The 108,363-nt window shown below is 64.1% G+C and carries 108 protein-coding genes and 2 pseudogenes (1 of these 110 running past the window's edge); 54 read left to right on the top strand and 56 right to left on the bottom strand.

The window, feature by feature from the left end; translation table 11 throughout:
• The 12 genes from addA to RFM40_RS05795 all read right to left on the bottom strand — a co-directional run.
• A protein-coding gene (gene addA / locus RFM40_RS05740; RefSeq protein ID WP_320227811.1) for a double-strand break repair helicase AddA crosses the window boundary here: on the bottom strand, positions 1 to 2,268 show its 5' portion. 1,245 nt of this gene lie to the left of the window's left edge; 2,268 of the gene's 3,513 nt are visible here — the first part of the coding sequence; it begins with the start codon at positions 2,266 to 2,268; its stop codon lies off the left edge, out of view.
• Complete coding sequence (addB, locus tag RFM40_RS05745; protein ID WP_320227812.1) at positions 2,265 to 5,399, bottom strand: double-strand break repair protein AddB; 3,135 nt, start codon at positions 5,397 to 5,399, stop codon at positions 2,265 to 2,267. Before addB ends, addA begins: the two co-directional genes overlap by 4 nt.
• A complete protein-coding gene (locus tag RFM40_RS05750) occupies positions 5,396 to 6,118 on the bottom strand; it encodes a nucleotidyltransferase family protein (protein WP_320227813.1) in 723 nt (240 codons plus the stop codon). The genes addB and RFM40_RS05750 overlap by 4 nt, the downstream gene beginning before the upstream one ends.
• Complete coding sequence (gene tsaE, locus RFM40_RS05755) at positions 6,115 to 7,626, bottom strand: tRNA (adenosine(37)-N6)-threonylcarbamoyltransferase complex ATPase subunit type 1 TsaE (protein ID WP_320227814.1); 1,512 nt, start codon at positions 7,624 to 7,626, stop codon at positions 6,115 to 6,117. The genes RFM40_RS05750 and tsaE overlap by 4 nt, the downstream gene beginning before the upstream one ends.
• A gap of 6 nt (positions 7,627 to 7,632) precedes the next feature.
• Positions 7,633 to 10,200 (bottom strand): sensor histidine kinase, encoded by a 2,568-nt coding sequence (locus tag RFM40_RS05760; RefSeq protein WP_320227815.1) that lies wholly within the window; start codon positions 10,198 to 10,200, stop codon positions 7,633 to 7,635.
• Positions 10,201 to 10,388: 188 nt separating this feature from the next.
• Complete coding sequence (ahcY, locus tag RFM40_RS05765; RefSeq protein ID WP_320227816.1) at positions 10,389 to 11,789, bottom strand: adenosylhomocysteinase; 1,401 nt, start codon at positions 11,787 to 11,789, stop codon at positions 10,389 to 10,391.
• Positions 11,790 to 12,158: 369 nt separating this feature from the next.
• Positions 12,159 to 12,533 carry a hypothetical protein gene (locus tag RFM40_RS05770; RefSeq protein ID WP_320227817.1) on the bottom strand — a complete coding sequence of 125 codons (375 nt, stop codon included), beginning with the start codon at positions 12,531 to 12,533 and terminating at the stop codon, positions 12,159 to 12,161.
• A gap of 397 nt (positions 12,534 to 12,930) precedes the next feature.
• Positions 12,931 to 13,227, bottom strand: a complete 297-nt coding sequence (locus RFM40_RS05775; protein ID WP_320227818.1) for an HPr family phosphocarrier protein — start codon at positions 13,225 to 13,227, stop codon at positions 12,931 to 12,933.
• Positions 13,224 to 13,625 (bottom strand): PTS sugar transporter subunit IIA, encoded by a 402-nt coding sequence (locus RFM40_RS05780; RefSeq protein ID WP_192252777.1) that lies wholly within the window; start codon positions 13,623 to 13,625, stop codon positions 13,224 to 13,226. Before RFM40_RS05780 ends, RFM40_RS05775 begins: the two co-directional genes overlap by 4 nt.
• A 164-nt stretch (positions 13,626 to 13,789) precedes the next feature.
• The gene (locus RFM40_RS05785; RefSeq protein WP_320277304.1) at positions 13,790 to 14,251 is read right to left on the bottom strand and encodes an HPr kinase/phosphorylase; all 462 of its coding nucleotides are present in this window, start codon (positions 14,249 to 14,251) and stop codon (positions 13,790 to 13,792) included.
• 29 nt (positions 14,252 to 14,280) lie between these two features.
• The gene (locus RFM40_RS05790; RefSeq protein ID WP_320275693.1) at positions 14,281 to 16,065 is read right to left on the bottom strand and encodes a sensor histidine kinase; all 1,785 of its coding nucleotides are present in this window, start codon (positions 16,063 to 16,065) and stop codon (positions 14,281 to 14,283) included.
• A 118-nt stretch (positions 16,066 to 16,183) separates the two neighbouring features.
• Entirely contained in the window at positions 16,184 to 16,885 is a 702-nt protein-coding gene (locus RFM40_RS05795) for a response regulator transcription factor (protein WP_006201274.1), read from the bottom strand.
• Between the two features lie 341 nt (positions 16,886 to 17,226).
• On the opposite strand from RFM40_RS05795, the gene RFM40_RS05800 reads away from it, so the two are divergent.
• The 5 genes from RFM40_RS05800 (at position 17,227) to RFM40_RS05820 (ending at position 22,273) form a co-directional block, all read left to right on the top strand.
• Positions 17,227 to 18,837: a phosphoenolpyruvate carboxykinase gene (locus RFM40_RS05800; protein WP_320277305.1), complete on the top strand. Its 1,611-nt coding sequence runs from the start codon at positions 17,227 to 17,229 to the stop codon at positions 18,835 to 18,837.
• 176 nt (positions 18,838 to 19,013) lie between these two features.
• Positions 19,014 to 19,451 carry an alternative ribosome rescue aminoacyl-tRNA hydrolase ArfB gene (gene arfB / locus RFM40_RS05805; protein WP_320218132.1) on the top strand — a complete coding sequence of 146 codons (438 nt, stop codon included), beginning with the start codon at positions 19,014 to 19,016 and terminating at the stop codon, positions 19,449 to 19,451.
• 191 nt (positions 19,452 to 19,642) lie between these two features.
• On the top strand, positions 19,643 to 20,113 hold the full coding sequence (gene lysM / locus RFM40_RS05810) for a peptidoglycan-binding protein LysM (RefSeq protein WP_320227822.1): 471 nt from the start codon (positions 19,643 to 19,645) through the stop codon (positions 20,111 to 20,113).
• 102 nt (positions 20,114 to 20,215) lie between these two features.
• Positions 20,216 to 20,833 (top strand): alpha-ketoglutarate-dependent dioxygenase AlkB family protein, encoded by a 618-nt coding sequence (locus RFM40_RS05815; protein ID WP_320227823.1) that lies wholly within the window; start codon positions 20,216 to 20,218, stop codon positions 20,831 to 20,833.
• A gap of 324 nt (positions 20,834 to 21,157) precedes the next feature.
• Entirely contained in the window at positions 21,158 to 22,273 is a 1,116-nt protein-coding gene (locus RFM40_RS05820) for a phosphatase PAP2 family protein (RefSeq protein WP_320227824.1), read from the top strand.
• 66 nt (positions 22,274 to 22,339) lie between these two features.
• On the opposite strand, the gene coaA is transcribed toward RFM40_RS05820, so the two are convergent.
• The 9 genes from coaA to hisB form a co-directional block, all read right to left on the bottom strand.
• On the bottom strand, positions 22,340 to 23,299 hold the full coding sequence (coaA, locus tag RFM40_RS05825) for a type I pantothenate kinase (RefSeq protein WP_320227825.1): 960 nt from the start codon (positions 23,297 to 23,299) through the stop codon (positions 22,340 to 22,342).
• 75 nt (positions 23,300 to 23,374) lie between these two features.
• Entirely contained in the window at positions 23,375 to 23,698 is a 324-nt protein-coding gene (locus tag RFM40_RS05830; RefSeq protein WP_320227826.1) for a phosphoribosyl-ATP diphosphatase, read from the bottom strand.
• A gap of 9 nt (positions 23,699 to 23,707) precedes the next feature.
• Positions 23,708 to 24,502, bottom strand: a complete 795-nt coding sequence (hisF, locus tag RFM40_RS05835) for an imidazole glycerol phosphate synthase subunit HisF (RefSeq protein WP_320227902.1) — start codon at positions 24,500 to 24,502, stop codon at positions 23,708 to 23,710.
• Positions 24,499 to 25,338 carry an arginase family protein gene (locus tag RFM40_RS05840; protein WP_320227827.1) on the bottom strand — a complete coding sequence of 280 codons (840 nt, stop codon included), beginning with the start codon at positions 25,336 to 25,338 and terminating at the stop codon, positions 24,499 to 24,501. Before RFM40_RS05840 ends, hisF begins: the two co-directional genes overlap by 4 nt.
• Positions 25,335 to 26,081: a 1-(5-phosphoribosyl)-5-[(5-phosphoribosylamino)methylideneamino]imidazole-4-carboxamide isomerase gene (gene hisA, locus RFM40_RS05845; protein ID WP_320227828.1), complete on the bottom strand. Its 747-nt coding sequence runs from the start codon at positions 26,079 to 26,081 to the stop codon at positions 25,335 to 25,337. Before hisA ends, RFM40_RS05840 begins: the two co-directional genes overlap by 4 nt.
• A 2-nt stretch (positions 26,082 to 26,083) precedes the next feature.
• Positions 26,084 to 26,374, bottom strand: a complete 291-nt coding sequence (locus RFM40_RS05850; protein ID WP_320227829.1) for a DUF1330 domain-containing protein — start codon at positions 26,372 to 26,374, stop codon at positions 26,084 to 26,086.
• A 1-nt stretch (position 26,375) separates the two neighbouring features.
• The gene (hisH, locus tag RFM40_RS05855; protein ID WP_320227830.1) at positions 26,376 to 27,026 is read right to left on the bottom strand and encodes an imidazole glycerol phosphate synthase subunit HisH; all 651 of its coding nucleotides are present in this window, start codon (positions 27,024 to 27,026) and stop codon (positions 26,376 to 26,378) included.
• A gap of 2 nt (positions 27,027 to 27,028) precedes the next feature.
• Positions 27,029 to 27,505: a DUF2628 domain-containing protein gene (locus RFM40_RS05860; RefSeq protein ID WP_320227831.1), complete on the bottom strand. Its 477-nt coding sequence runs from the start codon at positions 27,503 to 27,505 to the stop codon at positions 27,029 to 27,031.
• A 4-nt stretch (positions 27,506 to 27,509) separates the two neighbouring features.
• Complete coding sequence (gene hisB / locus RFM40_RS05865; RefSeq protein WP_320227832.1) at positions 27,510 to 28,109, bottom strand: imidazoleglycerol-phosphate dehydratase HisB; 600 nt, start codon at positions 28,107 to 28,109, stop codon at positions 27,510 to 27,512.
• Between the two features lie 210 nt (positions 28,110 to 28,319).
• Here hisB and hslV point away from each other — a divergent pair, with 210 nt between their 5' ends.
• The 5 genes from hslV to RFM40_RS05890 all read left to right on the top strand — a co-directional run bounded on the left by hslV (position 28,320) and on the right by RFM40_RS05890 (position 32,547).
• Positions 28,320 to 28,871, top strand: coding sequence for an ATP-dependent protease subunit HslV (gene hslV, locus RFM40_RS05870; RefSeq protein ID WP_320227833.1), 552 nt, complete (start codon positions 28,320 to 28,322; stop codon positions 28,869 to 28,871).
• A gap of 50 nt (positions 28,872 to 28,921) precedes the next feature.
• Positions 28,922 to 29,446 carry a GNAT family N-acetyltransferase gene (locus RFM40_RS05875; protein ID WP_320227834.1) on the top strand — a complete coding sequence of 175 codons (525 nt, stop codon included), beginning with the start codon at positions 28,922 to 28,924 and terminating at the stop codon, positions 29,444 to 29,446.
• Between the two features lie 5 nt (positions 29,447 to 29,451).
• Positions 29,452 to 30,051, top strand: coding sequence for a DUF2585 domain-containing protein (locus tag RFM40_RS05880; RefSeq protein ID WP_320227835.1), 600 nt, complete (start codon positions 29,452 to 29,454; stop codon positions 30,049 to 30,051).
• 2 nt (positions 30,052 to 30,053) lie between these two features.
• Positions 30,054 to 31,367 carry an ATP-dependent protease ATPase subunit HslU gene (gene hslU, locus RFM40_RS05885; protein ID WP_320227836.1) on the top strand — a complete coding sequence of 438 codons (1,314 nt, stop codon included), beginning with the start codon at positions 30,054 to 30,056 and terminating at the stop codon, positions 31,365 to 31,367.
• Positions 31,368 to 31,587: 220 nt separating this feature from the next.
• The gene (locus tag RFM40_RS05890; protein ID WP_320227837.1) at positions 31,588 to 32,547 is read left to right on the top strand and encodes a DUF1402 family protein; all 960 of its coding nucleotides are present in this window, start codon (positions 31,588 to 31,590) and stop codon (positions 32,545 to 32,547) included.
• 9 nt (positions 32,548 to 32,556) lie between these two features.
• On the opposite strand, the gene RFM40_RS05895 is transcribed toward RFM40_RS05890, so the two are convergent.
• From RFM40_RS05895 to RFM40_RS05905, 3 genes are read right to left on the bottom strand one after another with little or no spacing between them, the layout of a single operon-like run.
• Positions 32,557 to 33,786: an NAD(P)/FAD-dependent oxidoreductase gene (locus RFM40_RS05895; RefSeq protein WP_320227838.1), complete on the bottom strand. Its 1,230-nt coding sequence runs from the start codon at positions 33,784 to 33,786 to the stop codon at positions 32,557 to 32,559.
• A gap of 5 nt (positions 33,787 to 33,791) precedes the next feature.
• The gene (locus tag RFM40_RS05900; protein WP_292341474.1) at positions 33,792 to 34,106 is read right to left on the bottom strand and encodes a MocE family 2Fe-2S type ferredoxin; all 315 of its coding nucleotides are present in this window, start codon (positions 34,104 to 34,106) and stop codon (positions 33,792 to 33,794) included.
• Between the two features lie 44 nt (positions 34,107 to 34,150).
• Complete coding sequence (locus RFM40_RS05905; protein WP_320227839.1) at positions 34,151 to 35,257, bottom strand: fatty acid desaturase family protein; 1,107 nt, start codon at positions 35,255 to 35,257, stop codon at positions 34,151 to 34,153.
• 176 nt (positions 35,258 to 35,433) lie between these two features.
• Between RFM40_RS05905 and RFM40_RS05910 the strand changes: the two genes are divergently transcribed.
• From RFM40_RS05910 to RFM40_RS05955, 10 genes are all read left to right on the top strand, one after another.
• Complete coding sequence (locus tag RFM40_RS05910) at positions 35,434 to 36,465, top strand: LacI family DNA-binding transcriptional regulator (protein WP_320227840.1); 1,032 nt, start codon at positions 35,434 to 35,436, stop codon at positions 36,463 to 36,465.
• Positions 36,466 to 36,835: 370 nt separating this feature from the next.
• Positions 36,836 to 37,777 (top strand): sugar ABC transporter substrate-binding protein, encoded by a 942-nt coding sequence (locus RFM40_RS05915; protein ID WP_126096884.1) that lies wholly within the window; start codon positions 36,836 to 36,838, stop codon positions 37,775 to 37,777.
• A 195-nt stretch (positions 37,778 to 37,972) separates the two neighbouring features.
• Positions 37,973 to 39,049: an ABC transporter permease gene (locus RFM40_RS05920; RefSeq protein WP_320218114.1), complete on the top strand. Its 1,077-nt coding sequence runs from the start codon at positions 37,973 to 37,975 to the stop codon at positions 39,047 to 39,049.
• A 2-nt stretch (positions 39,050 to 39,051) separates the two neighbouring features.
• Positions 39,052 to 39,822 carry an ATP-binding cassette domain-containing protein gene (locus RFM40_RS05925; protein WP_126096886.1) on the top strand — a complete coding sequence of 257 codons (771 nt, stop codon included), beginning with the start codon at positions 39,052 to 39,054 and terminating at the stop codon, positions 39,820 to 39,822.
• 77 nt (positions 39,823 to 39,899) lie between these two features.
• Positions 39,900 to 40,892 (top strand): inositol 2-dehydrogenase, encoded by a 993-nt coding sequence (iolG, locus tag RFM40_RS05930; RefSeq protein WP_320277306.1) that lies wholly within the window; start codon positions 39,900 to 39,902, stop codon positions 40,890 to 40,892.
• 30 nt (positions 40,893 to 40,922) lie between these two features.
• Positions 40,923 to 41,717, top strand: a complete 795-nt coding sequence (locus RFM40_RS05935) for an SDR family oxidoreductase (protein WP_320227842.1) — start codon at positions 40,923 to 40,925, stop codon at positions 41,715 to 41,717.
• Between the two features lie 85 nt (positions 41,718 to 41,802).
• Complete coding sequence (locus RFM40_RS05940; RefSeq protein ID WP_320227843.1) at positions 41,803 to 42,066, top strand: type II toxin-antitoxin system Phd/YefM family antitoxin; 264 nt, start codon at positions 41,803 to 41,805, stop codon at positions 42,064 to 42,066.
• A complete protein-coding gene (locus RFM40_RS05945; RefSeq protein ID WP_320277307.1) occupies positions 42,063 to 42,485 on the top strand; it encodes a type II toxin-antitoxin system VapC family toxin in 423 nt (140 codons plus the stop codon). The genes RFM40_RS05940 and RFM40_RS05945 overlap by 4 nt, the downstream gene beginning before the upstream one ends.
• 65 nt (positions 42,486 to 42,550) lie before the next feature.
• Complete coding sequence (locus tag RFM40_RS05950) at positions 42,551 to 42,682, top strand: hypothetical protein (RefSeq protein WP_320227845.1); 132 nt, start codon at positions 42,551 to 42,553, stop codon at positions 42,680 to 42,682.
• An 88-nt stretch (positions 42,683 to 42,770) separates the two neighbouring features.
• Positions 42,771 to 43,862 carry a 3-deoxy-7-phosphoheptulonate synthase gene (locus RFM40_RS05955; protein ID WP_320227846.1) on the top strand — a complete coding sequence of 364 codons (1,092 nt, stop codon included), beginning with the start codon at positions 42,771 to 42,773 and terminating at the stop codon, positions 43,860 to 43,862.
• Positions 43,863 to 43,886: 24 nt separating this feature from the next.
• On the opposite strand, the gene RFM40_RS05960 is transcribed toward RFM40_RS05955, so the two are convergent.
• The 5 genes from RFM40_RS05960 to def all read right to left on the bottom strand — a co-directional run bounded on the left by RFM40_RS05960 (position 43,887) and on the right by def (position 47,461).
• Complete coding sequence (locus tag RFM40_RS05960) at positions 43,887 to 44,522, bottom strand: LysE family translocator (RefSeq protein ID WP_320227847.1); 636 nt, start codon at positions 44,520 to 44,522, stop codon at positions 43,887 to 43,889.
• 146 nt (positions 44,523 to 44,668) lie between these two features.
• Positions 44,669 to 45,469, bottom strand: a complete 801-nt coding sequence (gene truA, locus RFM40_RS05965; RefSeq protein WP_320277308.1) for a tRNA pseudouridine(38-40) synthase TruA — start codon at positions 45,467 to 45,469, stop codon at positions 44,669 to 44,671.
• 17 nt (positions 45,470 to 45,486) lie between these two features.
• A complete protein-coding gene (locus tag RFM40_RS05970) occupies positions 45,487 to 45,993 on the bottom strand; it encodes a GNAT family N-acetyltransferase (RefSeq protein WP_320218105.1) in 507 nt (168 codons plus the stop codon).
• Positions 45,990 to 46,925: a methionyl-tRNA formyltransferase gene (gene fmt, locus RFM40_RS05975; RefSeq protein WP_320227849.1), complete on the bottom strand. Its 936-nt coding sequence runs from the start codon at positions 46,923 to 46,925 to the stop codon at positions 45,990 to 45,992. The genes RFM40_RS05970 and fmt overlap by 4 nt, the downstream gene beginning before the upstream one ends.
• Before the next feature lie 5 nt (positions 46,926 to 46,930).
• Complete coding sequence (def, locus tag RFM40_RS05980) at positions 46,931 to 47,461, bottom strand: peptide deformylase (RefSeq protein ID WP_320218103.1); 531 nt, start codon at positions 47,459 to 47,461, stop codon at positions 46,931 to 46,933.
• 103 nt (positions 47,462 to 47,564) lie between these two features.
• Here def and RFM40_RS05985 point away from each other — a divergent pair, with 103 nt between their 5' ends.
• Positions 47,565 to 48,815 carry a DNA recombination protein RmuC gene (locus RFM40_RS05985; protein ID WP_320277309.1) on the top strand — a complete coding sequence of 417 codons (1,251 nt, stop codon included), beginning with the start codon at positions 47,565 to 47,567 and terminating at the stop codon, positions 48,813 to 48,815.
• A 256-nt stretch (positions 48,816 to 49,071) separates the two neighbouring features.
• On the opposite strand, the gene RFM40_RS05990 is transcribed toward RFM40_RS05985, so the two are convergent.
• Entirely contained in the window at positions 49,072 to 49,476 is a 405-nt protein-coding gene (locus tag RFM40_RS05990; RefSeq protein WP_320227851.1) for a GFA family protein, read from the bottom strand.
• A 34-nt stretch (positions 49,477 to 49,510) separates the two neighbouring features.
• Complete coding sequence (locus tag RFM40_RS05995) at positions 49,511 to 50,470, bottom strand: cation diffusion facilitator family transporter (protein ID WP_320227852.1); 960 nt, start codon at positions 50,468 to 50,470, stop codon at positions 49,511 to 49,513.
• Between the two features lie 361 nt (positions 50,471 to 50,831).
• On the opposite strand from RFM40_RS05995, the gene RFM40_RS06000 reads away from it, so the two are divergent.
• Entirely contained in the window at positions 50,832 to 50,957 is a 126-nt protein-coding gene (locus RFM40_RS06000) for a hypothetical protein (RefSeq protein WP_082953831.1), read from the top strand.
• A gap of 198 nt (positions 50,958 to 51,155) precedes the next feature.
• The gene (sugE, locus tag RFM40_RS06005) at positions 51,156 to 51,470 is read left to right on the top strand and encodes a quaternary ammonium compound efflux SMR transporter SugE (protein WP_320227853.1); all 315 of its coding nucleotides are present in this window, start codon (positions 51,156 to 51,158) and stop codon (positions 51,468 to 51,470) included.
• A 143-nt stretch (positions 51,471 to 51,613) separates the two neighbouring features.
• Here sugE and RFM40_RS06010 read toward each other — a convergent pair whose 3' ends face one another.
• Positions 51,614 to 52,042: a DUF6481 family protein gene (locus RFM40_RS06010; protein ID WP_320218098.1), complete on the bottom strand. Its 429-nt coding sequence runs from the start codon at positions 52,040 to 52,042 to the stop codon at positions 51,614 to 51,616.
• Between the two features lie 226 nt (positions 52,043 to 52,268).
• Here RFM40_RS06010 and RFM40_RS06015 point away from each other — a divergent pair, with 226 nt between their 5' ends.
• From RFM40_RS06015 to RFM40_RS06035, 5 genes are all read left to right on the top strand, one after another.
• Positions 52,269 to 53,327, top strand: coding sequence for an LLM class flavin-dependent oxidoreductase (locus RFM40_RS06015; RefSeq protein ID WP_320227854.1), 1,059 nt, complete (start codon positions 52,269 to 52,271; stop codon positions 53,325 to 53,327).
• Positions 53,328 to 53,492: 165 nt separating this feature from the next.
• A complete protein-coding gene (locus RFM40_RS06020; RefSeq protein ID WP_320227855.1) occupies positions 53,493 to 54,659 on the top strand; it encodes an AI-2E family transporter in 1,167 nt (388 codons plus the stop codon).
• Between the two features lie 89 nt (positions 54,660 to 54,748).
• Entirely contained in the window at positions 54,749 to 55,606 is an 858-nt protein-coding gene (locus tag RFM40_RS06025) for an arylamine N-acetyltransferase family protein (RefSeq protein WP_320227856.1), read from the top strand.
• Positions 55,607 to 55,610: 4 nt separating this feature from the next.
• On the top strand, positions 55,611 to 56,609 hold the full coding sequence (locus RFM40_RS06030) for an LLM class flavin-dependent oxidoreductase (RefSeq protein WP_320227857.1): 999 nt from the start codon (positions 55,611 to 55,613) through the stop codon (positions 56,607 to 56,609).
• A 175-nt stretch (positions 56,610 to 56,784) separates the two neighbouring features.
• Entirely contained in the window at positions 56,785 to 57,579 is a 795-nt protein-coding gene (locus RFM40_RS06035) for an inositol monophosphatase family protein (protein ID WP_320227858.1), read from the top strand.
• Positions 57,580 to 57,648: 69 nt separating this feature from the next.
• Here RFM40_RS06035 and RFM40_RS06040 read toward each other — a convergent pair whose 3' ends face one another.
• Entirely contained in the window at positions 57,649 to 58,269 is a 621-nt protein-coding gene (locus RFM40_RS06040) for a L,D-transpeptidase (protein ID WP_320227859.1), read from the bottom strand.
• A gap of 486 nt (positions 58,270 to 58,755) precedes the next feature.
• Between RFM40_RS06040 and dnaK the strand changes: the two genes are divergently transcribed.
• From dnaK to RFM40_RS06070, 6 genes are all read left to right on the top strand, one after another.
• Complete coding sequence (gene dnaK, locus RFM40_RS06045) at positions 58,756 to 60,672, top strand: molecular chaperone DnaK (RefSeq protein ID WP_320277310.1); 1,917 nt, start codon at positions 58,756 to 58,758, stop codon at positions 60,670 to 60,672.
• A gap of 198 nt (positions 60,673 to 60,870) precedes the next feature.
• Complete coding sequence (dnaJ, locus tag RFM40_RS06050) at positions 60,871 to 62,001, top strand: molecular chaperone DnaJ (protein ID WP_320218090.1); 1,131 nt, start codon at positions 60,871 to 60,873, stop codon at positions 61,999 to 62,001.
• Between the two features lie 112 nt (positions 62,002 to 62,113).
• Positions 62,114 to 62,716: a phospholipid N-methyltransferase PmtA gene (gene pmtA, locus RFM40_RS06055; protein ID WP_320277311.1), complete on the top strand. Its 603-nt coding sequence runs from the start codon at positions 62,114 to 62,116 to the stop codon at positions 62,714 to 62,716.
• Between the two features lie 108 nt (positions 62,717 to 62,824).
• A complete protein-coding gene (locus tag RFM40_RS06060; RefSeq protein WP_320227861.1) occupies positions 62,825 to 63,421 on the top strand; it encodes an NADPH-dependent FMN reductase in 597 nt (198 codons plus the stop codon).
• Between the two features lie 32 nt (positions 63,422 to 63,453).
• Positions 63,454 to 64,152: an orotidine-5'-phosphate decarboxylase gene (gene pyrF, locus RFM40_RS06065; RefSeq protein ID WP_430691646.1), complete on the top strand. Its 699-nt coding sequence runs from the start codon at positions 63,454 to 63,456 to the stop codon at positions 64,150 to 64,152.
• 33 nt (positions 64,153 to 64,185) lie between these two features.
• On the top strand, positions 64,186 to 64,473 hold the full coding sequence (locus RFM40_RS06070; RefSeq protein ID WP_292342251.1) for a DUF1330 domain-containing protein: 288 nt from the start codon (positions 64,186 to 64,188) through the stop codon (positions 64,471 to 64,473).
• Positions 64,474 to 64,860: 387 nt separating this feature from the next.
• On the opposite strand, the gene RFM40_RS06075 is transcribed toward RFM40_RS06070, so the two are convergent.
• From RFM40_RS06075 to RFM40_RS06100, 6 genes are all read right to left on the bottom strand, one after another.
• Entirely contained in the window at positions 64,861 to 65,919 is a 1,059-nt protein-coding gene (locus tag RFM40_RS06075; protein WP_320227863.1) for a D-alanine--D-alanine ligase family protein, read from the bottom strand.
• Positions 65,920 to 66,013: 94 nt separating this feature from the next.
• On the bottom strand, positions 66,014 to 66,886 hold the full coding sequence (locus tag RFM40_RS06080; protein ID WP_430691645.1) for an SMP-30/gluconolactonase/LRE family protein: 873 nt from the start codon (positions 66,884 to 66,886) through the stop codon (positions 66,014 to 66,016).
• Positions 66,886 to 67,524, bottom strand: a complete 639-nt coding sequence (locus tag RFM40_RS06085) for a 2-dehydro-3-deoxy-6-phosphogalactonate aldolase (protein ID WP_320227865.1) — start codon at positions 67,522 to 67,524, stop codon at positions 66,886 to 66,888. Before RFM40_RS06085 ends, RFM40_RS06080 begins: the two co-directional genes overlap by 1 nt.
• The gene (locus RFM40_RS06090; protein ID WP_320227866.1) at positions 67,521 to 68,456 is read right to left on the bottom strand and encodes a 2-dehydro-3-deoxygalactonokinase; all 936 of its coding nucleotides are present in this window, start codon (positions 68,454 to 68,456) and stop codon (positions 67,521 to 67,523) included. Before RFM40_RS06090 ends, RFM40_RS06085 begins: the two co-directional genes overlap by 4 nt.
• Positions 68,453 to 69,220: an SDR family NAD(P)-dependent oxidoreductase gene (locus RFM40_RS06095; protein ID WP_320227867.1), complete on the bottom strand. Its 768-nt coding sequence runs from the start codon at positions 69,218 to 69,220 to the stop codon at positions 68,453 to 68,455. Before RFM40_RS06095 ends, RFM40_RS06090 begins: the two co-directional genes overlap by 4 nt.
• Before the next feature lie 153 nt (positions 69,221 to 69,373).
• The gene (locus tag RFM40_RS06100) at positions 69,374 to 70,723 is read right to left on the bottom strand and encodes a putative bifunctional diguanylate cyclase/phosphodiesterase (RefSeq protein WP_320227868.1); all 1,350 of its coding nucleotides are present in this window, start codon (positions 70,721 to 70,723) and stop codon (positions 69,374 to 69,376) included.
• A gap of 239 nt (positions 70,724 to 70,962) precedes the next feature.
• Here RFM40_RS06100 and RFM40_RS06105 point away from each other — a divergent pair, with 239 nt between their 5' ends.
• From RFM40_RS06105 to RFM40_RS06150, 10 genes are all read left to right on the top strand, one after another.
• Positions 70,963 to 71,973, top strand: a complete 1,011-nt coding sequence (locus RFM40_RS06105) for a glycosyltransferase family 2 protein (RefSeq protein WP_320227869.1) — start codon at positions 70,963 to 70,965, stop codon at positions 71,971 to 71,973.
• Entirely contained in the window at positions 71,973 to 72,347 is a 375-nt protein-coding gene (locus RFM40_RS06110) for a GtrA family protein (RefSeq protein ID WP_320277312.1), read from the top strand. The genes RFM40_RS06105 and RFM40_RS06110 overlap by 1 nt, the downstream gene beginning before the upstream one ends.
• A 132-nt stretch (positions 72,348 to 72,479) precedes the next feature.
• The gene (gene gshB / locus RFM40_RS06115) at positions 72,480 to 73,421 is read left to right on the top strand and encodes a glutathione synthase (protein WP_320227871.1); all 942 of its coding nucleotides are present in this window, start codon (positions 72,480 to 72,482) and stop codon (positions 73,419 to 73,421) included.
• Positions 73,422 to 73,654: 233 nt separating this feature from the next.
• A complete protein-coding gene (locus RFM40_RS06120; RefSeq protein WP_320227872.1) occupies positions 73,655 to 74,722 on the top strand; it encodes a cyclic nucleotide-gated potassium channel in 1,068 nt (355 codons plus the stop codon).
• A gap of 424 nt (positions 74,723 to 75,146) precedes the next feature.
• Positions 75,147 to 75,335: a DUF1059 domain-containing protein gene (locus tag RFM40_RS06125; protein ID WP_320227873.1), complete on the top strand. Its 189-nt coding sequence runs from the start codon at positions 75,147 to 75,149 to the stop codon at positions 75,333 to 75,335.
• Between the two features lie 91 nt (positions 75,336 to 75,426).
• Entirely contained in the window at positions 75,427 to 75,588 is a 162-nt protein-coding gene (locus tag RFM40_RS06130) for a hypothetical protein (protein WP_320227874.1), read from the top strand.
• A 461-nt stretch (positions 75,589 to 76,049) separates the two neighbouring features.
• On the top strand, positions 76,050 to 77,327 hold the full coding sequence (locus tag RFM40_RS06135) for an adenylate/guanylate cyclase domain-containing protein (protein ID WP_320277313.1): 1,278 nt from the start codon (positions 76,050 to 76,052) through the stop codon (positions 77,325 to 77,327).
• Positions 77,328 to 77,516: 189 nt separating this feature from the next.
• Positions 77,517 to 77,810, top strand: a complete 294-nt coding sequence (locus RFM40_RS06140; RefSeq protein ID WP_320227876.1) for a tetratricopeptide repeat protein — start codon at positions 77,517 to 77,519, stop codon at positions 77,808 to 77,810.
• A 563-nt stretch (positions 77,811 to 78,373) separates the two neighbouring features.
• Positions 78,374 to 78,895 (top strand): GNAT family N-acetyltransferase, encoded by a 522-nt coding sequence (locus tag RFM40_RS06145; RefSeq protein WP_320227877.1) that lies wholly within the window; start codon positions 78,374 to 78,376, stop codon positions 78,893 to 78,895.
• Positions 78,870 to 79,322, top strand: a complete 453-nt coding sequence (locus tag RFM40_RS06150; protein WP_320227878.1) for a hypothetical protein — start codon at positions 78,870 to 78,872, stop codon at positions 79,320 to 79,322. The genes RFM40_RS06145 and RFM40_RS06150 overlap by 26 nt, the downstream gene beginning before the upstream one ends.
• On the opposite strand, the pseudogene RFM40_RS06155 reads toward RFM40_RS06150, so the two are convergent.
• The 3 genes and pseudogenes from RFM40_RS06155 to RFM40_RS06165 all read right to left on the bottom strand — a co-directional run.
• Positions 79,252 to 79,706 (bottom strand): annotated as a pseudogene (locus RFM40_RS06155) (transposase); the annotation flags it as partial. The gene RFM40_RS06150 and the pseudogene RFM40_RS06155 overlap by 71 nt on opposite strands.
• A gap of 205 nt (positions 79,707 to 79,911) precedes the next feature.
• Complete coding sequence (locus RFM40_RS06160) at positions 79,912 to 80,556, bottom strand: peroxiredoxin-like family protein (protein ID WP_320227879.1); 645 nt, start codon at positions 80,554 to 80,556, stop codon at positions 79,912 to 79,914.
• A gap of 815 nt (positions 80,557 to 81,371) precedes the next feature.
• Positions 81,372 to 81,989 (bottom strand): class I SAM-dependent methyltransferase, encoded by a 618-nt coding sequence (locus RFM40_RS06165; RefSeq protein ID WP_320227880.1) that lies wholly within the window; start codon positions 81,987 to 81,989, stop codon positions 81,372 to 81,374.
• 182 nt (positions 81,990 to 82,171) lie between these two features.
• On the opposite strand from RFM40_RS06165, the pseudogene RFM40_RS06170 reads away from it, so the two are divergent.
• A pseudogene (locus RFM40_RS06170) lies at positions 82,172 to 82,372 on the top strand (cyclic nucleotide-binding domain-containing protein); the annotation flags it as partial.
• A gap of 173 nt (positions 82,373 to 82,545) precedes the next feature.
• On the top strand, positions 82,546 to 83,862 hold the full coding sequence (locus RFM40_RS06175) for a YifB family Mg chelatase-like AAA ATPase (RefSeq protein ID WP_320227881.1): 1,317 nt from the start codon (positions 82,546 to 82,548) through the stop codon (positions 83,860 to 83,862).
• Between the two features lie 60 nt (positions 83,863 to 83,922).
• Here the strand turns inward: RFM40_RS06175 and RFM40_RS06180 are convergent, their stop codons facing one another.
• The 10 genes from RFM40_RS06180 to lepA all read right to left on the bottom strand — a co-directional run bounded on the left by RFM40_RS06180 (position 83,923) and on the right by lepA (position 96,893).
• A complete protein-coding gene (locus RFM40_RS06180; protein WP_320227882.1) occupies positions 83,923 to 84,510 on the bottom strand; it encodes a TetR/AcrR family transcriptional regulator in 588 nt (195 codons plus the stop codon).
• Between the two features lie 136 nt (positions 84,511 to 84,646).
• A complete protein-coding gene (locus RFM40_RS06185) occupies positions 84,647 to 85,237 on the bottom strand; it encodes a DUF308 domain-containing protein (protein ID WP_320277314.1) in 591 nt (196 codons plus the stop codon).
• A 437-nt stretch (positions 85,238 to 85,674) separates the two neighbouring features.
• Positions 85,675 to 87,846 (bottom strand): malate synthase G, encoded by a 2,172-nt coding sequence (locus tag RFM40_RS06190; protein ID WP_320227884.1) that lies wholly within the window; start codon positions 87,844 to 87,846, stop codon positions 85,675 to 85,677.
• Between the two features lie 257 nt (positions 87,847 to 88,103).
• Positions 88,104 to 90,125, bottom strand: coding sequence for a hydantoinase/oxoprolinase family protein (locus tag RFM40_RS06195; protein WP_320277315.1), 2,022 nt, complete (start codon positions 90,123 to 90,125; stop codon positions 88,104 to 88,106).
• Positions 90,126 to 90,380: 255 nt separating this feature from the next.
• The gene (locus RFM40_RS06200) at positions 90,381 to 91,007 is read right to left on the bottom strand and encodes a CDGSH iron-sulfur domain-containing protein (protein ID WP_320277316.1); all 627 of its coding nucleotides are present in this window, start codon (positions 91,005 to 91,007) and stop codon (positions 90,381 to 90,383) included.
• Positions 91,008 to 91,250: 243 nt separating this feature from the next.
• Positions 91,251 to 91,598 (bottom strand): hypothetical protein, encoded by a 348-nt coding sequence (locus RFM40_RS06205; protein WP_320227887.1) that lies wholly within the window; start codon positions 91,596 to 91,598, stop codon positions 91,251 to 91,253.
• Positions 91,599 to 91,838: 240 nt separating this feature from the next.
• Complete coding sequence (locus tag RFM40_RS06210) at positions 91,839 to 92,345, bottom strand: hypothetical protein (RefSeq protein ID WP_320227888.1); 507 nt, start codon at positions 92,343 to 92,345, stop codon at positions 91,839 to 91,841.
• Between the two features lie 4 nt (positions 92,346 to 92,349).
• The gene (locus RFM40_RS06215; protein WP_320227889.1) at positions 92,350 to 92,862 is read right to left on the bottom strand and encodes a hypothetical protein; all 513 of its coding nucleotides are present in this window, start codon (positions 92,860 to 92,862) and stop codon (positions 92,350 to 92,352) included.
• 124 nt (positions 92,863 to 92,986) lie between these two features.
• Entirely contained in the window at positions 92,987 to 94,777 is a 1,791-nt protein-coding gene (locus RFM40_RS06220; protein ID WP_320227890.1) for an RNA-directed DNA polymerase, read from the bottom strand.
• Between the two features lie 310 nt (positions 94,778 to 95,087).
• The gene (gene lepA / locus RFM40_RS06225; RefSeq protein ID WP_320227891.1) at positions 95,088 to 96,893 is read right to left on the bottom strand and encodes a translation elongation factor 4; all 1,806 of its coding nucleotides are present in this window, start codon (positions 96,891 to 96,893) and stop codon (positions 95,088 to 95,090) included.
• A gap of 437 nt (positions 96,894 to 97,330) precedes the next feature.
• Here lepA and RFM40_RS06230 point away from each other — a divergent pair, with 437 nt between their 5' ends.
• From RFM40_RS06230 to msrA, 4 genes are all read left to right on the top strand, one after another.
• Positions 97,331 to 98,350, top strand: a complete 1,020-nt coding sequence (locus tag RFM40_RS06230) for a TadE/TadG family type IV pilus assembly protein (protein WP_320227892.1) — start codon at positions 97,331 to 97,333, stop codon at positions 98,348 to 98,350.
• A 256-nt stretch (positions 98,351 to 98,606) separates the two neighbouring features.
• Positions 98,607 to 99,317 carry a DUF1223 domain-containing protein gene (locus RFM40_RS06235; RefSeq protein WP_320277317.1) on the top strand — a complete coding sequence of 237 codons (711 nt, stop codon included), beginning with the start codon at positions 98,607 to 98,609 and terminating at the stop codon, positions 99,315 to 99,317.
• Positions 99,318 to 99,407: 90 nt separating this feature from the next.
• Positions 99,408 to 99,731, top strand: a complete 324-nt coding sequence (locus RFM40_RS06240; protein ID WP_320227894.1) for a hypothetical protein — start codon at positions 99,408 to 99,410, stop codon at positions 99,729 to 99,731.
• A 304-nt stretch (positions 99,732 to 100,035) separates the two neighbouring features.
• Complete coding sequence (gene msrA / locus RFM40_RS06245) at positions 100,036 to 100,779, top strand: peptide-methionine (S)-S-oxide reductase MsrA (RefSeq protein ID WP_320227895.1); 744 nt, start codon at positions 100,036 to 100,038, stop codon at positions 100,777 to 100,779.
• A 188-nt stretch (positions 100,780 to 100,967) separates the two neighbouring features.
• Here msrA and RFM40_RS06250 read toward each other — a convergent pair whose 3' ends face one another.
• From RFM40_RS06250 to RFM40_RS06260, 3 genes are all read right to left on the bottom strand, one after another.
• Positions 100,968 to 101,972 carry a cytochrome d ubiquinol oxidase subunit II gene (locus tag RFM40_RS06250; RefSeq protein ID WP_320227896.1) on the bottom strand — a complete coding sequence of 335 codons (1,005 nt, stop codon included), beginning with the start codon at positions 101,970 to 101,972 and terminating at the stop codon, positions 100,968 to 100,970.
• Between the two features lie 15 nt (positions 101,973 to 101,987).
• On the bottom strand, positions 101,988 to 103,349 hold the full coding sequence (locus RFM40_RS06255; protein ID WP_320227897.1) for a cytochrome ubiquinol oxidase subunit I: 1,362 nt from the start codon (positions 103,347 to 103,349) through the stop codon (positions 101,988 to 101,990).
• 171 nt (positions 103,350 to 103,520) lie between these two features.
• On the bottom strand, positions 103,521 to 103,700 hold the full coding sequence (locus RFM40_RS06260) for a hypothetical protein (RefSeq protein WP_320227898.1): 180 nt from the start codon (positions 103,698 to 103,700) through the stop codon (positions 103,521 to 103,523).
• Here RFM40_RS06260 and RFM40_RS06265 point away from each other — a divergent pair.
• Positions 103,694 to 104,620 carry an ABC transporter ATP-binding protein gene (locus RFM40_RS06265; RefSeq protein WP_320227899.1) on the top strand — a complete coding sequence of 309 codons (927 nt, stop codon included), beginning with the start codon at positions 103,694 to 103,696 and terminating at the stop codon, positions 104,618 to 104,620. The two genes, RFM40_RS06260 and RFM40_RS06265, sit on opposite strands and share 7 nt — an antisense overlap.
• Positions 104,621 to 104,634: 14 nt before the next feature.
• A complete protein-coding gene (locus RFM40_RS06270; protein ID WP_320227904.1) occupies positions 104,635 to 105,396 on the top strand; it encodes an ABC transporter permease in 762 nt (253 codons plus the stop codon).
• A gap of 229 nt (positions 105,397 to 105,625) precedes the next feature.
• Here RFM40_RS06270 and RFM40_RS06275 read toward each other — a convergent pair whose 3' ends face one another.
• Complete coding sequence (locus RFM40_RS06275) at positions 105,626 to 106,663, bottom strand: phosphatidylglycerol lysyltransferase domain-containing protein (RefSeq protein ID WP_320218056.1); 1,038 nt, start codon at positions 106,661 to 106,663, stop codon at positions 105,626 to 105,628.
• A 246-nt stretch (positions 106,664 to 106,909) separates the two neighbouring features.
• Here RFM40_RS06275 and RFM40_RS06280 point away from each other — a divergent pair, with 246 nt between their 5' ends.
• Together RFM40_RS06280 and RFM40_RS06285 are read left to right on the top strand one after the other, a co-directional pair.
• Positions 106,910 to 107,401: a MarR family winged helix-turn-helix transcriptional regulator gene (locus tag RFM40_RS06280; protein WP_320227900.1), complete on the top strand. Its 492-nt coding sequence runs from the start codon at positions 106,910 to 106,912 to the stop codon at positions 107,399 to 107,401.
• Positions 107,398 to 108,078 (top strand): GNAT family N-acetyltransferase, encoded by a 681-nt coding sequence (locus RFM40_RS06285; RefSeq protein ID WP_320227901.1) that lies wholly within the window; start codon positions 107,398 to 107,400, stop codon positions 108,076 to 108,078. The genes RFM40_RS06280 and RFM40_RS06285 overlap by 4 nt, the downstream gene beginning before the upstream one ends.
• The last annotated feature ends 285 nt before the right edge of the window (positions 108,079 to 108,363 follow it).

The following is a 108,363-nucleotide window of genomic DNA, read 5'->3' on the forward strand; positions in this document are numbered from 1 at the left end:
GCCGATGCGCTCCTCAGCCAGGCAGAAGCTCAGGAATTCGTCCAGGATGTCGCCGGCTTCCGGCCCGAGCCGCGCCGTCATCGTGCGGCGCAGGCCATCGCGCGCCAGCGCGGCGGCGTAGAATTCGAACACCGGCTTGAAGGCGACCTCGTTGGCCCAGCTGTCGAGCCGGCTAACGACGGCGGCCAGTGCCTCGTCCCCAGCCGCACGCTGCCGAAGCGAGGCGATCAGCGATTGCCCCTTGGGTCTCTCGCCGGCGACCATCAGCAAGGTCTCCTCGGACACCTCGAAGATCGGGCTGCGCAGCACTGCGGCCAGGGACAGATCGTCCTCCGGCTGGATCAAGAAATGGCCGAGCGCGATCAGGTCCTGCACGGCGATATGGCCGGGCAGGCTCAGCCTGTCGGCGCCGGCGACCGGGATCTGCCGGTTCTTGAGGCTGCGCGAGAGCGCATGCACGAAGCGGTCGCGCTTGCGCACCAGGACAAGGATGTCGCCGGCCGTCAGCTTCCGGCCCTTGCCTTCGATGATCTCGCCATTGCGCAGCCAGTTCTGGATGGTCGTGGCCACGTGCTCCGCCACCCGCACGGCCGGCGCGCTGGCGTGGTTGACCGGCAAGGTCCAGTCGTCCGGCTCCTCGACCATTTCGGCGCCGATCGAAGGCCACACCTCGACATAGCCAGGCGCGTCGGTGCGGATCGCCTTGTGGCTTAGCGGATCGGGATCGTGACTGATGCCGCGCCGCACGCCCGGTTCGGCAAAGACGCGGTCGACGGCGGCAAGCACGTCGTCGCTCGAACGGAACGACCAGGTGAGCTTGAGGTCGGCGAAAGAGGCTTCGGCGTCGCGCACGCGCCCGGCAAACAAAAGCCGGCTCTCGGCAAAGGAATCGGGTGCAGCGCCCTGGAAGGAATAGATCGACTGTTTTTCGTCGCCGACGGCGAAGACCGTGCGCTTGACCGCCTCACGCTGGCCGAGGCCGGCGAAGAACTCTTCCGTCAGCTTCTTCACCACCTCCCACTGGTCCGGGCTGGTGTCCTGCGCCTCGTCGAGCAGGATGTGATCGATGCCCTGGTCTAGCTTGAATTGCACCCATGGCCCGGCATCCGGCCGCGACAACAGGCTGACGGTGCGGGTGATGAGATCGTTGAAGTCGAGGAAGCCCCGCCCGCGCTTCAGTTGCTCGTAGCGGGCGATCAGCCAGCCGGCGACGGTGAGCGCCGCGGCCGTGCCTTCGAGCATGCGGAACAGCGCCAGCCGGTCCGACACATCGAGGATCGCCTTGGCTGCCGCCAGATAGCGCTCCGGCAGGTCAGGCAGCCGGTCGACCAACGCCCTCTTGAAGATTTTGGGCGGGTCGTAAGGGTCGCCGTCGGAGCGCAGGAACGCCTTGGCAAGCAGCCGCAGCCGCCGGATCGGATCGGCCTCGGCAAAGGCGCCCCGCGCGTAAGGCAGCAAATTGTTCAGGACTTGCCGTGCGTCAGCCGCTTCGGCGGCGCGGGCGAATTCGCCGAACTGGCCGGGTGCGAAGCCAGGCAGCGGCCAGACGGACGCGGCGATGTCCTCGGCCGTCTGCCCGGGCCTGAAGCCGAATTCGGCGAAGAGCGGCCCGAAATCCCGGTCCTTGCCGAGCTTTTGGATGAAGCCGCGCAAGTCGTCGCGCTTGCCGACGATCTCGGAGAGCAGCATGTCGAGCCCGAATTCGCCGCCGCGCTCCAGCACCGTCGCAAAGGCCTCCGCCAGGCCTTCGACGCCGGCGCCCGCACCCGAGATCATGTCGCGGCGGGCGTCGGCGAACAGCGAGGCCTCCATCGGCGGATCGAGCATCTCGAAATGCGCCGGGATGTTGGCCTCGAGCGGGAACTGATGCAGCACCGATTCGCAGAAGGCGTGAATGGTTTGGATTTTTAGGCCGCCCGGCGTCTCGAGCGCCTCGGCGAACAATCGGCGCGCACGCCGCATGGTGTCGCGGTCGGCGCCGCGCCCGTCGAGCGCGGCGATCCTGACCGCGAGTTCGGCGTCGGGAAGCGCCGTCCATTCCGACAGGGTCGAGAACACGCGGTTCGACATGTTGGCGGCGGCGGCGCGCGTATAGGTGAGGCAGAGGATCTTCGACGGATCGGTGCCGTTGAGCAAAAGCCGGATGACGCGCTGCGCCAGCACATGCGTCTTGCCGGACCCGGCATTGGCCGAGACCCAGGCGGAATTCTGCGGATCGGAGGCGCGGGCCTGGCTGGCGGCGGTATCGGAGGGGATCGGATATCTCATCCTTCCGCCTCGTCCTCGCTGGCGCCGCCGGCCGACCATTCTAGCACCCGTGCCAGATGATCGTAGTCGCCATCGGCTTCGCCTTCGCGGAACGGCAGCGCACGCGACAGATAGCCGGTGGTCGGGTCGGCATAGTGGAAGAGCAGCCGCTCCAGCCGCGCCCAGGCTTCCTCGGCAAGCTCGTTGGCGGTCTTCGGCTTGCGGTTATATTCGAGGATCGATTCCTCGAAAACCTCGCCATTCGGCTTCAGCCGCACGAAGGCAAGCTGCGAGGGCTCGCAAATGCCGAGCTCCTTGAAGGCGCCGCGTCTGAGCAGCGCGCCTTCGAGCGCCAGTTGCGGCGACAGAAGCGTGTGCGCCTGCGCTTTCGAGGGCGAGGAACCGGTCTTGTAGTCGAGGATATCGGCCATGCCGCCGGCGAGCAAGTCGACGCGGTCGGCATAGCCGGAGAGCGTGACGCCGGTACGGCCGACGACGGTCTTTTCGGCGCGCTCCTCGGCAAAGCGCCGGGCGACGGCCTCGGCGCGGGTATGTTCCCATTCGATGATGTTTTCGGCGAGCTTTTCGAAGCGCGGCCACCATACCGCTTCGATATCGGGCGGAAGTGCTGCGTCGGCAAAGGAGATGCGGCCGGCCTCGATCAGGCTTGCCAGCGCGCCCGGCGCCCTTGGGTCCTCCACCCGCCGCGAGAACAGATGCAGGATTTCGTGGAACAGCGTGCCGCGCTCGGCAGCGCCCGGATCGCGGATCAGCGGGTCGAGCGGCATCAGGCCGAGGATACGCCGGGCATAGATCGCATAGGGGTCGCGACGCAGCGTTTCGATCTCGGTGACCGAGAAATGCTGCGGCCTGAGCCGTAGCGGCGGTTTTGGTTGCGGGCGCGCCGCGAAGTCTTTCCTGTCACCGGCGTCCAACGCGCGCGCCCAGCCAAGCAGCGCGTCGCCGCGCCGGCTAAGCGCCGTCGCCTGGTCCTTGCCGATGAAGGTCAGGATGCGCTGCAGCCAGCGCGACGGCACCGCCGGCGCGTCGCCGGATCGCGCCGAACGCGTCAGCACCACCGTTTCAGTACCCATTGCCATCTGGAAGTCATGCGCGGCCAGGCCGATGCGCCGCTCCGGCGGCTCGAGATCGATGCCGGTCTTCATCAGCCGCGACATGAAGCGGTCGCTCTCCGGCTTGCGCGGCCATACGCCTTCATTCAGCCCGCCGATGACGAGCGTGTCGACGCTCTGCAGCCGGGCTTCCAGCGCGCCCCAGATGGCGATGTTGCGGTCGGTGCCTTGCGCCGGCTTGACCGTTTCCGGTGCGATCAGCGCCTCCATTACGTCGGGCCATTCGCTCGCCGCGAAGGTGAAGGGCGAGGATGCGGCGACCAGACCGCGCAGCAGCTCGGCAAGCTTCTCGCCGGCATCGCCGGCATAGAGTTCGGTCAGGCTGCCGTCGGCCGCGCGGCCAAGACTTTCCAGCGCCACGACGTTCGCCCGGGTCAATGTCGCGATATCGGCGCCCTGCTCGCCGCGCGTTGCCGTAAGGTGCGAGATCGCATTAGCAAGACGGCCAAGCACATTCCGCGCCTGCTCGATGCCGCGCACGCTAAGGCGCGAAAACCAGAAGGGCTGGCGGGTGTCTCCGCTCAGGTCCGCGAGCCGCGTCTCGAAAAGCTCGCCGAGCGATGCGACATCGGGACGACCCGTGCCGCCGCGCAGCGCAACCAGCTCGATCAATTCGGCCGCCTTGCGCACGATCTGGCGTTCGAGGCCGAGGCCAAGCAACGGATGCTTGAGCAGCGATAATAGACCCACCGGATCGCCGGGCCGGAACGCGGCGTTCAGTGCGAGCCTGAGCAGGCTGGCGGCCGGCGTGTTGGACAACGGCGCGCCGCCGGAATCGTCGGCGACGACGCCGAAGCGCAGGAGCTCCGCCGAGACGCGCCGCGCCAGCGCCCGGTCGCCGGTGACGAGCGCCGCACGCTTGCCGGGCAATTCCACGGCGCGCTTTAGCGCGATCGCGATCGCCACCGCTTCGTCGCGCTCGTTGGCGGCCTCTACCAGCGTCACGCCGGCCAGCGCCTGTTCGACATCATTTGCCGCGAAACGTGGTCGTGTCTCCGTCCAGCGCTCGGTGGTCTCGGCCGGCCGCAGCGCCTCGCCGACAAGGGCCGAGCGCAGTGCAAGCGGCTTCGCCGCCGCGCCGACTTCCTCGACATCGCGGCGCGGGATGCCGATGCCGCCGATCAGCTTGGCGAGACCATATTGCGGGTGGCCGAGCGTCGCGGGTCGCGCGCCGGGCGCCGAAATCGCCGCGAAAGACGCGTCGTCGAGCTCGCGGTCGAGTCCGGGCAGCACGACGGCGCCGTTGGGCAGGCCGGCGATCACGCCAAGCAGTTCGGCGGTCGCGGGAATGGAGCCGGTCGAGCCGGCGGCGATCACCGGCCCGACCGGCGGATTGCGCTTCAGCCGCGCCGCCTCCAGCCGGATCAGCGCGCTGCGGTGCGCGGCCGGATTGGAGCGATGGCGCTCCTTCAGCAACTCCGGCCAGTTGTCGTTGACGATGCCGAGGAAATCGAGTGTCACCTGCCACCAGCCGGCAAGGTTGCCGGTGACCAGCGTTGCGAGCTTGGCCCAGTCCGTGCCCTCGGTTTCGATCTCGTCCATCAGGCGGGCAAGATCGCGCGCCAGCCAGATGGCGTCAGCGGCCGAGGTCGGCACGACGAATTCCTCGTTGAACCGCTCCCTGACATGCGCCGGCAGGCTTTCCTTCCAGGCACGCACCAGCGGCGCCAGCAACAGCAGCCGCTCCTGCGCCGCTATCGGCGGGGCGAGATCGATGGCGGGTGCGGTTTCTGCATCGAAGGCGGCTTCATCCTCGTCGAACTCGCCGAGCGGCCGCACCGTCGGCAGGATCGCCGAGCGCCTGCCCCCTCCCGATTCAGCAAGCGTGTCGACGAAGGCGCCGCGCAGGGCGCGTGCCGCGCGGCGGGTCGGCACATAGATGGTGGCGTCGGCGAGCGCCAGCGGATCGCCGTCGAAGCGGAAGCCCGGGATCAGGCGGCCGTCGAGCAATGCCTCCGCCAGCGTCGGCAGAAACGGCGCTCCGGGCGGAATGGAAAAGACGCGGCGCGAGCCGCTCATACCGCTTTCGCTAGCGCGCCGGCGACCGCTGCTTCGGCCGCCGGAATGGCGTCAGGCGTGCCGACGGTGATCCAGCGGCCTCTCATCGCGATGCCAAACAGGCGGCCGGCGGCGATCGCCTTGTCGAAATAAACATTGAGCGAATGCGAGCCCTCCGGAGCGTCCTTGAATACGCGCGGATGGATGATCGCGGCGCCGGCATAGATCAGGCCGGCCGGATCGCCCTTCGAACGCCGCAAGGCGCCGTCCGGCGCTACCAGGAAGTCGGTGCCGACACAGTGCCCGGTTGCTGAGTCGAGATCGGTGAGCATCAGCAGAATATCCATTCTGGCAGCGTCCCATGCAAGGGCAAGGCGCTCGAGGCTGGGTTCACCGCTGTCGATCCAGAACGTGTCGGCGTTGACGATGTAGAAGGGCGCGCTGCCCAAGAGCGGCAGCGCCCTGACGATGCCGCCCGCCGATTCCAGCAGGGCTTCGCGCTCGTCGGAAATGACGATCCTCGGCGCCCGGCGGCCGGCGACATGGGCGATGATCTGCTCCGGCAGATAATGCACGTTGACGACGGCCCTGGTGACGCCGGCCGCTTCCAAGCTGTCCAGTCCCCAGTCGAGCAAGGTCTTGCCGGCGATCTTCACCAGCGGCTTCGGCATCGTATCGGTGATCGGCCGCATGCGCTTGCCGAGGCCTGCCGCAAGCACCATGGCGGTCTTCGGCTTCATGGCGAGCGTTCCTCCAGCAGGCCGTGGGCCATATAGAATCCCTTCAGACTGGCAAGCGCCGGATGCGCCAGCGCCCGCCTCAGATAATCGCGGATGCGCGGCAGGTGTTTTAGATAGTAAGGCTTGCCGTCGCGCTTTTCGAGCCGCACAAAGATGCCGAAGATCTTCGAATTGCGCTGAGCCGCCATGATCGCATAGGCCTCGGCGAAGGCCGCTTCGTCGAAGGCGCCGGCCGCGCGCCGCGCGGCGACATAGGCCTCGACCGTCCGCCGCTCGACCTCTGGCGAGACGGTCACGCGCGCATCCATGGCTAAAGAGGCGACGTCATAGGCGGCCGGCCCGATCAGCGCGTCCTGGACGTCGACGATGCCGAGCCGGTCGAGGCCGGAGCGCTCGCCGCGCCAGATGATGTTGGGCGAATGGAAGTCGCGCAGCATCAGTGTGTATTCTTGGCCCGCAAGCCGGTCGAGCAAGGCGTTCCATTCCTTGTGGTAGCCGGCTCGCAATTCATCGCTTGCCGGCTTGCCCGTGATCCACGGCACATACCAGTCGACCAAAAGATCGGCCTCGATCAGCATCGCCTCGCGGTCGAAGGGCGGCACCTCGTGGAACACGCCCGGCGCTGCTTCCATGCGATCCGGCCAGGCCTTGCCATGCATCATGGCGAGCAGTTCCGCCGCCGCTTCATAGCGTTCGGCGATGGGGTGGCCGTCGCTGCCCAAAAATCCTTCCGAGCCGAGATGTTCGAGCAGCAGAAAGCCCTGGTCGAGATCCTGGGCATGGATCGCCGGCACGCTGACGCCGGCGGCAAGCAGCGCCCGGTCGATGGCGACGAAGGCGGTGACGGATTGGGCCGTATGGGCGATCACCGCATAGGGCTTGCCGTCGCGCACCGGCGGCCCGAGCACGAGGCGGGGCGAGTTCATCAGCACGCGCGGCGCCTGGCCGGGACGCGAGACGATTTCGTAGGAGCGGGCGGACGCATCGCCGACGAAATGACGGCGGCTCGCTTCGCCCCATCCGGCGGTGGCCAGAAAATCGCGCATCGCGAGCGAGCGCGTCATCCGCTCGAACGAGGATCCTTGTCCCGAGATGGTTGCCGACCGACCCGCGCCCTGCTCGGCAAGCTCGACCTCGAGCGCATTTGCCGGCAGCCGGTCTCCGGCCCGCTCCGGCCATTCGATGAGCGCGGCGCCCTGCGCCAGCGCGTCGTCGAGGCCGAGCTCGTCCAGCTCGTCCGGCGAGGAGAGGCGGTAGAGGTCGAAATGATGGACGGGTATCCGCGTCTCGTAGCTCTGCACCAGCGTGAAGGTCGGGCTCGGCACTTCGAGACCGGCATCGTCGGCGAGCGCCCGGATGAGCGCCCGGGCCAGCGTCGACTTGCCTACGCCGAGATCGCCTTTGAGCGCGATCGCGTCGCCTGTCCGCAGCGCCATGGCGAGGTCTTCGCCAAGCCTTGCGGTCGCCGCCTCATCGGCGAGAAAACGTTCCAGAACGGTCTTTGCCAAAGCGCGCTACTCGGCCGCTTCGCGGATGCCGCCCGACGGCGTGTCGGGGAAGGTGCAGATGACCGTGGTGCCTTTGTTCATGCCGGTCTCGATGCGCACGGTGCCGCCATGCAATTCGACGAAGCTCTTGACGATCGACAGCCCGAGCCCGGCGCCGCGCCGGCGGCCGCCATTGGCGCGCGGCTCGAAGCGGCGGAAGACCGATTCCAGCACGTCCGGCGGCATGCCGGGTCCGTCGTCGTGGACGGAGAACTCGACCCCTCCCGTCAACTGACGGCAGGTGAGCGTGATCGTGCTCGCCTCCGGCGCATAGTTCGCGGCGTTGCTCAACAGATTGTAGAGGATCTGGCGGACACGGATCTCGTCGCCATGGAAGCTCTTTGGCGCCGTCGCCGCGTCGACCCTGAGCTTGATCTGGTGCTCCTCCAGCCGGTCGGCGACCAGCTCGGCGGCCGCCGCGATGGTCCTGTCGATGCTCATCTCGGAAATGTCGAGCTGCATGATGCCGGCATCGACCGTCGCCAGGTCCAGTATGTCGTTGACGATGGTGAGCAGCACCGAGGACGACGAGCCGACATGCTCGACATATTCGCGCTGCCTCGGTGTCAGCGGTCCCGTCGTCGGTAGCGACAAGAGCTCGGTGAAGCCGATGATGTTGGTCAGCGGCGAGCGCAACTCGTAGGAGACATGCTGCACGAACTCGTTCTTCAACTGGTCGGACTTCTCCAGCGCCTCGTTCCTGTCCTTCAGCGCCCGCTCGACATTGACGGTGTCGGTGACGTCGACGAAGGTCATCATCACCTGGCCGTTGGGCAGGTGGATCACGGCATAGCTCAGCACCGTGCCGTTGACCAGTTCGGTCTGGCCGCGGCGGTCGCGGCGCTCGTCGTCGAAGCCGGTGATGGCGGCGACGAAGCCGCTCCAGGGACTGTCGGGTGCGCGCTGGTCGCAAAGATCGCGGATCGCCGAGACATGGACGTTGGGCTTGATCGCCTCCGCCTGCAGCCCCCACAGGGTGACGAAGGCCGGGTTGGACAGGCGAAGCCGTCCGTCCGGCCCGAACACCGCCACGCCTTCCGCCAGATTGTCCAGCGTCTCGCCTTGCACGCGCACGGCGGTCTGATAGCGGCTTTCGAGATCGATCTTCTCGGTCAGGTTCTCGAATACCCAGGTGACGCCGCCCTTGGGCTGCGGATTGGCCACCACGCGGATCGTCTTTCCGTCCGGCAGGTGCCACCAATGTTCCTGTGATTCGACGGCTCGATAGGCACCGAGCAGGTTCTCCTTCCAGCGCCGCCATTCGGGCTGCTCGGCGATCTTGCCTTCGCTGCGCAGCCGGTCGAGCAGCAAGGCGTTGTCGGGCGCGCTGTGCAGGAAACCGCTGTCGAGGCCCCACAGCTTCTGGAATGCCTGGTTGAAGAAGCGCAGCTTCTCGTCCGTATCGAAGATCGCCACGGCCGTGTTGAGCTGGTCGAGCGTGTCGGCATGGCTGCGCACGGTCCGCTCATATTCGGCGCGGATCGTCTCGATAGCGCTGATGTCGCAGGCCAATCCCGCCGAGCTATCGGCGTTGGCGAAGTCGGTGACCGAAAACATGCGGCGATCGCCCTCGATCACCGTCGACAGCGTTTGCTCGAAGACGGGACGCGACTTGTGCTGCTCGGCGATTTGCTCACGCGCCTGTCCGCCGAGGAACTCCTTCGCTTCGCGCACCGCGGCGCCTGCGCTTTCCGCTTCCACCGCCTCGGCATAGGCGCGGTTGACCCAACTCAGCCGCCCGTCGGCCGAGCGCAGCCATGCCGGCATCTTCAGCGCGTCGAGCAGGCCGAGCATGGTGTCGTAGTCGGCGCTGAGCCGCTGGTTTTCGATCTTCAGCCGGGCCTGGCTGCGCAGCGTTTCCGACAGCGAGATGAAGCGGACCAGCACATGCGCGGCGCTCTTGCGGCCATGCACCTCCAACGGCATGCCTGCCTGCGTCTCGACGACGAGGTCGAAGGCCTTCGACCTGTCGCGGAGCGCAGCTATGGCGTTCTCGAGCGCCGCGGCCGAGCGCGGCATCAGCCAGCGGCCGAAGGCGAGGAAGGCGGACCTCTCGTCCGGCGCCCCGCTTTCCAGCGGCAGGCTGCCGATCAGCTCCGGCTTCTTGTTCTCGGAAGACCAGACGACGACGCGCTGGTCACGCAAATTGAGCAGGGCCTCAGAACGCTGCAGGGCCGCGTTCACATCGGCGATGCGGGCTCTAAGCTCGGTATTTTGCGCCGAAGTGCGCGCCCGCTCGCGGATCAGGAAGATGGCCGAGACAAGGGCCGCGCCCATGACGCCGACGAACATGGCAAGCTGCATGACTTCGACGGTGCTGACCGCCGGGGCCGCCCTCTGCGCGATGCCGGTGTCGGCATGCGCCGCAAGGCCAAGCAACGAGCCCGAAAGTGCGGAGGCGGCAAGAAGCCTGCCGAGGCGAACGCCGGCGCGCCACGGAAAACCGCCGCCTGACGCGGCGCAGCCGGTACCGATCGAATCCTCGTGGCCGCCGGAAACGGCCTTTCCCGCGCGTGGCGGGTTATCCCCCGGCATGTCTTGGTCCTCTTCGCCGCTTGAATGCAAGACCGCCCTGAATGCGTTCCCGGCCCAACTGTCCCCGGACCGCGAATCACAACAATAACGCCTGCCGGAATCGGCGTGAAGAATCATGGGCGCAAAAAATGAAGCCGGGTGGAAAGTCAACACCCGGCTTCAATATATTGTAGATATTTTCGCTTTGGTTAATAGCGGTAGTGTTCCGGCTTGTACGGACCCTGCGGCGTCACGCCGATATAGGCGGCCTGTTCACCCGACAGCTCGGTGAGCTTGGCGCCAAGCTTGTCGAGATGCAGCCGCGCCACCTTCTCGTCGAGGTGCTTGGGCAGCACATAGACCTGGTTCTGGTACTGGCCATGCTTGGTGAAGAGCTCGATCTGCGCCAGCACCTGGTTGGTGAACGAGGCCGACATGACGAAGCTCGGATGGCCGGTGGCGTTGCCGAGGTTGAGCAGCCGGCCTTCGGACAGAAGGATCATCCGCTTGCCGTCCGGGAAGGTGATCATGTCGACCTGCGGCTTGACGTTGGTCCATTTCAGGTTGCGCAGCGAGGCCACCTGGATCTCGTTGTCGAAGTGGCCGATGTTGCCGACGATCACCATGTCCTTCATCGCCCGCATATGGTCGAGCGTGACGACGTCCTTGTTGCCGGTGGTGGTGATGACGATGTCGGCGGTGGGCGCCGCGTCTTCCAGCGTGACCACCTCGAAGCCGTCCATCGCCGCCTGCAGGGCACAGATCGGGTCGACCTCGGTCACCTTGACGCGGGCGCCGGCGCCGCGCAGCGAGGCCGACGAGCCCTTGCCGACGTCGCCATAGCCGCAGACCACGGCGACCTTGCCGGCCATCATCGTATCGGTGCCGCGACGGATGCCGTCGACCAGCGATTCCTTGCAGCCGTATTTGTTGTCGAACTTCGACTTGGTGACGGAATCGTTGACGTTGATCGCCGGGAAGGGCAGCAGGCCCTTCTTCTGCAGCTGGTAGAGACGGTTGACGCCGGTGGTCGTCTCCTCGGTGACGCCGCGGATCGCTTCCCTCTGCTTGGCGAAGAAGCCCGGCGAAGCCTTCATGCGCTTCTTGATCTGGGCGAACAGGATCTCTTCCTCCTCGCTGCCCGGATTGGACAGCACGTCCTCGCCGGCCTCGGCGCGCGCGCCGAGCAGGATATACATGGTGGCGTCGCCGCCATCGTCGAGGATCATGTTTGAGGTGCCGCCGTCGGCCCACTGGAAGATCCTATCGGTGTAGTTCCAGTAGTCCTCGAGCGTCTCGCCCTTGATGGCGAACACTGGAATGCCCGCCTCGGCGATCGCCGCGGCGGCGTGGTCCTGGGTCGAGAAGATGTTGCAGGAAGCCCAGCGGATGTCGGCGCCCAGCGCCTTCAGCGTCTCGATCAGCACCGCTGTCTGGATCGTCATGTGCAGCGAGCCGGTGATGCGCGCGCCCTTGAGCGGCTTCTTGTCGCCGAACTCCTCGCGGCAGGCCATCAGGCCCGGCATTTCGGTTTCGGCGATCTCGATCTCCTTGCGGCCCCAGCCGGCAAGCGAAATGTCGGCGACCACATAGTCCTTGCTACCCGTCATGGCAGTGCTCCGGTGTGATTGTCTCAAAAAGCGCGCCGGCGCCGGGACGGCGCATGGAGGGGCGCGGATTGCCGGCCTGACTAGCAGATCGGCCGCCAAACGACAATGGGATATAAAGAAATCTTTATTCGTGCATGTCTTTACATCAATGCATGTCGCCCAAAAGTGTCCGGCGGTTTTGGGATAACGACATGCATTTGAACCGGGTCCTGCTCATGAGCGATGAACAGACACGCGCGTCAGATGCCATTCAGCCTCGCGACCGACCCGCGATCCTGGATTATGTGAACATCACGGTCGCGGCAAGGATGCGGGCTGCTTCGCCAAGCTCAAGCTGGGGCACTGCGCGCAGAGGCCAACCCGTGTTGCCTACCTGGTGACTTCAAACAAGGCCCACATGCCGGCGGCGAAGTGTTTCGGCTGATTGCAGATCAACAGATACTTGCCCGGTTCCAGGGTCACCGTCAGTTTGCCCGATTTGCCCGGCTTGAGCTCGGGAACCTCCCCCCTGGCGTCAGCCTTGCTTTCGTCCGCCTTGGCGTCGCTCCCGACATAGGGAAGCGGTTGCGCCGGATCCTTTAGATGTATGACGACCATCTCATGGACGGTATCCTTCGAGGTGTTGGTGACCTCGAACGATACGGCGCCGGCCGGGGCGCTGGATCGCGACGCTCTCACTCCCATCGTCGCCTTTGACAAATCGAGGCCCGGAGCCTGGTAAGCCATGCCGGTCCCCATCGCCATTCCCGCGCCTTGGTCCCAAAGCCGAACATCTACCGCTGTTGCCGCCGACGCTGCGGTCGACGACAAGCCAATCGCCATCGCCGCCGCAAACGCGACGTTTCCAAGGTGTGCCATTGGATTTCTCCGATTTAAAGAGCGCCTTGCCCTGAATGTTGCCGCTCCTTCAAGCGGCCCTGCGGCGAGGCTTGCTCTATTGTGGGCGTTTCCTACCCTGCTGTAAGGTCAACGCGTGTTCCGGCCCGGTTAGTCCCGAGCTGCTCTCTCACATTTGACGCCCACGTCCTGCCGGACATGACGGCCTGGCCTTGCTGCCGTGCTGGATCGTAGCGGCGCGAGAACTCGGCCAACGAGATCGCCCATAGGTGCCTCGCCCCGCATAAAGCCAAAAACTTGCTCGTCAGATTTCCTCGCCGAAACGCGAGGCGACCAGCTGCTCCAACGCGTCCATGGCCGGCGCGGCTTGCGGGCCGGTGGCGGTGACGCGGATCGAATAGCCGGGGCTTGCCGCCAGCATCATCAGACCCATGATCGAGGTGCCGCCGACCTTCACGCCGTCCTTCTCGACATGGATGGTGGCATCGAATCCGCTGGCGACCTGGACGAATTTGGCCGAGGCGCGGGCATGCAGGCCGCGCTGGTTGACGATCGGCAGCTCCCGCACCACCTCGTCCTTCTCCGACGCATGGGCGTTCATTTGCTGCTCAGAAGCTGGCTGGCGACGTTGATGTATTTGCGGCCCGCGGCCTGCGCCTCGTCGAGCGCGGCGGCCATGTTGTCGCCCTTGCGGACCGAGGAGAGCTTGATCAGCATCGGCAGGTTCATGCCGGCGATCACCTCGGTGCGGCCGGAATCCATGACAGAGATGGCGAGGTTGGAAGGCGTGCCACCGAACATGTCGGTGAGCACGATGACGCCGGCCCCGGTATCGACGCGCGCGACCGCGTCGACGATGTCGGCCCGGCGCTTCTCCATGTCGTCGTCGGCGCCGATCGCGACCGTTTCGAAATTGTCCTGTGGCCCCACCACATGTTCTACGGCATGCCGGAACTCGGTGGCGAGTTGACCGTGCGTCACGAGCACGAGTCCGATCATTCTTTGGTGGCTCCCGTCATCGCCGCTTTACAGGCGTATCTTATGTTCGCCGGCCATTCCAGGCGGCGGGAGCGCTATCTTGTCGACGCACGGCCGGTTGACAAGCCCAAAATTGCGACGGCCCGGGCCATTTTGACGCATTGCAGCAAAAAACCCGGACCGGATCATGAAAAAGGCGGTATTGACAGCCGCGCCATCACGGCCGGCAACGCCGTGGCGGCGTTGCGCTCGGCAAGATCGATGCGCGGCACCGCGCAGCCCGCGACCGGCTCGCTGATCTCTTCCTGGAAACGAGCCATTTCTTCCTTCGGCACCAGCCGGATATGGAGGTCGATCACGCCGCCCGGCTCGAACGGCAGCCGGCACGGCATGAAGCCCGGCACTTCGGCAAGGCCGGCGATGGCGGCCGGCGCCCGGCAGACCAGCCGCCCGCCATGCGCGGCGGCAAGCAGTCTGTCGTCGCTGATCAGCCGCGAAAACAGCCCGCGGACCCGGCAATGGTCGATGAGCGTCAGCGCCAGTGTCGTCTTGCCGGCGCCGGACGGCCCGGTGATGAGGACGCCGCGCTCGCCGATGAGAACCGCGGTTCCATGGATGTTTTCAGGCTTCACGGCAGGGTCGGGCATGATCCGTGTCTTGCTATCGTGTCTGGAGATCAGCCTTCGGCCGGCAGCGTCACCACGAAGCGCGCGCCCTTGATCTCGCCGGGCTTGGTGCCGGGGATGTTTTCCGCCGTCAGCGTGCCGCCATGTGCCTCGACGATCTGGCGGCTGATCGACAGGCCTAGGCCGGAGTTCTGGCCAAAAGCCTCGCCGGCCGGCCGGTCGGTATAGAAGCGCTCGAAAATGCGGTCGATCTTTTCGGCCCTGATGCCCGGGCCGTTGTCGTCGACGGTGACGATGTTGAACTTGCCGGCGCGCGCCAGCGAGATGGTGATATGGCCGTGTTCCTCCGGAACGAAGGAGCGGGCATTCTCGATCAGGTTGGTGATGACCTGGCCGATCCTGAGGTCGTGGCCGACGACGACATAGCCTTTGACGCCCTGCGGCAGCTTGGCGACCTTGAGCTCGATCTCCACCGCCTTCTTGTTGCGCGTCGTCTCGCGCGAGACCGCGATGAGGTCGGTGACGAATTTCTTCAGATCGACCGTCGAGGCATCCTCGCGCGCCAACTCGGCGTCGAGACGGGACGCATCGGAAATGTCGGTGATCAGCCGGTCGAGCCGCCTCACGTCGTGCTGGATGATCTCCATCAGCCGCCCGCGTGAATTCTCGTTCTTGGCCAGCGGCAGCGTTTCGACCGCGCTGCGCAGCGAGGTCAGCGGGTTCTTGAGCTCGTGCGACACGTCGGCGGCGAAGCTTTCGATGGCCTCGATGCGCGCATAGAGCGCGTTGGTCATGTCGCGTACCGCGATCGACAGATTGCCGATCTCGTCCTGGCGGTCGGAGAAGTCCGGGATCTCCTCACGGTTCTTGACGCCGCGCCGCACCCGGACGGCGGCGGCGGAAAGCCGTCGCAACGGATTGGCGATGGTCGAGGCCAGAAGCATCGAGAGGATGGCGGTGACGAGGGCAGCGATGCCGAACACGCGCAGGATCGCCTTGCGCTCGGCCGCCACGATCTTGTCGATGTCGCCGCCTTCGGTGGACAGCATCAGCACGCCGAGCACGGCGCGGAAGCGCTGGATCGGCACCGCGACCGAGACGATCTGTTCGCCCTGCTCGCTCACCCGCACAATGGTCGACGGGCCGCCGGTCAGCGCCTTGACCACTTCGGGGAAGGCCGCGCCGTTGCCGCCTGGCTGCTCGTGATAGACGGGCAGGTCCTTGTTGCGGAAGAAGTCGAAGACGAATTTCTCGACGCGCTCCAAAAGGTCCGGCTGCTCGTCATCGACGGGCGGCAGGTCGTAGCGCAGGATCTGGCCGCGCGAATAAAGATGGCGAGAGTCGAGCAAAAGGTTCGCGTCGCGGTCATAGATGCGGGCGCGTGTGCGGGTCGGCGAGATCAGCCGTCTGAGCACCGGCGCCACGCGCTCGGGATTGATCGGGAAGTCGAGATTGTCGAGCTGGTCGGAACCCGGCCCCAGGCTTTCGCCGGCCTGCAGCTCGAGCAGCTTTTCCGGATCGATGCTGATCGAGTCGGTTTCGACCGTCGCCGAGGCCGCGATGGCGCCAGCGATGATCTCGCCTTGCGTCATCAGGCTTTCGACGCGGGCGTCGATCAGCCCGTCGCGGAAGGTGTTGAGGTAAAGGATGCCGGTGACCAGCACGGCGAGGCCGGCCAGGTTGAGGAACAGGATGCGCCGCGTCAGGCTGGAGAAGATGTGGTGGCCGAGGAACCGGCGCATCGGCACGGTGATCTTCGACACGAATGCGGGCACGATCCGCGGCGGGCGCCTTGTCGCGCCCGCCCGCCTGCCTCGCTCTATCTCAACTGCCATCGAATAGCAGTCCCTGTTTGGTGAATGGTGAATGGTGAATGGAAAAATGGGCGCTCAAGATAGAGCCAGGTCGTAGAGTGAGCCGCCATTCACCATTCACCATTGGCTATTCACTACATCAAGCTTCGCGGAACCGGTATCCGACTCCGTACAGGGTTTCGATCATCTCGAAGTCGTCATCGACGGCCTTGAACTTCTTGCGCAGCCGCTTGATGTGGCTGTCGATGGTGCGGTCGTCGACATAGACCTGCTCATCATAGGCCGAATCCATCAGCGCATCACGGCTTTTTACCACGCCGGGGCGCTGCGCCAGCGAATGCAGGATCAGGAATTCGGTCACCGTCAGCGTCACCGGCTCGCCCTTCCAGGTGCAGGTGTGCCGTTCCTGATCCATCACCAGCTGGCCGCGTTCGAGCGAGCGCGCCTGCTGGCTGGGCGCCTTGGCGGCCGCCTCGCGGGCGCTGGTGCGGCGCAGCACCGCGCGTACCCGCTCGACCAGCAGGCGCTGCGAGAACGGCTTGCGGATGAAGTCGTCGGCGCCCATCTTGAGGCCGAACAATTCGTCGATCTCGTCGTCCTTCGAGGTCAGGAAGATCACCGGCAGGTCGGACTTCTGCCGCATCCGGCGCAGGAGCTCCATGCCGTCCATGCGCGGCATCTTGATGTCGAGGATGGCGAGGTTCGGCGGACGCGCCGCCAAACCTTCCAGCGCCGACGCACCATCCGTGTAGGTTTCGACGCGGTAGCCTTCGGATTCGAGCGCGATCGACACCGAAGTCAGGATGTTGCGGTCGTCATCGACAAGCGCGATTGTTGCCATTTCAAGCGGCTCCCTCATGAGCGGTCCCTTCTGTCGTCGAGAAAGGGCTTTTGCAGGACAAATTGGGTACAAAATGTGGCACGGGCCCAGTCCGAAGTCACGGGTGGCCTGCCGCTACACACGATCGCACCCGTTACGGGATTGGACGAACGAAGCCTGCCAATCCTTTGGGCAACCTCTGTGACTTTTTGCACATATAAACGATTTAAACAACTTTCAAATTTTTTAAATCGATTAATGATTTGATATCATTTGGCTTTTCTGGTTCTGAACCGTATCGGTCCTATTGCGGGCTCCGGAACCCACCGGTCGAATGCGGCCAAATCCAGAGAGGAAATTTGATGTCGGAAGCCGGCAAACGCAACCCCGACTGCGCCATTGATGCGATCGGTCTGAAGACCACGGGCGCGGTGCGTTACAATTTCGGCGCCGCCGAACTCTATGAGGACGCGATCCGCCGCGGCGAGGCGAAACTGACGGCGCAGGGCGCGCTGGTTGCCGAGACCGGCCAGCACACCGGCCGCTCGCCGAAGGACAAGTTCATCGTGCGCGACGACAACACCGGCCCGCATGTCTGGTGGGACAACAACAAGGCGATCTCGCCGGCCGAGTTCGATGCGCTCTATGCCGATTTCCGCGCCCATGCGACGGCCAAGGACCTCTATGTGCAGGACCTCGTCGGCGGCGCCGATGCCGAGCTCCGGTTGCCGGTTCGGGTCGTCACCGAATTCGCCTGGCATTCGCTGTTCATCCGCAATCTCCTGATCCGTCCGCAGGCGGCCGAACTCGAACGCTTCGTGCCGGAGATGACGATCATCGATCTGCCGTCCTTCCGCGCCGACCCGGCCCGCCACGGCACCCGCACCGAAACGGTGATCGCGGTCGACCTCACCCGCAAGATCGTGCTGATCGGCGGCACGTCCTATGCCGGCGAGATGAAGAAGTCGGTGTTCACCATGCTGAACTACCTGTTGCCGGAAAAGGGCGTGATGCCGATGCATTGCTCGGCCAATGAAGGGCCCGCCGGCGACGCGGCCGTCTTCTTCGGCCTGTCCGGCACCGGCAAGACGACGCTTTCCGCCGACCCGTCGCGCACGCTGATCGGCGACGACGAGCACGGCTGGGGTCCGCAAGGCGTCTTCAACTTCGAAGGCGGCTGCTACGCCAAGACCATCAGGCTCTCGGCCGAGGCGGAGCCGGAGATCTTCGCCACCACGCAGCGCTTCGGCACGGTGCTGGAGAATGTCGTGCTCAACGCCGGCCGCGTGCCGGATTTCGACGACGGCAGCCTCACCGAAAACACGCGCTGCGCCTATCCGCTGGATTATATCCCCAATGCCTCGAGGACCGGCCGCGCCGGCCATCCGAAGAACATCATCATGCTGACCGCCGATGCCTTCGGCGTCATGCCGCCGATCGCCAGGCTGACACCGGCGCAGGCGATGTATCATTTCCTCTCCGGCTACACCGCCAAAGTCGCCGGGACGGAGAAGGGCGTCACCGAGCCCGAGGCGACGTTCTCGACCTGCTTCGGCGCGCCCTTCATGCCGCGGCATCCGTCCGAATACGGCAAGCTGCTGCGCGAGCTGATCGCCGGCCACGGCGTCGATTGCTGGCTGGTCAATACCGGCTGGACCGGCGGCGCCTACGGCACCGGCCGCCGCATGCCAATCAAGGTGACGCGCGCCCTGCTGGGTGCCGCGCTCGACGGCTCGCTCAATGCCGCCGAATTCCGCACCGACGCCAATTTCGGCTTCGAGGTGCCGGTGGCGGTTCCGGGCGTCGACGGCGCCATCCTCGATCCGCGCTCGACCTGGGCCGACAAGGCCGCCTACGACCGGCAGGCTGCGAAGCTGGTTGGCATGTTCGCGGTCAATTTCGAGAAATTCGAAAAGCATGTCGACGCAGCCATCTTGGGCGCTGCGCCGCATCTGCAGGAGGCGGCCGAATAGTGTATGTCGCCCAAAAGTGCGCAGCGGTTTTGGGCGAACGACATGCATCAGGACAAAGACTTTAGAGCGCGGCGCCCGAACCCATTTCGTCGCGACGTGTGTTAGTCGCCGTTCCTCCAGGGCCCGGCTTCCGCCGGGCCTTTTCTTTTTGCCGCCGCCGCGTCATGACTGCGCGCATGAGCGCCGACGACAGGATCATCATCGCCAATGACGCGGTCATCCATCCAGGTGACCTGCATGAGGATTTCATCCGCTCCTCCGGTCCGGGCGGCCAGAACGTCAACAAGGTGGCGACGGCCGTGCAGCTGCGCTTCGACGCGGCGAATGCTTCCGGATTGTCCGACCGCGTGCGCGAGCGCGCCATCAGGCTTGCCGGCCAACGCGCCACCAAGGATGGCGTCATCGTCATCGAAGCCGGGCGATTCCGCACCCAGGAACAGAACCGCGCCGACGCGCGGGCGAGGCTGACGGCGCTGGTCGCCAAGGCGGCCGAACCGCCGCCGCCGCCGCGCAAGAAGACGAAGCCTTCGAAAGGAGCCGTCGAGCGGCGCCTCAAGACCAAGGCCGGGCGCTCGACGGTGAAGAAGCTGCGCGGCCGGGTAGAGAACGATTAATGCATGTCGCCCAAAAGCGTGCAGCGGCTTTGGGAGAACGACATGCATCAAACAAAGACTTAAAACGCGTCGCCTGAAGCCGTTCTGCGTGACGCGCTTTAAGCACCGCGGCGATTGCGGGAACGAAGCCGCTTCCAATTCTGGGTTGCAGATGGCAAGCTCGGGCTCCCGCCACACGAGGAGACCAAAAGATGGGCATGTTCGATTTCGTCAAAGGCGTCGGCAAGAAGCTTGGCTTCGGCGGCGAGGAAGCGCCACCCAGCGCCGACACGCTCAAGCAGGAGCTCGATTCCCACAAGCTCGGCACCGACGGCGTGCAAGTGGAGGTCAAGGGCGACACGGCTGTGCTCAAGGGCACGGTCAAGGATCAGTCGATCTTCGAAAAAGCCGTCGTCGCCGTCGGCAACACACTTGGCGTTTCCAAGGTGCAGGCCGACGAATTGCAGGTCGCGCCCGAAGCCGGCAAGGCGGCAAGCCCGGCCAAGGAGCCGACCTTCTACACCGTCCAGAAAGGCGACAACCTCTGGAAGATCGCCGAAAAGAGCTACGGCAAGGGCCAGGGCGCCAAGAACACCATCATTTTCGAGGCGAACCGGCCGATGCTGACCCATCCCGACAAGATCTATCCAGGCCAGGTGCTGCGCATCCCCGATCTCGCCTGACCGGCAATCGACATGGAAGAACGGAGAACGGCGGCTTTCGGGTCGCCGTTTTCCTTTGTCGATGGCATGCTGTGCCGGCGTCAATCGAAGAGACGGTGGTCCATGCTCGTTCTGCCCAACGGCGTTCGCCATATGCCGGGCTATCTGCCGCGCCCGGCGCAGGAAGCGCTGGTCGAGGAGATCAGGCGCGTCGTGCAGGCGGCGCCGCTCTATGTGCCGGCCATGCCGCGCACCGGCAAGGAGATGAGCGTGCGCATGACCAATTGCGGCGCGCTCGGCTGGGTGACGGACCGCGAGCGCGGCTATCGCTACCAGCCAACGCACCCGGTGACGGGGCAGCCGTGGCCGCCGATCCCCGAAGCCTTGCTAAAAGTGTGGCGCGAGGTCTCGGCCTATGCGCATCCGCCTGAGGCCTGCCTCGTCAATTTCTATTCGGCGGACGCCAAGATGGGCCTGCACCAGGACCGCGACGAGCAGGATTTCGCCGCGCCCGTCGTCTCGGTGTCGCTGGGCGACGACTGCCTGTTCCGGGTCGGCCAGACCACGCGCGAAGGCGGCACGAAGTCGTTCAGGCTGAGGAGCGGCGATGTCGTCGTGCTCGGCGGCGAGGGGCGCCTCTCATTCCACGGCGTCGACCGCATCTACCCCGCGACATCGGCGCTGTTGAAGAATGGCGGCCGAATCAATCTGACGCTGCGGCGGGTGACGGTGCCCGGCTGACGACAATGGCCGGAGCGTTAAAGCGCGTCGCGCTGAAACGGATTCAGGCGACGCGCTTTAAGCCTTTGTTTTGATGCATGTCGTTGTCCCAGAACCGCTGCACACTTCTGGGCGACATGCATTAAATCGATCCGACCGCGCCGGCTTCGCCGCAGCTAACCGAATCTACAGATTTCTCCCATAGACCAGAGCAATGTCGGGGAACCGCGCGGCGGCGGCTCGCCTGCAACCGCAGGGAAAGCAAGGACTCGGGGGCCGAAAAAGCGATTCCAGCCAGAGCGAAATCGCTTGATGCACTCCGGTATCAGGGCTTGGGCAATGGTTATGACGCGATCAGTTTTCAATCGCGCCGGGCCGATCGTCGGTGCGGCGGCGCAGCTTGTCCGCAGGGATTCGGGCCTTTACCTCACAATTGCCGCCTACACGTTGGCCGGGCTGGTTTTTCTTCATGCCGTCGGCGCGGATGACCGCAGCGCGTACTCGATATATTTTGCGGACTGGATAAAGCTTAACTGTCTGGTATTCCCCATATTCGTCGTCATTTTTGACGCGATCCTCATCTTGTACCGTTTCAACTCCCGGCGGCCTCTTGTCGTGAAAGCCACGTTTTCCAACAGCCGGTTGGCATATTTCCTGTCCGGACTATGCCTTCTCGTGGCGCTGATGATCTTCCAGGGCACGTTCACGTCGGTAAAAAACGCCATGCCTGTCTGGCAGGGCGGTTTTCGGTTCGATGTCGTGCAGGCCAACATCGACAACTTCCTGCATTTTGGAGTTGATCCGTGGCGCTGGCTCTACGCGGTGGCCAAAAATGACTCGGTGCGCGTCCTGGTAGAGTGGAACTACAACGCCTTGTGGTTCCTGCTCAATTTCACCACCCTGTTCTTTGTCGCGACATCGCCCAAGGCGGCATCAATTCGGACACGCTATCTGGCCTGCTTCATGGCGGTCTGGATTGTTGTCGGAAACGTGCTGGCCGCACTGTTCCTGTCGGCTGGCCCGGCATTTTACGGCCTCGTGACGGAAGACACCGCGCGGTTTGGCGAGCAGCTGGCCTTCCTGGCCAAAGGGCTTGGAGCGCCCAACTCCGCTGTTTCCAATCAGAACTATCTGTGGTCGCTGAACGAAGCCGGGCGGACGGGTTTTGCTTCGGGCATTTCGGCGTTTCCCAGCGTCCATGTCGCTTTGGTAACGCTTAACGCGCTGTTCCTGCGCGAGTACAACCGCTATCTCGGCGCGCTGGCGTTCCTCTATGTGGCCTTTGTCGCGGCCAGTTCGGTCTATCTGGCCTGGCACTATGCGATCGACGGCTATGTTGCCGCTTCCGTGACGCTGCTGATCTATGTCGTGGCTCGCAAGCTGGTCCCGGCGGATCGCCGGTTGCCGGCGCCGCGCACGCAACCCGCTGCTCGTCCCGAGGCGGTCTTCGCGATTTCGTGAGCATCGGGACGGGAGCCACGCAATTTTCCGGAATTGCCTCGGTCGACCGACGCCACGGCGGGATGGTCAAAGCTTCCGCAGCGCCACTTCCTCGACCAGGTGATTGGCGCCCTTGCGCAGGATAAGGTCGGCGCGCGCCCTGGTCGGCAGGATATTCTCGCGCAGATTCTTCAGGTTGATATTGCTCCACAGGCCCTCGGCGATGGCGCGCGCGGCGTCCTCCGAAAGCTGCGAATAGCGGTGGAAGAAGGAGTTCGGGTTACGGAAGGCGGTCTCGCGCAGGCGCATGAAGCGCTGGATGTACCACTGGTGGATCAGCTTCTCGTCGGCATCGATATAGATGGCGAAGTCGAAGAAGTCGGACAGGAACGGCACGATCTTGCCGTCCTTCGGCAGCTTGCCGGGCTGCAGCACGTTGATGCCCTCGAAGATCAATATGTCAGGCCGGTCGATGGTCTGGAACTCGCCGGGAATGACGTCGTAGGTCAAGTGCGAATAGACTGGCGCGCGGACATCGCGCTGCGCCGACTTGATGCCCGACAGGAACCGAAGCAGCGCGCCGACGTCGTAGCTGTCGGGAAAGCCTTTGCGCTCCATCAGATTGTCTCGGCGCAGGATCTCGTTCGGCAAAAGGAAGCCGTCGGTGGTGACGAGGTCGACCTTCGGGCTCGACGGCCAGCGCGCCAGCAATTCCTTCAGCACGCGCGCCGTGGTCGATTTGCCGACCGCGACCGAACCGGCAATGCCGATGATGAAGGGGGTCTTGACCACGTCGACAGCGTTGAAGAAGGCCTGGCGCTGCCTGAACAGCAGCTGGCTCGCCTCGACATGCGCCGAAAGCAGGCGGGACAGCGACAGGTAGATGCGCTTGACCTCTTCGAGGTCGACCGGGTCGTTGAGCGAACGCAGCCGGTCGATCTCGTCCTCGGTGAGCGTGAGCGGCGTGTCGGCGCGGAATTGCGACCATTGCTCGGCCGAGAAGAAGCGATAGGGGGAATACTTCTCGGTCGGAGCAAGCTGGTCCATCGAGTCTCCTGCCCTCCTAGAGCATGATGCCGAAAAGTGCGAAGCGGTTTTCGGGCGACATCATGCTCCCTTCGATCAGCCCCGGGGCCGGGACGCCTTCTCGGCGATGCCCGAGCGGCCGGTGCGGCCCTCGAGCTCCTTCAGCACGTCGTCCAAAGGAATGCCGGCGATGCCGAGGACGACCAGCCAATGATATAGAAGATCGGCGCTTTCCGAAACGAGGGCCTGCCTATCGCCGCGAATGGCGGCGATCACGGTTTCGACCGCTTCCTCGCCGAGCTTCTGCGCCGCCTTGTCCATGCCCTTGGCGAACAGTTTCGCCGTCCACGAGTCCGGGTCGCCGGAATGGGCGCGCTCATGGATGATCGTTTCCAGTTCGGCGAGCGAAAATTGAGCCATGGCAGGGGTTTAAGTCCGATGGACGGCCGAGTCCAGCCGCATCGGCAGGCCGGCTCTGGCCATATGCGCCTTGGCCTCGGCGATGGTGTAGGTGCCGAAATGGAAGATCGAGGCGGCAAGCACCGCACCGGCATGGCCATCGCGAATGCCCTCGACCATGTGATCGAGCGTGCCGACGCCGCCGGAAGCTATCACTGGCACGCGCACGGCGTCGGCGATGGCGCGGGTGAGCGCGATGTCGTAGCCGGCCTTGGTGCCGTCGCGGTCCATCGAGGTCAGCAGGATCTCGCCGGCGCCGCGATCGACCATCCGCCTGGCGAACTCGACCGCGTCGATGCCGGTCTTCTCGCGCCCGCCATGGGTGAAGATCTCCCAGCGGTCGGCTTCGCCGGCGGCCGACACCTTCTTGGCGTCGATGGCGACGACAATGCACTGGTTGCCGAACTTGTCGGCGGCCTCAGTGACGAAATCCGGATTCTTCACCGCCGCCGTGTTGATCGACACCTTGTCGGCGCCGGCCAGAAGCAGCTTGCGGATGTCGGCCACCTGGCGCACACCGCCGCCGACGGTGAGCGGCATGAAGCATTGTTCGGCGGTGCGGGCGACGACGTCGAAGATCGTCTCGCGGTTGTCGGACGAGGCGGTGATGTCGAGGAAACAGAGCTCGTCGGCGCCCGCCGCGTCATAGGCCTTGGCGGCCTCGACCGGATCGCCGGCATCGACCAGGTCGACGAAATTGACGCCCTTGACGACACGGCCGTTCTTGACGTCGAGGCAGGGAATGACGCGGGCCTTCAGCATCAGCGCCGCTCCATGGTCGACAGCAGGTCGACCACCAGCTCGCCGACCAGCGGCGGCACGTCGCCCTTCGGGTCGAAGGCCGGATCGTAGGCGGAAATGGTGAGCCCGGCAACGGTCAGCGGCCCTGCAAGGCCGCACATTGCCGCCCGCACCTCGTCGGGCGCTGGACCGCCGGGCGTGGTGTAGCGATTGGCCTGCAGTTCCTCGGGGTCATGAATGTCGAGATCGATATGCATATGGACCCGTTCGGCGCCGGCGGCTTTCAACTTCTCCGCGGCGCCTGCCCAGTCCGGGCACTCGGTGCGGATGACCGGCAGCGTCTCCAGCAATTCCTGCTCTGCCGGGTCGAGGTCGCGCGAGTTGACCAGCACGCAACGGGCCGCATCGATCGGCTTGAACCCCGGAATCTGTGCCGCCATCCGCCGCCAGCACAGGCCGAGCACCGTCGCCAGCGCCATGCCGTCGAGAAAGCCGGAGGTGGAGGTATCGGGCGTGTTGAGGTCGCCGTGCTGGTCGGCCCAGATAATGGCGTCCGCGCCTTCGCCGGCCACCGCGCCCGCGCTGGTCAGGCAGTTGCCGGCCAGAACGATGGGGAAGCGCCCATTGTCCAGCGCGATGCGAACCTCGCCCGAAACGGCGTTGCAGACGGCAAATCCGGTTGCGATCTCACGTTCCTGCTCATCCTCGCTCACCTTGCCGATGTCATGCACGGCGACGTCGTGGCCGGCAAGCTTCAACGCCTCGGCCAGCCCGCCGGCGATGAGCGCGTCGGGGCCCTGGCCGCAGCCGCCGTGATAATGGCCGCTGTCATAGGACGCCAGGATGATCGAAATGTTCACGTTCTTGCCTCCGCCCCTTCGCCGCGCAGGATCGCCAGTGCCTCCGCCGGGTCGATGCGCCCATCATAGAGCGCGCGGCCGGAGATCGCGCCTTCGAGCCTCCTGGCATCGGGCATGGTCATGCGTACGATGTCGGCGATCGAGGCGAGCCCGCCGGAGGCGATCACCGGGATCGACACCGCCTCGGCGAGGTCGATGGTGGCGTCCCAGTTGATGCCGGAGAGCACGCCGTCGCGGTCTATATCGGTGTAGATAATGGCGGCGACGCCTGCGCCCTCGAACTTCTTCGCCAGCTCGATGACGCCGAGTTCCGAGGCTTCCGCCCAGCCTTCGACGGCGACCTTGCCGCCCTTGGCGTCGATGCCGACCGCGATCTTGCCCGGGAAAGCCCTGCAGGCTTCCTTCACGAGCTCGGGCTCGCGCACGGCCACCGTGCCGAGGATGACGCGCGCCAGGCCGCGGTTCAGCCAGTCCTCGATCTGCGCCAACGTGCGGATGCCGCCGCCGAGCTGGACCGGCTTCTTCGTCGCCTTGAGGATGGCGCCGACCGCCGCGGAATTGACGCTCTGGCCCTTGAAGGCGCCGTTGAGGTCGACGACGTGCAGCCATTCGAAGCCCTGCTCCTCGAAGGCTCTCGCCTGGGCTGCCGGGTCATCGTTGTAGACGGTGGCAGTGGCCATGTCGCCATGCTTCAGGCGCACGCATTTGCCGTCCTTGAGGTCGATGGCGGGAAAGAGAATCACGGTCAGGCGCCCTCGACGATCACGAAATGGCCGGTCGACGCCGCCAGCCGGAATTTCAAGGCTTCCTGATATTCCGGCGACTCATAGCAGGCGAGCGCCGTTTCGTAGGATGAAAACTCCACCACCACATGGCGGTTCCCCGTCGGCCCTTCCGGATTCGTATAGCGCCCGGCCCGGACCGGGAACTTGGCGCCATATTTGGCGAAGGCTTTTGCGTTGGCCTCGAAGTAGTTGTTGTAGGCCCCCGCGTCGCGGACATCGATCATGGCGATCCAATAGCCCTTCTTGCTCATGCTACGGCCTCCATCTCAGGAAATTGGCGATCAGCGCCAGGCCGAGAGCCTGGCTCTTTTCGGGATGGAACTGCGTGCCGGCGAGGTTGTCGCGGGCCACGGCCGCCGTCACCGGGCCGCCATAGTCGGCGGTCGCCAGCACCTCGCCAGGGTTCCTCGCCTCCAGATGATAGGAATGGACGAAATAGGCGTGCAGGCCCTTTGGACCGGTCTCGATGCCCGAAAACAGCGGATGCTTGCGTTGAAGCTCGATCGTGTTCCAGCCGATCTGTGGGATCTTCAGCGCCGGATCCGTCGGCGTGATTTCCTTGACGTCGCCGGAAATCCAGCCGAAGCCCTTGGTGATCGTCTTCTCGAGGCCGCGTTCCGACATCAGCTGCATGCCGACGCAGATGCCGAGGAAGGGCCGTCCTTTGCGAAGAGCCACCTCTTCCACCGCTTCCCACATACCGGCAACGGCATGCAGGCCGGCGGCGCAGTCGGCATAGGCGCCGACGCCCGGCAAAACGATGCGGTCGGCGCTGCGAACCCGTTCAGCGTCGGCCGTCAGGTCGATGGTCGCGGCAATGCCGGCCTCATGCGCGGCGCGCTCGAAAGCCTTGGTGGCCGAGCGCAGATTGCCCGAGCCGTAGTCGACGATTGCTACCCGCATATTCAGGGCCTTCCCGGTGTATGGGTCAGCCCAAGCGCCATGCCCGTCTGGGCGGGGCGCGCCAGGCTCGTATCGGGAACGATGCGCGGCATGGATGTCAGCTCTTCCTCCTGTTCACCGACTTCCAGCACGTAGCGCGCCTCGGCGCCGCCAAGATTGCCGGCCTCGACCACGCCCCATTCACGCCAGCCGCGGCGGCGCAGCGCCGATATCCGCAGGCCCTGCCCTTCGAGCCCGACATAGAGCGACACCAGCAGCGACAGGGCCGATCCGGCCCATTCAAGGCCGAGCTTTTCGCCGAGCACCGACAGGATCACCATGACGGCGAAGGTAAGCAAGGCCTCGATCCACAGCCGGTGCCAGGCGAGCCAGATCGGCGAGAACAGGAACCCGAGCCAGGTGAAGCCGTCGCGCACCAGGGTCGCTTCCTCGGCCTTGTTGCTGCCCGCCGGCGGCTCCATCACGACATAGATGGCCATAGGGCTATCCTTTCAGAGATCCCTTGGTGGACGGCACCGCATCGGGCTGGCGCGGGTCGGGCTCCAGCGCGGCGCGCAACGCCCTCGCCACCGCCTTGAAGCAGGTCTCGGCGACATGATGGTTGTTGGCGCCGTAATGGTTGGCCACATGCAGCGTGATGCCGGCATTCTGGGCCAGCGCCTGGAAGAACTCGCGCACCAGCTCGGTATCGAAGGTGCCGATCTTCGGCGACGAGAAGGATACGTTCCAGACCAGGAACGGCCGGCCGGAAACGTCGATCGCTGCTCTCGTCAGTGTCTCGTCCATGGCAAGGTCGATCGAGGCATAGCGCATGATGCCGCGCCGCTCGCCCAAAGCCTTGCTCAGCGCCTGGCCGATCGCGATGCCGGTGTCCTCGACCGTGTGGTGGTCGTCGATGTGCAGATCGCCCTTGGCCTTGACCGTCATGTCGATCAGCGAATGGCGCGACAGCTGGTCGAGCATATGGTCGAAGAAGCCGACGCCTGTCGCGATGTCGGATTTGCCCTTGCCGTCGACATGGACCGACACGGAAATCTCGGTTTCCCTGGTCTTGCGGCTCACTTCGGCGGAACGCGACGGCATCGCTCTGTCCTTATCCAGAGGTCATGGGCTTGAAAACGAGAGCCTTCTATCAGCATGATCCGGCGATTGCCAGTTGCCATTCCGGACGGTATCGGCCTTGCCGGAGGGGCGGTTTGCAATCACTCGTCCCATGCATACATATGGCGATCAAATGTCACTCGTACCGCGCCAATCGCCTTTGAAAAGGGATGGCGCGAATCGGAGCTGGAAATGTCGAATGAACTGACCATGCACGCCACGACCATCATCAGCGTGCGCAAGGGCAACAAGGTCGTGATCGCCGGCGACGGCCAGGTCAGCCTTGGCCAGACCATCATGAAGGGCAACGCCCGCAAGGTGCGCCGCATCGGCAAGGGCGGCAGCGTCATTGCCGGTTTCGCCGGCGCCACCGCCGACGCCTTCACCCTCCTCGAACGCCTCGAAGGCAAGCTCGAACAATATCCGGACCAGCTGACGCGGGCCTGCGTCGAACTCGCCAAGGACTGGCGCACCGACCGCTATCTGCGCCGGCTGGAGGCGATGATGCTGGTGGCCGACAAGTCGGTCTCGCTGGCGCTGACCGGCACCGGCGACGTGCTCGAGCCCGAGCATGGCGTCATGGCCATCGGCTCCGGCGGCAATTACGCGCTGGCCGCGGCCCGCGCGCTGATGGACACCGACAAGGACGCCGAGGAGATCGCCCGCAGGGCCATGCAGATCGCGGCCGACATCTGCGTCTACACCAACAGCAGCTTCGTCGTCGAAACGCTCGATGCCGCCTGAGGCGGCCGGCCATGATCCCAAAAAGTGGGAACCGGGTTTTGGAAAAGATCATGGTCAAACAAGACCGTAGCTACGATTTTCGGCCGGTCACCGAGAAGGACTTGCCGACGATCGCCGGCTGGCTGGCCGAGCCGCATGTCGCCGAATGGTGGGCCGATCCGCAGAAGGAACTCGCCGAGATCCGCGCGCATATCTCTTCGGTTTCGGTGGAGCCGCTGATCGTCGAGCTCGACGGCAGGCCGATCGCCTACCTGCAGAGCTACGATCCGCATCTCGAGGACGACCATCCGTACGCCGACCAGCCATTCGGCACGCTGGGCATCGATCTGTCGATCGGCCCGGCGGAACTGCTCAGCATCGGCCACGGTTCGGCGATTGTCCGCCAGTTCGTCGAGGAACTGTTCGAAGAAGGCGCGCCGCGCGTCATCATCGATCCGCATCCGGACAATGGCCGCGCCATCCGCGCCTATGAGAAGGCCGGCTTCAGGCCGATCGGGCGCAGGCATTCGGAATATGGGGACGTCGTGCTGATGGCCGTCGACGCGGCCGAAGCCGACACAGAAGAGGGGGACTGACCGCAATGACCGCATCCGGGGAAGACAAGACGCTTTCCGCCTATGAAGACAGCTGGCGGATGGGGCTGCTGCTGGTGCTCGCGCTGGTCATTTTCCAGGCCGGCGCTCTCTATGGCATGGGCCATCCGCCGATCTGCACCTGCGGCTACGTCAAGCTCTGGCATGGCGTGGTGAACAGCTCGGAGAACTCCCAGCACATCGCCGACTGGTACACCTTCTCGCATATCATCCACGGCTTCCTGTTCTATGCGCTGGCGACGTTTCTGTTTCCGCGCTCGCCGGTCGGGCTGAGGCTCGCCTTCGCCGTCCTCATCGAAGGCGGCTGGGAGTTGCTGGAAAACAGCCCCTTCATCATTGACCGCTACCGCGCCGGCACCATCTCGCTCAATTACTACGGCGACAGCGTCATCAACTCGGTGTCCGACACGTTGTTCATGGTGCTGGGATTTGTGATGGCGCGAAAGCTTCCTATATGGGTGATCGTTGCCCTGGCCCTCATCTTCGAGTTCGGCACGGGCTACATCATCCGGGACAATCTGACGCTCAACGTGATCATGCTGCTGCATCCGTTCGAGTCCATCAAGCAGTGGCAAAGTGGAATTTGAGTATGAGCACCTTCTCCCCTCGCGAAATCGTTTCGGAACTCGACCGCTTCATCATCGGCCAGAAGGACGCCAAGCGCGCCGTGGCGATCGCCTTGCGCAACCGCTGGCGCCGCCAGCAGCTGGAAGGCCAGATGCGCGAAGAGGTGATGCCGAAGAACATTCTGATGATCGGCCCGACCGGCGTCGGCAAGACCGAGATCTCGCGCCGCCTGGCACGGCTTGCCGGCGCGCCCTTCGTCAAGGTCGAGGCCACCAAGTTCACCGAGGTCGGCTATGTCGGCCGCGACGTCGAGCAGATCGTGCGCGATCTGGTCGAGGTCGCCATCGGCCTGGCACGCGAGAAGATGCGCGAGGACGTCAAGGCACGCGCGCAGGTCAACGCCGAGGAGCGCGTTCTGGAAGCCCTGGTCGGCAAGACGGCAAGCCCCGCGACCCGCGACAGCTTCCGCAAGCGGCTGCGCGACGGCGAGCTTGACGACAAGGAGATCGAGATCGAGGTGGCCGACACCGGCACCGGCGGCATGCCGGGCTTCGAGATTCCCGGCATGCCCGGCGCCAATATCGGCGTGCTCAACATCAACGACATGCTGTCGAAGGCGATGGGGGGCCGCAAGACCAAGACCCGCAAGACCACGGTGCGCGATTCCTATTCGGTGCTGGTCAACGACGAGTCCGACAAGCTGCTCGACCAGGACGAGGTGGTGCGCCGGGCGCTGGAATCGGCCGAGAATGACGGCATCGTCTTCATCGATGAGATCGACAAGATCGCGTCGCGCGAAGGCGGCATCGGCGCCGGCGTTTCCCGTGAAGGCGTGCAGCGCGACCTGCTGCCGCTGGTCGAAGGCACGACGGTCGCGACCAAATACGGGCCGATCAAGACGGATCATATCCTGTTCATCGCCTCGGGCGCCTTCCACGTCTCCAAGCCATCGGATCTGCTGCCGGAACTGCAGGGCCGCCTGCCGATCCGTGTCGAGCTGCGGGCGCTGGAGAAGGAGGATTTCGTCCGCATCCTGACCGAGACCGAGGCCAGCCTCATCAAGCAGTACATCGCGCTGATGAAGACCGAGGGCGTCGATCTCGTCTTCACCGACGACGCCATCGATTCGCTTGCCGGCATTGCCGTCGAGCTCAACGCCAATGTCGAGAATATCGGCGCCAGACGCCTGCAGACGGTGATGGAGCGGGTGCTGGACGAGATTTCCTACGACGCGCCGGACCGCCACGGCACGGCGGTCACCATCGATGCCGCCTATGTTGAGAAGCATGTCGGCGACCTGTCGCGGAACACCGACCTGTCGCGGTTCATCCTCTAAAGTAAAGCCGGGCATGTGTGGCCAGATGGTACCATCTGGCCACCTTTCGTTCCGTCGGAAGCTTGCCTCGTCTCGACTCTCCCGGCCGCTTTACCTAGTTTGCCGCCGATTCCGAAGGCAATTTCAGGAAAAGTGCGTAGCGGTTTTCCGCCAGAAATTGCGTAAAAATAAGTAGTTGGAGCGGATCGGCGACAGCTGAGCTGCTCCAGGGCGGCGGCGCATGAAGAAACGCGTACTTCTCTTTCTCGGCCTGGCATTGGCGGCGGCGGTGGCAAGCGCCGATGCGGCGACCATGGTGCCGCCGGGCAACCGCAACGGCGTGCAGCCCGACATTCCCGGCGCCTCCAGCCGGCGCACCCAGGCCACCAACACCACCTTCCAGGCCAAGTACCGCAAGGTCTACGCTCTGCTGCAGAACGATGCCGAGCTTCGCGCCAAGATCAGGAAGACGGCGGCGGCCTACGGCATCGATCCGATGCATATCGTCGGCGCCATCGTCGGCGAGCACACCTACAATGTCGACGCCTACGACCGGCTGCAGACCTATTACGTCAAGGCGATGTCCTATCTGTCGAGCAAGCTCACCTTTGCCTATGGCGGCGAGGACGTCAGCGATTTCGTTCAGCGGCCGGAATTCGAGAAATGCGCCAGCATGGACGACAGCTACGATCTCTGGGAGTGCCGCGAGCAGGTGTGGAACCATTCCTTCCGCGGCAAGACCGTCGGCGGGACGAGCTTCCCCAATGACCGCTTCGGCGCCACTTTCTTCCAGCCCTATTACGCCGGCCAGACCTTCGGCCTCGGCCAGCTCAACCCGCTAACGGCGCTGCAGATGAGCGACATCGTGCACAAGGTCTCCGGCCTGCCGGAGCTCGACGTCGGAGATCCCAACTCGGTCTACAAGACCATCATGGATCCGGACCTGACGCTGCCCTACGTCGCCGCGACCATCAGGAAGTCGATCGACGCCTACCGCAGCATCGCCGGCTTCGACATCTCGCACAATCCGGGCCTGACCGCCACGCTCTACAATGTCGGCAATCCCGAGCAGCGCGCCTATGCACTGAAGGAAGAGAACGAGAAGCGCCGCGCCGCGGGGGAACCGGAGAAGCTGCCGGAGGAGAACTATTACGGCTGGCTGGTCAACGACAAGCTGGACGAGCTGAAGGCGCTTTTCTAGCCAGTCTTCTCACGCCGCCAGCAGCGACTTCAATTTGACCGACTGCGAGCCGAGCGCCTCGGGCGCCGGGCTTGCCCGTTTCGCAATCAGCATCTCCGCCAGCCGGATGTCGCGCGCCACCGCATTGCCGGGGCCGATGCCGCTCGCGGCAACCAGCCGCCCGTCGTCGGCCAAATGGAACAGGATGAAGGCGCCGTCGTCGAGGTCGCGCCGCACCGTCGAGCGGCCTTCGTCCGAAAGCCCGGCGATCTGGAGGGTTAGCCCGTACTGATCGGACCAGAACCAAGGCACGGCGGCGTGCGCCTCGTTGGCGCCCAGCATGTTCTTCGCGGCCAAAGCGCCCTGCTCCTGCGCATTGCGCCAGGCCTCGAGCCGCACGCGCCGGCCGCCATAAACGCCAAGCGGAAACGAGCAGCAGTCGCCGGCGGCGAAGATGTCCGGATCATCGGTGCGCAATTGAGCGTCGACGGCGATGCCGTTGTCGATCGCCAGTCCCGCTTCGGTGGCAAGCGCCGTCACCGGCACAGCGCCGATGCCGATCACCGCGAGATCGGCGACGACCTCGTTGCCGTCGGCAAGCTTGATGAGGACTTCCACACCATTGTCGGCAATGGCCGCGATACCCTGGCCGGTAAGCACTTTCACGCCTTCGGTCTCATGTGCCTTGTGGATGATCTCGGCGATCTCGGCCGGCACGCCGCGCATCAGGATGCGCGGCTGCGCCTCTAGCACCGTGACCGTGGCGCCGAGCTTGCGCGCCGAGGCGGCGAGCTCGAGGCCGATGAAGCCGCCGCCGATGATGGCGACGCGGTTGCCGGCGCTGAGATGGGACCGGATGGCGAGCGCGTCGTTGAAGGTTCTGAGATAAACGCAGCGGCCGCCCAGGCCCGGCATCGGCAGCTTGCGCGGCACGGATCCTGTCGCGAGCAGCAGCTTGTCATAGGCAAGGGAAGAACCGTCCGACAGGCGCACGGCATGCGCGGCGCGGTCGATCGCGACGGCGCGGACGGAATGGATATGGCGGATCGAGCGCTCGGCCAAAAGTTCGTCGCTGGCGATCGCCTTGATCAGCGGCGCCGCGACGGTCATCGCTTCCTTCGACAGCGGCGGCCGCTCATAGGGCAGATGCGGCTCGTCGCCGACCAGCGTCACCGGCCCGTCATAACCGAGGTCGCGCAGCGTGAGCGCGGCGCGCCCGCCGCATTCGCCGGCGCCGATGATCACCATTCCTCCCGTCATCGCCGTCACCCGACCTGAATGAGGACTTTGCCGGCGTCGACCTTGACCGGATAGGTCTTGAGGTTGACGCAGACCGGCGCGCCGCGCGCGTCGCCGGTCTTGTAGTTGAAGCGGCCATTATGCTTCGGGCATTCGATGATGTCGTCCATCACCAGCCCGTCCGCCAGATGCACCTTCTCATGCGAGCACAGGCCGTCGGTCGCGAAATACTCATCCTCCGGGCTGCGATAGATGGCGTAGGTGCGGCCGGCATGATCGAACCGCATCACGTCCTCTTCGTCGATGTCTCCGGCCGTGCAGGCCTCGACCCAGTCGCTCATGTCGTCCTCCAGCGAAATTCTTGGTGTCGGTTGCGTCGGGCCGGTCACTCGGCCGCGGCCGCCACCGGATTGTCGTTGTGCAGCTCTTCCCGGTATGGCTTCGCCGTCGGCGGCAGCTCGCGCTTGAGGAAGTACTCCTCGTTGCGCAGCTGGCGCAGGAAGGCGGGAATCATCTCGCGATAACCGGCCAGGATCGATGGCGTCGGCGCCGGCAGGTCGTGCTTGATCAGCGCATGCAGCTTCGGCAGCGCATGATAGGGCACCATTGGGAACATGTGGTGCTCCACATGGTAGTTCATGTTCCAGTAGATGAACCGGCTGACCGGGTTCATCAGCACCGTGCGGCTGTTCAGGCGATGGTCGATGACGTTGTCGGCGAGGCCGCCATGCTGCAGCAGCCCGGTCATGACGTGGTGCCAGGCGCCATAGAGGCGGGGCAGGCCGACCAGCATCAGCGGCAGCCATGAATGCAGATAGAGCGCCAGCGCGATGGTCGCTATGTAGATGGCCAGCCAGACGCGGGCGGCGCGGATGGCCTTGGGCTGCTCCTGTTCGGGAATGAAGGTCTTTTCCGCGGCGCTGATGACGCCGGCGGCATTGCGCACCATGTCGGCCATCGCGTGCCAGGCGTCGAGAATGCCGAAGAAATTCAGCACCAGGCGCACAAGGTCCGGCGGCCGCATGACGGCGATCTCCGGATCGCGGCCGACGATGATGGTGTCGGTGTGGTGGCGCGTATGGCTCCAGCGCCAGGTCACCGGATTGCGCATGATCATGAAGCAGGCGATCTGGTAGACGGCATCGTTCATCCACTGGGTGCGGAAAGCGGTGCCGTGGCCGCATTCGTGCCAGCGGGAATCGGTCGAGGAGCCGTAGAGCGTGCCATAGACGAAGAAGAACGGCACGCACCACCAAGTGCCCCAGAACCAGGCGCCGCCCGCGCCGCTGAGGATCAGCGCGCCGAGCCAGACGATGGTGTCGCGGATCGCCGGCTGATCGGAGCGCTGCATCAGCTCCTTCATCTGCTTGCGCGGGATCTCGGTATGGTACCACTCGGCCGCCGACAGCCCGTTCTCGACCGCGCGCTTGGCGTCGCGGCCGGTCAGGCTGTAGTCGCGTCCGGGCAGTGCCGAAGACGTGATTGCCGTCATTGCGGGTTCCTCCATCGCCGCCCGGCGAGCGGCCCTCGGCAGGCCCAGGCTCGCGCATGGCTGGCTTCGACTTCACCATAGCTTCAAGCCATGATAGTCTCAACGTCACAAAGATAGATTCTCTCATTTCCTATCAGAATGAACTACTCTCAAGTCGAGCAGGCGATGGAGCATTCATGGCAAGGCGGCCGACAATCACCGATCTCGCGCGCGTTTCCGGCGTCAGCGTCGCCACCGTCGACAGGGTGCTGAACAACCGCCTGCCGGTGCGCAAGGAAACGGCGCGCCGGGTCTACGAGGCGGCGACCGATATCGGCTATCACGCCGCCGGGCTGATCAAGCAGCGCATGCGCCAGGAAATGCCGGAATACCGCCTCGGCTTCCTGCTGCTGCGCGGCAACGATGTCTTCTACGGCGATTTCGCGCGCGAGCTGGAACTGGCGGTGTCGCAATCGCAACGCATCCGTGGCGTCGCGACGATCGACTTCGCCGCTTCGCTGGCGCCCGACGAGATCGCCGCCCAGATGCGCAGGCTGGCGGCGAAATCGAGAGCCATCGCCGTCGTCGGCCCGGACCACCCGACGCTGACGGCGGTGGTCGAGGCGCTGAAGGCCAGGGGCCAACCGGTCTTTTCGCTGCTGTCCGACTTCGCCGCCGGCATCCGCGAGGGCTATGTCGGCCTCGACAACCGCAAGGTCGGCCGCACCGCGGCCTGGATGATCGCCAAGACGGCGAAGAAGCCGGGCAAGGTCGCGCTTTTCGTCGGCAGCCACCGCTTTCACGGCCATGAATTGCGCGAGATCGGCTTCCGCTCCTATTTCCGCGAGCACGCGCCGGACTTCACCGTGATGGAGACGCTGGTCAATCTGGAAGCCAACCAGGTGACGCATGATGCGATGCTCGACCTTCTGGCCCGGCATCCGGACCTGGCCGGCTGCTATGTCGCCGGCGGCGGCATGGAAGGCGCGGTCGCGGCGCTGAGGGCAGCAAAGCCGGCGAACATGCCCGCGGTCGTCTGCAACGAGATCAACGCCTTCTCGCGCGCGGCACTTGCCGACAACATGCTCACCATGGTGATTTCGACGCCGCTTGCGGCGCTTTGCCGCGAGCTTGTCGAGCTGATGGCGCATGCCATCGAGAGCGGCGCCGCCAATGCGCCCGGCCAGACGTTTTTGCCCTTCGACATCTATCTGCCGGAAAACATCTGAGCCGCCATTCGCCGGAATGATGTGATCCATCAGGCTGATGGAATTCCTTCGCGGCGGGATTGGCCCAAGATTCGCCGCGGAATACACCCGTCCCCTGGACACGGAGGGCGCTGCAGGCTGGTCGGCAATGAAAATCCGGCATGGCCATTCCGAATCTCCCTTGACGTCGCCGAGCGAAATGGAATAAATATTTCACCAACTGGGCATTTTGGTTCTTTCGTTCCGGAATATCTGTTTCAAACAGAGGACCAGGCGTTCCATTTGCGCAGGGAAAACGCCGTCGGAACGGCCATAGGGAGAGATTCCCCGGAGAGATCGGGGATTCCGGTTCAATCGGTGCAGCCGGACACCAAGTGGAGGAGAAACTAAAATGAAGAAACTGCTTTTGGGCGTCGCGCTATCGGCGCTGATGAGTTCGTCCGCCTTCGCCGCCAAGATCGGCGTTTCGATGGCTCTTTTCGACGACAATTTCCTGACCGTGCTGCGCAACGGCATGATCGCGCAGGCCAAGGGCATGGACGGCGTCGAGCTGCAGGTCGAGGACGCGCAGAACGACGTCGCCAAGCAGCTCGACCAGATCAAGAACTTCGCCGCTTCCGGCGTCGACGCCATCATCGTCAACCCGGTCGACACCTCGGCCACCCAGGCGATGTCGGATGCGGCCGCCGCGGCCAAGATCCCGCTGGTCTATGTCAACCGCGAGCCGGTCAATGTCGATAAATTGCCCGACAACCAGGCCTTCGTCGCTTCGAACGAGGCCGAATCCGGCACGCTCGAGACCAAGGAAGCCTGCCGCCTGCTCAAGGAAGCCGGTAAGAAGGAAGCCAATGTCTATGTGATCATGGGCGAGCTGTCGAACCAGGCCGCGGTGCAGCGGACCAAGGACATCGACGAAGTGATCGCCACGCCGGACTGCAATTTCATCAAGATCATCGACAAGCAGACCTCGAACTGGAAGCGTGACGAAGCGCAGAACCTGATGACCAACTGGCTGTCGTCCGGCAAGGCGTTCGACGGCGTCATCGCCAACAACGACGAAAGCGCCATCGGCGCGATCCAGGCGATGAAGGCAGCCAACATCGACATGAAGTCGGTCGTGGTCGGCGGCGTCGACGCCACCCAGGACGCGCTGGCCGCGATGCAGGCGGGCGATCTCGACGTGACGGTCTTCCAGGACGCGGCCGGCCAGGGCGCCGGCGCGCTCGACGCGGCGTTGAAGCTCGCCAAGGGCGAGAAGGTGGAGCACAAGGTCTATATCCCCTTCCAGCTCGTCACGCCGGCGAACATCGACAAGTTCTTGAAGAAGAACTGAGGCTGCGCTTCGCTAGAGCAATTCCAGGAAAAGTGTGAAACGGTTTTCCGTCCGGAATTGCTCAAAACAAGAGTGGAGCGGCGCTCCGACGCATCGGACTGGCTGAAACCGGCCGCTGATAGGGCGGCGCCGCTCCCTTCTTTCTCCCGCCCCACCGGGCGGGAGAGCGGGCGCGGTCATTCGGAGGAAGAAGACGTGTCACAGACATCGCATGGCATCGGCGGGCTGAGCTATGACGCCAAGAAGCGCCCCTGGCCTGCAGAGTTCAACGTGTTCCTGGCGCTGGTCATCCTGGTCGGCGCGTTCGAGCTGATCGGCCGCGTCTTCCTCGGCGACAGCTTCCTGTTCAACACCCGGCCCAACGTCGACGCGATCTTCAACGAGCAGCGCCTGCAGATCATCATCCTGCAGGTGTCGATCGTCGGCATCATCGCCATCGGCGTCACCCAGGTCATCATCTGCGGCGGCATCGACCTCTCATCAGGCTCGATCGTCGGCGCCACCGCCATGATCGCCATGAGCTTCGCGCAGGTTGCGACCGTTAACGGCAATCCCAACCCCAAGGCGATGTTCATCGACTATGGCTGGACCGACCTGCCGGTCTTCGTGCCGCTGCTGGTCGCCGTCGGCTGCGGCCTGATTGCCGGCATGATCAATGGCCTGCTCATCGCCTACACCCGCATTCCGCCCTTCATCGCCACGCTCGGCATGATGGTCACGGCGCGCGGCATCGCCAAATGGTGGTCGAAGGGCCAGCCGATCTCGTTCCCGACCGACAGCTTCGCGGCCATCGGCAAGGGGCTGATGCCGGTCGTCATCTTCATTTCGCTGGCGATCCTGTTCCAGCTCATCCTGAGCTACACCAGATACGGCAAGCACTGTTACGCCATCGGCTCCAACGAGGACGCCGCGCGCATGTCCGGCATCAAGATCGCCAACCACAAGGTGCTGGTCTATGTGATCGCCGGCATCCTCGCCTCCATCGGCGCGGTGGTGCTCTCCTCCAAGAACCTCACCGCACAGGCCGGCATGGGCGTGATGTACGAGCTTGACGCGATCGCCATGGCGGTCATCGGCGGGGTCTCGCTGTCCGGCGGTCGCGGGTCTATCATCGGCACCGTGATCGGCTCGCTGATCTTCGGCGTCATCATCTCCGGCTTCACCTTCCTGCGCCTCGACGCCTACTACCAGGAGATGGTCAAGGGCGTGATTATCGTCGGCGCAGTCGTTCTCGATCAATGGCGCCAGCGCCGCCGGGCGATAGGAGCTTGACCATGTCCGACATCGTTCTGAAGACCGAAAACCTCACCAAGCATTATGGCGGCGTGCACGCGCTGCAGGAGGCCAATTTCGAGCTGCGCAAGGGCGAGCATGTCGCCATCATGGGCGACAACGGCGCCGGCAAGTCGACCTTCGTGCGCCAGATCACCGGCGTCGAGCAGCGCACCGACGGCAAGATCTGGTTCGACGGCAATGAAGTGAACTTCGCCGGACCGATCGAGGCGCGCGAAGCGGGCATCGAGACGGTGTTCCAAAATCTCGCTCTGGCCGACGATCTCGACGTGCCGTCGAACCTGTTCCTCGGCCGCGAGAAGGTGCTGTTCAACCTCGGGCCCTTCTCGATCCTCGACCGCAAGGCGATGCGCAAGGCGACGGAGGCGGCGCTTGTCCGCACGGCGGTGAAGATCCCGAACCTCTCCAGCACCATCCGCCACATGTCGGGCGGCCAGCGTCAGTGCGTGGCGATCGCCCGTACCGCGACCTTCGCTTCCAAGCTCATCATCATGGATGAGCCTACGGCAGCCCTCGGCGTGCAGGAAACGGCCCAAGTCGAAAACATCATTCGCACGCTCAAGGAAAATGGCGAGCCGCTGATCCTGATCAGCCACAACATGCGCCAGGTGTTCGACCTGGTCGACCGCATCGTCGTCTTCCGGCGTGGCCGCATCGTCGCCAATTTGCGCAAGCAGGACACCGACGGCAACGACATCGTCGCCTATATCACCGGCGCCAAGACCGGACAGGCCGAACTCCAGGCCGCCTGACGGGCGTCACGACGGACCACCAATCGTCCGCGCCGGCCGGCGCGGACAGCTTTCTGAACCACCTCAAAGGACATTCCATGACACTCCGCTTCGCTCTTCTCGGCGCCGGTCGCATCGGCAAGGTGCATGCCCGCGCCGTTGCCTCAAACCCGCAGGCCAATCTGGTTGCCGTCGCGGACGCCTTCGAGAAGGCGGCGACGGAGCTCGCCTCCGCCTATGGCGCGGAAGTGCGCACCATCGCGGCAATAGAGCAGGCCAAGGACATCGACGCCGTCGTCATCTGCACGCCGACCGACACCCATGCCGATCTCATCGAGCGCTTCGCCAAGGCCGGCAAGGCGATCTTCTGCGAGAAGCCGATCGATCTCGACGTCAAGCGCGTTGAGCAGTGCCTCGCCGTGGTCGAGAAGGCCAATGCTGTGCTGATGGTCGGCTTCAACCGCCGCTTCGATCCGCATTTCGCCGCCGTCCGCAAGGCGATCGACGACGGCGCCATCGGCGCGGTCGAGATGGTCACCATCACCTCGCGCGATCCCGGCGCACCGCCGCTCGATTATATCGCCCGCTCCGGCGGCATTTTTCGCGATATGACCATCCATGACTTCGACATGGCGCGCTTCCTGCTCGGCGAGGAGCCGGTGGCGGTCAGCGCCCATGCCTCGGTGCTGGTCGACAAGAAGATTGGCGATGCGGGCGATTTCGACTCGGTCAGCGTCATCCTGGAAACCGCCTCCGGCAAGCAGGCCGTGATCTCCAACTCGCGCCGCGCCACCTATGGCTACGACCAGCGCATCGAGGTGCATGGGTCGAAGGGCATGGTCGCGGCCGAGAACCAGCGCCCGGTGTCGATCGAGCTTGCCAACGACAAGGGCTATACGCGTCCGCCGCTGCACGACTTCTTCATGACCCGCTACATCGACGCCTATGCCAACGAGATCGCGGCGTTCATCGCCGCCAACAGCGCCGGCAAGAACGCGTCGCCGAGCGGCAAGGACGGGCTGGTTGCGCTGAAGCTGGCCGATGCGGCCTTGCAGTCGGCGAAGACGGGCAAGACCGTCCGCGTCGACTGAACGTTTGGACTCGATCACAGGAGCAGAGCGATGAACGGTTTGGCCGGTCGCAATTCAGAAACGCGCGCCATCGTCACTGGCGGCGCGCAGGGCATCGGCTTCGCCGTTGCAGAGGCGCTAGCGGACGAGGGCTGCCGCGCGCTGGCGCTCATCGGCCGCTCGCAAGAGAAGGGCGACAAGGCCGTCGCCGCGCTGAAGAAGAACGGCGTCGACGCCATCTTCATCAGCGCCGATGTCGCCAAGGTCGCCGATTGCAAGCGCGCGGTCGAGACCGCGATCAAGCATTTCGGCACCTTGAACGCGCTGGTCAACGCCGCCGCCACCTCGGCGCGCGGCTCGCTGGTCGAGACCTCGGAGGAGCTGTTCGACCAGATCTTCGACACCAATGTGCGCGGCCCCTTCTTCCTGATGCAGGGCCTCGTCGCACATCTCTTGGAGCGCAAGGCGCCAGGCTCGATCGTCAACGTGCTGTCGATGTCGGCGCATGCCGGCCAGTCCTTCCTGACGCCCTATTCGACCAGCAAGGGCGCGCTGATGACGCTGACCAAGAATGTCGCCAGCTCCTACCGGCGGAACCGCATCCGCTGCAACGCGGTGCTGCCCGGATGGATGGATACCGAGGGCGAGGCGATCGTACAGAAGAAATGGCACGCAGCATCCGACGACTGGCTGGAAAAGGCCGAGGCCGCGCAGCCGATGGGCCAGTTGGTCAAGCCGGCGCAGCTTGCCCGGTTGATCACTTATATGCTCAGCCCGCAGGCCGGCGTCATGACCGGTTCGCTGGTCGACTACGACCAGAACATCGCCGGGGTGATCGGCGAGTAGCCGCAACGGGTAGCATCGCGCCTGTTGCCGCGGCATCATCATTCCCATATAGTCAAGATAGTCAGAATGGTCATGGGATTGAAAGGTGTCTGCCCCCAAAAAGGATACCAACTGGACGGTCGCCGGGGCAAAAGCCCGGCTCTCGGAGGTTATTGAGCGCGCGCAGTCTTCGCCGCAGACGATCACCAGAAACGGCAAACCAAGCGTGGTTGTCGTCTCGGCCGAGGAATGGCAGCGGAAGACCGCACGTAAGGGTACACTTGCGGAGTTCCTGCTGAACTCGCCGCTGCGCGGCGCCGATCTCGACCTGGAGCGTCACCGCGACGAGCCGCGCGATCTGCCGCTGTGAGGCTGTTGGTCGACACGAACGTCCTGTCCGAGGTGACAAGGCCATCGCCGGCCCCTCGCGTCTTGGAGTGGCTGGACCGCCTTGACGAGGACCGCTCGTTCATCAGCGTCGTGTCGATCGCCGAAATCCGGCGCGGCGTTGCCCTGATGGATGAGGGCCGCAAACGCGAAGCTCTGGCCGAGTGGCTCGCTCGAGATTTGCCGCAGCGCTTCGAGCAAAGGGTTTTGCCGGTGGACGAAGCCGTTGCTTTGGCCTGGGGCGACCTGATGGGCCTTGCCGAGCGCAGCGGTCGCGGTCTGTCGTCGATGGACGGCCTGATCGCAGCCACGGCGATTGCGCAGCAGCTCACATTGGCAACGCGCAATACGAAGGATTTCGAAGGCTTTGGAATCGAACTCTTCGATCCTTGGAGCGCATGAATTCAGGGCTGCATGTCGAGACTGATGAGCGACCCAATTTGCTCCGTCACAAGAGAGCCGAGACAATGTGTAGCCTCAAGGCACGTGACAAGCGCTTCGGCTTCGACTATATGAGCGGCATGATCCACCTGACCGCCTCGTTTTGGTACTTTTACTACGACAGCTCGCTGGCGGCGGGAGGATTGCGCTCGATCTGAAGATTGCAGCACCTAAATCCGAAAAGCCGCCAGACCTGGCGGCTTTTTCGTTTCAGCCGGCAGGTCTCCTAACCAGGAGCAGAAAGCCGTGTTGACCACCACAGACGACCTTCGGGTCAAGGAACTCAAAGTACTGAGCACGCCGGAAGAGGTGATGCGCGAGATACCGCGCTCACTCACGGCGACACGAACCGTTGCCGCTTCGCGCAACGCCATCCATTCCATCCTGACCGGGGCCGACGATCGACTGGTCGTCATCGTCGGCCCTTGTTCCATCCACGATCCGGTCGCCGCCGTGGACTACGCCAGCCGTCTGGCGGCGCTGCGCGAGGCCCTAGCCGACCGGCTCGAGATCGTCATGCGCGTCTATTTTGAGAAGCCGCGCACCACGGTCGGCTGGAAGGGACTGATCAACGATCCCGACCTCGACGGCAGCTTCAACATCGACAAGGGGCTCAGGATGGCGCGCAACGTGCTCTCCGCCGTCAACAATCTCGGCCTGCCGGCGGCGACCGAGTTCCTCGACATGACGACGCCGCAATACATCGCCGACCTCGTCGCCTGGGGCGCCATCGGCGCGCGCACGACCGAGAGCCAGATCCACCGCGAGCTGGCGTCGGGCCTGTCCTGCCCGGTCGGCTTCAAGAACGGCACCGACGGCAATCTCAGGATCGCCGCCGAGGCGGTGAAGTCGGCGGCCCAGCCGCATCATTTCATGGCCGTCACCAAGGGCGGCCGCAGCGCCATTGCGGCGACCACCGGCAATGAGGACTGCCACGTCATCCTGCGCGGCGGCGTTGTGCCCAACTTCGACGCCGCAAGCGTCGACGCGGCCGCCACGGAGCTTGCCCGCATCGGCGTCGCGCCGCGGCTGATGATCGATGTCAGCCACGCCAACAGCGGCAAGAAGCCGGAGAACCAGCCAAAGGTCGCGCATGACGTGGCTGGGCAAGTGGCCGCTGGCGACGAGCGCATCATCGGCGTCATGATCGAGAGCAATCTCGTCGCCGGCCGCCAGGATGTCGTGCCCGGCAAGCCTCTCGTCTACGGCCAGAGCATCACCGACGGCTGCATCGACTGGGCGACCACTGAGACGGTGCTGCACGGCCTTGCCGGCGCCGTCGAATGGCGCCGGTCGGCAAAGCGCGAAATGCTCGCCACCCGGCAGGGCGCCGCCTGAGCGGAATGTTGGGGAGGGCGGCGATCACGCCGCCCTCAGCCCTTCCCATGCGGTGAACACCGAGACCGCGAACAAAAGCAGTCCGGCCACGCGCCCGGCAAGGATGGTCGCCCGGGGATTGTCGACAAGCAGCGCCCGGCTGCGGCCGGCGCTGATGGCGAGCCCGCCATAGATCCCCGCCTGCGTGGCGACCGTCAGCAATCCCATGACGGTCGCCTGCATCCAGATCGGACCGTAAGCCGGCTTCAGGAACTGCGGATAGACGGCAAGGATGAAGAGGTAGGCCTTCGGGTTGATCAGGCAGGTGACCAGCCCCTGGCGAAATGCCTTACAGGCGGAGCGGCTGCCTGCTGGTTCGTCATTGCCGACGGTGATCGAGCTGCGCATCAGCGAAATCCCGATATAGGCCATATAGCCGGCGCCGGCGACCAGCAGCGGCTTGAACAGGATCGGCACGAAATGCATAAGCAGGCCGACGCCGATCGCCCCGTTCAGTGTATGCACCGCGCCGCCCAGCATGATGCCGGCGGTCGCGGCAAGGCCTCTGTCGCGTCCGCCGGTCAGCGCATTGGCCAGCACAAATAGCATGTCCATGCCGGGGACGGCGATGATGCCGAAAAGCAGGACGAAGAACAGCCAGAGGTTTTCGCTGTAGCTCATGTCAATCGCGCGGAGCCCCATGCGGCCGAACCACGGAGGATCCCGTTGATTTTCAAACCGATGGGCGTTCCTATAGGACATCCCAACTGACGAGGTGTGTCAGTAGCGTTTCGGCTGAGTGAGGAAAATGCGGTCGCCGCTCCTGTCTAGTCCAACGATTTGGCCGTGGGCGGCGTTGACCGATCGGTTTGCTCCGCGGATCGCGGATAGTCGACGCCGACAAGAAACAGCCCGTCCGGCGGCGCGACCTGGCCGCAGGCGGCGCGGTCGCGCGCTTCCAGCGCCGCCTTGAGGTCGGCGGCGCTCCAGGAGCCGTCGCCGACCCGTCTCAGCGAACCCACCATCGAGCGCACCTGGTTGTGCAGGAACGAGCGCGCCGAGGTTCGGACCTCGATGAGATCGCCATTGCTGCCGACATCGAGGCGGTCGAGCGTGCGGACCGGGCTTTCGGCCTGGCACTGGGTGGAGCGGAAAGTGGTGAAATTATGCCGCCCGAGCAGCACTTTCGCCGCCTCGTGCATGGCCTCGGCATCCAGCCGTTTCGGCACCCACCAGACCCTGCCCTTTTCCAGAGCCGACGGGGCGCGGCGATTGAGGATGCGATAGAGATAGTGGCGGCCGGTGGCCGAAAAGCGCGCGTCGAAGCCGTCGGCGACGACCGCCGCCTTCAGGACGGCGATGCGCGCGCCGGCCGCCTGCAGATGGGCGTTGACGGCATCGCGCACCTTGTCGCCCGCCCAGGCCTTGGCAAGATCGACATGCGCCACCTGGGCGGTGGCGTGCACGCCGGCATCGGTGCGGCCGGCGGCACGTAACCTTACTTCTTCGCCGCAGAATTTTTCGATCGCCTGCTCGATCGCCTGCTGCACCGAAGGCTGGTCCGCCTGATGCTGCCAGCCGGCGAATTGGCTGCCGTCATATTCGATATCGAGACGAAAACGCGGCATATGCAGTTGGCGCTCGCCTAAGCGGCGAGCGCGGTAAATGCGGAAGCGTAGACCAGCTTGCCGGTCGCGGGCGCGTCGCCCCAGGCAAGAGCCTGCAGAGCCTCGCCCTGGTACTCGCTCTCGAACTTTTCGGCGCGGGCATGGGCGTAGCCGAAGCGGCCATAATAGGCCGGGTCGCCCAGCACCACGGCCAGCGTCTCGCCGGCTTCCTTGAGGCGGACATGCGCCTCGCGGATCAGCGCGCCGCCGATGCCGGTGCCGTGGAAGGACGGCTCGACCGCCAGCGGCGCCAGCGCCAGCGCCGCGAAGCGCTTGCCGCCGTTCTGCACGAAAAGCCTGGAAAACAGGATGTGGCCGACGACCTGTCCGTCTTCTTCCGCGACCAGCTCGACGACGGCGTCGCCGCCGGTCACCAGCGCGTCGACCAGGCCGGCCTCCGCCTGCTGGCCAAAGGCATGCTCTTCGACGAGGCGGATCGCCTCGCGATCCCGCGGCGTCGCCGCGCGTATCGACATCATGCTCATGTTAGTTTCGTTCCTTTTTCGATCTTGGCCCCGCGCAAAAACTCCTGCGCGGCGGCGGGCCTTCCGCCCGCCCGTTGAACTTCGACCAGCCGCACCGCGCCTGACCCGCAGGCGACCGTCAGCCGGTCATCGAGAATTCCTCCCGACTCGCCGACGCCATCTGAGGGCGTCGAGCGAAGCAGTTTCAGCCGCTCCACGCGGCCGCCAATTTCGACCTCGCACCACGCGCCTGGAAAGGGCGAGAGGCCGCGAATGTGATTGTGGACTTCGCCGGCAGGCCGCGTCCAGTCTACGCGTGTCTCCGATTTATCGATCTTTCGGGCGTAGGTCACCCCTTCCGTCGCCTGTTGGGTAAATGTCAGACAATTTATCCCCAGCCGCGTCAGCGCTTCCACCATCAGCGAAGCGCCGATAGCCATCAGGCGGTCGTGCAATTCACCGGCGGTCATATCGGGTGCGATGGCGCATTTTTCAACCAATGCCACCGGACCGGTGTCCAAACCTTCTTCCATGCGCATCACCATCATGCCGGTCTCGGCATCGCCGGCCATGATGGCGCGCTGGATGGGAGCGGCGCCCCGCCAGCGCGGCAGAAGCGAGGCGTGGCCGTTGAGGCAGCCGAGTCTGGTCGCCTCCAGGACGCGTTTTGGGAGAAGCAGCCCATAGGCGACGACCACGGCGACGTCAGCCCGCAAGGCGGCGAAGGCCTGCTGCTCGGCTTCGCCCTTGAGCGATGTCGGCGTGCGCACCTCAAAACCCAGCCGTTCCGCCTCGCGCTGCACCGGCGACGGCGTCAATTCCAGCCCGCGCCGGCCGGCGGCGCGCGGCGGCTGCGTGTAGACGGCGGCGATGTCATGGCCGGCCTCGGCGATCGCGCGCAAGGTCGGCACGGAAAAATCCGGCGTGCCCATGAAGATGACGCGCAGGGGCATGACCCCTAGCCCACCATCTTGCCCGGCGCCTTGTCCTTGGCGAGCTTCTTGAATTTCCTCACCACCATGTCGCGCTTCAGCTTCGAGATGTGGTCGATGAACAACACGCCGTTGAGATGGTCGATCTCGTGCTGCAGGCAGGTCGCCATCAGGCCTTCGGCCTGCATCTCCTGCAGCTTGCCGTCGCGGTCGAGATATTTGACCCGCACCGCGGCCGGACGCTCGACCTCGGCATAGTAGTCGGGGATCGACAGGCAGCCTTCCTCATAGACCGAGCGCTGGTCCGAGCTTTCGAGGATCTCCGGGTTGATGAAGACGTGCGGGGCAGGCGGCTCGTCTTCCTTGGCAAGGTCGATGACCAGCAAGCGCCTCGGCTCGCCGACCTGGATCGCCGCCAGCCCGATGCCCGGCGCGTCATACATGGTCTCCAGCATGTCGTCGGCGAGCTTGCGCAAATCGCCGTCGACGCGCTCGACCGGTTTGGAAACCTGGCGCAGGATCGGATCGGGAAGGATGATGAGCGGCTTGATCGACATGGCGTCTCACCTAAGACGTCGTTGGAAAAGCGTCAACCGGGACGACTTTGCCCTGTTCACGTTTTGATCTGTGCCAGTGGGCCGAATCGGTTATGCTGCGGGCATGAACGACATGACCTCCATCCTTTCCGAGCCAGTTGCACGACTCGGCGCTACCACGATCACGCTCGGCCAGGCGCTCGGTTTCGGCGCAGCGCTGCTGCTTGCGCTGTTCATGGCGCTCGTCGTCGCGTTGTGGCGCGCCGCAGGGGCACGCGCGGTGGCGGCGACAGAGGCCGCCGACCATGCGCGTGACACCGAGGCGCGCATGGCCGACATCCTGCAGGCGCAGGCCGAGATGCAGGGACGGATGGGCGCGATCGCCGAAGTGTTCGGGGCGCGGCAGGCCGAGCTCACCCAGTCGCTGGGACAGCGGCTCGACGCCATGACCGGCCGCCTCGGCCAGACGATGGCCGAGCAGACCAAGTCGACGCATGAGAGCCTGGCCAAGCTTCAGGAGCGGCTGGCGGTGATCGACACCGCGCAAGGCAATATCCAGTCTTTAGCCGGACAGGTGGTGCAGCTGCAGGCGATCCTCTCCAACAAGCAGACGCGCGGCGCCTTCGGCCAGTCGCGCATGGAGGCGATCATCGCCGACGGCCTGCCGCACGGCGCCTACGAATTCCAGGCCGGCCTCTCCAACGGCAGCCGGCCGGATTGCCTGGTGCGGATGCCGAACGGCGCGCCGATGCTTGCCATCGACGCCAAATTCCCGCTCGAAGCCTGGAACGCCATTCGCGCCGCCGAAGGCGCCGACCTGCAGAAGGCGGCGGCGCAGGCGTTCCGCCGCGACATCGAGGTGCATATCCGCGATATCGCCGAAAAATACCTGATCCAGGGCGAGACGCAGGACACCGCCTTCATGTTCGTGCCGTCGGAATCGGTGTTCGCCGAGATCCACGAGAATTTCGAGGCAGTGGTGCAGAAGGCGCACCGCGCCCGCGTCGTCATCGTCTCGCCCTCGCTTTTGATGCTGTCGATCCAGGTTATCCAGGCGATCTTGAAGGACGCGCGCATGCGCGAGCAGGCGCATCTGATCCAGGGCGAGGTCATCCGCCTGATGGAGGACGTTCAGCGCGTCGACGAGCGGGTGCGCCGGCTGCAGACGCATTTCGGCCAGGCGACCAAGGATATCGACGACATCCTCGTCTCGACGTCGAAAGTGACCAAGCGCGGCCAGAAGATCGAGGCGCTGGAGTTCGCCGAAGGCGAAGCCGAGCCTCCGCGCAGTCCGGCAAAAGTGGAGGCTGGCGCGCGCGTTGCGGACTCGAAGACGGGCCAATTGCGACTCAGGGTCGTCGAGGACGGCGAGTAGCAGGGCTCCTACGCGTTGGCGATTAGCCGAAGCGCCTGTCTCTTCGTCATTCTAGGGCGGAGCAAGGAGCTAAGCGACGCGCGCAGACCCTAGAATCCATGCCGCGACTGCGAAGTGCCGCAACGGTGAAGAATTCTGATCCGTCGCGTTCCACGGCAAAGGTCATGGCATGGATCCTCGGGTCAAGCCCGAGGATGACGAACGGACAGCGGGCTTCGGCTAATCGCCAAGGTCTGAGGCAGCCCCGCCTGACTGATTACTGCTCCTCGACGATCCTGGTGCCTTCGAATTCCGGCAGCCAGTGCAGCGCCGAGCGATGCCAGTACTGCGTCCTCGGCACCAGCTGGTCGCGCTGGCGCGCCGTGCCGGTCCGGATGCCATAGACCTTCGGCCCGTCGCCGACGGACGTGACATAAAGATGCGAACCGCAATCGCCGCAAAAGGCCTGCGCCCGCTTGGCGCCGCTCGACCCGGTCTTGATGTAGACCTTGGGCGTGCCCTTGGTGATGCGATAATCTTCCTCCGGCACCCGCACGGTGACGCGAAAAGCCGTGCCGGTGAGTTTCTGGCAATCCGTGCAGTGGCAGATCGAGGTCTTTTCGGGATCGACCTCCGCCTCATAGGTGATGGCGCCGCAATGGCACCCGCCGTCGATTCTCATCGGCTTACTCCCTAAAAGATGGTTTCGTTCAAACCTAATCCTCTTCGGAGACCTCGGCGATAGCCTTACGCCTGCGCTCCCATGTGCCAGTCGCCTGCGGCTTGACGAACAGCCTGGTGATTTCGGGCATTTCCTTTTTCAGTCGTGCCTCCAGACGCTCAACGCAGGCCTCGATCTCGGGCGCGGTGAGATGATCCTCGAACTCGATGCTGAGGCCCGCTACGATTTCCTCGGGGCCGATATGGACGCTCAATATGCCATTCGCCCGCTGCACTGCGGGATCCTGCTCGGCGATCGCCAGCACCTTGCGCTCCACTTCGACAGAAGCGGGCTCGCCCATAAGCAGGCCCTTGCTCTCGCGCGCCAGGAAGATCGCGGTCGCGCCGAGGATGATAGCGATGCCTATGGAGCCGACGCCATCGAGCTCGGGAATTTCCAGCAGCTCGGATGCGAGGATACCCGCGAAGGCAACGGTGAGGCCGAGCAGTGCCGCGCTGTCCTCGAAAAGTACCGTGTAGACGCTCGGATCCTTGCTGAGCCGCACCGCCTCGAACCAGCCCTCCCGGCCTTTCTGTCCCCGAAACTCCTTCAGCGCCACCAGCCAGGAGCTGCCTTCGAACAGGAAAGACAGGCCGAGCACGATGTAGTTGACCCTGGCGTTGAGGACCGGCACGGGGGCCATGATGTGGATGACGCCCTCGTAGAAGGAAACCCCGGCGCCCAGCGCGAAGACCAGAAGGGCGACGATAAAACTCCAGAAATAGAGCTCGCGCCCGTGCCCGAGCGGATGCGTGCGGTCGGGCGGGCGCGCTGCACGGCGCATGCCGTGAAGCAGAAGCCCGCCGTTGCCGGTATCGACCAGCGAATGCACGCCTTCCGACAGCATGGCGGAGGAACCGGTGAAGAGCGCAGCGGCGAACTTGGTGAGCGCGATCGCGAGATTGCCGGCGAGCGCAGCATAGATCACCCTTTTCGAGCCGCTATGCCCTGCCATCCGCTTCCAGATCCTCTTCAGAGTGCCTTAAAGCGCGTCGCGTTGAAACGGATTCAGGCGACGCGCTTTAAGTCTTTGTTTTGATGCATGTCGTTGCCCCAGAACCGCTGCACACTTCTGGGCGACATGCATTAGCTTAACGACACGCCGGCCGAAGCTCTACAGACAATGCGCCAGCCGTTGCGAGGTTCACGGGTACTGACGGACATCGGTCGCCGGCGCTCGAAACCTGTTCGATGCCCGCCGAATCAGGGAAAGCGGTTGACATCGGGGAAGCCGGCTTTCGAAGCGGCAAGCGGCCTCTTGCGGTCGGGCGTTTCTCTTGTTTCACTTGGGCTGCCCACAATCGGAGGAGCGAATCATGGCTAAAGGTGCGATGAAGGCGGGCAAGGAACCCCGCAAGCCGAAGAAGGACGCGAAGAAACCAGCCGCGGCCCCGGCTCCGAAGGCGCCGCCGGTCAAGGCGATGCGCATCAAAGAGAAGTAGACCGCCAGCGCGCTCTATCCGTCTCGATGCGGATTTGAACCGGCGGCATGCCGAATGCTGCCGGTACCTTGTTGATCGGGGGGCCGGGCTACCTATATCAACGCGGCGAGGACGACCTCGCTTCCCCGAAAAACCGGCCGGGACGACCCGCCACCTCGAGCATCGGATGACCGATGCTGGAATGACGGAGCGGCTGCGATGTCCTGGATTTTTCTTTTCTTCGCCGGCCTGTTCGAGATCGGCTGGGCGATCGGTCTCAAATACACCGAGGGTTTCTCGAAACCGCTGCCGACCGCGCTCTCAATCGCCTCGATGATCGTCAGCCTTGGCCTGCTCGGTCTGGCATTGAAGGAATTGCCGGTCGGCACGGCCTATGCGGTATGGACCGGCATCGGCACCGTCGGCACCGCCTTGCTCGGCATCTGGCTGCTCGGCGAGCCGGCGACAGCGGTCCGGCTCTCCTGCATCGGCCTGATCGTCTGCGGCATCGTCGGGCTGAAGCTCGTCGCGTGACAAACCCAGGCCAGGTAGATCGTTTTCGCGCATTTCCGGGCGGAAAACCGCTACACACTTTTCCTGGAATTGCTCCAGTGGTCAGGACAAACGCCTTCAGGGCCGCCGATGGCGACCCTGAAGCATCTTCGAACGAACCTATGTCAGCGGGCGGAGAAACCCGGCGGCGTACGGCCAACGCGCGCCTTGCGGGCAGCGTAGCGCGCGTCGCGCTTGGCCTTGCGCTCTGCCTCGTCGGCGAGCAGACGGGCGATGCGCTCATTCTCCTCGGCTTCGCGGATCTTCGCCTCGGCCGCCGCCGCCTCTTCGGCTGCACGACGAGCCGCTTCGGCCGCGGCCTCGCGCTCGGCCTTCTCGGCCGCTTCGCGCGCCAGCTTTTCCTGCTTCAGCCTGGCCTTCTCGGCCTCGCGGATCGCACGGGCCTCGAGGATCGCCTTGCGCTCCGCCTGACGCGCCAGCACCGCGGGATCATCCGCCGCCGGCTTTGCCTTGAAACGCTCCAGGAGCGCCTTCTTTGCCTCGTTCGCGGCATTGCGCCGCTCGAATATGTCTTTTTCCCTGTAGATAGCCAAATCCACTTCCCTGCAGTCAATTCGCGACGCTTACATACGCGCGAAAGCGACGAGTTCAAGCGCCAAAACGGTATGCCAGCCATGAAAATCTGCGCTGTTGCCGCAGGGATACGTCGCACGGAGCGATGCACTGTTCACAAATCGCGCCTCTGGCGGCTGGCCGGGCCGATCGCTACCTCTAGCGTCGATAAACAACGCCCAAACAGGGCATCAGGATGCAATCGACATGGAACTCGGACTCTACACTTTCGCGGATGTCAGCCCGGAACCCGGCCCCGGCGCCATCGGACCGCATGAACGGCTGCGCAACCTGATCGAGGAGATCGAGCTGGCCGACCAGGTCGGTCTCGACGTGTTCGGCCTCGGCGAACATCATCGTCCCGACTATGCGGCCTCGGCGCCGGTGGTCGCTCTTGCCGCGGCTGCCGAACGGACGAAGCGCATCAAGCTCACCAGCGCGGTCACCGTGCTTTCCTCCGACGATCCGGTGCGGGTCTTCCAGCAGTTCGCGACGCTCGACCTTCTGTCCAACGGCCGCGCCGAGATCATGGCCGGGCGCGGCTCCTTCATCGAATCCTTCCCTCTGTTCGGCTACAACCTTGAGGACTATGACGAGCTCTTCGCCGAGAAGCTCGACCTCCTGCTTGCTATTCGCGACCAGGTGAAGGTGACGTGGCAAGGCAAGCTCCGCGCGCCGATCAACGGCCGCGGCGTCTATCCGCGGCCATTCCAGGAAAAGCTGCCGATCTGGATTGCGATTGGCGGCACGCCGCAATCGGCGGCACGGGCCGGCGTGCTCGGCCTGCCGCTGGCGCTTGCTATCATCGGCGGCGAGCCGGCCCGCTTCGCGCCGCTGTTCGATATTTACCGCGAGGCGGCAAAGCGCGCCGGCAACGATCTCGCCACGCTTGCCACCAGCCTCAACGTGCACGGCTTCATCGCCGAGACCACCGAGGCGGCGGCCGACGACTTCTACGAGCCCCAGGCCGAGGTGATGAACCGCATCGGCCGCGAGCGCGGCTGGGGCCCGACCTCGCGGGCACATTTCGACCACGCGCGAGGTCCCGGCGGTGCCTTGTTCGTCGGCAATCCCGAGCAGGTGGCGGAAAAGATCGTCGCCCAGCACAAGATATTCGGCAACGACCGCTTCCTGCTGCAGATGGCGATCGGCACCATGCCGCATGCCAAGATCATGAAGGCGATCGAGCTTTACGGCACCAGGGTGGCGCCGATCGTGCGCAAGGAAACGGCGACGGCCGCGCCCACACCGGCGCCGGTAGCCTGACGATACCAGTCCGACAGGATCCGTTCATCCCCGCCGGCTAGCCCCCCTCTATCTCTTTGTTTTAATGCGATTCGGACGGAAAACCGTTCCCACTTTTCCTGGAATTGCTCCAACGGAACCTTGGCGCGGCGCGCACGTTTTCCTCGACGACTGCGAGGGGAACCGATGAAAGCCGAAACGACCGCGTCGGGCGCGAGTATTGCCGAAAGCCCCGATCCGCGTGCTGGCGTGCGCGCCGAATTGCGGCTGATGCGATCTATGCTAATCGGCATTTTCATCCTGATGACGGTTGCCGCGCTCTATTTTGCGCGTGCCTTCTTCATGCCGGTGATCCTGGCCTTCCTGCTGGCGCTGACGCTGACGCCGATCGTGCGCTTCCTGCGCAAGCGCGGCATACCGGAGGTGGTCTCGGCGACGTTACTGGTGTTGCTCTCCATATTTATCTTCGTCAGCGCCGGTTATCTGCTGAGCGGGCCGGTCATCAACCTTGTCAACAACAGCTACTCGATCGGCCAGCAGCTCACAGAAAGGCTTGCGCCATTCAAGCGTCCGCTCGAGATGATGGCGGATGTCTCGCGCCAGCTCGGGGCGCTGACCGAGACTACGCAGGAACCGGGCGTGCAAAGGGTCGCGGTGGCGCCGTCCGGCATCCTGTCCGCCGCGGCCAGCAACATCCTAGGGGCAGGCACCAGCATCACCATCGTCTTCGTGCTGTCGCTGTTCCTGCTTGCCTCAGGCACCTTGTTCTACGAGAAGATCGTCCAGTCCTTCACCAGCCTCAGCCAGAAGAAGCGGGCGCTGCGCGTCGTCTATGACGTCGAGCGCGAGATCTCGCATTACCTGCTCACCGTCACGCTCATCAATGCCGGCCTCGGCACGGTGATCGGGCTGGGCCTGTGGGGGCTCGGCATGCCGAACCCGCTGGTCTGGGGCGCGGCGGCGGCACTGCTCAATTTCCTGCCCTATGTCGGCGCGCTGATCACCCTTCTGCTGGTCACCGTGATCGCGCTGATCAGCTTCGACAGCATCTCCTACGCGCTGCTGGCACCCAGCTTTGTGCTGCTGTGCGACATTATCGAGGGCCAATTCGTGACGCCGGTCATGGTCGGCCGAAGACTGGAGATCAATGCGGTGGCAATCTTCATTGCCATCGCCTTCTGGTCATGGCTATGGGGCTTTATCGGCGCGCTGATGGCGGTGCCGCTGCTGGTGGTCATCAAAGTGTTCTGCGACCATTTCGAGGGCTTCAGCCATGTCGGCAATTTCCTAGCGGCCCAGCAGGCCATCGTTGTCGAAGACGAGCCGACCGAGAACAACCACAACGCCGCATGACGTTCTGGCCCAATCCTCAAACTCGGCCCTTGTTTGCCGCATCGGCGACGAGTGCCTATATCGGACCGGTCAAGCCGGACCTGCCCCTCATGACCGACGCTTCCTTCGATATCGATGCCTATTTCGCGCGCATTGGCTATCGCGGCCCTATGGATGCTTCGCTGGCAACGCTGAAGGCGCTGCACCGGCAACATCCGCAAGCGATCCCGTTCGAGAACATCGATGCCTTGATGGGCGTTTCGGTCGGGCTCGATCCGGTGTCGCTGCAGGACAAGGTCTTCAAACACGGCCGCGGCGGCTATTGCTTCGAGCACAATCTGATCTTCATGCATGCGCTTGGAGCGCTGGGTTTCAGTGTCAGCGGGCTCGCCGCCCGCGTGCTGTGGGGCCAGCCGGACGACGCCATCACGCCGCGCAGCCACATGCTGCTGCGTATCGAGCTCGATGGAAAAACCCATATCGCCGATGTCGGCTTCGGCGGCCTGACACTGACGGCGCCGCTGCTGCTGGAGCCGGATCTCGAGCAGCAGACACCGCACGAGGCGTTCCGTATCGACGAGACCGGCGATCATTTTCGCCTGCAGGTTAATATCGGTGGCGCCAATATCGGTGGCGCCAACATCAGCGGCGATTGGCGCACCCTCTACCGATTCGACATGCAGCAGGCCTACGCGGTCGATTATTCTGTGAGCAGCCATTTCCTGTCGACACATCCGAGCTCGCATTTTCTTTCCACATTGGTTGCCGCGCGCGCCCTGCCCGACCGGCGCTACGCGCTGCGCAACAACCGCTTGTCGATCCATCATCTTGGCGGTCGTAGCGAGCAGCGGGAGATCGCGTCGGCCACCGAGCTCGCCGACGTGCTGGAGAGCCAGCTCGCCATCGTCATTCCCGACCGCGCCGCCTTCGAGGCGAGGCTGCGGCAGAAGAACATCGTGGAGACCTGATCAAATGACCGCCCTTTCGGTTCTCGACCTGTCGCCGATCATCCAAGGCAGCACCGCCTCGCAGTCGCTCGCCAATTCACTCGACCTTGCCCGCCATGCCGAGCGGCTGGGCTACAAGCGCTACTGGCTCGCCGAGCATCACAACATGCCGGGCATCGCCAGCGCCGCGGCTTCCGTTGTCATCGCCCATGTCGCCGGCGGCACGAAGACGATCCGGGTCGGCGCCGGCGGCATCATGCTGCCCAACCACGCGCCGCTGGTGATTGCCGAGCAGTTCGGCACGCTCAACGCGCTTTTTCCGGGCCGCATCGACCTCGGCCTCGGCCGCGCGCCAGGCACCGACATGATGACGGCGCGGGCGCTCCGCCGCAATCTGGAGGCCAGCGACAACTTCCCTCAGGATGTCGTCGAGCTGATGGGCTATTTCCAGCCGGCCGAGGAAGGGCATCGCATCCGCGCGGTGCCGGGCGAAGGCCAGGAAGTGCCGGTCTGGATCCTGGGCTCCAGCCTCTACGGCGCGCAGCTCGCCGCAATGCTCGGCCTTCCCTATGCTTTCGCCTCGCATTTCGCGCCGGCCGAGCTCGACCACGCGCTGGAGGTCTACCGCACGCGCTTCCAGCCTTCGGCCCAGCTCGACAAGCCCTATGTGATGCTCGGCCTCAATGTCTTCGCAGCCCCCACGGACGCCGAGGCGAAGCTGCTGTTCACCTCGCTGCAGCAGGCTTTCGTCAACCTGCGCAGCGGCCGGCCCGGGCAATTGCCGCCGCCGGTCGAGAACTATGACCGCGATCTCGATCCGGTCGCCAAGTCCATGCTTGCCCAGGCGCTGTCCTGCGCCGTCGTCGGTTCGCCCGAGACGGTCCGCCAGGGCATCGACGCATTCGTGCGGCGCACCGGCGCCGACGAATTGATGGTCACCGCCCAGATGTTCGACCACCCGGCGCGGGTGCGCTCGTTCGAGATTCTTTCCGACGCCCACAAGTCGATATCGCAAGCGGCCTGACCAACCCGATGGCTTTTGCCTGACATACTCGTCTGCTAGAGCGGTTCATCGTTTCACCGAAACGCCGAACCCCCCTAGCTATTTGTTTTTACGCAATTCCGGACGGAAAACCGTTTCACACTTTTCCTGGAATTGCTTTAAGGGCAGGTCCCCTTCCTCAAGCGCGAGCCTCCCCGTGACCGATAATCTCGACCAGCGCATGCATTTCGCCATCGACCTTGCGCGGCGCGCGGGAGAGCTTGGACTGAAATATTTTCGCGATGTCGAAAACCTGACCATCGAGATCAAAGGCCATCAGGATCTTGTCTCCGATGTCGATCGCGAGGTGGAGCTTTTCGTCCGTGCGGCGATAACGGCAGCCTATCCGGACGACGGCATTGTCGGCGAGGAGCATGCGCCGGCGACCGGCAAGACCAGCTATGTCTGGGTGATCGACCCGATCGACGGCACCGCCAATTTCGTGCGCGGCATTCCCGCCTGGTGCGTGGTGATCGCGTGCGCCAGGGACGGCGAAACGATAGTCGGGGTCATCCACGAGGCTTCGACCGGCGAGACTTTCCATGGCCGCCTTGGCGGCGGCGCCTTCGTCGACGGCCGGCCGATCAGGGCGAGCGGCGCCAAAGCACTTTCTGAAGGCTCGGTCGGAACCGGACTTTCGAACCGCGCGTCGACCGAACATGTCGCTGTTCTGGTCAGCATGATCATGGCGGAAGGCGGCGTCTTCTACCGCAACGCGTCCGGCGCCCTGATGCTCGCCTATGCGGCCGCAGGCCGGCTGCTCGGCTATGTCGAGGAGCACATGAATGCCTGGGACTGCTTGGCCGGCATGCTTCTGGTCGAAGAGGCGGGCGGGACGGTGCTCAAGCCTGACCCGAGGACAGTGCTGCAGGAAGGAACGCTGGTGATCGCTGGCGGGAACAACATCTTCCCGAAGCTGCGCGCGCTTTGCGCAGAAGCGTTCGGAGACTAGTCCCTCGGCATTACAAAATAAATCGGCGTCGCGGCGAAACGAGGCCACGGTAAACGGAACCGGAGGCGTCTATAAGACGATCACCTTAGTGCCGATATCGGCGCGGTCGTAGAGATCGATGATGTCCTGGTTCATGAGGCGGATGCAGCCCGCCGACACGGCCTTGCCGATGGACCACCATTCAGGGCTGCCATGCAGGCGATATCCGGTGTCACCTTTCTCGTTGAAGAGATAGAGCGCCCGCGCCCCGAGCGGGTTCATGAGCCCGGCTTCCATATGGGCGGGTATGATGTGGCCTCGATTGCGCTCGCGCACGATCATCTGGGACGGCGCGGTCCAATCCGGCCATTCGCGCTTCCTCGCGACGTGAGCGGTGCCATGCCACTCGAAGCCCGCCTTGCCGACGCCGATGCCGTAGCGCAGCGCCTGACCGTCTCCCAGCACGTAGTAGAGGAATTTCGCTCCTGTATCGACAATGATGGTGCCGGGCGCCTCGTCGGTCGCATAAGGCACGGTCTGCCGATGGAACTTTTGGTCGACCTTGTAGATCGGAACCGGCGGAACGCGGAAACCGGCGTCGGTAAGGCCGCCATAGGCCAGAGGAGAAGTCCGCAATGCACCGCCGGTGGTGCAGCCGGAGAATGCGACCATCCCGGCAAGTAACCCGATCAGGATCGATTTCGCGCGCATGACTTTAAGCCGGCGCTCGTGCCGACGATCTGCCGCATCTTGCCCTATTCGTAGTCCCGGCTGCCTCGATTGCCAAGCGTTCCATCTTCCCCGCCGGCTGATTGTCGGCCACGTGGCGGAAAAGATTGTTTTCAGACTTATTCGCGACCCAAAGTCACGCCCCCAGGGCAAAGCTCTTCCCCGCCCGATACGCGACTGGCGCATGCTGGCGATGTCTCGCTCAGGAAAAATCCCGTCTTCACAATGAGATAGGGCAAATCCGGATCGACCTCGGCATATGGCGGCCCTGTTCGTTTCCCGAGCCCTTGCCAGACAGCAGCCACCTTGCGCAGGATGCTTGCGCCCCGTGCCGCCTGTTCTTATATACGCGCCAACCGTCCGGCCTTGAAAAACCGGGGACCGTGGCGGAATTTCTTGTGAACAGGGGCTTTCGTCGGAACGCCTTATCAGGGTCCTGAGAGCCTGCTTAGCGGAGAGACCAGAACAATGGCAAAAGTAATCGGTATCGACCTCGGAACCACCAACTCCTGCATCGCCATCATGGACGGCAAGGAGCCCAAGGTTATCGAGAATGCGGAAGGCGCGCGTACGACCCCTTCCATCGTCGCCATCAACAGCGACGGCGAACGCCTCGTCGGCCAGCCGGCCAAGCGCCAGGCGGTCACCAATCCTGAAAACACCATCTTCGCGGTCAAGCGCCTGATCGGCCGCCGCTATGACGATCCGGTGACGGAGAAGGACAAGAAGCTTGTCCCCTACAAGATCGTCAAGGGCGACAATGGCGATGCCTGGGTCGAGGCCGGCGGCAAGAAGCTGTCGCCCAGCCAGATCTCGGCCATGATCCTGCAGAAGATGAAGGAAACGGCGGAAGCCTATCTCGGCGAGAAAGTCGAGAAGGCGGTCATCACCGTTCCGGCCTATTTCAACGACGCCCAGCGCCAGGCGACCAAGGACGCCGGCAAGATCGCCGGCCTCGAAGTGCTGCGCATCATCAACGAGCCGACGGCCGCGGCACTTGCCTACGGCCTCGAGAAGAAGGACGGCAAGACCATCGCCGTCTATGACCTTGGCGGCGGCACCTTCGACATTTCGGTGCTCGAGATCGGCGACGGCGTCTTCGAGGTGAAGTCGACCAACGGCGATACCTTCCTCGGCGGCGAGGACTTCGACATGCGCCTGGTCGAGTACTTGGCGGCCGAGTTCAAGAAGGAGCAGGGCATCGACCTCAAGGCCGACAAGCTTGCGCTCCAGCGCCTGAAGGAAGCGGCCGAAAAGGCCAAGATCGAGCTGTCGTCGACGACGCAGACCGAAATCAACCTGCCCTTCATCACCGCCGACGCCACCGGGCCGAAGCATCTGACGATGAAGCTCACCCGGGCGAAGTTCGAGAGCCTGGTCGAGGATCTCGTGCAGCGTACCATCGACCCCTGCAAGGCGGCGCTCAAGGATGCCGGCCTGAAGGCGGGCGAGATCGACGAAGTGGTCCTGGTCGGCGGCATGACCCGCATGCCCAAGATCCAGGAGATCGTGAAGCAGTTCTTCGGCAAGGACCCGCACAAGGGCGTCAACCCGGACGAGGTCGTGGCGCTCGGCGCCGCCATCCAGGCCGGCGTGCTGCAGGGCGACGTCAAGGACGTGCTGCTGCTCGACGTGACGCCGCTTTCGCTCGGCATCGAGACGCTGGGCGGCGTGTTCACCAGGCTGATCGAGCGCAACACCACGATCCCGACCAAGAAGAGCCAGGTATTCTCGACCGCCGAGGACTCGCAGTCGGCGGTGACGATCCGCGTCTTCCAGGGCGAGCGCGAGATGGCGGCCGACAACAAGATGCTTGGCCAGTTCGACCTGGTCGGCATCCCGCCGGCTCCGCGCGGCGTGCCGCAGATCGAGGTCACCTTCGACATCGACGCCAACGGCATCGTCAACGTCTCGGCCAAGGACAAGGGCACCGGCAAGGAGCATCAGATCCGCATCCAGGCGTCCGGCGGCCTGTCCGACGCCGACATCGAGAAGATGGTGAAGGACGCCGAGGCCAATGCCGACGCCGACAAGAGGCGCCGCGCCCTGGTCGAGGCCCGCAACCAGGCCGAATCGCTGGTGCATTCGTCCGAGAAGTCGCTGAAGGACTATGGCGACAAGGTCTCGGAGGCCGACCGCACCGCGATCGCCGACGCGATTGCGGCGCTGAAGGCTGCCGCCGAGGGCGATGACGCGGCCGACATCGAGGCCAAGTCGCAGTCGCTGGCCGAAGCTTCGATGAAGCTTGGCCAGGCCATGTACGAGGCCTCGCAGAAGGAAGCCGCCGAAGCCGACGCCAAGGCGGACGCCGCCAAGGATTCGGACGTGGTCGACGCCGACTTCGAGGAAATCGACGAGGACGACGACAAGAAGAAGTCGGCCTGAGCCGGCTGACGGCAAATAAAGCGAAAAGCCCGGCGCAAAGCCGGGCTTTTTTGCACCCCGAGCGAAAAAATGACGGAAAAACACGGAGCAGACCGGCTCGCTACTAGTATCCGGGCAACATCGCTCCTAAATCGAACAACGTGCCGGCGACGACGCAACAATGCTTGAAGACATTGAGCATCCGGACTGCGGGAAAAAATGAAAGCTGATTTCTACGAAACGCTGGGCGTGCAAAAAGGCGCCGACGACAAGGAACTCAAGAGCGCTTTCCGCAAGCTCGCCATGCAGTTCCATCCCGACCGCAACCCCGGCGACCATGCCTGCGAGCACAAGTTCAAGGAAATCAACGAAGCCTACGAGACGCTGAAGGACCCGCAGAAGCGCGCCGCCTATGACCGCTTCGGCCATGCCGCCTTCGAGCAGGGCGGCATGAACGGCGCGGCGCACGGCTTTGGCGCCGGCGGCTTCGCCGACATTTTCGAAGACATTTTCGGCGACATGATGGGCGGCCGCCAGCGCCGCTCTTCGGGCGGCCGCGAGCGCGGGGCGGACCTGCGCTACAACATGGAGATCTCGCTCGAGGAGGCATTCTCCGGCAAGACGGCGCAGATCCGCGTGCCGGCCTCCATTGCCTGCTCGGAATGCTCCGGCAGCGGCGCAAAGCCCGGCACGCAGCCGGTCACCTGCGCCATGTGCCACGGCCACGGCAAGGTACGCGCCACGCAAGGCTTCTTCTCGATCGAGCGCACCTGCCCGCAATGCCAGGGCCGCGGCCAGACGATCAAGGACCCCTGCCCGAAATGCGCCGGCCAGGGCCGCGTCACCGAGGAGCGTTCGCTGTCGGTCAACATTCCCGCCGGCATCGAGGACGGCACCCGCATCCGGCTTGCCAACGAGGGCGAGGCCGGCCTGCGCGGCGGTCCCTCGGGCGACCTCTACATCTTCCTCGCGGTCAAGCCGCACGAATTCTTCCAGCGCGACGGCGCCGACCTCTATTGCAAGGTGCCGATCTCGATGACGACTGCCGCCCTTGGCGGCTCGTTCGAGGTCACCACGCTCGACGGCACACAGACCAAGGTGAAGGTGCCGGAAGGCACCCAGAACGGCCGCCAGTTCCGGCTGAAGGGCAAGGGCATGCCGGTGTTGCGGCAGCCCAATGTCGGCGACCTCTACATCCAGACGGCGGTCGAGACGCCGCAGAACCTGTCGCGCCGGCAGCGCGAGCTTTTGGAAGAGTTCGAGCAGCTCTCCTCGAAGGACAATTCGCCCCAGTCGAGCGGCTTCTTCGCCCGCATGAAGGACTTTTTCGAGTCGTTCGGCGAAAGCTGATCTTTATCCGGCAACATTCCCGAGCCTCATCAACACCTTATGCCAGCTTGACGCCTTGCCTTGTTCCACCTAGCTGCTAAGTAGCGGTCGGGGAGCATTGAGGAGAGCTCGCATGGCACGTGGTCCCGGGTTGCGCAAAGCGCTGGCGGAAAAATTCGACGACGAGCTGAAGTTCTTCAAAGGCTGGATCGACAAGCCGAAAGCGGTCGGCTCGATCGTTCCAACCAGCTCCGTCACCGCCCGCAAGATGGCCTCGATCGTCAACCCGAAATCGGGCCTGCCGGTGCTGGAGGTCGGACCCGGCACCGGCGTCATCACTCGCGCTATCCTGGCCCAGGGCGTGAAGCCGGAAAACCTCTACGCGGTCGAATACTCGACCGACTTCGTGCGCCATCTGCGCCGGCTCTATCCGCGCGTCAACGTCATCGAGGGCGACGCCTTCAATCTCAACGCCACGCTCGGCGACAAGCGCGACATGGTGTTCGATTCGGTCGTCTCCGGCGTGCCGCTGCTCAACTTCCCGGTCGCCCAGCGCATCGCCTATATCGAAAGCCTGCTCGACCGCATCCCCGCCGGCCGGCCGATCGTGCAGCTGACCTACGGCCCGATGTCGCCGATCCCGCCCGGCCGCGGCGACTACACGGTCAAGCATTTCGACTTCATCATCCGCAACATCCCGCCAACGCAGCTGTGGATCTACCGGCGCGAAAAATAGGGAGTAGGGGAGTAAGGCAGTAGGGGAATAGGGATGAACGGTTCAGTTTCTGCGCTATCCCTACTGCCCTACTGCCCTACTCCCCCACTCCCTTAGCGAAGCAAGCCAATGGCAATAGTCCCAAGAATTCTTGTCTTCGCCGGCTCGGTGCGGAGCGGCGCCTTCAGCGGCAAGACGGCCGATGCGGCGCAGAAGGAGCTTGCCCTGCAAGGTGCCGAGGTGACCCGCATCTCGCTCGGCGACTATCCGCTGCCGATCGTGGACGAGGACTTGCAGAAGGAAAGGGGCATTCCCGAAAACGCCATGAAGCTTGGCTGGCTGATCGCTACCCATGACGGCGTGCTGATAGCGACCCCCGAATACAACGGCTCGCTGCCGCCGCTGCTGAAGAATGCGATCGACTGGGTGAGCCTGGCGCGCCATGACGGCGCCCGCAGCTTCAGGCCGCTTGCCGGCAAGGTCGCCGGCCTCTGCTCATCTTCCAAAGGCCACTTCGCCGGGATACGCTGCATCAATCATCTGCGCGCCGTGCTGGTGCGATGCCAGATGGAGGTGGTGACACCGGAGTGCTCGGTGCCGGAGGGCAGCAATGCCTTTGACGAGGATGGGAATTTCAGGGACGAAAGATTACGCCAATCGATGGAGCGTCTATGCCGTACACTGATCGAAACCTCGCGCATGCTGTCCGTGCGGATCGAGGCCTGATGCACCCCGGCAGCTCGATCCAGGCCGACACCATGCGCGCCAAGTCCATGCAAGAGAGGCTGATCGTCGGCCTCGACGTGCCGACGCTGAAGGACGCCGAGAAGGCGGTTCGCGAGCTCGAGGGCGCCGTCTCCTTCTACAAGATCGGCTACCAGCTCGCCTTCGCCGGCGGGCTCGATTTCGCGCGCGAGCTCGCCAGCGGCGGCACCAAGGTCTTCCTCGACATGAAGCTGCTCGACATCGACAACACGGTGGCCAAGGGTGTCGAGAACATCGTCAGGATGGGGGTGTCGATGCTCACCATCCATTCCTATCCGAAGGCGATGCAGGCCGCCGTGGACGCCGCCAAGGGCAGCGAGCTTTGCCTGCTGGCGGTCAGCGTGCTGACCTCGATGGACGAGCAGGACATGATCGACGCCGGCTATGAATACGATCCGCACACGCTGGTGCTGAGGCGCTCCGAACAGGCGCTGCATGCCGGCATGGGCGGCATTGTCTGTTCCGCCGAGGAGGCTGAAGCGGTGCGCCGGATCGTCGGACCCGACATGGCCGTTGTGACCCCCGGCATCCGCCCGGCAGGCAGCGAGCATGGCGACCAGAAGCGTGTGGTGACGCCGGCGCAAGCGACCCGCAACGGCTCCAGCCACCTCGTCGTCGGCCGGCCAATCGTCGCCGCGCCGGACCGGCGCGCGGCGGCCGAGGCGATCCTGGCCGAAATGTGCTCGGCATAGACCGGTCCGCGGACGAACAGAACAGGGGAAAGAATGCCAAAGGGATATTGGATTGCCCGCGTCGATGTGCGCGACCCGGAGGGCTACAAGGATTATGTCGCCGCCGCCAAGCTCGCCTTCGACCGTTTCGGCGTGAAATTCCTGGCGCGCGGCGGCGAGCACGAGAAGGCCGAAGGTCCTGGACGCGCGCGCAACGTGATCATCGAATTCGAATCGTTTGCCGCCGCGCATGATTGCTACCACTCGCCGGAATATCAGCGCGCCGTCGCCATCCGCCAGAAGGTTGCCGACGGCGAGATCGTGCTGGTCGAGGGGATTTAGGTCGTCGGCGCAGGGGTTGGCGGGTCGGCTGTTGCTGCGTTGGCACGTTGGAGCCGAAACGCCCATCTTGTCGCCATCCACGGGCGGAGCAAGGAGCGTAGCGACGCAGCGCAGACCCGAGGATCCATGCCTGACTTCAACGCGCCGCTACGGTCCAGAATTCTGCTCCGCTGCACTTCACGGCACCGGTAACGGCATGGATTCCAAGGTCTGCGCGCGTCGCTTCGCTCCTTGCTCCACCCTGGAATGACGAAGTTGTTAAAGCATGTCTCCCGAAAGTGGGAACCGGTTTCGGGACAAAGACATGATTGAAATCAAAAACCTAAAGCGCATGGAGCGAATCTGAAAGATCGCGACGCGCTTTTAGGTCTCAGCCCATCATGAAGGTCACGACGTCAGCCTATTGGCAGCCGTCTCGGCCATCGCGTCGGCGAGGCTCATGCCCCATTGCCTGCGGCAATAGTCGCGGAAATCGAAGCAGGGCAGGCCGGGGCAGACTTCGAATTCGATGAGGTGGATCGTGTCGTCGGCCTCGACCCTGAGATCGACGGAGAAGACGTCCTTCAGGCCAAGCCCGGTGACCAGCTTTTGCGCCACAGTGCGGATCGCCCGATCGGCCGCCGGCTGGCTGGCGGCGACCGGCCCGAGCTCGGGTTCGGCGTAGTTTCCGGCATCCTTGGCGGCCTGACCGGTATCGCCATAGAGCGCCATCGAGTCGGCCATGGTCTGGAAATCGCCGCCGGACTCGACAAAGGCGATGCCGAGCGCCTCGACGCCGGTCCCGGGCTTCAAGCCGAGGAAGCTTGCCCGCACATTGCGGCCGGCGACATAGGGCTGGACGACGACATCGTCGCGATAGCCGGCAAAGACACGCCGGCTAAGCTCCAGCGCGTGCTCAAGATCATGGCAGCGAGACTCCGGCCAGATACCGATCTTGGCGCCAAGCCGGTTGGGCTTGACGAACCAGCCGGCGGGCGAGGCCGGCGGCTCGACCAGCCATTCGCCATTACGTGCCAGTCCGGCCGGCGGCATCGGCAGGCCGAGTGAGCCAAGCACGGCGCCGGCGCGGAACTTGTCCTGGCAGAGCGCGAACAGGGAATCGTCGGCGCCGATCATCTTCAGCCCGTTCAACCGCGCCAGTGCGGGCGCCGCGCCACCGCGGAAATAGGCGATGCCATCCGTCAGCGTCCAGACCAGGGTGCTGGCCGGATCGGCCTTTGCCAACACAGTCGCGGCGTCGTCCAGCTCGACGGCCATGAAAGCGAGGCCACGCTTTTCGCAAGCGGCGGCGAGCTGGTCGAACTCAGGCGCGAGATCGGTCGACTGCGCCAGATAGGACGAGATTTCGATGGCGCGCTCAGTCGGGTAGCCATCGGCGACGAGCCGGTCGAAGCAGGCCTTCTCCGGCTCATGGACAAGGATCAGCGTCGGCCTGTTGCGCGGCATGGAAACTCCCAGCGAAATCAGGCGCTACCATCGCATGGCCGCTGCAATCGGCTTGCGGGAAACCGACCGTGCCAGGCGATAATCCGCAAGCCGCTCAGGCGATCAGCACGCGCGGCTCCAAGCGCCCCTTGACGGACAAGTCGAGCAGGAAGGTCATGCCCGCCTGCGGGTCGAGCGCGCGCTGCTTCTCGTCCTTGCCCTTCCAGGCCGACGTCACCGCGATGCGGTCGGCTTTCCGGCCGACAAAGGCGGGGCAGGACGGCTGCGTCACGGGCATCGCGATTTCGCGCAGCAGCGCGCCGTCCGGCGAATAGGCCTTCACCGCCTTGCCGCCCCAGACGGCGTTCCACAGCACGCCCTCGCTGTCGACGACCGAGCCATCGACATAACCCTTGGACGAGCGATGGTCGATGAACACTTTTGGTTCGCCAACGGGCAGACCAGTCGCCGGATCGCAGGCGACGCGCATCAAAAGCCCGGTCGCGGTGTCGGTGTAATAGGCGATCGCCCCGTCCTCGGAAAAGCAGATCGAGTTGGAGACGGTGATGTCAGCAAACAGCCGGCGAAGCTCGCCCTTGAAGAACCAGTAGATCGCGCCGGCGCCCTTCCCCTCGTCCTTGCCCATCGTGCCGGTCCAGAAGGCGCCGCAGGGATGGACACGGGAATCGTTGGAGCGGGTCAAAGGGTTGTCGGCCTCGATCGGCGTGTGCAGCGCCAGCTTGCCGGTCGCGACATCGCGGACATAGAGGCCTTTTTCGGTGGCGATGAGCTGGCGGGCATCGTCGATGATTGCGATGGCGCTGGCCATCAGGCCGAGGTCGTGCACCTTCAGCACGCCGGCGAGCCGCTTTTCCAGGAGCTTGCCGTTGACGATGTCGAACCAGAACAGGGCATCGGTGCCGGGGTCGTAGCTTGGGCCCTCGCCGAGCTCGCAGATCTGGTCGCTGAAGATCGAAACGCTATCCATCATGCTCCTCCGAAAGCCTCATCCCAGGCGGCGACCGCAGCGCGGGCGCGCCGCGCCACGTCCTCGACGCTGGCGCCCGGCTTGTAGAGACTTGATCCCAGACCGAAGACGCTGACGCCGGCCGCCTTGTAGCCGGCAAAATCCTTGTCGGAAACGCCGCCGACGGCGCCGATCAATGTCGTCGCCGGAAGCACCGCGCGGATCGCCGAAATGCCGGCAGCGCCGAGCACGCTCGCCGGAAAGAATTTTAGCGCCGAGGCGCCAAGCTTTATCGCCTGGAAGGCCTCGGTCGGGGTGAACACGCCGGGCATCGTCACCATGCCGAGGTGCATGGCGCGACCCATGACCTCGACATCGATGTTGGGGCTGACCAGCAGCCGGCCGCCGGCCTTGTGCAATTCGTCGACATCAGCGGCCGTCAGCACCGTGCCGGCGCCGACCAACGCGGTCTTGGGGAGGGCTTCGACGATGCTGGCGATCGACGAAAAAGGTTCCGGCGAATTGAGCGGCACCTCGATCGCCTCGATGCCGGCGTCGAAGATCGCCTGACCTATTGAGATCGCCTCGGTCGGCTTGAGACCACGCAAGATGGCTACCAACCCGCGTTTCAGTTTGGGAAAGGGTGCTGTCTGCGTCACGCTCCACCTCCGATCATGCCGTTCTCGCGCGCGGCCTCGACAAGGCCGGCGCGCACCGCTTCATCGGCGTCGACGATGCGAAAGGCAAGGCCGGCGAAGCCGAGGGCGGCACCGTAAAGCGCGGCCAGCGCACCGGAAGCGATCAGCACCACCGGCGCTTCGCTTGCGCCATAGCGGCGCTTGGCCGAAGCGATCTCGCCGCCGATCAAGAGCCCGGACAGGCAAGCCGCGGCATCGTCGGATTTCAGGTCCTGCAGCAGCCCGGCGGCGCGGATCGCGAATAGTTTCGAGGTCACATCGCCGCCCTCCCCCAGGGCCCGCTCGCACCATTGACGGAAGAAGGGATTATCCGCGTCGACGGGAGCCGGATGTTCGCCCAGCGAATGTTTCAGGATCGAATGCGCGGCGAGCACCGAAAACAACTCGCCCGTCGGCCAGGTGCCAAAGCCGGCGACCGCGCCGTCCTCGACCGCGACCCATTTCGAATGCGTGCCCGGCATGCAGACGAGGTGGCGGCCCTTTGCCGGCAAACCGGCGCCGGCGAGCTGCGTTTCCTCGCCGCGCATGACATCCGGCGCGTCGGCCAGGCGCTGGGCGAGGCCGGGCACGATGCGGATGTCGCGGCGCTCGCTCTCGATGCGGGCGGCACCGGCAAGGATGGCGCCGATCGGCGCCGGCACGGTGACATAGGGCGCCTCGATCCAGCCCTGGCGCGAGCCGGCCATCCCGCAGATGATGACGGGCAAGGCCTCCGGCGCGCCCATGGCGGCGAGGTGGCCTTCCAGCACCTTGGCAAAGCCTTTTTCGCGCGCGGTGATCAGGCCGTCGTCACCGCGCCGCTCGGCCAGCACGTGGCCCTCGCTGTCGAGCAACCAGGCCCTCAGCCTGGTCGTGCCCCAGTCCAGCGCGGCGACCGCAGGCGCGCCGCTCACAGCACGCCTCCATCGACGATCAGCATCTGCGCCGTCAACATGCGCGAGGCGTCAGACGCCAGGAACAGCACCGTGCCGACGATGTCGTCGGGCTGCATGACTTGCCTGATGCATTGCTTGGCGACATGGGCAGCGAGCGCTTCTTCGGTGACCCACAGCTCGCGCTGCCGCTCGGTGATCACCCAGCCCGGCGCGATCGCGTTGACGCGGATGCCGTCGGCGCCGAGCTTGCCGGCAAGGCCCTTGGTGAGGCCGAGTATGCCGGCCTTGGCGGCGGTATAGGCCGGCATGTCCGGATGGTTGATGAGATAGGAGGTCGAGGTGAAGTTGATGATCGAGCCGCCGCCGGCGCGCTTCATGCCCGGCGCCACCGCCTGAGCAGTGAAGAAATGCGGCCGCAGGTTGATGGCAAGGTTGTTGTCCCAGAACTCGACCGTGACGTCCTTCACCTCGTGGCGCTCATCGAGCGCGGCATTGTTGACGAGCGTAGTGACATCGCCATGCGCCTGCGTCGCCCTGGCCGCAGCGGCGCGCAGCGCCTCGACGTCGCGCAGGTCGGTCTTGAGGTAGAGCGGGCGCCGGCCAAGCTCTTTTTCGAGGCGGTCGGCGAGCGCCGTGCTGGGCTTGTCGGCGATGTCGATGAAGGCGACCCTGGCGCCCTGCCGCATGAAGCCCTCGGTCAGCGCCGCGCCGATGCCGGAACCGCCGCCGGTGATCAGCACCGAAGCGCCGTCGAGGTCGGCGAAACGCGCCGATGGCATCATGATTTCTTCTCCCTTTGGCCGGCGCGCATCCTAGCCACGCCGGCCCTAGGGGCAAGGGCCAAAACACGGTTTCCGAGGCTTATGTCTGACAAAATGAGCGCGCGCCCCCTGCCGGAGCAGGCCAGGCCGTTCAGGATCGCGGATCGGGGCCGGTCAGATCGCCTTGGCGTACAGCGCGCCGCGATAGGAATCGCGCAGATAGCCGAGCGTGGCGTCGGCATCGACCGGCTTGCCGAACAGATAGCCCTGCCCGCCGGCGCAGCCGAACTGGACGAGGCGGTCGGCCTGCGCCTCCTCCTCGATGCCTTCGGCCACTACATCCATTCCGAGCCCTTCGCACATGGCGAGAATGGCGCGGATGATATGCTCCGACGGCCGGTCGTCGAGAATGGATGAGACGAAGGCGCGATCGATCTTCAGCTTGTCGAAATGGAACTCGCGCAAGCGCCCGAGCGAGGACTGGCCGGTGCCGAAATCGTCGAGCGAGACGCGGATGCCGACGCGGCGCAGATCCTCGACGATCTTCTCGGCCGAAGCCGGATCGGTCATCAGGCCGGTTTCGGTGATCTCGATCTCCAGCCGGCGCGGATCGAAGCCGGTGCGGTCGAGGATCGCCAGAATATGCAGGCCGGTGTTTTGGTCGACCAGCTGCGACGGCGACAGGTTGAAGGACAAAAACAGGTCCTTCGGCCAGCTGCGCGCCGCCTCGGTCGCCTTGCGCAGCACCAGCTGCGACAGCGGGCCGATAATGCCGCGCTCCTCGGCGATGGGAATGAACACGCTCGGCGGCACCATGCCGAGATCGCGGTCGGTCCAGCGGGCGAGCGTCTCGAAGCCGATGGTGCGGCGAGTGTTGAGATCGACGATAGGCTGGAAATGCGGCTCCACCTCGCCGGCCGAGACGGCGCGGCGCAGTGCCTGCTCGATGCGGGTGACGCGCTTGGCCGCCTCCTCCATCTCGCGGGTGTAGACGACGACGCGGCCGCGGCCCGAACGCTTGGCATGGTAAAGCGCGGTCTCGGCCTTGTTGATCAGGATCTCGGTGGTCTCGTCGCCGGAATAGAACAGCGAGCAGCCGACCGAGGCCGACAATCTCGCGGTGCGCTCGCCGACGTCATAGGGCGCCGACAGGATTTCGATCAGCATGCGCGACTTCTCGGCCGCCTGCTCCTCGCTGAACACCATGGGATAAAGGAAGGCGAACTCGTCGGCGCCGATGCGGCAGACGGTGGAATGGCCGTCCATCGAGGCGCGCAGGCGCATCGCCACCTGGATCAGGATGTCGTCGCCGGCCTTGTGGCCGAACAGGTCGTTGATCGGCTTGAATCCGTCGAGGTCGAGGATGCCGACGGTGAACGGCGCAGGATCGTCGGCGCGGTCGCCGATCAGGCGATCGACCTTGTCGAAGAAGCGACGATGGTTGCCAAGCCCGGTCAGTGGATCGGTGAAGGCCAGATCCGTGCTTTCCCTGCCTGGCTGCCCGGTGCCAAACGTCGTTTGCATCATGTCCCTGTTGTGATGGCGGTATTTATCTTCAGACTGGCAGCAAAGCGTTTAGGAAAGGTATCGGAAAATCGATTTTTCGAAGATCCGAAAAAGTGCTCGGCGCCAAGCCTGGCCGTTGGGGCCTTTGGAGGCGGAGGTTTAAACCTTGCCTTAACTGCTTCAATAAATAGTAAAGCCGCCCGAAGACGCCGGCATTGGCGCGGCTGGTCGGCTGGACCCGGGCACCGGAGACAGGCATGCCGCACGAAGTCCGCAACGAGCCGGCGATCGCCGTGCTGCTGCCGTGCTACAATGAGGAGCTGACGATCGGTGAGGTCGTGCGGCGCTTCCGCGAGACGCTGCCCTCCGCAACGATCTATGTCTACGACAACAATTCGAAGGACCTGACCGCGCTCAGGGCCCGCGCGGCCGGCGCCGTCGTCGTGCGCGAACCGCGCCAGGGCAAGGGCAATGTGGTGCGCCGCATGTTCGCCGACATCGACGCCGACATCTATGTGATGGCCGACGGCGACGCCACCTACGCGCCGGAAGATGCGCCGCAGCTGATCAACACGCTTTTGACCGAGCGCTCGGACATGGTGGTGGGCACCCGACGGGGCGTGACCGACGACGCCGGCCGCTCCGGCCACGCCTTCGGCAACCGCATCTTCAACCGGCTCTACAAGGGCCTGTTCGGCGCCGATTTCACCGATATCTTTTCCGGCTACCGGGTCTTTTCGCGGCGCTTCGTCAAGAGCTTCCCGGCGGTTTCCGGCGGCTTCGAGATCGAGACTGAGATGTCGGTCCATGCCTCGCAGCTCAAGCTGCCGGTGAACGAGATGGCGCTCGACTACGGCCGCCGCCCGGAAGGCTCGTCGTCGAAGCTGTCGACTTTCAGAGACGGCGCCAGGATCCTGTGGATGTTCGCCATGCTGGTGAAGGAGACGCAGCCGCTGCGTTTCTTCGGCACGTTTGCCCTGTTCTTCCTGGCGGCCAGCATCGGCCTGATGATCCCGGTGCTGGTCGAGTTCGCCGAGACTGGACTTGTTCCGCGCATGCCGACGTGGGTGCTGTCGGTTGGCCTGCTCCTCTTGTCCATGCTGGCGATGGTCACGGGGCTGATCCTCGATTCGGTGTCGCGCGGCCGGGCCGAGCAGAAGCGCATCTTCTATCTTTCCATCCCTGCCGGCCGCATCGAGCGGCGCACGGGCGCCAACGGGCAGGCACCCCTGAAGAGCGAGCCGGGCAAGGCCTCGCAGGCGGCGTGATGGGCCGGCTTGCCCGCTTCGTCCTTGCCGGCGGCATCGGTTTCGTCGCCGACGCGGCCGCGCTTTGGCTGCTGCTTTCGCTCACGCCGCTCGGACCGCTTCTGGCGCGCGTGCTGTCGATCGGCTTCGCGCTCACCGTCACCTGGCAAATCAACCGGCATTTGACCTTTGCGCCGTCGAGCCGAGGCATCGCGCAGGAGGGAGCGCGCTATGGCGGCGTCGGCGTCGCCACCAGCATCGTCAACTATCTCGTCTATAGTGCCATCCTGCTCGCGCTGCCTTCGCTCCCGCCGCTGGCGGCGCTGACGGTCGCCTCGCTGGTCGCGATGGCGCTGTCCTTCCTCGGCTATTCCCGGCTGGTCTTCGACCGCTAAGCTCCTGCACCAAGCAAGCACGATTGGCAGACGCCGCCGATTTCCCTATATCGACGCTTTACCTTGACGCAATTCCGGACGGAAAACCGCTGCACACTTTTCCTGGAATTGCTCGACTCGCCGGAGAGGAAAATGCCGCTGAAAATCGCCGTCCAGATGGACCATGTCTCCACCGTGTCGATCACCGGCGACACCAGCTTCGCGCTGTCGCTGGAGGCGCAGCGGCGCGGCCATCAGCTGTTCCATTACACGCCGGAGCGGCTGTCGATGCTGGGCGGCAAGGTGTTTGCCCGCATCGAGGAGATGAAAGTCCGCGACGAGAAGGGCAGTCACTATTCGTTGGGCGAGCCGGTGCGCACCGACCTGTCTGAGATGGACGTCATCCTGCTGCGACAGGATCCGCCCTTCGACATGAACTACATCACCACCACGCATATCCTGGAACGCATCCATCCAAAGACGCTGGTAGTCAACGACCCGGCCTGGGTGCGCAACAGCCCGGAAAAGATCTTCGTCACCGAATTTCCCGACCTGATGCCGGAAACGCTGATCACCAAGGACCGGCAGGAAGTGGCCGCCTTCCGCAAGGAGTTCGGCGACATCATCGTCAAGCCGCTCTACGGCAATGGCGGCGCCGGCATCTTCCACTTGCACGAGGCCGACCGCAACCTCGCCTCGCTGCTCGAAATGTTCGGCCAGCTGTTCCGCGAACCCTATATCGTGCAGCGCTACCTCAAGGACGTGCGCAAGGGCGACAAGCGCATCATCCTGATCGACGGCGAGCCGGTGGGCGCCATCAACCGCGTGCCGGCCGAGCATGATTCGCGCTCCAACATGCATGTCGGCGGCCGCGCCGAAAAGACCGAGCTGACCGAGCGCGAGCGCGAGATCTGCGCCCGCATCGGACCGGCGCTGAGGGAACGCGGCTTCATCCTGGTCGGCATCGACGTCATCGGCGACTGGATGACCGAGATCAACGTCACCTCGCCGACCGGCATACGCGAGGTGCAGCGTTTCGGCGGCGCCGATATTGCGAGCCTGTTCTGGGATTGCGTGGAGGATAAAAGGCGATAGCAGGCTTTGCGCCTGACTCTATCTCCTTGTTAGCGCAATTACCGGCAGAAACCAGCTTCGTGCTGGAGTTGCTCTAAGCCGGCTTGGCGTACAGCCCGGCGCTCATCACCTCGATGCAGAGTTGAGGACCGGCTTCACACAATCGGGCCATTTTCGCAGCGAAAAGCAAGCACCTTTGCGCTTGCCTTGAAGGCATTCTATTTTGGAGCGTGGTAGCCGCTCGTGGGCATAGAATGTCGGTATTGCCTTTCCTAAGAATTTACGCGCCGCCCAACGCGGTGCTGGCTGCGCCTGGGCTTCTGGCGGTGGCTGCGCTCACGATACCGGACATGTCCGAACGAAGCAGACTGGCTCTGGTTGCCCTGCTCGCTGTCATTTGGGGCGCCTATCTCCTGCAAATGGCCGCGACGCTGCTCAAGCGCCGGACGGGAGACGCACGGAACAGGACGCCGGCAATCGCCATCGATGTGCTCGCGGTCTTGGTTCCACTCGCCGCATTTCTGCTCGTCCGCACGCCCGACTGGAGCCTCTATTGTGCTGTCTGGCTGCTGAAACCGCTGCGCGACTCGACCTTCTTCCCGGTGCTGGGCAGGGTGCTGGCCAACGAAGCGCGCAACCTGATCGGCGTCACCACGCTCTTCGGCGTCGTTCTGTTCGCTGTCGCGCTCGCGGGCTATATCATCGAGCGCGGCATCCAGCCGGAAAAGTTCGGCAGCATCCCCCAGGCAATGTGGTGGGCGGTGGTCACGCTGTCCACCACCGGCTATGGCGACGCGATTCCGGAAAGCTTCGCCGGCCGCGTCCTTTCCGGGGCGGTCATGATGAGCGGCATCGGCATCTTCGCGCTCTGGGCCGGTATTCTTGCCACCGGCTTCTATCAGGAAGTCCGTCGCGGGGATTTCGTCCGCAATTGGCAATTGGTCGCCGCCGTGCCGTTGTTTCAGAAGCTCGGCCCGGCCGTGCTGGTCGAGATCGTGCGCGCGTTGAGACCCCGCACGGTGCCGGCGGGCGCCGTGATCTGCCGCAGTGGCGAGCCCGGTGATCAGATGTTCTTCGTCGTGGAGGGACGCGTCAGCGTCGCGACGCCGAACCCGGTGGAGCTTGGCCCTGGCGCCTTCTTCGGCGAGATGGCGCTGATCAGCGGCGAACCGCGTATGGCGACCGTCAGCGCCGCAACGGCGGTCTCGCTCCTGTCGCTGCACTCGGCGGATTTCCAGATGCTGTGCAGCAGCAGCCCGGAGATCGCGGAAATCATCCGCAAGACCGCGCTCGAGCGGCGCGGCGCGGCACCGACGGCTTGACCGTACTAGTTGTGCAGTCCGGACTCGGCCCCAAAATCGTCGCCAGGCGGCGCCCCCTGTGAAAACAACGATGTCAGACAAGTGGGCCACCAACAAAGGAAGAACTCGACCTAGTTGCAAAGCTGAAAGATGTCTTCGGCACAGAACTCGTCCCCGCCAATAGCCACGTTGTTCGCACCATGAGCTACGGTGAAGTTGAGATGCTGGCTCGGGGACTGGACCCAGAAAAAGCTAAGTCGCTTTCCGTTCCTTGCGGCTTCGCCAAGGACAAGCCAGCGATGTATAGCCTCACCAGCTTGGGCGCGTGTGCGGCGATTATGAACACCATGGGCGCGCAATAGCCGCCTCGAAGAGGTGGCCAGCATTCCATTGACAAAGATCGCACCCGGCTGCTCCATTAGGTGTTCCTAAAATGGAGGTAAAGATGGCCTACACGTATCGGTGCAAGGACTATCCGGGAATGGAGGCCTGTCCGGGGAGCTTCACGGCAGAAAGTGCGGAAGAGGTCATGAAGCATGTTGAGCTTCACGCCAAGTCCGCGCATGGCGAAGACCCTAGCCAGTGGTCGCAAGATGATCGGAAGCAGCTTGAAGAGATGCTGATTGCGAGCTAGCTAGCGGCCCGTATTTGTGGGGAGGGCGAGCCGGGGCCGGTGCGGAACAATTAACAACTGCTAACGTTGAGCCATCGGGAAGGTCCGCCCGATGGCGCTCGAACCAAAAGACCCATCACAGGAAGACGTGGTTCAACGGCTTGTCCGAGAAATCGGCATTACCGAAGAGCAGGCTTTAGAACTCATCGCATTGCTCGGCCTGAATTGGAGTTCGCTCGTGCGCGAAGCGAAGGCGCTTTTGCGCAAGCAGTAGCGCTGAGGAAGAGCCCGCCCGGTGTGAGGGAGCGGGCTCTTTTGTCGGGGCCCCACGCGGGCGCCAGCATCTCCCAGGTTCCTCCTGAACCTTGGGGGCCGACATGCCATCCCGACACGACGCTTTACAGGAGCGTCGCTGTTCATCGAACGCTGCCGCTGGTGGAATGTTCCGCCTACTCGGGCAGCGGGTTTGTCAAATATATAATCGCCCGTGACCCTAGCCGGTCATTCGGTGCGGCACTCTCCATCGGCTCGAGCAGTCGCCTTCTGGGCTAGTTTCCGTTTGACAAAGGCGAAGGTTGGCTACCGGTTGCATGAAGCCCGAACAGTGAACAGTAAGCAAACGTCTTTGATTGCCGTGACCTCCGCGGGCCAGCGAATCTGGCGTCCCGCTGCCAGACGGGCTAGATAGAATGTACGAGTTGACGAATTGCTGATCGTGACTCGAAAGGAAGTTGAGTGGCCGAAGGCCGTGCACATCGTCGCCTCGCCGCTATCCTCGCGGCGGACGTGGTCGGCTATTCGCGCCTCATGGAGACCGACGAGGCCGGAACGCTCGCGCGGCTGAAGACGCTGCGCCAGAACATCATTGACCCCTCCATCGCCTCGCATTCAGGCCGGATCGTCAAGCTGATGGGCGACGGCGCCCTCGTCGAGTTCGCCAGCGTGGTCGAGGCGGTGACCAGCGCGGTCGAAATCCAGAACAAGATGCGCGAGCACAACGCCGACGCTGGAGACAACGCGATCTGGCTCCGCATCGGCATCAATGTCGGCGACATCATCGTCGAGGGTGACGACATCTATGGCGACGGCGTCAACATCGCCGCCCGGCTGGAAGCGTTGGCCGAGCCCGGCGGTGTATTCATCTCCCGCACCGCCGCGGACCAGGTGCGCGATAAGGTGCCAATCAATATCGAGGACCGCGGCGATTTCGCGGTCAAGAACATTGCGCGCCCCATCCAGGTGTTCTGTGTCGTGGTCGACGACCGGCTCGCCAAGGCTGCCCAACGGGGCGAAGCGGCACCTTCCAAGCCGCCCAGAACTCCGTCAATCGCGGTTCTTCCGTTCGTCAACATCAGCGGCGATGCTGAGCAGGAGTACTTTGCCGACGGCATCAGCGAGGACATCATCACCGATCTGTCGAAGGTCGCCGGGCTGCTCGTCATCGCCCGCAATTCGAGCTTCACTTACAAGGGCAAGAGTATCGATATCCGCACCGTGGGGCGCGAGCTCGGCGTGACCTCGGTGCTGGAGGGCTCGATCCGGCGGGCCGGCAATCGGGTGCGGATCACCGCGCAGCTCATCGACGCCACGGCCGGGACACACCTTTGGGCGGACCGCTACGACCGTGACCTCACCGACATCTTCGTGGTTCAGGACGAGGTAACGCGCCAGATCGTCGAGGCGCTGAAAGTCACGCTTACGCCAGCGGAGTCGGCGCGTATCGCCCGTACGCCAACGAGAAACATCGAGGCGCACGATCTCTTCCTGCGCGGGCGGGAGGCGTTGTTCGGTCCTGAAAAGACAAAGGAGTCTTTCGAGCGCGAAGTCGCGCTGTTCACCCAGGCGATCGAGCTCGACCCCGACTATGCCGAACCATATGTTGGTCTGGCCCACGCCTACAACCACGACTTCCAGAACCACTGGAGCGGGCGCACCGATAGCCAACAACTATCGGGCACTACAGCAGGCTGGCGCTCGAGAAGGACCCCACCCTGCCCTATGCGCACTCTGTAGCCGCGATCGTGAAGTTCTGGGAAAAGGATCTGGCCGGACATCGCGAGGAAGTGGAGAAGGCGCTGGCGCTCAACCCCAACTTCGCGTTGGCCCTCCGCATGCGCGGGGTCGGCAACATCTACAACGGCGCGCCGCTGGAGGCGATTCCGGATCTGGAGCACGCCCTGCGCCTCGATCCGCGTGGGGCACTTGACCTGGCAGTTCATCGGCTCCGCCTATCTCATCGCCGGCCAATACCAGAAGGCTGTAGAGGCCTTCCGTGAGCGGATCCGCCTCTCGCCCAAGACCAACCTATCGCGCGGGTTTCTCATTGCCGCCCTTGGTCACCTCGGCGAAGTCGACGAGGCGCGGCGTGTTTGGGCGGAACTGAAAGAGATAAATCCGACCTATCGCATCTCGGAGCATGTCGGGCGGCTGCCATTCCGGGATCCCGCCGATGCCGAACGCATCCGGGTCGGCTTCGCCATGGCGGTACCCGAATAAGCGGTTGCGCGGCCCTCTTTTGCGGGCGCGACCGCGACCTCCAGCGTGGTCGCCGGCAATGTCTGGTTTCGGGCAACGGTAACGCTGACCTTTTCGGCCGATAAGGGCGCAAAGCTGCCGGTCAGGTCAGGCCCGCCCCGTGTCAGATTTGCGTCCGTGGCGGCGCAGACCCCGGCGGGTTATCCATGCTGATGGTTTGCTACATTAATTTCCACCCGAACCCACATCGTCTCTGGTCGTCGCCGGGTGCTGCCTGAAGGCGTAACAGTGACCCTATCCAGCCGTTGCAAGCACGCTGCCGGAAGGCCTTGAACGGGTGGAAAATCGCCGTACTGCGCGCCTGTCGGAAACCACGTGATTGCGGAGGGACGTCGCCTATGCGCTGAGGCTGGCTCACTCTAGTGGCAGAAGCCTGACGGATGGTACCAAACGCCAGAGGACCGATCCGGTGGCCGACATCTCCCATGCGAAGTGACTATTCCTCTGGAGAAGAGTAGAATATAGCTCGACCGCAGCGCCCTTGGGCAGCGCGCTGCATACCCTGGCGAACCAGGGAGGGCGATATGGGAACGGCTGCACCGAGCGTAGCCATCCGCGCGCTGGCCGAGACCGATCTGCCGGAAGCCGAAAGAATTTTCCGGCTGGCCTTTGGCACCTTCTTGGGAGCACCCGAACCAGAGACGTTCTGGTCCGACCGCGACTACGTACGCGGCCGCTGGCAGGCGCCCTACGTCGCCGCCTTCGCCGCGGAGGTGGGTGGTGAACTGGTAGGCTCCAACTTCGCAACGCGCTGGGGCAGCGTCGGCTTCTTCGGACCGTTGACGATCCGCCCCGACCTTTGGGACCGGGGCATCGGCGCGCGGCTCGTTGAGGCCGTCACGGCGAGCTTCGATGAATGGGGCACGCGGCATGCAGGCCTGTTCACCTTCGCCCAGAGCGCCGAGCACGTGGGCCTATACCAGAAGTACGGTTACTGGGCTCGTTTCCTCACGGCCATCATGTCGGCGCCGGTCCGTCACAACCTGGTCGCGGTATTCCGATCTGACAGAGGAGCAGAGAGTGGAATGCCTGAAGTCCTGCCGTAACCTGACCGGCGCCCTTTACGACGGGCTCGACCTGGGGGCGGAAATCCAGGCCGTAGAGGCGCAGGAGCTTGGGGAGACGGTCCTGCTCGGCGATATGGCGGGTGCGGGCTTGGTCGGTTTTGCCGTGTGCCACCATGGGCCGCGCAGCGAAGCAGGCGACGGTGCTTGCTTCATCAAGTTCGGGACCGTGCGTCCAGGATCGGCGGCTGGGGAGACCTTCGACAGCTTGCTGCATGCCTGCGAGGCGCTTGCCGTAGCGGAGGGGATGTCCAAGCTGCTGGCCGGGGTGAACATGGCCCGCCACGAGGCGTACCGGCACTTGGTCGGGCGTGGCTTTCGAACCGAAATCCAAGGGGTCACGATGCACAGGCCCAATGAGCCGGGTTACAGTCGCGCCGGCGTCTTCGTGCTCGACGACTGGCGCTAGGGATGGAATCTAACGCTTGGTGCCCACGCCTAACGGCAGCGATGATTTCATTCGGATCCAGCCGTCCAGGTGAAAGGCTTGGGAAGCGCATTGGTTTCAGCGACGTACCGGTTGATGGCCTCCTGAAGATCGACCACCGAACGGAAGACGCCGCGCTTGAGCCGCTGGCGGGTCAGCTTGGCGAAGAAGCCTTCAACGGCATTGAGCCACGAGCGAGCAGGATGTCGGGATAAAGTGGAAGGTGAAGCGCTCGTGGCGGTCGAGCCAAGCGCGGACCTTCGAGTGCTTGTGAGCCGCATAGTTGTCGAGGATGACGTGCACGGCTTTATCCACTGGCACCTGGGCTTCAATGGTGTTCAGGAAGCGGATGAACTCCTGATGCCTGCCACAGCCTCGCATGCACGCTGGCCCAAAGGAATCCCAGATCGGACTCTTCCGTCAGGCGCAGACCACTAGCGTCCGCCCGTTGAATGGAATCGCTACGAAGCTTACGGGCAGACCCGGGCCGCCGCGCTTGAGCACCTTGATCATGGCCTCAAACCCATAGAATCGTTACAGGGCGCGGTCGTCGAGCGAATTTTTCGGCAGCCTATTGATGTGCGACTTGGGACGCTACCGATATCAGTTCCTCGGGTTTCGGCGCCCTGAACGTTTGGAGACCAACCTCCAGAACTTCAGTGAAGCTCCAGCGCACGATGCCCTCCCGGTCGATTAGGAACTGACCGACAAGCTGCGCCTGGCCGGAAGCCATCATCTGCTGATCGGCTTCCGTAATCTCATATCCTTCCTTCTTGTTGAGTAACTCGTTCATTGCCATCAGGTCCATAGGTTCTGGCAACTCGCCCGGAAGGTCAATCCGTATCGCCGTGACCATGTCCATCCCGACCTCGCGCAAGCCGAAAGCACGATGCGAGGCCCGCTCCGGGTCGGACGCGGCGAGAAGGTGGGGCATCGGGTGGTAGCGGAAATAGAGCCGTGCCCGTTCGACCGGCGTATTGACCACTGCCAGGCATTCGACGCCTTTCTCACGCAGAGCCGGATTGAGTTGCGCCATGGCCGCGACGTGACGGCGGCAGAACGGACAGTGCAGACCGCGAAACAAACCGATCAACAACGGGCTACGGCCTCGAAAATCATTGAGCGCAATCTTGCCTTCGCGCGAGATAGCATCGACCACTATATTGGGCGCTGGGTCGCCCGGCTGCAGTGGGCGGTCAACACTACACATGGACATGGACAAACTCCTCAAGCTCAGTCGGCAAAAGGCAGCAACACTACATTTCGGGTTGGGCCCGTGCTGGGCGCAAATTCCCGCGCCAGAGCAAACAGCGTTCGGCCTCTGCCATATTGCCGAGGTCAAGATTGCAAGCCTATCATAGCACGGAAAAAGCATCTGCGGCTCACCGTATCGCGAGCCGTCTCGGGCGCCGCGGCAAACAGTGGTCGTCTCATCCGTGCCATGGGACGACCACGCCACAGTCCGCGACTGTTCGACATGTTTGTGGAAGGGTGGCGGATGGCTGGCTTGCCCGAGGAATGAGCGGTTGCTCGGCTACGCCAACATGCCCCGCCCTTGAGGCGCGCAACCGGGCATCGAGCTTGGATCGACCATCCAAATGGCAGCTTTCCGTCCTGCTGACGTCCGGTCGAACTCGTCGTAGCCTATGACCGGTTCGGGTCAGGAGCGCTGGTTGCGCTCGACGTCGGGTTTCGGGAAGGAGAAACGGCCCAGGAAGGGAAGCAATGGGTGGGGGGAAAGGTGCCGTTGGCTCATCTGCCAGAACGAGCAGGTCGCGCCAGCTCCCGACATTGCCGGCAAGCCGCAGCGGGTGGCTTGCCTTCATGACGGCGATCGAGACGCGGGGATTTGCCGCCCGCAGCTTAGCGATTGCATCGCGTGCGGTCGATGGATCCCGACCGTCGGGAGGAACCGAGCGTCTTAGCGACGCTCACGCCGCAACGACAGCTGCTATCTGCGAGCGACCAGGACGTGAGCCTCTTGGGGGAACGTCAACTCCCCTCCACTTGAATAGATTGCCAGCGAGGAACTTAGATCACCCGTGATCGCTGGGTCACATGGCGAAAGCCCGCGCCAGCCACCAGTCGGTAAAGCTCGTCAGCATCGGCGAGTGAATGCTCGGACCGTTTGGTTGCCGAAGCGCCTGGACCGAGATGTCGGTCCAAGGCATCTGCCAGAGCCTTCGCCGCACGAGTGTGGTCAATAGCGCTGAAAACGCTTAAGGCCAGTCGGCCGTTAGGCACCAGCACCCGGAACATTTCACGTAGCGCACCCGATCGGTCCGGGAAAAACTGCAGTCCGAGCTGGCAAAGAACCAGATCGAAGGTGGAGTCAGTGAACGGCATTTCGAGCGCGCTTCCCTCGCACCAGTCAATACGCGGTCCAGCGCCTGTCGGGAGCGATCGAGCAACGGCAAGCATGCCCGTATTGATGTCGAGGCCGACGACCTGCCCCCCTTCCATACGCTCGGCCGCGACGCGTGCCACCACGCCGGTGCCGCAGGCGAGGTCCAGAACCCGCTCACCAGATTGAGGCGCAGCACGATCCACTAGGTCGGCGGCCCACAGGGCGGTAGTTGCCGGGACCAAGTAACGCTCGTAGAGTTCCGCGGCGCTGCCTTCCAGCTGCCACTGCTCCTGCTGGGCCATAGAGTCCCTCCCGACAACCAGCCGCTCGGGCAACGGGCCCGACCAGAGCCTTAAACAGCAATTATAAAGCGCGTGTATGTCAACCAGCAACCAGTGTGGAAACAGAGCAGATCGATGGAAGGTCCGCTCACCCACCCTAACGAGACCTCTACTCCTGTCTCAGCGAATGCCCGGAAATGGCGCTAAAGCCTGGCGCCTTCTTCGGCGAGATGGCGTTGATCAGCGGCGAACCGCGTATGGCGACCGTCAGCGCCGCAACGGCGGTCTCACTCCTGTCGCTGCACTCGGCGGATTTCCAGATGCTGTGCAGCAGCAGCCCGGAGATCGCGGAAATCATCCGCAAGACCGCGCTCGAGCGGCGCGGCGCGGCACCGACGGCTTGACCGTACTGCAGTCGCGGACTGTAGTGGCGTATCATCAAGATCGTCGCCGGACGGTGTTCTTCTGTTCTCGTAATGTTCTTGCCTAAATCCGAAATCTATGGTTGTCTGGCCTGACCTTGCTCGCGGGCTGATCGCAAATCCGCGCGCGGGCCGGCATCCGGGGGCTTGAGAAAATGGTGGCGCGGGTTCGAACGGTGGCTTTCCAGGGCATCGAGGCCGTGCCGGTCGATGTCCAGGTGATGATCGCGCCGGGCAAGGTCGGCATGCAGATCGTCGGCCTGCCGGACAAGGCGGTGGCCGAAAGCCGCGAACGCGTGCAGGCGGCGCTTCATGCGTCTGGCCTGTCGATGCCGTCGAAGAAAGTCACGGTCAATCTGGCGCCGGCGGACCTGCCCAAGGAAGGCAGCCACTACGACCTGCCGATCGCGCTTGGGCTGATGGCCGCACTTGGCGCCATTCCGGGCGACATGCTGGCCGGCTATGTCGTGCTCGGCGAACTGTCGCTCGACGGCACCATCGCGGCGGTGGCCGGCGCGCTGCCGGCGGCGATCGGCGCCAATGCCGAGGGCAAGGGCCTGATCTGCCCGTTTGCCTGCGGGCCGGAGGCGGCCTGGGCCGGCAAGGATTTCGATATTCTGGCGCCGCGCAGCCTGATCGCCCTGCCGCCGCTGGCGCCGAAGGAGCTTCTGGAAGTCTCGATGATCGCTTCCGTTGCCGGCGAGCTCGGCGAAGGCAAGCTCACCGACCGGCGGCCGTTCCGCGCCCCGCATCACTCCGCCTCGATGGCGGCGATGGTGGGCGGCGGCTTGCGCGTGCGGCCGGGCGAAGTGTCGCTCGCCCATCACGGCGTGCTCTTCCTCGACGAGTTGCCGGAATTCACGCCGCAGACGCTGGATGCGCTGCGCCAGCCGCTGGAGACCGGCGACTGCGTGATCGCGCGCGCCAACCATCGCGTCACCTATCCGGCGCGCATCCAGCTGGTGGCGGCGATGAACCCATGCCGATGCGGCATGTCGGGCGAGCCGGGCTATCGCTGCCTGCGCGGCGAGCGCTGCCGCACCGAATACCAGGCGCGCATCTCCGGCCCGCTGCTCGACCGCATCGACCTCAGGATCGAAGTGCCGGCGGTCTCGGCGAGCGACCTGATCCGGCCGGACAAGGCCGAGACGAGCGCCGCGGTGGCGCAGCGTGTGGCGCGCGCCCGCACCTTCCAGCGGGAACGGCTGGAAAAGCTGGGCGCCTCCGCCACCACCAACGCGCATTGCCCGCCTTCGGTCGTCGAGGAGATCGCCAGGCCCGACGCCGCCGGACTGACGCTGCTCAAGGATGCCAGCGAAAAACTCGCCTTCTCGGCGCGGGCCTATCACCGCGTGCTGAAAGTGGCGCGCACGCTGGCCGACCTCGACGCCAGCGAAACGGTCGGCCGCATCCATCTCGCCGAGGCGATCTCCTACCGGATGAGCGCGGAACGCATGGCGCAGGCGGCGTAATCGCAAGGAACCCGCAAGGGGAGCCGAGTCCGTTTCTTCAAGCGGCTCCTGGGTTCCTCTTCAACCGGCCTCTGGGATCAGCTTCTGCAACGTCGGCGCCATGATCGTGGCGAAAGCCGCGGTATTGCCATAGGCTCGCGCGGAAAGCATCGCCCCGTGCACGGTCGCCATGAAGGCCTCCGCCTCGACGCGCGGTGCAGCGGAGATTGTCAACGTGCCTTGCCCGGCACCCCGCTCGATGACACCGGTCAGCCACCCCGAGAGAAACTGAAAATACGCCCGCACCTCCACGGCAACCTCGGGTGGAAGGGCCGGAAGTTCGCTGGCGAGCAAAGCGCAGACGCAGAACGGCCGGCTCGCATCCTCAATGCAGCGAGCCCAGAAGCCGGCGTAGGTTCGAAGCAACTCAGGCGGCTCAGGCACATTGCGCTCGATTTCCGCCATGCCCGTGACGGCATTCTCGAGGTAGCGCCTGACAAGGGTCTGCACCAGGTCGACCTTGCTGGGGAAATGGTGGTGGATGCTGGCTTTGCGGATACCGACCACCTCGGCGATATCCGCGTAGCTGAACCCGTTGTAGCCGCCGGCGACGATGAAGGTTTGCGCGGCAGCCAGGATATCATCGGCGGTGTTCGAAGGCTTGTCCATCACATGCTTCCTGCAGAGAACCGGGCAGGCACCTTAAAGCGCGTCGCGCTGAAACGGATTCAGGCGACGCGCTTTAAGTCTTTGTTTTGATGCATGTCGCTGTCCCAGAACCGCGCACACTTCTGGGCGACATGCATTAATTTGCGGCCTGCGGCGATTTCCGAAGGACATCGCCGACCGACAGCCACACGGCAGACACGAGGAAGTAGAAGGCACCGAAAGCGGCATAAGGCGCAACGTCGACGATGCCAATAGACTCCGTGCCGCCCGACATCTTCACGAAGAAGAGGCCGGCCAGCGCCGACTGGGCGCCGCTCAGGATCATCGCCCATTGGGCGCCGTTGGTTTTCCAGCGACGCACTGCGGTCAGAAGCTGAAACAGGCCCGAGACCACGGCCCAGACCCCATAGACCGCGAGCACCGCGTTCATGCTGCGGCCAAGCGCGATGGCGACAGCAATCGCGGTGATGATGCTGACGGCGAAATTGAGGAGCTGCGACTTGTTGCGGCGGAGCCCGCCGCTACGCTGCGCGTCGACATAGTTCGCAAGCGCATCCCACGCGGGGTAGGCCACCAGCATGACAGCGGCGACCGGTGGGCTGCTGTTTGCGACGGTGAAAGCCAGCGCAACCCAGGCCGCCGATACGGCAAACCGGAGGAAATAATAGCTTTTAAGCCATGCGTTTGAAGATAGGGCGCGGCTTTGATCATTCATTTGTGCAGACATAATGACATCTCTCGTTTGAACTGCCTACCAACTAGTAGGTAGATGAACGACCATCAAGACGCCGCCGATCACCTCGACATCTCATTTATGTGATCGATCGTTCGCGTATGGCCGCACATGGGTCAACAATACAGGTGACCGCTTTTGGACCGGTTCTCGGCTTCCTTTGAATGCCTTTTCAGGCGAGCGTTGGCCGGTGACCGCGCTGGCCGAAGATCTGGCGCCAGCCCCCACTCCGGCCGCTGCGCGGCCACCTCTCCCCCATGTTCATGGGGAGAGGAAATCCAAGCTTTTCAAGGCCGCGACCTTGGCCGGTTGGGCGTTTCCTCTCCCCACGAATGTGGGGGGAGAGGTGGCTCGGCGAAGCCGAGACGGAGTGGGGAAGCGCCATATGCGACTGCCCTGCCTTCAAGGGGAGGGCTCCGGCGCTACCGGCCTCAGGCCTGCTCCTTGGCCTTCAGCTCCAGCCGCCGCTTGTGCAGCACCGGCTCGGTGTAACCGTTGGGCTGAACGGCCCCCTTGAACACGAGGTCGCAGGCGGCCTGGAAGGCGACGGAGTTATCAAAATCCGGCGCCATCGGCCGGTAGAGCGGGTCGCCGACATTCTGGCGGTCGACGATCGCCGCCATGCGCTGCAGCGAGTCCCTGACCTGGATTTCCGAGCACACCTTGTGGCGCAGCCAGTTGGCGATGTGCTGCGAGGAGATGCGCAGCGTGGCGCGGTCCTCCATCAGGCCGACATCGTTGATGTCGGGCACCTTCGAGCAGCCGACGCCCTGGTCGATCCAGCGCACGACATAGCCGAGAATGCCTTGCGCGTTATTGTCGAGCTCGCGCTGGATCTCGTCGGGCGTCCAGTTCGGCCGCACCGCGACCGGCACCGAAAGTATGTCGTCGAGCTTCGCCTTCGGCCGGCTCTTCAGCGCCGCCTGCACGGCGTTGACGTCGACCTTGTGATAATGCGTGGCGTGCAGCGTCGCGGCCGTCGGCGACGGCACCCAGGCCGTGTTGGCGCCGGCCTTGGGATGCGCGATCTTCTCAACCAGCATCGCGGCCATCAGGTCCGGCATCGCCCACATGCCCTTGCCGATCTGGGCGTGGCCGGCCAGCCCGCATTCGAGCCCGATGTCGACGTTCCAGGCTTCATAGGCGGAGATCCAGGCGGCCTGCTTCATGTCGCCCTTGCGGATCATCGGGCCGGCTTCCATCGAGGTGTGGATCTCGTCGCCGGTGCGGTCGAGGAAGCCGGTATTGATGAACACCACGCGTTCCTTCGCCGCGCGGATCGCCTCCTTGAGGTTGACGGTGGTGCGCCGCTCCTCGTCCATGATGCCCATCTTGATGGTGTTTTTCGCCATGCCGAGCAGCGCTTCGACGCGGTCGAAGATCTCGACGGCGAAGGCGACCTCGTCGGGCCCATGCATCTTGGGCTTCACCACATACATCGAGCCGGCGCGGGAGTTCGCACGCCGCCCGTTCGGGCCGACATCGTGCAGCGCGATCAGCGCCGTGAGGGCCGCATCCATGATGCCTTCCGGCACCTCGTTGCCGTCGCGGTCGAGGATCGCCGGATTGGTCATCAGGTGGCCGACATTGCGCACCAGCATCAGCGAGCGCCCGGGCAAAGTGAGCGTGCCGCCGCCGCGCGAGGTGTAGCTGCGGTCCGGATTGAGCTTGCGAGTAAAAGTCTTGCCTGCCTTGGTGATCTCTTCCGCCAGATCGCCCTTCATCAGGCCGAGCCAATTGCGGTAGACGACGACCTTGTCCTCGGCATCGACTGCGGCGACCGAATCCTCGCAGTCCTGGATGGTGGTTAAAGCGGCCTCGAGGAGGACATCGGCAATGCCGGCCGGATCGGTCTTGCCGATCGGGTTGGCGCGGTCGATCACGATCTCGATATGCAGGCCGTTCTTGACCAGCAGCACGGCTTCCGGCGTGGCGGCATCGCCGCGATAGCCGACGAACTGCCTCGGATCGGCGAGCGTGGTGGCGCCGGCGCCCTCGCCCACTTTAAGCGCGCCGTTCGCCACCGAGAGCCCGTTGACGCCGGCCCATTTGCCGGTGGTCAGCGGCACGGAATGGTCAAGGAAATCCCTGGCCCAGGCGATGACTTTGGCGCCGCGCGTGGGATTGAAACCCTTGCCCTTCCCGGCGCCGCCCGTCTCGGGGATGGCGTCGGTGCCGTAGAGCGCGTCATAGAGCGAGCCCCAGCGGGCATTGGCGGCATTGAGCGCATAGCGCGCGTTCATCACCGGCACGACCAGCTGCGGCCCGGCGACGACGGCAATCTCGGGATCGACATGCTCGGTCGAGACGCCGAAGGCCGGGCCTTCCGGCACCAGATAGCCGATCTCCTTCAGGAAGGCCTTGTAGGCCTCCATGTCGACCGGCGCGCCGTTCTGGCGGTACCAGTCGTCGAGCCTTTCCTGCATGGCGTCGCGTTTGGCGAGCAGCGCGCGGTTCTTCGGCGCGAGGTCATGGACGATTGTCCCAAAGCCGTTCCAGAAAGTTTCCGGATCGATGCCGGTGCCGACTGCCGCCTCCTCGGCCACGAAGTCATGGAGTTCCCGGGCGATTTGCAACCCGGCGATCTCGATGCGGTCGGTCATCAGCTCGTCTCCAGATGGTAGGCTTTGCCGGGCCTTTGGCATGTTGGGGGTCAGGGGTCAATTCGGCTTAGGGTTAAGTAGGGCGGCAGGGCAAGCGAATCTCCCCCCTTGAGGGAGATGGCCGGCAGGCCAGAGGGGGTCGGTCCGACCGGGCTCGGCCTGCTTCTCGCCGCAGATGGAGGTCGGCGCTCTACGCGCGGCGACCCCCTCTGTCGCCTTCGGCGACATCTCCCCCTCGAGGGGGAGATTGGTTCCGCTCACACCGCAATCCTTGGCCTTCCCGAGGCCACCGCCACCACATGCGCCTCGATGAACATGCGCTGTCCCTCGATGGTCGAGACCTTGAATTCGGTGGAAACGCCGATCTCGGCATTGTCGGTGCCGGCATTTTTCGCGCGCTCGGCGGCGATCGCCCGCACATCGGCCTCGGCCGCGGCGATCGCCTTCGCCTCGTCGGTGAAATCGCGCACGGTTTGGCCCGACGCGAGGCGGAACAGCCCTTCCTTCGGCTGGCTGACGCGGGCTTCGGCCGCAACACGCACCTGACCGACGACGGCGCCAAGCGCGTTGGCGACGTCGGTATCCTCCGGCACGATGCAGCCATTGCCGACCAGCGGGGGCAGGCCGGCATAGTGCAGCGGCGCCGAGGCGCCGAGGCCGATCACCGGGCGGTCGAGCGCGACGGTAAGCCGAGCGATGCCGGGATGCGCATCGACCGCGCGCTGCACCAGCGCATGCGCGACGGTTGCCGCGCCATCCAGCCCGTCCTCGGCGAAGGCGGTTTCCAGAATATATTCGGCCGACCAGCGCGTCAGCGTGATGAGCACGCGCTCGGCGATCGCTTCGGGCGTCGCCGCGATCGTCTGGCCGCGGCCGTCACGCCGGCGGGAAAACAGCTCGGCGCCGAGGCGGGCGGCGGCGGGGTCCCAATTGGCCTGCTTGCCCAGCACATGGGCGGCATCCGACGGCGTGAAGCCGCAAATATGCACCAGCCCGCGCGCGACCAGCCGGTTCAGCGTGGCGTTCTGGGCGTTGGAGGTGAGCAGCCTGTCGAGCGCCAGCGGCACCGCGCCGATCGCCTCGTAGAGCTTTGCCTCCGGCCCGGTGAGGCCGGCGGCGAGGCGATCCGGAACGCCGGTGCGCACGGCAAAACGCCCGTCCATTCGGCCGGGGTTCGGCGCGCGCAGCTGTCGCTCCAACTCGGCGGTGACTGCCTCGCCATGCGCCATGCCGGCCAGCGCCAGCGGCACCAGGCGGCGCGGGCCGAGCAGGATTTTCGGGATCAGCGCGCCGTCCTCCAGCGCCACTTCCGAGTCACCGCCGAGGCCGAAGGTGCGCATGGCGACGGCTTCCACCATGGTGCGGAAGCCGCCGACGGTGGCGCCTTCCGGGTCCAGCCGCGGTCGGCCTCGATCGAGCACCGCAACATCCGTCGTGGTGCCACCGATGTCCGACACCATGGCGTCGTCGAGGCCGGTCATGTGGCGGGCGCCGACCAGGCTGGCGGCCGGGCCGGAAAGAATCGTCTCGATCGGCCGCTGGCGGGCGAAGGCCGCCGACACCAGTGCGCCGTCGCCGCGCACCACCATCAGCGGCGCGGCGATGCCGCGCTGGCCAAGAAAACCTTCGGTCGCCGCCACCAGCCGGTCGATCATCGAGATCAGCCGGGCGTTGAGCAGCGTGGTGAGCGCGCGGCGCGGCCCGCCGAGCTTGGCCGAAAGCTCATGGCTGGCGGTGACGGGAAGGCCGGTCTTGTCGCGGATCAGGTCGCGGGCCGCCAGCTCATGCGCCGGGTTGCGGGTGGCGAAATACGCGCAGACGGCAAAGCCCGACACCGACCGCCCAAGCTCCGGCAGCGCCGCCTCGAGGCCGGAAAGGTCGAGTTTCGCCGCATTGCCATGCACGTCATGGCCGCCGGGGCAGAACACCACAGGATCGGTGCCGAGCGCCGTCTTCAGCCCGTCGCGGGCAAGGTCGGCCTCGGAAAAGCCGATCATGACCAGCGCCACGCGGCCGCCCTGGCCCTCGACCAGCGCGTTGGTTGCTAAAGTGGTCGACATCGACACCAGCTTGATCCCGGCCGGGTCGGTGCCGGATTCTTGAAGCACCGCATCGACCGCGCCGGAAATGCCGACGGCGAGGTCGTGACGGGTGGTGAGCGCCTTGGCCTTGGCCAGCACCTTGCCTTTCGGATTTCCTTCCTCCGACCACAGCACGGCATCGGTGTAGGTGCCGCCGGTGTCGATGCCGAGGAAGAGAGGATGAGGTTTGGCGATCATTTTGGGGTGGCAAGTCCGGGGAAACGAGGTTTGTCGTCCTCGCCCCTTAGCCGATACGGGCTGGCGGATAAAGCAGGGAGGGGTGGGCCAGTTAATCTCCCCCCTCGCGGGGGAGATGGCCGGCAGGCCAGAGGGGGTCGGTACGACTGGACTCAACGCTCTTATGGCAAGAGAAGACGTCGGCGCTCCACGCGCGGCGACCCCCTCTGTCGCCTCCGGCGACATCTCCCCCTCGAGGGGGGAGATTAGCTGGAGCTACCCCACGAACCCCACCCTTTTGTGCGACCCATCACAAAACGGCTTGTTGGCCGAGTGCCCGCAACGGCAGAGGAAGACCTTCGTGGTGCGGGCGATGGTGTGGCCGGTGCCGGTGACGATCTCGACATTGCCTTCGAGCTTGAGCGGGCCGTTCGCGGTGGGCGTCACGTTGAGCGGACCATCCCGCACATCGAGCACCTGCGCTTCCTTCAGCGGCGGCTCGCCGGTGGCGGAAAAACCGGCCTTGATGTGGCTGTTGTCGCAGAACGGCTTGTTTTGCGACTGGCCGCAGCGGCAGAGCGTGGCGCGATGGAAGGTCTCGCCGGCGAGCACGATCTCGGCATGGACCGCCAGCGGGCCGTTTTCGCGCAGGCGCACGGTGTTGACCACCGGCGGCTTTTCCTGCGGCCCGGCGTCCTTGCGCTGATAGGTGATCGCGCCCGACGGGCAGTTCTCGGCCAGGGCCACCACCTTCTCGACGCTGGCCGCGTCCGGGTGGATCCACTCGCCCGCTGCGTTGGGCACGAAGACATGCGGGTTGCCGAGCACGCAGTTGCGCGAATGGATGCAGCGCCTGCCGCTGAACGAAACGTCGATCTTCTCGCCTTCGACCGTGCCTGCCATGGAACTCTCCTGTGGGTGGGTTGAGGAGAGGCTAGGGCGGCGATGCGAAGGGCGTCAAGCAGCCGGAACGCCAAATCTCCCCCCTTGAGGGGGAGATGGCCGCGAAGCGGTCAGAGGGGGTCCTCGCGCGTAGAACGCCAACGTCGTCTCTTGTCGCACACGGCGTCGGCGCTCGACGCGCGGCGACCCCCTCTGTCGCCTTCGGCGACATCTCCCCCTCAAGGGGGGAGATTTGCGCCCCACCTACTCCGCCAAATCCACCGTCTCCGTCGAATGCTCCACGCAGATGAAGCAGCAGGTGTCGCAGGGGCGGTCGTTGTCGGGGCCGACGCCGGCGGTGACGGAATCGTCGCCGTTCACCCAGGCGCCCCAGCAGATATGCTCGCCGGGCTCGCAGGAGATCGGCACCGATTTCTTCGCTCCAGGACGGATGAGAAAAACCTTGTCGCCGCCCGGCCAGACTTTCTCGCTGTCGCGGCTGAACAGCTCCAGCGCCACACCGTCCGAGCGCTGGTTTCGGACGAAGACCGACATGTCGGCGGCGAAGGCCGGGGTAGTGAGGAGAAGGGCGGCGAGAAGTGCGCGAATCATGGTGAGGGTTCCCCAGGGGAGTAGAGCATGGGTGGGGAAGCGACGCGACCTCACCTTCTCCCCTTGTGGGAGAAGGTGGATCGGCGCGCAGCGCCGAGACGGATGAGGGGTGTTCCAGCTTGGCGAAGGCGTCCGCCGCCAGCGCCACATCGTGCCAGATTGCCAGCGCCTCACTCCGTCCAGCACCCCTCATCCTCGCCTTCGGCGACACCTTCTCCCACAAGGGGAGAAGGGGGAGCCCTACCTCCTCACCTCCACACGCGGCGCGAATTTCTTGACCGCGTCCACCATCTCCTCGCCGCTCACGTCGAGCGAGGAGACCTCCATATGCACGGTGGTCTTGCCGAAGGGCAGCAGGCCGAAGGCGTTGGCGGGGGCGTATCTGATCTCGTCGGGCGGCACCTCGGTGAGCTCGAAATTGAGCATCGCCGCGCCCCTGCCGGAGGCAAGCCACACGCTCCTCACCTTCTGCCACGGCACCAGCACGTCGCCGGCGCGGCGGTCGCGAAAGCCGTTCTCGTCGAGCGTCACCTGGACACGCGTGTCGAAGGCGCCGCGCGCAATGAAAAGCCCAAGCCCGGCAAAGCCGAGCGCCAGCAGCGCCACCATGAACACGCCGCCGCCCGGCGCGCCCATGGACAGCCCCTTGAGCACATAGAAGCCGAAGATCGCCGCCATCAGGAACGAGCCGAGCGCCGGAAAGATCTTTCCCGAGGCGCTGTTGCGGATCTCGAGCGGCGCGGCCATCGGCTCACCGTTCGGATTTCATCAGCGCCCAGATCCAGCCGATGAAGGTGAGGACCAGGAACGGATAGCCGGCGGCAGGCAAAGGCGAGGAAGTGGGCACAAGCGGCGCGCCCCAGAGGATCATCGCCGCCGAGACGACGAAGAGCACGGCCGAGACAAAAGCGGTGAGCCGCATCCAGAACGCGAAGGTTTTTGGCGCGCTGACCATGACCAGCCCCGCCGCCCAGAGCGCAATGCCGCCGACATAGGAAGGCACGCTCGCCTGCAGGCCCGCCGCATTACCGGCCAGTAGCAGGGCCTCGCCGGCCAAGAAAGTCAGAAAGCCGGCCGCGACGAGGTCGTTGCCGAGCCGCTGGTATTTCATGGTGAGGAGTGCTGCGGCGATGACGATCGCCACGCCGTCGATGGTCCAGACCGTTTCGCGCAGCGCATCGCTCGCAACGAAGGTGCCCGCCAAGCCAAACGCGCCGCCGATGGCGAGGCCGATCGCGGCGACGGTATCCAGAGTGGAGCGCATGTGATGTCTCCCCAAGCCGAGGAGAGGATACGCCAAGGTGGGGTGATGGTGAAGGTGGGAACAGGTTTGGGGGTTGGGCGCCGTTTAGATCGCCCCAAGAACCGGCCCAATCCTGACCATGTGATCAAAGGCCGGCAACAGCGAAGTGAGGTTGCTCCTTCAATCCTTTAAAGACCGACTTTATCTTTGCCTTCTTGGACTCTGGCAATCCATCGTTCTGAAGAATGCTGTGCAAAACAAGCCACTTGCCGAGTCGAATTCCGCAGGGGAAGCTCTTATCCAACGACGAGAATTTTCCAATTATCGGAGACAAAAAGCCAACATCCGTTCTAACCCGGTAGTGAAAATCTTGAACCGACTTGGCGCCCCTGTTCATCGATTTCAGTATTACGCTGCTAAATTCGGTGTATGCGTTGTCGCGTCGAGCGATAGGAGCGAACCCACCCACCACGCGTCCGAGATGGTCATCGTGACGCCAGGACTCCTCGTGCTTCTTTAGGAACTCCAGTATGTTTTCGGCCGTCGAAAATCTGTAACATAGGATCAACACTGCATACAGCGAATAGAACTCCTCAGTTCCAAATAGATCAATCGTCTTTAGAGCCATCTGCTTAAATTCAGCGCCTCCAACCACCTTCCCCACGCATACTGCCTTCGCGTATTCCATGACAAAACTATCGTCACAAACGTGCCCCCCTTTTATAATGCCGTTTATCCGAACCAAATCCTCCACGGTAAAACCGTCGTGAGACAGGTACCGAAACGCGGATGTTCTGATGTTTGGCCTTAGCCGTATTATATCGTAAATGAATTCCCTATCCAGTTTTGCCCCACACTTGATAGCGAATGTAATTGCCCGCTTTAAGATTTTTTCTCCGTTCCCGTCGTCGAATGAGCGTCGCTTATGCCACTTCAGCACAAGGCTGGGCAGACGCTGTGCAGCAAGCTGCAAATCCTTCTCCAGATACTTTTTTTGAAAGAGTTCTAGGATAGCGTTCTCCAAGACCTTGAAATGCTTCCGGGCTTCACGGTAAGTTAGAATGCGAGTCTTTCCAGCATTGAGCCGTAATTGACGCGTCTGAAGTGTTAGATCTATCGACTTAATGATTTTTTTCGCCTCGGCAATGTTGTCGACGCCGGCGTCTATGTCATCCATGAAGCGTGCATAGTTGGCGAACTTCATGTCCTCAACTACGGCATCCAGCTCAAATAAAAAGCAATGCGCCAGTAACCTTGGGGCATCGATATCGATTTGAGGCATCCCCACATCGCGGGTCGGCATATAGTCCGGCTTCCAACACATACCCGAAAGCATGTACATAAGAAAATCGATTACCGGCTCCCGGATCGTTACGGTGGAAACGATTACATTTCGGAGGTGCGAGAAATCTATGAAATCGTAGTAGTTCGCGATATCAGCAATAACGATGAAATTGTTTTCCTTCGAAAACCCCGGAATCTCCTTCTGAAAATCTAGCCACGCTTTTATTGACCCGTACTCTGGTATATCATCCGAAGTCTTGGAAAACGTGTGGTCCTTAGGCTCAAAAAAGGCATTTTTTGAGGGACCTTTGGATTTGATCTCGTTCCAGAACGCATCCGCCAGGCACTGAAGCGTTAGCGCGTCCTCGACAGATGGAAGTGTCATCTGCCTGCAGAGGCCTTTCGATTTCTCTACAAGGTACCTTTTCGTTCCAGAAACGGAGTATTCCCCTGACTTGATCTTGCTTACGATTCGTTTGCAAATGTCATCAATTTGGATATTAACGTCAAGGTAATCTATAGGATCTGGCAGGAAGAAGTTACGAAAGTCTGTGTGCGTTTTTTCCTTCCAGGTTTTTCTAAGGTTCTCATAATTGACGATTTGCGCGATGACCTTTTCACGCAGAAAAAATTTCGGTGACTTTTGGCTCACAGCTAAAGGCTCGTCGGCTAGATTAGAATGATTCGCATTCCAATCGTACTTGACAGGCTTACGTTCAGCTATGGAAGAGCCACCGTGTAGGCTTGATGGTCCACGTTAACCACATGCCGAATGGCTCAAGCGCACTAGTTGCGGCATCTGGCTTGAGAGTATCGCTGACAGCGCGGATCTGAAGTTCTCACCGCTCGGCGTGGTGTTCGAGGGGCCGGCAGATTGCCCGCCGGCAGCTCCCCCGCTTTCGAAGCCTGCCATCGATTCACTGGATCGATGGCTTGGCGCGCTGCGCGCGCCAACCGGCTTCTCAATCGCCCATCTTCAGCGCCTGGATGAACGCTTCCTGCGGGATATCCACCTTGCCGAACTGGCGCATGCGCTTCTTGCCCTCTTTCTGCTTGTCGAGCAGCTTGCGCTTGCGGGTCACGTCGCCGCCGTAGCATTTGGCGGTGACGTCCTTCCTGAGCGCCGAGACGGTCTCGCGGGCGATGATACGGCCGCCGATGGCGGCCTGGATCGGGATCTTGAAGAGATGCTGCGGGATCAGTTCCTTCAGCTTCTCGCACATGGCGCGGCCGCGCTTTTCGGCGGCCGTGCGGTGCACCAGCATGGACAAAGCGTCGACCGGCTCGTCATTGACCAGGATCGACATCTTCACCAGGTCGCCCTCGCGGTAGTTGGTCAGGTGATAGTCGAAGGAGGCGTAGCCCTTGGAGATCGACTTCAGCCGGTCGTAGAAATCGAAGACGACCTCGTTGAGCGGCAGGTCGTAGGTGAGCATGGCGCGCTTGCCGACATAGGAGAGATCGGCCTGGATGCCGCGCCTGTCCTGGCAAAGCTTCAGGATCCCGCCGAGATAGTCGTCGGGCGTCAGGATGGTGGCGCGGATCCACGGCTCCTCGATCGAGGCGATCTTGACCACGTCGGGCATGTCGGCCGGGTTGTGCAATTCCTTCACCGTACCGTCGATGAGGTTCATGCGGTAGACGACCGACGGCGCGGTGGCGATGAGGTCGAGGTTGAACTCGCGCTCCAGCCGCTCCTGGATGATCTCCAGGTGCAACAGCCCGAGGAAGCCGCAACGGAAGCCGAAGCCGAGCGCGGCGGAAGTCTCCATTTCATAGGAGAAGGACGCGTCGTTGAGGCGCAGCTTGCCAACGGCGGCGCGCAGATCCTCGAAATCGGCGGCATCGACCGGGAACAGGCCGCAGAACACCACCGGCTGCGCCGGCTTGAAGCCCGGCAGCGCCTTTTGCGTCGGGCGGCGGTCCTCGGTGATGGTGTCGCCGACGCGGGTGTCGGCCACTTCCTTGATCGAGCCGGTGAAGAAGCCGAACTCGCCGGGGCCGAGCTCGTCGACATTGACGCGGGCCGGCTTGAACACGCCGGTGCGCTCGACGAGATACTTTGCGCCGGTGCCCATCATGCGGATGGTCTGGCCCTTCTTGAGCACGCCGTCGATGATGCGCACCAGCACGATGACGCCGAGATAGGCGTCGTACCAAGAATCGACCAGCATCGCCTTCAAGGGGGCCGCGATGTCACCCTCGCGCGGCGGCGGCAGCTGGTGGACGATCGCCTCCAGCACGTCCGGCACGCCGAGGCCGGTCTTGGCCGAGATCAGCACGGCGTTGGAGGCGTCGAGGCCGATCACCTCCTCGACCTGCTCGCGGATGCGCTCGGGCTCGGCGGCCGGCAGGTCGACCTTGTTCAGCACCACGACGATCTCGTGGTTGTTGTCGATGGCCTGGTAGACATTGGCCAGCGTCTGCGCCTCGACGCCTTGCGAAGCGTCGACCACCAAAAGCGAGCCCTCGCAGGCGGCGAGCGAACGCGACACTTCATAGGCGAAGTCGACATGGCCGGGCGTGTCGATGAGGTTCAGGACATAGTCCTCGCCGTTTTTGGCGCGGTAGTTGAGCCTGACCGTCTGGGCCTTGATGGTGATGCCGCGCTCGCGCTCGATGTCCATCGAATCCAGCACCTGCTCCTTCATGTCGCGCTCCTCCAGCGCGCCGGTGAGCTGGATCAGCCGGTCGGCAAGCGTGGATTTGCCATGGTCGATATGGGCGACGATGGAGAAATTGCGGATGTGGTCTAGGGGCGTCGTCATGCGGCGCGCTTTAGCAGGGGCAGGGTTGAGGGGCAAGCGGCGGGGCGGAATGGTGGCGCTGCGCAGGAGCTGCCGATCTCCCCCCTTGCGGGGGAGATGGCCGGCAGGCCAGAGGGGGGTGTGACGGAACGCCTGCGTTGATCCTGCTTCTTTCAACATATCAGAGTTGGCAAGTTACCTGAACTTGGGCGCCTGTTTTGGCTGAAAGGTTCGGCGGGACAGCACCCCCTCTGCCCTGCCGGGCATCTCCCCCGCAAGGGGGGAGATTGGCTGTACCTGGCGCCCCGCCAAAACATTCAAATCCGCTTAAACTTTCATGCACGCCTTTAGGGCATAGTTCCACCCCTGGGTGGTAGGCCGGCTGTGCTGCCGGCGCTGTTGGGGGTCAAGCAATGTTTTCGTCCGCAAGGAATTTCGTCCGCTGTCAAAGCGGCTCGATGATGCCGCTCATGGTCCTTCTGACGATCCCGCTGCTGATCGCGGTCGGCTTTTCCGTCGACTACACCTCGGCGACGACGACCAGGAGCAATATGCAGAACGCGCTGGACGCCGCGGTGCTGTCGATCACGACGATGCCGACGACGACCTCCAAGGCCGACCGCCAGACGGCGCTGCAGCAGGCCTATGTCGCCAATAGCGGGCAGGGCACGGCGACACTCACCGCCGTCGACGTCGCCGCCGACGGCACGGCGAGCTTCAAAGCCACGGCGGCCTATCCGATGCCGACCAATTTCATGTCGATCGCCAGGATCAACACGGTCAATGTCGGCGTCGGATCCTCGGTGCGCAAGACGCCGGCGCTGACCCAGGCCGATTTCAGGGTGACGAAAGTGTCGGGTTACTGGAACAAGACGATGTATCTTTACGGCACCCAGTTCGGAAGCACCTCGGCCAAGCCGCTGATGACGATCACCTACAAATATAACGGCTATGGCGACCCGAAAGGCTATGGCACGACCACCGTGAGCACCATCAACGGATCGACCACCACGGAGGTCCAGAAACAGGTGTGCACGACCTCGACCGTCGACAATTTCAACAACCTGCCGAGCGGCGCGATCACCCAGACCGGCAACGGCAAGAACTATGTGACGACCTGCGCCGACACCTTCTACCCGGCCAACGGCTCCGGCGCGGTAATCGACGTCAGCCAGATGGATCAGCTCTATCTGCAGATGGACGTGCCTTCGGGCAACCCGAAGACGCTGAAGTCGAACGATCCCAACACCTCGAACCGGCTCTATATCGGCCCCAGCCAGACAAACATGCCGGAGGTGGCGACCGGGCAGAAGGTCGACATCTTCACCTCGGTGCCCTGCGGCCAGACCGGCTACCAGGCCTGGGAAGATGGCGGCAACCCGGTGCCAGCGGCGGTTTCCAACGCCGACTTCTTCTATACTGTGACCGGCAAATGCGCCTTCAACCAGCGACCGTCCGAGACGGTGCTGACGCAGTGACAGCCGATCTCCCCCCTTGAGGGGGAGATGTCGCCGAAGGCGACAGAGGGGTCGCTGCGCGTGAAGCGCCGGCGCTCCTCTCGAAGCCGAACGAGGTTGGAGCTCTACGTGAGACGACCCCCTCTGGCCGCTTCGCGGCCATCTCCCCCTCAAGGGGGGAGAAGGGAAAGGCCTCCCAATCACAAACCGGTGAAGCTGTAACGAAGTCCTCCGCGGCGGCGAAATGGAAGCATCGCCGCAACGGAGACTGCTTCCCATGACCGGACCAAAGACAACACTCGGCAGGCTCGCCGGCGCAGCTTTTATCGCGCTTGCCGCCGGCACCGCCTCCGCACAGCCGCTCACCGTGGTCGAGCTGTTCACCAGCCAGGGCTGCTCGTCCTGCCCGCCGGCCAATGCCAACCTGATCAAGGTCAAGGACCAGCCGGGCGTTCTGGCGCTGTCGTTCAACGTCACCTATTGGGACTATCTCGGCTGGAAGGACACGTTCGGCCGGCAGGAGTTCACCCAACGCCAGGTCAATTACGAGCCGCCGCTCGGCCATGACGGGCCGTTCACGCCGCAGGTGGTGGTGAACGGCAGCGCCGACGCGGTCGGCGCCAAGCCCGGCGAGATCCAGAATTTGATCGCCCAGAGTCTGATCAAGAAGGGCGGCCGCACGCAAGGTCCGGAGCTTTCGCTCAGCAACGGCAAGGTGACCATCGGCGTCGGCACGGCGCCGGGCGGCGGCGCCGACATCTGGCTGGTGCGCTATGACAAGGGCGTCGTCGAGGTGCCGGTGTCGCGTGGCGAAAACACCGGCCGCACGCTGCCGCACGCCAATGTGGTGCATTCGCTGCAGAGGCTCGGCCGCTGGAGCGGCAAGGCGGCGACGCTGCCATTGCCCAAGGCAACCGGCGGCCTCAGCACCGCGGTGCTGGTGCAGGCGCCGGGCGGCGGGCCGATCCTGGCCGCTGCCGCAAACTGATTTTTCTTTCTCTTCGCGCGGGGCCGCATGAGATCGGCAACGCTTCACCAAGGCCCGCATCTCCGCGCGCCAAAACCAAAGGAGACTACCATGACCAAGTTCCTGACCGCGCTCGCCTTCGCGCTCGCAACGACGGCCTTCGCCGCCGGCGCCCGCGCCGACGACGCGACCAATGCCATGAAACCGGCCAATGCGATGGCAACCGACGCCATGAAGCCGGCGACGGACGCGATGAAGCCGGCCGATACGATGAATCCCGACGCGATGGCGACACAAGCGATGAAACCCGCAACCGACGCGATGAAGCCTGCCGATGCGATGAAGCCCGCGACGGATGCGATGAAGCCGGCGGACGCCATGAAGCCGGTGACGGATGCCATGAAGCCGGCCGACGCGATGGCGCCGGCGCAATAAGTTAGCGGTGCCGGGCTCTCTTCGGCGTGGGCAAACAATCGCAAAGGGCGCTCCCCCCGCTCCGTCTCGGCGCTGCGCGCCGAGCCACCTCTCCCCCATTTCATGGGGGCGAGGAAATGCCAACCGCCGAGGCGCGGCCTTCGCAAGCCTGGGTTCCTCGCCCCCGCAAAGCGGGGGAGAGGTGGCTCGGCGAAGCCGAGACGGAGAGGGGGAGCGCCGTCGGCCATAAGCCGCCGCACGGCAAAGTGAGAACCCCGCGGCGGCTGCGTTCGTATATAGTGGAACAATAACAGGAGATCAGGACATGAACGGCATCAAGACAAAGGCCGCGCGGCGATCGCCATTCTTTACCCGCGGCGCGGTTGCAGCGCTCGGTCTTGCGGCAGTCGCCGCTGCCGCCTTCTGGCAAACGCCTGCGCGTTCGGCCGAGGACGCGGTGGTGATCCCGCCGCCGGCTGTGGATGAAAAAGCGGCCGGCGGCACGGAGACGGCCATCTTCGCCGGCGGCTGCTTCTGGGGCGTGCAGGGCGTGTTCCAGCACGTCAAGGGCGTCAGCAAGGCGGTTTCCGGCTACACCGGCGGCAGCGCCGAAAACGCCGTCTACGAGACCGTCGGCAGCGGCCGCACCGGCCACGCGGAATCGGTCGAGATCACCTACGACCCGTCCAAGGTCACCTATGGCCAGCTCTTGCAGGTCTATTTCTCGGTCGCGCACAATCCGACGCAGCTCAACTACCAGGGGCCGGACCAGGGCACGCAGTACCGCTCGACGATCTTCGCCGAGAACGACGAGCAGAAGAAGGTCGCCGAGAGCTACATCGCCCAGCTCGACAAGGCCAAGGTGTTTGCGAAGCCGATCGTGACGACGCTGGAGACCGGCAAGACCTTCTATCCGGCCGAGGACTATCATCAGGATTTCCTGACGCTGAACCCGACCTATCCCTATATCGTCTACAACGACCTGCCGAAGATCGAGAATTTGAAGTCGCTGTTCCCCAAGCTCTACACCGAAAAGCCGGTGCTGGTGCTGGCAAGTAGCAAGAGCTGACTCGCGAGGCTAGGGCCTTCTCCCCGTCACTATACGGGGAGAAGGTGCCGGCAGGCGGATGAGGGGCGGCGCCTGCATTTGAAGGGGATGGGCCACCGCTCTGCTTGACAGGTTCGCGCTGCCCCTCATTGCCCTGCCGGGCATTTCTCCCCGTACAGTACGGGGAGAAAGACGCCGTCACCAGCGCCTCAATCATACGTCAAATCCGTCGCCTTCCCTCCGAACACCCGATAGGCATAAAACGAGTAAAAGATGATGATCGGCAGCACCACGACGGTGCCGACCAGGATGAAAGCCAGGCTCTCCGGCGCCGACGCGGCCTGCCAGATCGTCAGCCTGTCAGGCACGACATAAGGGTAGAACGACCAGGCGAGCCCGGCGAAGCCGAGCGCGAAGATGGCGGCCAAGGTCAGGAACGGCCGCAATGCATGCCGGTCGTCCGGCTTCGGCAGATGGAAGGTCTGCCGCCACAGCCACAGGAACAGCAGCGCCGATAGGATCGGCAGCGGCGAGAGATAGAGGATCTCGGGCCAGAGGAACCATTTGTCGAAGATGCGCGGGCTGGCGAAGGGCGTGGCTAAAGACACCGCCACCATGCCGAGCGCGGTCAGCACCAGCGCGGTGCGCAGCCAGCGCACGGCCTTGCGCTGCAGATCGCCCTCGGTCTTGTAGATCAGCCAGGCGGAGCCCATCGCGGCATAGGCCGCCGACAGGCAGAGCGCGACCAGCGCGCCGAAGGCCATGCCGCCGAGGCCGACATCCAGGCCGAGCACATAGACGCCCAGCATATAGCCCTGCGCCAGCGAGGCGGTTGCGGAGCCCAGAAAGAAGATGCGGTTCCAGCGGTGCTTCCTGCCGGCCGGCACCTTGGCGCGGAAATCGAAGGCGACGCCACGCAGGATAAGGCCCACCAGCAGCAGGAAGACCGGCAAATAGAGCGCGGTGAGGATGGTGCCATGCGCCATCGGGAAGGCGACCAGCAAAAGCCCGACCGCCAGCACCAGCCATGTCTCGTTGGCGTCCCAGAACGGGCCGATAGCGGCGATCATCGTATCCTGCTCGGCATCTTCCGCAGCCGCGAACAGGATGCCGATGCCGAGATCGAAGCCGTCGAGGATGACGTAGATCAGGATGGCGAGGCCCATCAGGCCGGCGAAGATCAGCGGCAGCGCGGTTGGCCAGTCGAAGGTCATCGTTTCACTCGCTCCCTATTCCTCGGCGGCCTGCTGTGAAAGGGCCGCGTTCATGGCGCCCGGCAACGGCGAGGTGTCGCCATCCTTCGCCGCCTTCAGCGCCAGGTGCACCAGCACGCCGAGATAGGCGATCAAAAGCAGCACATAGAGGATGAGATAGACGGCCAAGGTCAGCGCGACATGGCTGCCGGCGACCGGGCCGACGGCGTCCGCCGTTTTCAGGACGCCGGTGACCAGCCAGGGCTGGCGGCCGATCTCGGTCGTGTACCAGCCGGCCAGCGTCGCCAGCCAGCCGGACAGCGCCATCGGCACCATGATGAGCGCCAGCGGCTTCGGCAGGCCGTGACGGCGCTTGAGGAAATAGGCGGCCGACCAGGAGACGACCAGCATCAGGATGCCGGTGCCGACCATGATGCGGAAACCCCAGAACACCGGGAAGACCGGCGGATGGTTGCCCGGATAGTCGTTGAGGCCGGGCACGACGCCGCTCACGCTATGGCGCAGCACCAGGCTGGCGCCATCGGGAATGGCGAGCTCGAATTTATTCTCCTTGGCCGCCTCGTCGGGCAGCGCGAACAGAACCAGCGGCACGTTGGGGCCGGTGTTCCAGTTGGCCTCCATGGCGGCGATCTTCTGCGGCTGGTGCGCAAGCGTGTTCAGGCCATGCTGGTCGCCGGCGAAAATCTGGATCGGGATCAGGATGGCGGCGGTGAAGACGCCGGTGCGCAGCGCCTTCCACATCGATTCCGAGCGGTCGCCGTAAAGATATCGCAGCGCTGACAGGCCGGCGATCAAGAAGGAGACCGTGAGCCCGGAGGCCAGCAGCATGTGGACCAGTCGGTAAGGCATGGACGGGTTGAAGATGACCGCCCACCAGTCGAGGGCATGCGCCTTGCCGTCGCGCATCTCGAAGCCGGCCGGCGTCTGCATCCAGGAGTTCAGCGCGATGATCCAGAAGGCCGAGACGGTGGTGCCGCCCGCCACCAGCACGGTCGCCAGCGTGTGGATGCGGTTGGAGACGCGGCGGAAGCCGAACAGCATGATGCCGAGGAAGGCCGCCTCGAGGAAGAAGGCGGTGAGCACCTCATAGGCGAGCAGCGGCCCGGCGATGTTGCCGACCGTCTCCATATAGCCCGGCCAGTTGGTGCCGAACTGGAAGCTCATGGTGACGCCCGAAACCACGCCCATGGCGAAGGACAGCGCGAAAACCTTCACCCAGGTGAAATAAGCGCGCATCCAGGCGGAGTCGCCCGTGGCGTTGTAACGGAGCTTGAAGAAGAGAAGCACCCAGCCAAGTGCAATGGTGATCGCCGGAAACAGGATATGAAACGAAATATTCGCGCCGAACTGAATACGCGACAGAACGAGCGGGTCCATGCTGGGCTCCGGCTGCAATTTATGCTTGAAGGATAGGCCTCAAGCACGCTCCGGTCAAAGCGGCGCGGCGTCACGCGAGGCGCGTTGTCGCAGCAGTTCGACATGAACCGTCATCCGTGAGGAAGCCGTGACGGAGAACGACTGTCTAAAGCGCGTCGCGCTGAAACGGATTCAGGCGACGCGCTTTAAGCCTTTATCTTGATGCATGTCGTTATCCCAAAACCGCTGCGCACTTTTGGGCGACGTGCATTGAATTGTCAGGAGCGGCATTGACTTCCTGCCCCGCGCACCGACATTCAGCGCAATAAAAATCCAAAGCACTCTTTCAGCAGCCGTTTTCAGCCATGCCATCAATCATTTCGATATCCGGTGTCACCAAGACCTATGCCACCGGCTTCAAGGCGCTGAAGGAAATCAACCTCGATATCGAGCGCGGCGAGATTTTTGCGCTGCTCGGGCCGAACGGCGCGGGCAAGACGACGCTGATCTCGATCGTCTGCGGCATCGTCAACCGATCCTCGGGCAGCGTCACCGTCGACGGCCACGATATCGGCAAGAACTACCGCGCGGCGCGCAGCCTGATCGGGCTGGTGCCGCAGGAACTGACCATCGACGCCTTCGAGACGGTCTGGGCGACGGTCAACTACAGCCGCGGCCTGTTCGGCAAGGCGCCGAACACGGCCTTCGTCGAGAAAGTGCTGCGTGATCTCTCGCTGTGGGACAAGAAGGACGCCAAGGCGATCACGCTTTCCGGCGGCATGAAGCGCCGGCTGATGATCGCCAAGGCGCTGTCGCATGAGCCGCGCGTTCTGTTCCTCGACGAGCCGACGGCCGGCGTCGACGTCGAGCTGCGCCAGGACATGTGGGCGATGGTGCGGCGGCTGCGCGAGGACGGCGTCACCATCATCCTCACCACGCATTACATCGAAGAGGCCGAGGCGATGGCCGACCGCGTCGGCGTTATCAATCGCGGCGAGATCATCCTGGTCGAAGGCAAGGCCGAGCTGATGCGCAAGCTCGGCCGCAAGCAGATGACGATGGAGCTGCGGGCGCCGCTCAGTGCCATACCGGACGGTATGTCGCACTATGCGCTGGAGCTGTCCCCGGACGGTGAGCAGCTCACCTACACCTATGACAATCAGAGCGACCGGCCGGGCGTCGCCTCGCTGATCCGCGACCTCGAGGCTGCCGGCATCCAGTTCCGCGATCTCGACACCAAGAACAGCTCGCTCGAAGAGATCTTCGTCAATCTTCTGAGGCAAGAGCCATGAACCTGCGCGCGACCATGAATCTTCGTGCAGTCTGGGCGATCTACCGGGTCGAGATGGCGCGCGCGTTCCGCACGGTGCTGCAGAGCATCATCTCGCCGGTCATCTCGACGTCGCTTTATTTCGTCGTCTTCGGCTCGGCGATCGGCTCGCGCATCACCGAGATCGACGGCATCAGCTACGGCGCCTTCATCGTGCCGGGGCTGATGATGCTGTCGCTCTTGACGCAGTCGATCTCGAACGCGTCCTTCGCCATCTATTTCCCGAAATTCGTCGGCTCGATCTACGAGCTCCTGTCGGCGCCGGTCTCCTATCTGGAGATCATCCTCGCCTATGTCGGGGGCGCCGCGACCAAGTCCATCATCCTCGGCCTGATCATCTTAGGCACCGCGGCGCTGTTCGTGCCGCTGAGGATCGAGCATCCGTTCTGGATGATCGCCTTCCTGGTGCTGACGGCGGTGACCTTCAGCCTGTTCGGCTTCATCATCGGCATCTGGGCCAAGACCTTCGAGCAGCTGCAGCTGGTGCCGCTATTGATCGTCACGCCGCTCACCTTCCTCGGCGGCAGCTTCTATTCGATCCATATGCTGCCCGGCATCTGGAAGACGATCACGCTGTTCAACCCGGTCGTCTACCTGATCAGCGGCTTCCGCTGGAGCTTCTACGGCAAGGCGGACGTCTCGGTCGGAGTCAGCCTCGGCATGACGCTGGTGTTTTTGGCCGTCTGCATCGCGATCGTGGCCTGGATCTTCAGGACCGGGTACCGGTTGAGGAATTGACGAAACTCAAGTTCCTCGCTCCACGAAGTGGGGAGAGGTGGCCCGGCGAAGCCGGGACGGAGAGGGGCCTGCGCCGGCGCTTGGGAATGCGCTGTTCCAGAAGTCTCACACATGACGGCTGACTCTGGCGCACCTTTTCCCTGCCGGGGTCTGGCGTCGCGGATGTCGTCCCCCTCTCCGTCTCGCCACCTCTCCCCCGCTCCGCGGGGGCGAGGAAACGGCGCCTGCTTCAGATCGCCTTGATCAGCCGCAGCAGCCCGAGCATCTCCATCAGCGTGCCTTTGCGGAAGGCGATGTAGGTCGGCTCCTCCAGCCCATGGAAGCGGCGCTTGAAGGCGGCCTGGCCCTGCAGGTTGAAGCGCGAGCGGTTGACCCAGGGCGACTCGTAGGCGCGCTGGAAGGCGCCGCGCCAGAAGCTCGATTCGGCAAAGCCGCTCGGCTCGACATCGAGCAGCGGCGAGAGACCCAGCGTGACGACGGAAATGCCTTCCTCGCGAAAACGGTCGACCGCGAATTTGGTCAGGCCGATCTCGGAATGCGGCGTGGCGTCGACCTGCTTGCGCTTGAAGGCGGTGGTGTAGCCGATGACCTTGCCGTCGCTGAACAGCGGATCGAAATCGAGGATGGCGACGAGCTCACCCTCCGGACCGTGCAGGACGAAGCGGCGCATGTCGGCGCCGAGATGGTCGGCGAAGGGGCGGTTGAGGAAGCCCATCTCCCAGCGCTTGACGATGCGCTCGCCGCGCCAGTTCTCGGAAAGCCGCGAAACCTCGTCGAGGAGCATGTTTTTCCTGTCCTCGGCGAAGGTGAAGCCCTTCTTCGCCAGCCAGCGCTCGGAATAACGCACGGTTTCGTTGCGCTTGCCGGAAAAATCATGCGCCGGCAGCTGCAGCCTGGTGTCGACGCCCAGCCGGTTGATCTGGTAGCCGAGCCCGGCCAGCACCTTTGCGGTGGCGGCGCCGATCTGCACGAACCAGGGGCCGCCGGCGGCCTCGACGAAGCGCTTGATGTAGCCGGGCCGCTCCGACGGATCGACCACCGGATCGCCAAGCGCGAAATGGTGCTTCATCTTGCTGCCGAAGGCGATGTAGCCGTCGCCGTCGCTGAAATAGGACAGTTTTTGCTGCACGGCGGTCGAATAGGCGAGCGAGAAGTCGCCGTGCCGCCGAACCATCGCCAGGCGCTCGAGATGGGTCAGCTCGCGGCGCGGCACCTTGGGCGCCGCGCCTTCAAGAAACCCGTCGATATGTTTCCGCAGGGAGGGCATGAGCTTCCGCGTGCCGATGAACACAGACCCGCAGCCCACGGGCCTCGAATCAGTCGCCTTGGCGCGACCGAATATCGGTCATGCCGCGCCAGCGCCATATAGGATGCTATCGGCAGCGAATGAAGAGGAAATGTCTGCCGCCCGACGTCGAGGCCGGCGCCGATCGGCCTGCATCGCGAATGGATATTGCCATTTTCCATGCAATGTTATATATCAAGTTATGGTTCTTGCTCGGATAACGCTGCCATGGAAGACGTTCTGCGATCCCTCGGCTTTCTCTGCCTCGGCAGCCGGCTGAAGCGCATTGGCGAGCAATTGCAGGCCGACACGCAGCGCGTGCTCGATCGCCTGGATGTGCGTATCCAGTCGAGCCAGTACCCTCTGCTCGCCGCGCTCGACAGGCTGGGGCCGTTGCCGGTCGGCGAGCTGGCGCAGTCTCTCGGCATCGCACAGCCGGGCGTGACGCGAGCCGTGTCGCTGCTCACCGAACTGGGCCTGGTCGAGGTCACGCAATCGAACGACGACCAGCGGCGCAGGATCGTCTCCCTGTCGAGGAACGGCGAGCGGCTGGTCGATACCGCGAAGCGTGACGTCTGGCCGCGCATCGAGGACGCGGTCGCGGAATTATGCGCGGACCTCTCCGGACCGCTGCTTGGTCAGCTCGCCGCCATCGAGGATCGGTTGGCCGCAACCCCGCTCGACCGCCGCGCGGAAAAAGCCAGGGCCGTCGTGTCATGAAACACGTTCTCGACCGTCCCATCTGGAGCGCGCTGGCGACGCGCCATCAGGCCTTCGCGGAAGGCGACAGCCTCGCCCGGCGCTACCGGCCGTCGATCGTTCCTTTCGCCGCCACCGCGGCGGACGATGCGGAAAGCCTGCAGGCTCTGGGCAAGTTGCTCCCGCCGCTCGAAAGCTCGATCCTGGTTCAGACGGATCCGATCGTCCTGCCCGCGGAGCTTTCCGCGGTCTCGACCGCGTCCCTGGTGCAGATGATTGCCGAGCAGCCGGTGCAAGCCGTGTCCGACGAGCGCGTGCGGCGACTGACACGGGACGACGCGGCCGAGATGCTCGCGCTCGCCTCGCTCACCAAGCCTGGTCCGTTCACGCTGGAGGCCTTGAGCCTCGGCGAGTTCTGGGGCGTGAAGATCGACGGCAGGCTCGCGGCGATGGCCGGCGAGCGCATGAAGCAGCCCGGCTACACCGAACTCAGCGGCGTGTGCTCGCATCCGGATTTCCGCGGCGGCGGCCTTGCCAGGCTGCTGTCGCTCTTCGTGGCGAACCGGATCATGGCGCGCGGCGAGGTTCCCTATCTCCACGCCTACGACAGCAACGTCGCGGCAGTCAGGCTCTACGAATCGATCGGCTTCCGGCTGAGAGCCACCCTGAACATGGCCGTGGTTCAGCACACGGGATAGTTGAGGGCTGCGGATGCCTATCGCTTCGTCATCCTAATGCATGTCGCGCAAAAGTGCGCAGCGGTTTTGCGAAAACGACATGCATTAAAACAAAGCCTTAAAGCGCGTCGCCTGAATCCGTTTCAGCGCGACGCGCTTATGGCGGAGCAAGGAGCGAAGCGACGCTGCTGTGTGTTGGTTCTGGTGTATGGTTGAAGTGGGAAGGAGACCGAGTGGATCCTGGTCGTCCTTTCGGACAGGCCGTGGCATGGCCCGGTCCCTTCCCACCGGTGAACCATCAACCTG

The sequence above is a fragment of the Mesorhizobium captivum genome (assembly GCF_033977165.1).
GTDB classification, from domain to species: Bacteria; Pseudomonadota; Alphaproteobacteria; order Rhizobiales; family Rhizobiaceae; genus Mesorhizobium; species Mesorhizobium captivum.

Bases quoted from the DNA above. Each gene is read 5' to 3' on its own strand.
- RFM40_RS05785 (WP_320277304.1), bottom strand. From the start codon at position 14,251: ATGCCCGACCCTGCCGTGAAGCCTGAAAACATCCATGGAACCGCGGTT.
- RFM40_RS05960 (WP_320227847.1), bottom strand. From the start codon at position 44,522: ATGAGCTACAGCGAAAACCTCTGGCTGTTCTTCGTCCTGCTTTTCGGC.
- RFM40_RS05850 (WP_320227829.1), bottom strand. From the start codon at position 26,374: ATGAGCAAGAAGGGCTATTGGATCGCCATGATCGATGTCCGCGACGCG.
- RFM40_RS06130 (WP_320227874.1), top strand. From the start codon at position 75,427: ATGGCGCTCGAACCAAAAGACCCATCACAGGAAGACGTGGTTCAACGG.
- RFM40_RS05780 (WP_192252777.1), bottom strand. From the start codon at position 13,625: ATGATCGGACTCGTGCTCGTGACGCACGGTCAACTCGCCACCGAGTTC.
- hslU (WP_320227836.1), top strand. From the start codon at position 30,054: ATGAGCACCTTCTCCCCTCGCGAAATCGTTTCGGAACTCGACCGCTTC.
- sugE (WP_320227853.1), top strand. From the start codon at position 51,156: ATGTCCTGGATTTTTCTTTTCTTCGCCGGCCTGTTCGAGATCGGCTGG.
- RFM40_RS06180 (WP_320227882.1), bottom strand. From the start codon at position 84,510: ATGGACAAGCCTTCGAACACCGCCGATGATATCCTGGCTGCCGCGCAA.
- RFM40_RS05990 (WP_320227851.1), bottom strand. From the start codon at position 49,476: ATGAGAATCGACGGCGGGTGCCATTGCGGCGCCATCACCTATGAGGCG.
- RFM40_RS06125 (WP_320227873.1), top strand. From the start codon at position 75,147: ATGGCCTACACGTATCGGTGCAAGGACTATCCGGGAATGGAGGCCTGT.
- RFM40_RS06280 (WP_320227900.1), top strand. From the start codon at position 106,910: ATGGAAGACGTTCTGCGATCCCTCGGCTTTCTCTGCCTCGGCAGCCGG.
- RFM40_RS05915 (WP_126096884.1), top strand. From the start codon at position 36,836: ATGAAGAAACTGCTTTTGGGCGTCGCGCTATCGGCGCTGATGAGTTCG.
- RFM40_RS06030 (WP_320227857.1), top strand. From the start codon at position 55,611: ATGACCGCCCTTTCGGTTCTCGACCTGTCGCCGATCATCCAAGGCAGC.
- RFM40_RS05800 (WP_320277305.1), top strand. From the start codon at position 17,227: ATGTCGGAAGCCGGCAAACGCAACCCCGACTGCGCCATTGATGCGATC.
- RFM40_RS06100 (WP_320227868.1), bottom strand. From the start codon at position 70,723: ATGCAAACGACGTTTGGCACCGGGCAGCCAGGCAGGGAAAGCACGGAT.
- dnaK (WP_320277310.1), top strand. From the start codon at position 58,756: ATGGCAAAAGTAATCGGTATCGACCTCGGAACCACCAACTCCTGCATC.
- RFM40_RS06015 (WP_320227854.1), top strand. From the start codon at position 52,269: ATGGAACTCGGACTCTACACTTTCGCGGATGTCAGCCCGGAACCCGGC.
- RFM40_RS05820 (WP_320227824.1), top strand. From the start codon at position 21,158: ATGACGCGATCAGTTTTCAATCGCGCCGGGCCGATCGTCGGTGCGGCG.
- RFM40_RS06105 (WP_320227869.1), top strand. From the start codon at position 70,963: ATGCCGCACGAAGTCCGCAACGAGCCGGCGATCGCCGTGCTGCTGCCG.
- RFM40_RS05935 (WP_320227842.1), top strand. From the start codon at position 40,923: ATGAACGGTTTGGCCGGTCGCAATTCAGAAACGCGCGCCATCGTCACT.
- hslV (WP_320227833.1), top strand. From the start codon at position 28,320: ATGTCGAATGAACTGACCATGCACGCCACGACCATCATCAGCGTGCGC.
- lysM (WP_320227822.1), top strand. From the start codon at position 19,643: ATGGGCATGTTCGATTTCGTCAAAGGCGTCGGCAAGAAGCTTGGCTTC.
- arfB (WP_320218132.1), top strand. From the start codon at position 19,014: ATGAGCGCCGACGACAGGATCATCATCGCCAATGACGCGGTCATCCAT.
- RFM40_RS05910 (WP_320227840.1), top strand. From the start codon at position 35,434: ATGGCAAGGCGGCCGACAATCACCGATCTCGCGCGCGTTTCCGGCGTC.
- def (WP_320218103.1), bottom strand. From the start codon at position 47,461: ATGTCGATCAAGCCGCTCATCATCCTTCCCGATCCGATCCTGCGCCAG.
- RFM40_RS05970 (WP_320218105.1), bottom strand. From the start codon at position 45,993: ATGAGCATGATGTCGATACGCGCGGCGACGCCGCGGGATCGCGAGGCG.
- RFM40_RS06185 (WP_320277314.1), bottom strand. From the start codon at position 85,237: ATGTCTGCACAAATGAATGATCAAAGCCGCGCCCTATCTTCAAACGCA.
- RFM40_RS06205 (WP_320227887.1), bottom strand. From the start codon at position 91,598: ATGATTCGCGCACTTCTCGCCGCCCTTCTCCTCACTACCCCGGCCTTC.
- RFM40_RS06020 (WP_320227855.1), top strand. From the start codon at position 53,493: ATGAAAGCCGAAACGACCGCGTCGGGCGCGAGTATTGCCGAAAGCCCC.
- RFM40_RS06160 (WP_320227879.1), bottom strand. From the start codon at position 80,556: ATGTCCATGTGTAGTGTTGACCGCCCACTGCAGCCGGGCGACCCAGCG.
- pyrF (WP_430691646.1), top strand. From the start codon at position 63,454: ATGCGCGCCAAGTCCATGCAAGAGAGGCTGATCGTCGGCCTCGACGTG.
- RFM40_RS06235 (WP_320277317.1), top strand. From the start codon at position 98,607: ATGACCGGACCAAAGACAACACTCGGCAGGCTCGCCGGCGCAGCTTTT.
- RFM40_RS05925 (WP_126096886.1), top strand. From the start codon at position 39,052: ATGTCCGACATCGTTCTGAAGACCGAAAACCTCACCAAGCATTATGGC.
- RFM40_RS06255 (WP_320227897.1), bottom strand. From the start codon at position 103,349: ATGGACCCGCTCGTTCTGTCGCGTATTCAGTTCGGCGCGAATATTTCG.
- RFM40_RS06000 (WP_082953831.1), top strand. From the start codon at position 50,832: ATGGCTAAAGGTGCGATGAAGGCGGGCAAGGAACCCCGCAAGCCGAAG.
- RFM40_RS06210 (WP_320227888.1), bottom strand. From the start codon at position 92,345: ATGGCCGCGCCGCTCGAGATCCGCAACAGCGCCTCGGGAAAGATCTTT.
- RFM40_RS05790 (WP_320275693.1), bottom strand. From the start codon at position 16,065: ATGGCAGTTGAGATAGAGCGAGGCAGGCGGGCGGGCGCGACAAGGCGC.
- RFM40_RS06075 (WP_320227863.1), bottom strand. From the start codon at position 65,919: ATGCCGCGCAACAGGCCGACGCTGATCCTTGTCCATGAGCCGGAGAAG.
- truA (WP_320277308.1), bottom strand. From the start codon at position 45,469: ATGCCGCGTTTTCGTCTCGATATCGAATATGACGGCAGCCAATTCGCC.
- RFM40_RS06060 (WP_320227861.1), top strand. From the start codon at position 62,825: ATGGCAATAGTCCCAAGAATTCTTGTCTTCGCCGGCTCGGTGCGGAGC.
- RFM40_RS05860 (WP_320227831.1), bottom strand. From the start codon at position 27,505: ATGGCCATCTATGTCGTGATGGAGCCGCCGGCGGGCAGCAACAAGGCC.
- RFM40_RS05900 (WP_292341474.1), bottom strand. From the start codon at position 34,106: ATGAGCGACTGGGTCGAGGCCTGCACGGCCGGAGACATCGACGAAGAG.
- RFM40_RS06095 (WP_320227867.1), bottom strand. From the start codon at position 69,220: ATGATGCCATCGGCGCGTTTCGCCGACCTCGACGGCGCTTCGGTGCTG.
- RFM40_RS06040 (WP_320227859.1), bottom strand. From the start codon at position 58,269: ATGCGCGCGAAATCGATCCTGATCGGGTTACTTGCCGGGATGGTCGCA.
- RFM40_RS06200 (WP_320277316.1), bottom strand. From the start codon at position 91,007: ATGGCAGGCACGGTCGAAGGCGAGAAGATCGACGTTTCGTTCAGCGGC.
- RFM40_RS06275 (WP_320218056.1), bottom strand. From the start codon at position 106,663: ATGCCCTCCCTGCGGAAACATATCGACGGGTTTCTTGAAGGCGCGGCG.
- RFM40_RS05880 (WP_320227835.1), top strand. From the start codon at position 29,452: ATGACCGCATCCGGGGAAGACAAGACGCTTTCCGCCTATGAAGACAGC.
- RFM40_RS05875 (WP_320227834.1), top strand. From the start codon at position 28,922: ATGGTCAAACAAGACCGTAGCTACGATTTTCGGCCGGTCACCGAGAAG.
- RFM40_RS05795 (WP_006201274.1), bottom strand. From the start codon at position 16,885: ATGGCAACAATCGCGCTTGTCGATGACGACCGCAACATCCTGACTTCG.
- RFM40_RS05750 (WP_320227813.1), bottom strand. From the start codon at position 6,118: ATGAAGCCGAAGACCGCCATGGTGCTTGCGGCAGGCCTCGGCAAGCGC.
- RFM40_RS06285 (WP_320227901.1), top strand. From the start codon at position 107,398: ATGAAACACGTTCTCGACCGTCCCATCTGGAGCGCGCTGGCGACGCGC.
- coaA (WP_320227825.1), bottom strand. From the start codon at position 23,299: ATGGACCAGCTTGCTCCGACCGAGAAGTATTCCCCCTATCGCTTCTTC.
- pmtA (WP_320277311.1), top strand. From the start codon at position 62,114: ATGGCACGTGGTCCCGGGTTGCGCAAAGCGCTGGCGGAAAAATTCGAC.
- RFM40_RS05760 (WP_320227815.1), bottom strand. From the start codon at position 10,200: ATGCCGGGGGATAACCCGCCACGCGCGGGAAAGGCCGTTTCCGGCGGC.
- RFM40_RS06080 (WP_430691645.1), bottom strand. From the start codon at position 66,886: ATGGATAGCGTTTCGATCTTCAGCGACCAGATCTGCGAGCTCGGCGAG.
- RFM40_RS06175 (WP_320227881.1), top strand. From the start codon at position 82,546: ATGGTGGCGCGGGTTCGAACGGTGGCTTTCCAGGGCATCGAGGCCGTG.
- RFM40_RS06195 (WP_320277315.1), bottom strand. From the start codon at position 90,125: ATGATCGCCAAACCTCATCCTCTCTTCCTCGGCATCGACACCGGCGGC.
- RFM40_RS06215 (WP_320227889.1), bottom strand. From the start codon at position 92,862: ATGCGCTCCACTCTGGATACCGTCGCCGCGATCGGCCTCGCCATCGGC.
- msrA (WP_320227895.1), top strand. From the start codon at position 100,036: ATGAACGGCATCAAGACAAAGGCCGCGCGGCGATCGCCATTCTTTACC.
- RFM40_RS06230 (WP_320227892.1), top strand. From the start codon at position 97,331: ATGATGCCGCTCATGGTCCTTCTGACGATCCCGCTGCTGATCGCGGTC.
- dnaJ (WP_320218090.1), top strand. From the start codon at position 60,871: ATGAAAGCTGATTTCTACGAAACGCTGGGCGTGCAAAAAGGCGCCGAC.
- fmt (WP_320227849.1), bottom strand. From the start codon at position 46,925: ATGCCCCTGCGCGTCATCTTCATGGGCACGCCGGATTTTTCCGTGCCG.
- RFM40_RS05890 (WP_320227837.1), top strand. From the start codon at position 31,588: ATGAAGAAACGCGTACTTCTCTTTCTCGGCCTGGCATTGGCGGCGGCG.
- RFM40_RS06260 (WP_320227898.1), bottom strand. From the start codon at position 103,700: ATGGCATGGCTGAAAACGGCTGCTGAAAGAGTGCTTTGGATTTTTATT.
- RFM40_RS06240 (WP_320227894.1), top strand. From the start codon at position 99,408: ATGACCAAGTTCCTGACCGCGCTCGCCTTCGCGCTCGCAACGACGGCC.
- RFM40_RS05815 (WP_320227823.1), top strand. From the start codon at position 20,216: ATGCTCGTTCTGCCCAACGGCGTTCGCCATATGCCGGGCTATCTGCCG.
- RFM40_RS06250 (WP_320227896.1), bottom strand. From the start codon at position 101,972: ATGACCTTCGACTGGCCAACCGCGCTGCCGCTGATCTTCGCCGGCCTG.
- ahcY (WP_320227816.1), bottom strand. From the start codon at position 11,789: ATGACGGGTAGCAAGGACTATGTGGTCGCCGACATTTCGCTTGCCGGC.
- RFM40_RS05985 (WP_320277309.1), top strand. From the start codon at position 47,565: ATGAACGACATGACCTCCATCCTTTCCGAGCCAGTTGCACGACTCGGC.
- RFM40_RS06145 (WP_320227877.1), top strand. From the start codon at position 78,374: ATGGGAACGGCTGCACCGAGCGTAGCCATCCGCGCGCTGGCCGAGACC.
- RFM40_RS06070 (WP_292342251.1), top strand. From the start codon at position 64,186: ATGCCAAAGGGATATTGGATTGCCCGCGTCGATGTGCGCGACCCGGAG.
- RFM40_RS06025 (WP_320227856.1), top strand. From the start codon at position 54,749: ATGACCGACGCTTCCTTCGATATCGATGCCTATTTCGCGCGCATTGGC.
- RFM40_RS05775 (WP_320227818.1), bottom strand. From the start codon at position 13,227: ATGAACGCCCATGCGTCGGAGAAGGACGAGGTGGTGCGGGAGCTGCCG.
- RFM40_RS05895 (WP_320227838.1), bottom strand. From the start codon at position 33,786: ATGACGGGAGGAATGGTGATCATCGGCGCCGGCGAATGCGGCGGGCGC.
- RFM40_RS06190 (WP_320227884.1), bottom strand. From the start codon at position 87,846: ATGACCGACCGCATCGAGATCGCCGGGTTGCAAATCGCCCGGGAACTC.
- RFM40_RS06120 (WP_320227872.1), top strand. From the start codon at position 73,655: ATGTCGGTATTGCCTTTCCTAAGAATTTACGCGCCGCCCAACGCGGTG.
- RFM40_RS05770 (WP_320227817.1), bottom strand. From the start codon at position 12,533: ATGGCGATGGGGACCGGCATGGCTTACCAGGCTCCGGGCCTCGATTTG.
- RFM40_RS05830 (WP_320227826.1), bottom strand. From the start codon at position 23,698: ATGGCTCAATTTTCGCTCGCCGAACTGGAAACGATCATCCATGAGCGC.
- RFM40_RS06165 (WP_320227880.1), bottom strand. From the start codon at position 81,989: ATGGCCCAGCAGGAGCAGTGGCAGCTGGAAGGCAGCGCCGCGGAACTC.
- RFM40_RS06270 (WP_320227904.1), top strand. From the start codon at position 104,635: ATGAATCTTCGTGCAGTCTGGGCGATCTACCGGGTCGAGATGGCGCGC.
- RFM40_RS05950 (WP_320227845.1), top strand. From the start codon at position 42,551: ATGTGTAGCCTCAAGGCACGTGACAAGCGCTTCGGCTTCGACTATATG.
- RFM40_RS05995 (WP_320227852.1), bottom strand. From the start codon at position 50,470: ATGGCAGGGCATAGCGGCTCGAAAAGGGTGATCTATGCTGCGCTCGCC.
- gshB (WP_320227871.1), top strand. From the start codon at position 72,480: ATGCCGCTGAAAATCGCCGTCCAGATGGACCATGTCTCCACCGTGTCG.
- lepA (WP_320227891.1), bottom strand. From the start codon at position 96,893: ATGACGACGCCCCTAGACCACATCCGCAATTTCTCCATCGTCGCCCAT.
- hisH (WP_320227830.1), bottom strand. From the start codon at position 27,026: ATGCGGGTAGCAATCGTCGACTACGGCTCGGGCAATCTGCGCTCGGCC.
- RFM40_RS06265 (WP_320227899.1), top strand. From the start codon at position 103,694: ATGCCATCAATCATTTCGATATCCGGTGTCACCAAGACCTATGCCACC.
- hisB (WP_320227832.1), bottom strand. From the start codon at position 28,109: ATGCCGTCGCGTTCCGCCGAAGTGAGCCGCAAGACCAGGGAAACCGAG.
- RFM40_RS05905 (WP_320227839.1), bottom strand. From the start codon at position 35,257: ATGACGGCAATCACGTCTTCGGCACTGCCCGGACGCGACTACAGCCTG.
- iolG (WP_320277306.1), top strand. From the start codon at position 39,900: ATGACACTCCGCTTCGCTCTTCTCGGCGCCGGTCGCATCGGCAAGGTG.
- addB (WP_320227812.1), bottom strand. From the start codon at position 5,399: ATGAGCGGCTCGCGCCGCGTCTTTTCCATTCCGCCCGGAGCGCCGTTT.
- RFM40_RS06110 (WP_320277312.1), top strand. From the start codon at position 71,973: ATGGGCCGGCTTGCCCGCTTCGTCCTTGCCGGCGGCATCGGTTTCGTC.